This is a genomic window from Serratia sp. H402Y, assembly GCF_051172415.1.
Lineage (GTDB): Bacteria > Pseudomonadota > Gammaproteobacteria > Enterobacterales > Enterobacteriaceae > Serratia > Serratia ureilytica.
Map to the genome: position 1 here is coordinate 1336206 of NZ_JBPIYZ010000001.1, position 112240 is coordinate 1448445.

Here is a 112240-nt window from a genome sequence, read left to right on the forward strand (position 1 = left end):
GCGGCGATCCTGTTCATCCTGCCGATGTACGCCGTGCGTGCGGTGCCGGCCATGCGCCAATATCGCGCGGCGAGCAACGTCTTCGTGCTGGTGATGGGGCTGATCGCGCTCTCGGCGCTGATCTACGGCCTGATATGATCCCCTGGGCGCGCCGGCTCCGGCGCGCCTCTTATCCTTCCTTTACACATCCCTTTGCAATTAATCGCCGGCATGCCGGGCGTTATCTTTGATAATGCAAGCCATTCTCATTAGTATTTCCTGAATGTAGTCATGACTAAGGAGTCTTTCGTGCACCGTCGAATCACTTTGCCGGCGCTGGTTTGCGCCGCCTTACTCGCCTCTCCGGCGATGGCCACTACCTATCCGTTGACCCTGACCGACACCTCCGGCCAGACGGTCACCCTCCCGCAGGAGCCGAAACGCATCGTGGTGCAGGACGGGCGCGACATTCTCACGCTGGCGCTGCTCGATCGCGCCAACCCGTTCGGCCGGCTGGTGGCCTGGAATAACCTGCTGAAGAAAAGCGACGCGGCGACCTGGGAAATCTTGCAGAGCAAATGGCCGGCGGCGAAAAACATCATCGATATGGGATTCAGCGATAAAGGCGAAGTGAATCTGGAGAGCGTGATCGCCAAGCGCCCCGATCTGATGATCGCCCAACTGCGCTCCAAGCCTTCGCTGAGCCAAACCGGCGTGCTGGATAAGCTGAAGGCGCTGAACGTGCCGGTGCTGTTTATCGATACCATGCTCAAGCCGGTGGAAAACACGCCGAAAAGCGTGACGCTGTTGGGGGAAACCCTCAACCGTGAAAGCGAAGCCAAGCAATATACCGATTATTATCAGCAGCATTATCAGGCCATTCTGGCCAAAACGCAGGCGGTGGCACCCAAACCGTTGGTGTTCTTCGAAGCCAAGGCCGGTCTGAATGGCCTGGAATCCTGCTGCTTCACCCATGCGCACGTCGGCTGGGGCGCGTTGGTCGAAGCGGTCGGCGCGCGCAACATCGGTTCTGCGCTGCTGCCGGGTGCGACCGGCGACGTGGCGCTGGAAAAAGTGATCAGCATGAAACCGGATGCCTACATCGTTTCCGGCTCGCAGTGGGCCAGCAAGACTAACGCCGCGGTGCCGTTCGGCTATGGCGTGACGCAGCAGCAGGTGGATGAGGCCTTCAACCGCATGAAACAGCGCCCGGGGTTCTCGCAGGTGTCGGCGGTGAAGGAAGGGCGGTTCTACGGTATCTACCATAACTTCTACAACCACCCGTACAACATCGTCGGGCTGGAGTATCTGGCGAAGTTTATCTATCCGGCGCAGTTCCCGGATTTGGATCCGGCCAAGACCTACAGCGAGATCCTCAGTCGCTTTACCGAAGTGCCGGAAGGCGAGGGCATTTTGGGCGCGCAGGCGCCGGCGGGGAAATAACGGCAACGGGCGCGATGTCGCGCCCGTTTTTCATGGTCAGGCGGCGGCCGGTGTATAGGTGGAGATGATCTCCAGCACGCCGTTGATGATGAACTGAACGCCCATGCACACCAGCAGGAACCCCATCAGGCGCGAGATCGCCTCGATGCCGCTTTTCCCGACCAACCGCATGATGGCGCCAGAACTGAGCAGGCAGGCCCACAGGATCACCGCGACCGTCAGGAAGATGGCGACCGGCGCCACGGCCAACACCCAGGGTTCAAAACCCAGCGAATTCGCTTTGACGCTCGACGCCGAGCTGATGATCATCGCGATGGTGCCCGGCCCGGCGGTGCTCGGCATGGCCAGCGGCACGAAGGCGATGTTGGCCGACGTCTTGTGGCGCAGCTCGTGCGACTTGCTCTCCACCTCCGGCGCGTCTTCGGGGCTCTGCTGCGGGAACAGCATGCGAAAACCGATGAAGGCGACGATCAGGCCGCCGGCGATGCGCAGGCCGGGGATCGAAATGCCGAAGGTGTTCATCACCACCTGCCCGGCGTAAAACGCCACCGTCATGATGCAGAACACATAAACCGAGGCCATCAGCGACTGCTGATTACGCTCTTCGCGCGTCATATTGCCGGACAATCCGAGCAGCAACGCCACCGTGGTCAGCGGGTTGGCCAGCGGCAACAGCAGCACCAAACCCAGTCCGATGGCCTGGAATAACTGCAAAATACCCGTCATAAAATAGACTCCCTGTGCAACGTTCAAGCCGCCAAACGGCGGCCCATGAGCTGAACAGCCTAGCCTGCCGTACGCCTGGCGGCAATGGGGATAGCTCGTAACGTTAATTAACCGTCGGCCCGGGCGTTCAGCATCGCCGGCCGGCGAAATTCGTCGGCGGGAGACTCATCGTCATCGCCGCACTCGCCGGCGAGCTCAGATTCATCCTCACACCCCAGCGGCGCCTCGTTGACCGCAATCGCGCGCGGCACCGAACGTGCGCCAAAATGCACCAGCCCATATAACGTCGCCAATGCTGCGCACGCCACGATGAGGGCTGCGAGTAACCGGTTCATGTTGTGCGCTAAGACCTTGTTCATTGGTGGATAGCGTAAGAATAGTGACGCTAAGGCGGCCTGTCAGCGTAGCGCCGCTGAAAGTAAACGCACGTCTGAAGTCATTATCATTAATTATTTTTAACTGTTTTCACCCTTTAACCGCCTGATCGATGAAGCGAGTCTATAATGGTAAGGCTTTCTGGCATTTCTTTATAATCGAAAACTTAAAAGGAGTTTTACTATGGAAGTGGCAAAAGAATGGGTAGCAGCGAAAAAAATCTCCTGGGGCAGCGTCATCGGCGGCGTGATCACCGTATTGGCTGTTTCACTGTTGCTGTCGACGTTAGGCACCAGTCTTGGATTCTCCATCGTGGATCCGACATCAGACGATCCGATAAACGGCGCCGGTACCACCGTAGTGATTTGGTCCGCTGTTTCAATCATTATTAGTTTGGCCGCCGGCGCTTTTATTGCCGGGCGTTTGGCTGCTAATGACGGACTTATTCATGGCTTCCTGGTATGGGCGACCTCACTGATTGTGGCGGCGGTGCTGGGGGGGATGCTGGTCGGGTCTGCCGTGAAGGCGACCGGCAATGCGCTGGGCGCTATCGCTTCGACCTCCGGCAGCTTGCTCTCCGGCGCCGGTTCAGCGATTGGCAAAGGGGCATCCGGATTGGCGGACGCCGGCGGTAAAGTGTTTGACAAGTTGGGCATTGACACAACCTTGGAACCTGAACAGCTGCAAGGCGATGTGGTTACGGCGCTTAAAAAAAGCGGTATCCCGTCATTGCAGCCTGAATTCATGCAACAGCAGTTGAATGCGGCCAAAACTGATTTGGCGGACGCAGTGAAAGCTCTGGCACTTCAGCCTGACAATAGCGACGCCATTATTAATCAACTGGTCGCCAAGCTTAAAAAACAGGGTGAGGCCATCTCGCAAGATGTGGATCAAGACGCCCTGAAAAAGGCCTTGGCGGAAAATACCGATATGACGCCGCAGGAAGTGGACCAGACGGTGAAGAATTTGGTCGAAGCCAAAAATAAAACTGCGCAGCTGGTTAATCAGCGTTTGGATGACGCCGAAGCAAAAATCAATCAGGCAGAACAGGAGTATGTGGAGCTGAAACAGAAGGCGCGCGAACAGGCTGCCGCTGCTGCGGACGAATTGTCGCGGGCCGCATTGTGGTCGTTCTTTGCGCTGTTGATTGGCGCAGTGGTCAGTGCGTTGGCCGGCTTGTGGGGCGTTAACACCAATGTCCGCCGTATCGCGGTATCACCTGCGCAGGCGTAATCTTCAGGCTCCTTTGCGCGTCTCGATGATATAGGGATGAGAGCCTGGAATACTGACGACGATGAAGTGACTGCCAGGAAAGACTGGCCTTACCCCGGCCCAGGTGCCGGGGTTTTTATTGTTTCGGCGTAATTAACGACCACCTTTCGCGCGGCGCAGGGCATTAGGCATCAATTGCCACGATCCCTGAGAACAGGTGGATACCATAGATGCGCTGTAAATAATAATGAGTGTGATTATGAAACAAGAACTGCATATTTTACTGGGGAAAATCGGCGCATTCGCGCTTTCCGCCGCCTTCATGGCGGCATTGGTCGGCCTGGTGTTTATCGATGTGCACTGGCTGCATAACTTCGTGCATGAAACTTCGTTGACCGAAGCGGCGCAGGAGCTGTTGCTGCTCGCCATCTCCGGCGGTTTCTTTGCCGCGGCTCGGCGACAGGCCGAGCGTCGTTCCGCCTGGCTGCTGGTTGGCGGCTTCTTTCTCTGCATGCTGATCCGCGAGATGGACTTCGCTTTCGATGCGTTGTGGCACGGCGCCTGGGTGTGGTTCGCGCTGGCGGTCGCCTTGGCCTGTCTGTGGCATGCCGCAAGGCATATTGCGGCTACGGCGCGCGGCCTGGTCTATATCGTGTCGCACCCCGGCTACGGCATGATGTGCGCCGGCCTGCTGTGCATCCTGGTGTTTTCACGCCTGTTCGGCATGAGCGCGCTGTGGCAAACGCTGATGCTGGACGGTTACAACCGGGTGGTGAAAAACATGGTGGAAGAGGGATGCGAACTGCTGGGCTACGGCCTGTGCCTGCTGGCCACCCTTAGCTACCTGAAAGGCGTGTTTGCGCCGGATAGAGCGAAAGTGTGAGGGCGGCGGCGCTTTATTTATCCGGAACAATTTTAGTGATACTATTCGCTTAGCCGAATGCGGCTGAGAAGGTATGCGTTCCATTCTGTATACCCAGTGAGGTTTCAATCTGGCAATTGTGGGCGAGATCTGAAACCTGGCTGACCAAACCCAAAATCCAATTTTCGTACTGCATGTGATCTGTCGTGTGGGTCACCACTGTAGATAAGGAATTATTAATGCCTGTTATTACCCTTCCTGACGGAAGTCAGCGTCATTTCGACCACCCCGTTTCCCCGATGGATGTCGCGCGCGATATTGGCCCTGGCCTGGCGAAAGCCTGTATCGCCGGCCGTGTCAACGGCGAGCTGGTCGACGCCGGCGATCTGATCGAATCAGATGCGCAGCTGGCCATCATCACCATCAAAGACGAAGACGGTCTGGAAATCATGCGCCACTCCTGCGCGCACCTGCTGGGTCATGCGATCAAGCAGCTGTGGCCGGATACCAAAATGGCGATCGGTCCGGTGATCGACAACGGTTTCTATTATGACGTGGACATCGATCGCACCCTGACGCAGGAAGACCTGGATCTGCTGGAAAAGCGGATGCACGAGTTGGCCGATAAGGATTACGACGTCATCAAGAAGAAGGTCAGCTGGCAAGAAGCCCGCGACACCTTCGCTGAGCGCGGCGAAATCTATAAAGTGGCGATCCTGGATGAGAACATCAGCCATGACGATCGTCCGGGCCTGTATCACCACGAAGAATACGTCGACATGTGCCGCGGTCCGCACGTGCCGAACATGCGTTTCTGCCACCATTTCAAACTGCAGAAAACCTCCGGCGCTTACTGGCGCGGCGACAGCAAAAACAAAATGCTGCAGCGTATCTACGGTACCGCCTGGGCAGACAAGAAGCAGCTGAACGCCTACCTGCAACGCCTGGAAGAAGCGGCCAAGCGCGATCACCGCAAGATCGGCAAACAGCTCGACCTGTATCATATGCAGGAAGAAGCGCCGGGCATGGTGTTCTGGCACAACGACGGTTGGACGATCTTCCGCGAGCTGGAAGCCTTCGTGCGCATGAAGCTCAAAGAGTACCAGTACCAGGAAGTGAAAGGTCCGTTCATGATGGACCGCGTGCTGTGGGAAAAAACCGGCCACTGGGAAAACTACAAAGACGCCATGTTCACCACCGCGTCGGAAAACCGCGAATACTGCATCAAGCCGATGAACTGCCCGGGTCACGTGCAGATCTTCAACCAGGGCCTGAAGTCGTACCGCGATTTGCCGCTGCGCATGGGCGAATTCGGCAGCTGCCACCGCAACGAGCCTTCGGGTTCCCTGCACGGCCTGATGCGCGTGCGCGGCTTCACGCAGGATGACGCCCACATCTTCTGTACCGAAGAGCAGGTGCGCGCCGAAGTGAACGAATGCATTCGCATGGTCTATGACGTGTACGGCACTTTCGGCTTCGACAAGATCGCCGTCAAGCTGTCCACGCGCCCGGAAAAACGCATCGGCACCGACGACATGTGGACCCGTGCGGAAGAAGACCTGGCCGCCGCGCTGACCGAGAACGGCATTCCGTTTGAATATCAGCCGGGTGAGGGCGCCTTCTACGGACCGAAAATTGAATTTACCCTGCATGATTGTTTGGATCGCGCATGGCAATGTGGTACCGTGCAGCTCGATTTCTTCTTGCCGGGCCGTTTGGGCGCATCGTACGTTGGCGAAAACAACGATCGCGTCGTGCCGGTAATGATTCACCGCGCCATTTTGGGCTCCATGGAACGTTTCATCGGTATCCTTACCGAAGAATACGCCGGGTTCTACCCGACCTGGATCGCCCCGGTGCAGGTGGTGGTGATGAATATCACCGATAGCCAGTCTGATTACGTCCAGCAATTGACCAAAAAACTGCAGGATGCAGGTATTCGCGTGAAAGCGGACTTGAGAAATGAGAAGATTGGCTTTAAAATTCGCGAACATACTTTACGTCGAGTCCCTTACATGTTGGTGTGCGGTGACAAAGAGGTCGAAGCAGGCAAAGTTGCCGTTCGTACCCGCCGTGGCAAAGACTTGGGAAGCCTGGACGTAAACGAAGTCGTAGACAAGCTGCTGAAAGAGATTCGCAGCCGTAGTCTTCATCAACTGGAGGAATAAAGTATTAAAGGCGGAAAACGAGTTCAACCGGCGCGTCCTAATCGCATTAACAGAGAAATTCGCGCGCAAGAAGTTCGCCTAACCGGCGTCGATGGCGAGCAGATTGGTATTGTCAGTCTGAATGAAGCTCTTGAAAAAGCTGAGGAAGCGGGCGTTGATTTAGTAGAAATCAGCCCAAATGCCGAACCGCCAGTTTGCCGAATCATGGATTACGGCAAATTCCTCTACGAGAAGAGCAAGTCGACGAAAGAACAGAAGAAGAAGCAAAAAGTTATCCAGGTCAAGGAAATCAAATTCCGTCCTGGCACCGATGATGGCGACTATCAGGTCAAACTACGCAACCTGATTCGCTTTCTGGAAGATGGCGATAAAGCCAAAATCACCCTGCGTTTCCGCGGGCGTGAGATGGCGCACCAGCAGATCGGCATGGAAGTGCTTAACCGCGTCCGTAAAGACCTGTGTGAAGATATGGATCTGGCAGTGGTCGAGTCCTTCCCTACGAAGATCGAAGGCCGCCAGATGATTATGGTGCTCGCTCCTAAGAAGAAACAGTAAGGCTTACAAGTAATGGAACCCGCGCGGCGCTTGCGCTGTGTGGGTTTTATTCGCCCAACTGATTCGTTGTTTAACAATGCGAAGTGGATTTAATTAAAATGCCAAAGATTAAAACTGTACGTGGTGCAGCCAAGCGCTTCAAAAAAACCGGCAGCGGTGGTTTTAAGCGTAAACATGCCAACCTGCGTCATATTCTGACCAAAAAAGCAACCAAGCGTAAACGTCACCTGCGTCCGAAAGGCATGGTGTCTAAAAACGATCTGGTCCTGGTTACCGCGTGCCTGCCGTACGCATAAGCCATTTTTTTTGAATTTAGAATAAGACTTTAGGAGAGAGCATATGGCTCGCGTAAAACGTGGTGTAATTGCACGCGCACGTCACAAGAAAATCATGAAGCAGGCGAAAGGTTACTACGGTGCCCGTTCGCGCGTATATCGTGTTGCCTTCCAGGCAGTAATCAAAGCAGGTCAGTATGCTTACCGTGACCGTCGTCAACGTAAGCGTCAGTTCCGTCAGCTGTGGATTGCACGTATCAACGCAGCTGCTCGTCAGAACGGTCTGTCTTACAGCAAGTTCATCAACGGCCTGAAAAAAGCCTCGATCGAAATTGACCGTAAGATCCTGGCTGACATCGCAGTCTTCGACAAAGTGGCCTTCGGCGCACTGGTTGAGAAAGCGAAAGCAGCTCTGGCGTAAGTCAGTAGAAGAGGGAGCTTGCTCCCTCTTTTAATCTTTGTTTTCAGCGACAAATATTGACTTTCATTGCCCGCCGCTATATCACTGGTGGACAATCATCGACAAGGTACCGCAATCATGCACGCAGCTATTTTTCGTTTCTTTTTTTACTTTAGCGCCTGATTTCAGGAGGCTTTGCGCGTAAGAAAAGAAACGAAAAGTAGCGCCTAAGCCTCCCTCGTGGAGGCTTTTTTGTTTTTGGCCATCGTCCCGCCTTGCAAAGCGTTGCGGTGAGAACGGCGGGTACTCAGCCGGCCCTGCGCCGCGCAGGCGAGCCGCCTGGCCGGCAACGCATTGAAAAGTCTTTGAAGATTGCTCAAAGGCGTGTTCGAATAATAGATAACAATTACTTAGGGCCATCCCGGCCAGAGGAAGAGGAAAGCAATGCCACATCTCGCAGAGCTGGTTGCCAATGCCAAGGCAGCCGTAGAAGATGCCCAGGATGTTGCCGCGTTAGATTTGGTGCGCGTCGAATATTTTGGCAAGAAAGGTCATTTCACCTTGCAGATGCAGTCTCTGCGCGACGTACCGGCGGAAGACCGTCCGGCGGCCGGCGCGGTGATCAACCAGGCCAAGCAAGAGGTGCAAGACGCCCTGAACGCGCGCAAGAACGCGCTGGAAAGCGCCGCGCTGAACGCGCGCCTGGCGGCTGAAACCATCGACGTCTCCCTGCCGGGCCGTCGCATGGAAAACGGCGGCCTGCACCCGGTGACCCGTACCATCGACCGCATCGAAACCTTCTTCGGCGAGCTGGGCTTCTCCGTCGCTACCGGCCCGGAGATTGAAGACGATTACCATAACTTCGACGCGCTGAACATTCCAGGGCATCACCCGGCGCGCGCCGACCACGATACTTTCTGGTTCGACGCTACGCGCCTGCTGCGCACTCAGACCTCCGGCGTGCAGATCCGCACCATGAAGAACCAGCAACCGCCGATCCGCATCATTGCGCCGGGCCGCGTTTATCGTAACGACTACGATCAGACTCACACCCCGATGTTCCACCAGATGGAAGGGCTGATCGTCGATAAAGACATCAGTTTCACCAACCTGAAGGGCACGCTGCACGATTTCCTGAATAACTTCTTTGAAGAAGACCTGCAGGTTCGTTTCCGTCCGTCCTACTTCCCGTTCACCGAGCCGTCCGCCGAAGTGGACGTGATGGGTAAAAACGGTAAATGGCTGGAAGTGCTGGGCTGCGGCATGGTGCATCCGAACGTGCTGCGCAACGTGGGCATCGATCCGGAAGTTTACTCCGGCTTCGCCTTCGGTATGGGCATGGAGCGCCTGACGATGCTGCGTTACGGCGTCACCGACCTGCGCGCATTCTTCGAAAACGATCTGCGTTTCCTCAAACAGTTTAAGTAAGGCGGGAATATCACATGAAATTCAGTGAACTCTGGTTGCGCGAGTGGGTAAACCCGGCCATCAGCAGCGAAGCATTATCCGATCAAATCACCATGGCCGGTTTGGAAGTGGACGGCGTGGATCCGGTTGCCGGCGCGTTTAACGGCGTCGTGGTGGGTGAGGTTGTCGAGTGCGGTCAGCACCCGAACGCCGATAAACTGCGCGTCACTAAAGTTAACGTGGGCGGCGATCGCTTGCTCGACATCGTCTGCGGCGCGCCGAACTGCCGCACCGGCCTGAAAGTGGCGGTCGCCACCGTGGGCGCGGTGCTGCCGGGCGATTTCAAAATCAAGGCCGCCAAACTGCGCGGCGAACCTTCGGAAGGCATGCTGTGTTCGTTCTCCGAGCTGGGCATTTCCGACGATCATGACGGCATTATCGAACTGCCGCTGGATGCGCCGATCGGCACCGACATCCGTGACTATCTGAAACTGAACGACAACACCATCGAGATCAGCGTCACCCCGAACCGCGCCGACTGCCTGGGCATCATCGGCGTCGCGCGTGACGTGGGCGTACTGAACCAGGTTGCGCTGACCGAACCGGACATGAGCCCGGTGCCCGCGACGATTGACGCCACGCTGCCGATCCGCGTTGACGCGCCGCAGGCGTGCCCGCGTTATCTGGGCCGCGTGGTGAAAGGCATCGACGTCAAGGCGCCAAGCCCGCTGTGGATGCGTGAAAAACTGCGTCGTTGCGGTATCCGTTCTATCGATGCCGTCGTCGACGTCACCAACTATGTGCTGTTGGAACTTGGCCAGCCGATGCACGCTTTCGATCTGAGCCGCATCGACGGCGGCATCGTGGTACGCATGGCGGAAGAAGGGGAAACCTTGACGCTGCTGGACGGCAACGAAGCCAAACTGAACGCCGACACCTTAGTGATCGCCGATCACCAAAAAGCATTGGCGATGGGCGGCATCTTCGGCGGCGAGCATTCCGGCGTCAACGGCGAAACCCAGGACGTGCTGCTGGAGTGCGCTTTCTTCAGCCCGCTGTCGATCACCGGCCGCGCGCGCCGTCACGGCCTGCACACCGATGCTTCTCACCGCTATGAGCGCGGCGTCGATCCGGCGCTGCAGTACAAAGCCATGGAGCGCGCCACGCGCCTGCTGCTCGACATCTGCGGCGGCCAGGCCGGCCCGATTATCGACGTGACTCACGAGAATGAACTGCCGAAACGCGCCACCATCACGCTGCGCCGCGAGAAGCTGGATCGCCTGATCGGCCACGTGGTGCCGAGCGAGCAGGTCAGCGACATTCTGCGCCGCCTGGGTTGCCAGGTGACCGAACAGGGCGACAGCTGGCAAGCGGTCGCGCCGAGCTGGCGTTTCGATATGGAGATCGAAGAGGATCTGGTGGAAGAAGTGGCGCGCGTTTACGGCTACGACAACATTCCGGATGTGCCGGTGCGCGCCGATTTGGTGATGACCCAGCATCGCGAAGCCGATCTGACGCTCAAGCGCGTGAAGACCATGCTGGTCGATCACGGTTATCAGGAAGCGATCACCTACAGCTTCGTCGATCCGAAAGTGCAGGCGCTGCTGCACCCGAATGAAGAAGCGCTGATCCTGCCGAGCCCGATTTCGGTCGAAATGTCGGCGATGCGTCTGTCGCTGTGGACCGGTTTGCTGTCCGCGGTGGTGTACAACCAGAACCGCCAGCAGACGCGCCTGCGCCTGTTCGAAAGCGGCCTGCGCTTTGTGCCTGATAGTGCGGCAGATCTGGGTATCCGTCAGGACGTCATGCTGGCGGGCGTGATCGCCGGCCATACGCACGATGAACACTGGGATCTGGCGCGCAAGCCCGTCGACTTCTATGATTTAAAAGGGGATCTGGAGTCTGTCCTCGAGCTGACCGGTAAATTATCCGAAATTCAGTTCCGGGCGGAAGCCAATCCGGCCCTGCATCCAGGGCAAAGTGCGGCGATTTATTTGCACGGCGAACGCGTTGGTTTCATCGGTGTGGTTCACCCGGAACTTGAACGTAAACTGGATCTTAACGGCCGCACCGTGGTGTTTGAACTGGAGTGGAACAAGCTTGCGAGCCGCGCCGTGCCTCAGGCGCGGGAGATTTCGCGCTTCCCGGCAAACCGCCGTGATATCGCCATTGTGGTGGCTGAAAACGTCCCCGCAGAAGATATTTTGGCCGAGTGTAAGAAAGTTGGCGCAAATCAGGTAGTTGGCGTAAACTTGTTTGACGTGTACCGTGGCAAGGGCGTGGCAGAAGGTGACAAGAGCCTGGCTATCAGTCTGGTATTGCAGGATACCGCTCGTACACTGGAAGAAGAGGAGATAGCCGCTACCGTTGCAAAATGCGTAGAGGCTCTAAAACAGCGATTCCAAGCATCCTTGAGGGATTGAACCTATGGCGCTTACTAAAGCTGAAATGTCAGAACACCTGTTTGAGAAGCTTGGGCTTAGCAAACGGGACGCCAAAGACCTGGTGGAACTGTTCTTTGAAGAGGTCCGTCGGGCCCTTGAGAATGGCGAACAGGTAAAACTGTCGGGTTTTGGCAACTTTGATCTGCGTGACAAGAACCAACGTCCGGGGCGTAACCCGAAGACCGGCGAAGACATTCCGATTACGGCGCGCCGCGTGGTGACCTTCCGTCCGGGGCAGAAGCTGAAAAGCCGGGTAGAAAACGCCAGCCCGAAAGGGTGAGTGACGTGACATCAAAAAAGGCCGCTTGCGCGGCCTTTTTCTTTTCTGGGACAAAATTCAGTTTATTCCTAATCGATAAGACATGACTCCATTGAGCCGTTAAGTCGGCACGGCGAAAATTATTGCCATTAATTACGGAATATTCTTATATCTTATTTCATGTAATGCGTGGCTTTTATTTCTCACTTCAATAACGGCCGTAATAATGGCCAGGGCCATCGCCACGGTGGCCGCCGCCTCCGTGAGGGCCCCAGCAACAGGCGCTAAGGGTTGAGGCCAGGGCGACCACGGCCAGCAGCATACCGAGTCGTTTAATCATCTTATTATCCTCCGGTGGGGATCCGTTTAATTATCATTGTCGCGCCGCTTAAGCGATGTCAGTTATTCGTTAAGCCTTGGCAGAGGCAATAATAATTAAAGACGTCGGCAAACAGTGTCGGGATTGTGTAAGGCCGTCGAAAACGATCTGAAAATAGGCACCGGTGAGATAGTCGCTAAATAAGCGCACTGATATAACCACTGCAGCAAGAAAAATAGAGTGAGAAGGCAAAATGAAAAAGATCCTGTTGCTGGTGTGTTTCCCTCTGTTGCTGCCGCTGGCGGCACAGGCCGATGTCTCCGTCGATATCAACGTGCCGGGCGTTTCCCTGCATTTGGGGGATCAGGACCGCCGTGGTTACTACTGGGATGGCTACGACTGGCGTCCCCCGCAATGGTGGCATGCACACCAGGGCCGCGGTTTGGGGGAGCGAAATGCGCGCGGCCTGTACTGGGACGGCGGGCGCTGGCAGCCTTCGCCGCCGCGTGGCTATGAGCATCGCGAGCCGGCGCGCAGCGGCAATCCTTTCCACGGCGATCGCGATAATCGTGATCATGATGGCCGCCATGACGATCGCGGCGACCATGACCGGCGCGATGACGGCCGCGGCCGGCCCTATCCGCAGGGCAACCCCGGTCAGCATCGTTAACCCCTGAGTTTATCGGCGGCTGGTTTTGCCATCATCCTGGCGATGACGGGCAGGGCCAGCCGCTGCTTTCCTGCGCCATCGCTTACGCAAGGCTTCCCCTTGCGGCGTTAACCCCCTAATATTTGACTCAGACGTCAATTATCCGGCCACGACAGCGGCCGGCAGGGAATCGCCGCGCCATGCCAACCAGCCGTACCTTCACCTTACTGTTGCAACATCAACGTTACCGCGATAAACGCCAGGTCATTCTGTTGGCGCTGGGCGTGGTGCTGGCATTGCTGTTTAGCCTTTGCGCCGGCGATCGATGGATATGGCCGTCAGAATGGTTCAGCGATCGGGCGCAGCTGTTCGTCTGGCAACTGCGATTGCCGCGTGCGCTGGCGGTGATGTTGGTCGGCGCAGCCCTGGCGGTAGCCGGGGCGGTGATGCAGGCGCTGTTTGAAAACCCGTTGGCGGAACCTGGCCTGCTGGGGGTGGCGAACGGCGCCGGCGTCGCGCTGGTGCTGACGGTGCTGCTGGGCCACGGTTTGCTGCCGGTAGCGCTGATGAGCGCCGCCGCGATAGCAGGCGCGCTGGCGATGACGTTCTTGCTGCTGGGCTTCGCTCGCCGGCGCCGCCTGACCAATACGCGGCTGTTGCTGGTGGGAGTGGCGCTGGGCATCGTGTGCAGCGCGCTGATGACCTGGGCGGTCTATTTCAGCACCAGTCTCGATCTGCGGCAGTTGATGTACTGGATGATGGGGGGCTTCGGCGGCGTCGACTGGCGCCAAAAGTGGCTGGTGTTGGCGCTGCTGCCGGTGCTGCTGTGGCTGTGCGGCCAGGGGCGAGCGCTTAACCTGATGGCGCTGGGCGAGGTGCAGGCGCGGCAGCTCGGGCTGTCGCTGCATCTGTGGCGCAACCTGCTGGTGCTGGCGATCGGCTGGCTGGTGGGCGTCAGCGTGGCGCTCGCCGGGGTGATCGGCTTCGTCGGGCTGGTGATCCCGCATATTTTGCGGCTCACCGGCCTGACCGACCAACGCTATCTGTTGCCGGCCTGCGCGCTGGCGGGTGCCGGCGTGTTGCTGGTGGCCGATGTGATCGCCCGCGTTGCGCTGCTGGCGGCCGAACTGCCGATCGGCGTGGTGACCGCTACGCTGGGAGCGCCGCTATTTATCTGGTTACTGACCCGGGCAAAAGGCGTAAGGTAGTTTTCTTCATTCACCTGCCATTAAAAAACTACAGGATGACAACCGATGAGCAATCCAATTTATAACCTGCCGTTACAGACCATCGAAAATCAGGCTACCACGCTGGGGGCCTATCAGGGCAAGGTGCTACTGGTGGTCAACGTGGCCTCGGAGTGCGGCCTGACGAAGCAATATGAAGGGCTGGAAGCGCTGTACGAAACCTATCGCGATCGGGGGCTGGAAGTGCTGGGGTTCCCGTCCAATGAATTCCTGGGGCAGGAGCCGGGCAGCAACGAAGAGATCCTGGCGTTTTGCCGCGGCACTTTCGGCGTGCAATTCCCGATGTTCGCCAAGATTGAGGTGAACGGCGAACACCGTCATCCACTGTATCAGGCGCTGATTGCCGCGCAGCCGGCTGCTGTCGCGCCGCAGGGCAGCGAGTTCCTGGCGCGGATGACCAGCAAAGGGCGTGCGCCGAAGCACGCCGGCGATATTTTGTGGAACTTCGAGAAATTCCTCATCGCGCGCGACGGCACGGTGATCCAGCGCTTCTCGCCTGACACCACGCCGGAAGATCCGGCGCTGGTGGCGGCGGTGAAACAAGCGCTGGCAGGGTAAGACGGATGCTGCAACTCGTTGAGGTTGGGGTGGCGGGGCGCCTGGCGCCTTTTTCGGCACAGATTGACGGCGGGTTGCAGGTTCACCTGATCGGCCCAAACGGCGCCGGGAAGAGCACTCTGCTGGCGCGGGTGGCGGGCATGCTGCCGGGGCTGGGCGAGGTTCGTCTGGACGGACGCGCGCTCTCAGATTATCCGGGGAGCGAACTGGCATCCCGGCGCGGTTACCTCAGCCAGCAACAGCCGCCGGTGTCGCTGATGCCGGTGTTTCAGTATTTGGCGCTGCACCGGCCTGCGGCGGCGACGCAAACCGATGTGGAGCACGCCATCCTCTATCTGTGCCGGCGGTTGAAGCTGGTGGATAAGCTGTCACGCATGCTGACGCAGCTTTCTGGAGGCGAATGGCAACGGGTGCGGCTGGCGGCGGTCTTGCTGCAGGTGTGGCCCAGCGTCAATCCGCACAGCCGCCTGTTGTTGCTGGATGAGCCGACCAACAGCCTGGATGTGGCGCAGAAAGTCGCGCTGGATCGCCTGCTGCGCGAATTCTGCCAGAGCGGGCGCAGCGCGCTGGTATGCGCGCACGATCTGAATCACACCCTGCAGCAGGCCGATCGGGTTTGGTTGCTGCATGCCGGCCGGCTGGTGGCGCAGGGCGTCACGCGTGAAGTGATGGCGCCCGCGCTGCTGTCGCAGATTTATGAAGTGGATTTCCAGCTGCAATGGGTCGGGGACCAGCGTTGGATCATGACCCGCACGGCTTAATTAACCCGGTCGGCGGGGCGCAACGTAAACGGAAACTAAACATAGTGAATATAAATAGTCAGATAAGCATCGGCGAATATTGTGCGGTCTCTCATTTTCATACCGATTTTCTTGAAAAACGTCGATGACGTGCTACGCTTGATTCGGCAAAAATAAAATACGTAAGTAATTATTAAAAAATATAAGAAATTGATTTACATAATAAAATTAAATTAATGATGACGGCACCTTCCTATCAGTTCTCCCACTGATGACAAGTCTCGTCTTAAGGTTTAGTTAAGCTTGCGGCCTTACATTGGCAGTTAATCCACGGAAACGATTCTTCTCTGGCGTTTAATATTCGTTAAACGAAAGGGATTTACAGTGTCATCAAAAGCAGTTCGATACGTTTGGGGTTAACTATGGATCAATTTTTACCTTTCTCTCGTCCAGCCATCGGCGATGAAGAAATCGCCGCGGTAGAGAAAGTGTTGCGTTCCGGTTGGATCACCACCGGCCCGCAAAATCAGCAACTGGAAAGCGACTTCTGTTCCACCTTCGGCTGTAAGCACGCCATCGCCGTCAGTTCAGCCACAGCGGGCATGCACATCACTTTGATGGCGCTGGGCGTGGGGCCCGGCGATGAAGTCATCACCCCTTCCCAAACCTGGGTTTCCACCCTCAACATGATCGAACTGCTGGGCGCTACGCCGGTAATGATCGACGTTGACCGAGAGACCTTGATGGTCAGCGCCGCCGACGTTGAGGCTGCCATCACCCCGAAAACCAAAGCGATTGTTCCGGTGCATTATGCCGGCGCCCCCCTGCAGATGGACGCTTTGCGCGCCGTGGCCGAACGCCATGGTCTGCCGTTAATCGAAGACGCCGCCCATGCGGTCGGCACGCGTTACAACGGCGAATGGGTCGGCGCGCGCGGCACGGCGATTTTCTCGTTCCACGCGATTAAGAACGTGACCTGCGCCGAAGGCGGCCTGATCGCCACCGACGACGATGCGCTGGCGGATCGCCTGCGTTGCCTGAAGTTCCACGGCCTGGCCGTCGATGCCTTCGATCGCCAGCAGCTGGGCCGCAAACCGCAGGCCGAAGTGGTGGAGCCGGGGTACAAATACAACCTGTCCGACATTCACGCGGCGATCGCCGTGGTGCAACTGTCGCGCTTCGCCGAGCTGAACGCGCGTCGTAAGGCGCTGGCGCAGCGCTACCTGAGCGCGCTGGAAGGCTCGCCGTTCCAGCCGTTGGGCGTGCCGGATTATCCGCATGACCACGCCTGGCACCTGTTTATGGTGCGCGTCGATCCCGAGCGCTGCGGCCTCGATCGCGACCAGCTGATGGAGCGCCTGAAAGAGGTTGGCATCGGCACCGGGCTGCATTTCCGTGCGGCGCACACCCAGAAATTCTACCGTGAGCGCTATCCGCAGCTGTCGTTGCCGAATACCGAATGGAACTCGGCGCGGCTGTGCACCTTACCGCTATTCCCTGATATGACCGACGCCGATGTGGATCGCGTGGTCAATGCCTTGTCTTCTGTTGTGGAGTCTTTACGTGTCTCGCGTTGAACCGATCAAAAAAGTGTCGATAGTCATCCCGGTATACAACGAGCAGGAAAGCCTGCCTGCGTTGCTGGAGCGCACTACCGCCGCCTGTAAGCAGTTATCCCAACCTTATGAAATCATTCTCGTCGACGATGGCAGCAGCGACAACTCCGCTGACATGCTGACCGCGGCGGCCGAAAAGCCGGACAGTCACGTGATTGCCGTCCTGCTTAACCGCAACTATGGCCAACATTCGGCGATCATGGCCGGTTTCAATCAGGTGACCGGCGATCTGGTGATTACCCTTGACGCCGATCTGCAGAACCCGCCGGAGGAAATCCCTCGGCTGGTCAGCGTGGCGGAAGAGGGCTATGACGTGGTGGGCACCGTGCGCGCCAACCGTCAGGACTCCTGGTTCCGCAAAAGCGCTTCGCGCGTGATCAACATGATGATTCAACGCGCCACCGGCAAATCGATGGGGGACTACGGCTGTATGCTGCGCGCCTACCGTCGTCATATCGTTGAGGCGATGCTGCACTGCCATGAGCGCAGCACCTTCATCCCGATCCTGGCGAATACCTTCGCCCGTCGCACGACCGAGATCGACGTGCGTCACGCCGAGCGCGAGTTCGGCGACTCCAAATACAGCCTGATGAAGCTGATCAACCTGATGTATGACCTGATCACCTGTCTGACCACTACGCCGCTGCGTTTGCTCAGCGTGGTCGGCAGCATCGTGGCGCTGTCCGGGTTCGTGTTGGCGCTGGTGCTGATCGCGCTGCGTCTGCTGCTCGGTCCTGAATGGGCCGCCGGCGGCGTGTTCACGCTTTTCGCCGTCCTGTTCACCTTTATCGGCGCCCAGTTTGTCGGCATGGGGCTACTGGGTGAATACATCGGCCGCATCTATACCGACGTGCGCGCACGTCCTCGCTATTTTGTTCAGAAAGTGGTCGGCGTACAGCAAGACCACAATACTCAGGAAGAAGAATGATGAAAGCTATTGTATTTGCTTACCATGATATTGGCTGCGCAGGTCTGAAAGCGCTGACTGAGGCGGGTTATGACGTGCAGGCTGTGTTCACGCACACCGACGACCCAGGTGAGAACAACTTCTTCTCCTCCGTGGCCCGTTTGGGCGCCGAATTGGATCTGCCGGTCTATGCGCCGGAAGACGTGAACCACCCGCTGTGGGTTGATCGCATTCGCGAACTGCAGCCGGACGTGATCTTCTCGTTCTACTACCGTCACATGCTGAGCGACGAGATCTTGTCGCTGGCCCCGTTGGGCGGTTTCAACCTGCATGGTTCGCTGCTGCCGCGCTACCGTGGCCGCGCGCCGGTGAACTGGGCGTTGGTGAATGGCGAAACCGAAACCGGCGCCACCCTGCACAAAATGGTGAAACGCCCTGACGCCGGCGACATTGTGGGCCAGCAGAAAGTGGCTATTGCCGACAACGACACCGCGCTGACGCTGCACAAAAAAGTGCTGGAAGCCGCACAGGCCGTGTTGAAAGAGCAGCTGCCGAAGCTGAAGAACGGCACCGCCACTTTTACCAAGCAGGATGAGTCTCAGGCCAGCTACTTCGGGCGCCGCACCGCGGCGGACGGCGAGATCTTGTGGCACAAATCCGCCAAAGAGATCAACAACCTGGTGCGCGCCGTCACTGAACCGTACCCGGGGGCATTCAGCTACCTCGGCCAGCGCAAGCTGATCGTCTGGCGTTCCCGCGTGCTGGATACCCAACACGATAAACAACCGGGCACCGTGCTGAGCACCGCCCCGCTGGTCATCGCCTGTGGCGAAGGCGCGCTGGAAATCGTCGCCGGGCAGAACGAAAGTGGCCTGTACGTGCAGGGTAGCCGCCTGGCGCAGGAAATGGGCATCGTCACCGACGTGCGTCTGGCCGCCAAGCCCAACGCCGTGATGAAACGCCGCACCCGCGTGCTGATCCTCGGGGTCAACGGTTTCATCGGCAACCACCTGACCGAGCGTCTGCTGCGCGACGATCGTTACGACATCTACGGTCTGGATATCGGCTCTGACGCCATCAGCCGCTTCCTCGACAACCCGCGCTTCCACTTCGTGGAAGGCGACATCAGCATCCACTCCGAGTGGATCGAGTATCACATCAAGAAATGCGACGTGGTGCTGCCGCTGGTGGCGATCGCGACGCCGATCGAATACACCCGTAACCCGCTGCGCGTGTTCGAGCTGGACTTCGAAGAGAACCTGAAGATCGTTCGCGACTGCGTGAAATACAACAAGCGCATCATCTTCCCGTCTACCTCCGAAGTGTACGGCATGTGCGACGACAAAGAGTTCGATGAAGACCATTCGCGTCTGATCGTCGGGCCAATCAACAAACAACGCTGGATCTACTCGGTCTCCAAACAGCTGCTGGATCGGGTGATCTGGGCTTACGGCGCCAAAGAAGGCCTGAAGTTCACGCTGTTCCGTCCGTTCAACTGGATGGGGCCGCGTCTGGATAACCTGGACGCCGCGCGCATCGGTTCTTCCCGCGCCATCACCCAGCTGATCCTCAACCTGGTAGAAGGTTCGCCGATCAAACTGATGGACGGCGGCGCACAGAAGCGTTGCTTCACCGACATCAACGACGGCATCGAAGCGCTGTTCCGCATCATTGAGAACCGCGACGGCCTGTGTGACGGCCAGATCGTCAACATCGGCAACCCGACCAACGAAGCGAGCATTCGTGAGCTGGCGGAAATGCTGCTGGAAAGCTTCAACAACCACCCGCTGCGCGACCGCTTCCCGCCGTTTGCCGGTTTCAAGGATGTGGAGAGCAGCAGCTACTACGGTAAAGGTTACCAGGACGTCGAGCACCGCACGCCGAGCATCAAAAACGCGCGCCGCCTGCTGGGCTGGCAGCCGACCATCGAGATGAAGCAAACCGTCGCCGATACGCTGGACTACTTCCTGCGCACTACCGTTCAGGAAGGGAACGATGCATGAAGAAAGTCGGTCTGCGGGTTGATGTAGATACCTTCAGCGGCACCCGTGAAGGGGTGCCGCAGTTGCTGGACCTGTTCGAAAAGTACGACATTCAGGCCAGCTTCTTCTTCAGCGTGGGACCGGACAACATGGGGCGCCATCTTTGGCGCCTTTTGCGTCCGAAATTTCTGTGGAAAATGCTGCGCTCGAACGCCGCTTCGCTGTACGGCCTGGATATTCTGCTGGCCGGCACCGCGTGGCCGGGGCGCAACATTTCACGCGCGCTGGGGCCGCTGATGAAGCGCACCGCCGAAGCCGGCCATGAAGTCGGGCTGCATGCCTGGGATCACCAGGGATGGCAGGCCAACGTCGGCAAGTGGAGCGAGGCGCAGCTGACCGAACAGGTGCAGCGGGGCGTCGATGCCCTGAGCGCCAGCACCGGCCAGCCGGTGAAATGTTCCGCCGTGGCGGGGTGGCGTGCCGACACGCGCGTGCTGGAGGTCAAGCAGCGCTTCGGCTTCCATTACAACAGCGATTGCCGCGGCACCCATCCGTTCCGTCCGGTGCTGAGCGACGGGCGTCACGGTACGGTGCAGATCCCGGTGACGTTGCCGACCTTCGACGAAGTGATCGGCAGCGAAGTCAGCATGGCCGACTTCAACGACTACATTCTGCGCGCCATCGAGAACGATCGCGGCGTACCGGTGTACACCATTCACACCGAAGTGGAAGGCATGTCGCAAGCGGCGATGTTCGAACAGTTATTGCAACGCGCACGGCAGCAGGGCATCGAATTCTGCCCGCTGAGCGCGCTGTTACCGCAAGATTTGGCGTCACTGCCGTTGGGCCGCATCAAGCGCGCTCCTTTCCCCGGCCGCGAAGGTTGGCTGGGCTGTCAAACCGATGTGAAGGACGTTACATGAAGGCGCTAAAAGGATCCTGGGCCATTCTGCTGGCCGTTTTTTTTGCTCTGGTCTATCTGATCCCGCTTAACGGTCGCCTGCTGTGGCAGCCGGATGAAACGCGTTATGCCGAGATCAGCCGTGAAATGCTGCAACGCGGCGATTGGGTGGTGCCGCACCTGCTGGGGCTGCGCTATTTCGAGAAGCCGGTAGCGGGATACTGGTTTAATAACATCAGCCAGTGGCTGTTCGGGGAAAACAACTTTGCGGTGCGGTTCGGCTCGGTGTTCAGCACCGGCATGACCGCGCTGCTGGTGTTCGCGCTGGCGATGCTGATGTGGCGCAATGCGCGCCGCGCCAGCCTGGCGATGCTGATGTTCCTGTCGATGGTGCTGGTGTTCAGCATCGGCACTTACAGCGTGCTGGATCCGATGATTTCGCTGTGGCTGGCGGCGGCAATGGTCAGCTATTACCTGACGCTGAAAGCCACCTCGGTCAAAGGCAAGCTGGGCGCCTACGCCTTGCTGGGCTTGGCCTGCGGCATGGGCTTTATGACCAAGGGCTTCCTGGCGCTGGCGGTGCCGGTGATTGCGGTGATCCCGATTGTCATTCAGCAACGTCGCATCAAGGATCTGCTGTGCTACGGCCCGATGGCGATCGTGACCGCCACATTGCTCAGCCTACCGTGGGCGCTGGCGATCGCGCAACGTGAGCCCGATTTCTGGAATTACTTCTTCTGGGTCGAACACATTCAGCGCTTCGCCGAAGATAACGCCCAGCACAAGGCGCCATTCTGGTATTACCTGCCGATCCTGCTGGCGGCGGTGTTGCCGTGGCTGGCGCTGCTGCCCGGCGCGCTGCTCAAAGGTTGGCGCGAACGCGTGCAGCGCCCGGAGCTGTTCTTCCTGCTGAGCTGGGCGATGATGCCGCTGATCTTCTTCAGCATCGCCAAAGGCAAGCTGCCGACCTATATTCTGCCGTGCATGGCGCCGCTGGCGCTGCTGATGACCGCCTATGCGGAAGACTATGCCGCCACGCTGCGCGCCAGGCTGTTTAAGGCCAACGCCTGGCTGAACGGCCTGTTCGGGCTGATTGGCATCGTGGCGCTGGTGGTGTTGAGCTCCGGTTTGCTGCCGAAAGCGCATCTGTTTACTCCGCAGGAGTGGCCGAAAGTGGTACTCGGCCTGATCGCGTTCGGCGGTTGGCTGCTGTTCGCGCTGGTCTCCGCGCGCGATAACGGCCGCCAATGGCGTTGGGCGGCCGCTTGCCCGGTGCTGCTGTGCCTGGTGATCGGTTACGCGATTCCGCAGCAGGTGACCGATTCCAAACTGCCGCAGAACTTCGCCCGCGCCACGATGGCCGAACTGGGCGACAGCCGTTACGTGCTGACCGACAGCGTCGGGGTGGCGGCCGGCCTGGCCTGGGAACTCAAGCGCAGCGACGTGCTGATGTACAGCCAGAAAGGCGAGGTGGCCTATGGTCTGGAGTATCCGGACGCCAAAGGGCACCTGATCAGCGACGCCGACTTCCCGCAGTGGCTGGCGCAGGCGCGCAAGCAGGGGAATGTGTCGCTGGTGTTGCAGCTCTCCCGCGGCGAAGCGCTGCCGCAGGAACTGCCTGCCGCAGACAAGGTGGATCGCATGAACCGTCTGGTGCTGATGTGGTATAAACAGCAACCATGATCGGTTTTCTGTTGGTGATAGTGGTCAGTCTGCTCACCTGTGGTGGGCAGCTGTGCCAGAAGCAGGCGGCGCACTGCTGGGAACGGGCGGACGAGGCGCGGCTCAAGCAGACGCTGCGTTGGCTGGCGCTGGCGGTGCTGTTGCTGGGGCTGGGCATGGCGGTGTGGCTTAATGTGCTGCAACGCCTGCCGCTCAGCCTGGCTTACCCGATGCTCAGCCTTAACTTCGTGATGGTGACGCTGGCCGCGCGCTGGCTGTTTCATGAGCCGACGACCGCGCGCCATTGGTGTGGCGTGGCGTCGATTATGCTGGGGATCCTGCTGATGAGCGTGCATTCATGAAGGGCTATGCCTGGGGCGCTGCCAGCGTACTGCTGGTGACGCTGGCGCAGTTGCTGATGAAGTGGGGCATGGTTCAGATCCCGCTGATGTCGTTCGCCGACGTCTCGCTGACGCTGATCGGCGACTACTGGCTGCCGCTGCTGGCGGTGGGCGGCGGCATCTTTGGCTATGCGCTGTCGATGCTGTGTTGGTTCTTTGCGCTGCGCCATCTGCCGTTAAACCGCGCTTATCCTCTGCTGAGCGTCAGCTATGCGCTGGTTTACCTGGCGGCGGTGATCCTGCCGTGGTTTAACGAATCCGCTACGCTGCTGAAAACGTTGGGCACGCTGTTTATTCTGTTCGGCGTCTGGCTGATTAACAGCAAATCCGAGACCAAATCGCCGCAATAGGGCCAAAACCGGCGATCCTGCTATTATCTCCCTCATGGCGCTTGCCTTTTTCCCCGTGCGGGAGATAAATTAACGCGAAATAGCGCTTTCCTTACGTGGTGCCGGCTTTGCCTCGCAGGCAGTGTAGTGGTGTACCGAATGGCATAATGCGGCAACGTGTTCAATGAAGGGATATTATGCGGATGCGTGTGTGGTTTTTATTAGCCAGTTTAATCCTCGCCGGTTGCAGCAGCCATGCGCCGCCACCCAGCGGCCGCCTGGCGGATTCTATCGTGGTGGTGGCTCAGCTCAATGAACAACTGCGCCAGTGGTACGGCACGCCATACCGTTACGGTGGCCTGGATCGCGGCGGCGTGGATTGCTCCGGCTTTGTTTACCGCACGTTCCGCGATCGCTTCGATATGCAGCTGCCCCGTTCGACCGAAGAGCAAACCTCGCTGGGCACCAAGGTCTCGCGCGACGAACTGATGCCGGGCGATCTGGTGTTTTTCAAAACCGGCGGCGGTGAGAACGGTCTGCACGTTGGCATTTACGATACCAACGACCAATTTATCCACGCTTCGACCAGCCGCGGGGTGATCCGCTCCTCGCTCGATAACGTTTACTGGAAACGGGTGTACTGGCAGGCGCGGCGCATTTAGCCTTAACCCGTTGATTTGGTGTATCATGGCGGCATCACGTGTTTTGAACGGTGCCTGCCATGAACAGTTTGCGTTTACTGATCTCCGACTCCTACGATCCCTGGTTCAACCTGGCGGTGGAAGAGTGCATCTTCCGCGAAATGACCACGCAAAAAATCCTCTTCCTGTGGCGCAATGCCGAAACGGTGGTGATCGGCCAGTCGCAGAACCCCTGGAAAGAGTGCAACACCCGGCGTATGGAACAGGATGGCATTCGGCTGGCGCGGCGCAGCAGCGGCGGTGGGGCGGTATTCCACGATTTGGGCAACACCTGTTTCACCTTTATGGCCGGCAAGCCGGGGTACGATAAAAGCGTCTCCACGAACATCATTCTGCAAGCGTTGCGGCAGTTGGGCGTAACGGCCGGCGCATCGGGGCGCAATGACCTGGTGATGGAAACTGCCGATGGGCCGCGCAAAATATCCGGCTCCGCCTATCGCGAAACGCAGGATCGCGGTTTCCACCACGGCACGCTGCTGCTGAATGCCGATCTGGAGCGGCTGGCGGACTACCTCAATCCGGATCCCAAAAAACTGCAGGCCAAGGGCATCACCTCGGTGCGTTCGCGCGTCGCCAACCTGGCGGAGTTTTTGCCGGGCATCAGCCATGAGCAGGTGTGTGAGGCGATCGTGCAGGCCTTCTTCGCCCACTATGGCGAGACGGCCGAGCCGGAGATCATTTCGCCGGATGTATTCCCCGATCTGCCCGATTTTGCCGCGCAGTTTGCCAAACAGAGCAGTTGGGAATGGAATTTCGGCAAGGCGCCGGCGTTCAGCCATCTGCTAAATGAACGCTTCGTCTGGGGTGGTGTGGACCTGTTCTTTGATGTCGAGAAGGGGACAATTGTTCGTGCGCAGGTATTCACCGACAGCCTGAATCCGGCTCCGCTACAGCGGTTGGCGGACATGCTGGTGGGCTGCGCGTATCGCAGTGAGCCCGTCGCCGCCTGCTGCGACCGTCTGGTGGCGGCCTATCCGCAACAGGCGGCTGAATTGACCGAGCTGCGGCAATGGCTGAGCGATACCATCCGCTAGCCGGGCGGTCTGGCTGCGAGGGGATGAGCGTGCTCATCCCTTTTTTTATCGCTGAAAGCGACGTTTCGCTGGGCGTAGTGCAGATTTTCTGAAAATCAAGGTGGGCATTTTTTCAGGTTTTCAATGCTGCGAATAACGGGCGGAATTGATGCGTTATTAAATTTAATCAGTCATCGTTAACGGCCGGAAAAATTGGCGTTAAGTCAGAAAGATTATTTTACTTTATTTAGGATTTTTCTTAATTAAAACAAAGGAGATAAGTCAAATTTGGCCTCAAATCCATTCCACTTAAGCCAAATATCTTTTCGCATCACGCGCCGAACGAGAAAACTGGCGTAAGTGCGGCTGCTTTTCTTTGCGCCGTTCGCGATTGTCGTATAGCTTTAATCTATCAATTAAATGATATTTTACGAGCATTTGCATTGATATTTCCGATTAATCCCAGAAGGATTGATCGATAAAATATATTGATATACGATGATACGCTAGCCATTCATCCTGTGGCATTAAAATGAACATCCAACTCGAAGCTGACTTTATTAGTAGCTATGTTTTTCAACCTGTTTACTCAATGGAGGGCGGGCTGTTGGCGGTGGAAATGTTGAGCCGTTTCAACAGTCTCGACGGTGATTTAGCCATGCCGGCCGAAATTGGGATTAATTTATTGGCGCCTGAACAAAGGATTGAGTTATTTAATGAGCAATTGAGACTGGCGGAGCAGCATGCGGCCTGGTTTACCGGTAACAGCGTGCAGTTGACCATCAATATCGAAGAAACCATCGTCGAGCTTATTCTTTCCGATCCGGCCTTGTGCCAGAGGATCCGGCAATATCCTTTTATTGCATTTGAAATGAGTGAGAGTTTTCCGAATCTTTCTGCCGGAAAGAACAATACGAGCGTGCGGCGATTAAGCGAATTGTTTACGCTGTGGCTCGATGATTTCGGTTCCGGTAAAGCCACGCTGACCGCGTTGTACGATGGTTTGTTTGACTACGTAAAGATAGACAAGCGTTTTTACTGGCAGCTGTTTACCCATCAGGGGTATGACGTGGTCATCGACTCGTTGTTAAAGAATATCAACCTGTTGTGTAAAGGCGTGATCGTCGGAGGAATAGAGAAAAAAGAGTACTTTAATAAACTCAGATACGCCGGTGTTTTAGGCCTGCAAGGTTTTTTATGGCCCAGCGTTGGTGTGGATAATCTGCAAGCTTTGCTGGCGATGCCCAGCGAGTTCAATAATTAAGAAGTGATACAAAAAAACTACACACAATGAGGTAAATAAGCGACGGGGTGATGTTTAGCGTGATTCAGTCGCCGTTATTCCCCCACGTTTTGCTGATAACCGCGTTTGTCAGCCGACGTTCAGCGCGTTTCCTCACGCGAAACCTCCCGCATCCGTTCTGGCGACAGGCGGATGCGTTCTCCCTGCATTCCTTCGGTGTTAATCCTCCCGTTCAGGCTCTACACTACGCTGAAACGGAGGGCCTATGCCGCAATTCGATAACGCTTACTACCAACAATTACCCGGTTTTTACACCGCCCTGAACCCGACGCCGCTCAAGGATGCGCGCCTGCTGTACCACAGTGAGCCGCTGGCGCGCGAGCTGGGGCTGGATGAAAGTTGGTTTACTCAGGATAAAACCCCGATTTGGGCGGGGGAAACGCTGCTGCCGGGCATGCAGCCGTTGGCGCAGGTGTACAGTGGCCACCAGTTCGGCGTCTGGGCCGGGCAACTGGGCGATGGGCGCGGCATTTTGCTGGGCGAACAAGTCCTGGCGGACGGCAGTCACCGCGACTGGCACCTGAAGGGCGCCGGGCTGACGCCGTATTCACGCATGGGGGATGGCCGCGCGGTGCTGCGTTCGGTTGTCCGCGAGTTTCTGGCCTCTGAGGCGTTGCACCATCTGGGGATCCCCACCACGCGTGCGTTAACTATTGTCACCAGTCAACAACCGGTATACCGCGAGCAGCCGGAACGCGGCGCGATGCTGCTGCGGGTGGCGGAAAGCCATGTGCGCTTCGGTCACTTCGAACACTTTTATTACCGCAAACAGCCGGAGCAGGTGCGGCAGCTGGCGGATTTCGTCATCGCCCGTCACTGGCCGCAGTTGCAGGATCAGGCCGATCGTTACCTGTTGTGGTTTACCGACGTGGTCGAACGCACGGCGCGCCTGATCGCCCATTGGCAAACCGTCGGATTCGCCCACGGCGTGATGAACACCGACAACATGTCGATTCTCGGCATCACCATCGATTACGGCCCTTACGGCTTCCTCGATGACTATCAGCCCGGCTATATCTGTAACCATTCCGACCATCAAGGGCGTTACGCCTTTGATAATCAACCGGCGGTGGCGCTATGGAACCTGCATCGCCTGGCGCAAACCTTGTCGGGGCTGATGACTGCCGAACAGTTGCAGCAGGCGTTGGCGGCGTATGAACCGGCGTTGATGCGCGCCTATGGCGAACAGATGCGCGCCAAACTGGGCTTCTTCACGCCGACGGCGCAGGATAACGACGTGCTGACCGGCCTGTTGAGCCTGATGGCCCAGGAAAGGCGGGACTATACCCGCACGTTCCGCCTGTTGAGCGAAACCGAACAGCAACAGGCGCAGTCGCCGCTGCGCGATGAGTTTATCGACCGCGCGGCCTTCGACGCCTGGTATCAGCAATATCGTCAGCGTTTGCAGCAGGAGCAGGTCAGCGACGCGGAGCGGCAACGGGCGATGAAGGCGGTGAACCCGCGGCTGATCCTGCGCAACTACCTGGCCCAGCAAGCGATTGAGGATGCGGAGAAAGACGACGTCGGCCGTTTGCAGCGGTTGCATCAGGCCTTGCTGCGGCCGTTCGACGATGCGCCGGAGTATGACGATCTCGCCGCGCTGCCGCCGGACTGGGGCAAACATCTGGAGATTTCCTGCTCCAGCTGAGATGAAAAAAGGGCGCCTCATGGCGTAATGCTGGTCAGTTAGCGTTTTTATGCAGGCGTTCGTGAAATTTTCGGTCGATAAAAGTGAGATGCCTCATGTGGCTCACGCACCTCGACCGAGCCAGGGGCCGAAGGCGCGGCTCCTGGCAACCCGCGCCTTTGCCCTGTCAGACGGTTGGCTTTGCCAACTGCCCTCTCTCCGCCATAGCGCATTGAGGCCGGTTGCGACAGGCGTCCCTGCCTGTCTCACCTGAAACCGCCGTCCATGGCGGTTTCTCCTAATGCGCTATGCCTGCGTTCGGCGTCTTCAAGGGCGCCCAACACCGCGCTCATCTCCAACTTCTCTACCACAACCTCATAAGCGACAGATTTCCCGGTAGCAGCCAGCTCAGGTGTTGACCTTGGGCTCGCATCACCGGCTGCCGAGCAAGACGGCGTTGTCAGGGGCAACCGGCCAGGGAAGGCCGGTTGAGGCGAGACTAACAGGGACGTTTGTCGCAGCCGACCCGCCCGACAATGCAGACGCGGCGAGGGTATCCGCATAGCGGACAGACGGTGTTAGGCGAAGGCGCGGGTGGAGGGGCCGCGCCATCGGCCCCTCCAATTGCCGTTCATATTGGCCACAGAGAAATGCGGGACATTTACGGCAATTCCCCTGCACAGAACGCCCAGAGGCTGGATAAAAAAATGCCACTCAGGATTAACTGAGCGGCATTACGCCTCATGGCGCCCTTGAACGTTTCATTGGCGCAGATAGACCTGCGGCAACGACACTTCGGGATGATGAATCACGCCGAGATCGGCCTGGTACCAGCGGGTGAGGATTTCCGTCTGCAACACTTCCTGCGGTGTGCCGCTCGCCACCAGACGCCCCTGATGCAACAGCAGGATGCGGTCGGCGTACAGCGCCGCCAGATTGAGATCGTGCAGCACACAGCAGACGCCCAGCGGCTGTTGGCGCGTCAACGAGCGCAGCAGGCGCAGGGTATGCTGCTGGTGGTAAAGATCCAGCGCCGAAGTCGGCTCGTCGAGGAACAGCCAGGCGGGGGACGGCTGCGGCTGCCACAGCTGCGCCAATACCCGCGCCAGTTGCACCCGCTGCTGTTCGCCGCCGGACAGCTGACGATAGTCGCGCTGCGCCAGCGCCAGGCAATCGGTCTGCGCCATCACCTGTTGGATCGCCTGGTGCTCGTCGCGTTTGCCGTGCGGCGCGCGTCCCATGCTGACCACTTCTTCCACGCTGAAGGGGAACGCCAGATCGCTGTATTGACGCATCACGGCTCGGACTTTGGCCAACTGCTGCGGCGCCCAGTGTTCCAGCGGGCGGCCAAGCAGCCGGCATTCGCCGCAGTCCGGCGTCAAATAGCCGGTCAGCAAACGCAGCAGCGTCGATTTGCCGGCGCCGTTAGGGCCGATAATCGCCACCATTTCACCGCCGGCGAGGCTGAGCGAAACATCGTTGATCAAGCGGCGCGTACCGAGGCTGTAGCGCAACTCCCGGGCCGTGAGGTTGGCGGCGTTATCCACTGGTTCGCTCCCGCTGGCGCACCACCAGCCACAAGAAGTAAGGGCCGCCGATCAGGCTGGTCATCAATCCCACCGGCATTTCGGCCGGCGCCACCAGCGTGCGCGCCAGCGTGTCGCTGACCAGTAACAGGCAGGCGCCGCCCAGGGCGGAGCAGGGCAACAGCCAGCGGTGATCCCCGCCGAGGCGCATGCGCACCAGATGCGGCACCACCAGACCGACGAAGCCGATCACGCCGCTCATCGCCACCGCCGCGCCGATCAACAGGGCGCTCAACAGCAGCAGCTGCAGCTTGGCGCGCTGAACGTTCACGCCGAGGTAGTGTGCCTCTTCGTCCCCCAGCTGTAACAGGTTCAGACGACGCGCCTGCAGCAGCGTCAGCAGCGCCGTGGGCAGGATCAGCGAGGCGGAAACGGCCAGCGTCGGCCATTGCGACTGGCTGAGGCTGCCCATCATCCACAGCGAGAATTGGCGCAGCTGTTGATCGCTGCTGATGTAGGAGAGCACGCCGATGGCCGCCATGCACAAGGCGTTGATCGCGATGCCCGCCAGCAGCAGCCGCGACAGATTGCCGTGCCCGCTGCGGCTGATGCCGTAGATCAACAGCGATACCAGCAGGCTGCCGAGGAACGCCGCCAGCATGTGGCCATACAACGCGATCGTCACCGGCAACGCCAGCGGCATCACGATGAACAGCGCGACAAACAGCGCGCCGCCGCTGCTGATGCCCAGCAGGCTCGGATCCGCCAGCGGATTGCGGAACAGCCCCTGCATTACCGCGCCGGATACCGCCAGCGCACAGCCGATCACCACCGCCAACAGCACGCGCGGCAGACGAATGTTGATCCAGATGTGCCAGGCGGCGTCGCTAAAGGGTTCGCGCCACAGGGTGCCAAACGACAGCGTCAGCGCGCCCAGGTTAGCGGCGACCAGCGCCAGCAGCGTCAGCAGCACCAGCAGGCCGATGATGGCTAACTGAGGCGAGGTGCGACAGCGCATTACTTTTGCTCCGCCGCGTGGCGCAGTTTGGCCAGCGCAGCCGGCGTTTCCAGACCGAAGCCCAGCAGCGCCATGTCATCGACGATCAGCACGCGACGCTGCTTGCCTGCCGGCGTCAACGCCAGACCCGGCAGCGTCCACAGCTGCTGTTCGCCGCCGAGGGTGCGCACGCCGTCGGTGGTGACCAGCAACAGGTCCGGCGCGCTGGCGATGACGCCTTCCTGCGACAGCGGGCGGTAGCGGTCAAAGCCCTGCATGGCGTTTTTCAGTCCGGCGGCGGCGATCACCGCGTCGGCGGCGGTGTGTTGCCCGGCCGCCATCGGCGTAATGCCGCCGTGGCTCATCACAAACAGCACCTTGACCGGCAGCGGAGTGGTATCGACCGCCGCCAGCTGCTGTTGATAGCGCTCGCTCAACTGCTTGCCTTGCTCATCACGCTGCAGCGCGGCGGCGATCGCGGCGATTTTTTGCGGCACCGCCTGCAGGGTGGTGTCACCCGGCACGCTGACGACCTTGACGCCGCTGTCCGCCAGTTGTTTGAGCACCAGCGCCGGCTGCGCCAGCTCGGTCGTCAGCACCAGCGTCGGTTTCAGCGCCAGAATGCCTTCGGCGTTCAGCTGGCGCATGTAGCCGACGTCCGGCAGCTTTTTCGCCGCTTCCGGATGCAGGCTGGTGCTGTCGCGGGCGATCACGTCGTCGCCGGCGCCGAGCGCAAAGGCGATTTCCGTCACGTCGCCGCCGATCGAGACGATGCGCTGTGCGGCGGCGGCGGTGAGCGGCAGCGTCAGCGTCACCATCAACGCCAGGCGGCGGATCAAGGAGGATTTCATGCGGCGATGTCCTTGGCGGCGAGCGCGGCGACCTGCTCGCGCCACTGGGTTTGTTCCGGTTGGCCTTCGGTGCGCTGGCCATACAGCTGCGCGATCTGCGTGCCATCTGCGGCGAACAGCTCCAGGCTGGTGACGATGCCGTCTTTGGTCGGTTTGCGGGTGATCCAGCTTTCGGCGATGGCGTTTTCAATCAGGTGCAGCGTGAAGCGGCGGTTGAACACGTTGATCCAGCCTTCCTGCGGCATCAAGCGTTCGATCTGGCCGGTGAAAATCTGCACGCAGCCACGGTTGCCGACGAAGATCATGATCTCATTTTGCTGTTGCTGCGCCGCCTCCAGCAGTTGCGACAGCGCGCTGTTGTCCACCTGATAGGCCAGATCGTCGCCGACGGCGCGGAAGGCCTGCTGGCGCGTCAGCTTATTGCGGCTCAGCAGCTGGAAGAACTGGTGGACGTCGGTCATCGCGCGCCATTCAGCGTCGATTTTGGCCTGATCCTGCGTGGCTTCATCGGAGGTGGCCGCCTCGGCGGGCTGCAGCGCCAGCGCCGGGTTTTCTTCGCTCAGGTGGCGTTCCACCAGCGCCATCCAGGCCGGCAGATCGGTTTCCTCGGTGGTGTAGACCTTGTGCAGCGCATCGCCCTGCGGGTCAAAGAACTGAATGCTGTGGCGCACGCCGCGCTTGTTGGTTTCGCTCATGGCGAAGACGCTGGTCCAGTGGTTGAGGAACAGGCGCAGATCCAGCTCGCGCGGGTTGAGGATCAGCCCGGCGTGGCCGTTGAGGTGCTGGTTGCGGTAGCGCCCCATCTGCTCATGCACCGCATAGCTGTTGCGGGTGATGGACTTGGTGACGCCCACTTGCTCGAGTTCGGTCAGCAACGTGCGGGCGTCGGCCTGCAGGCGGCGGGCGTCGTGGCCAACGCGGGCGTGCGTCAGTTCCGCTTCGCTGACGCCAAGGATCGCCGCCAGATCGCGGGCGTATTTGCCGGGATGGTCGATTTTAGCCTGTTGGTAACGTTCGTACAGGGTGTTGCTCATGCGGGATTCTCCTGCGCTGTGATGCGAATGGCGGACACACCGGATGTCCGCCAGATAGTCAAATGATCACCACTGGTAGCTGACCAGCAGTTTGGCGTTGCGGCCATCCTGCGGGACGCCCTGCGGCGAGTAGTACTCTTTGTCGAAGGCGTTGCCCAGCACCACGGTGGTGGTGACGCCCTGCAGACGGTCGCGGCCTTTGTAGCTCAGATAGAAGTCGTTAACCCCGTAGCCGCCTTGCTCCGGCGTCCCCGTCTGCACGCGGGTGGCGCGTTCGGCGAAGGTGGCGACCCAACCGGCGGACAGACCGGTTTCGCCCAGCGGGACATCCAGCGAGCTGGTGACGGTGTCCGGATTGATGTCGGCCAGCCAGTCGCCGCTTTTCGCGTTCAGCTCGCCATTACGAGACTTGTCCTTACCACGTGTGCGGTTGTAAGCCAGATCCCAGTTAAACCACTTGGTCTGATAATTCAGTGAGGTGTCCCAACCCCAAATCTTGGCGCGAGAGATATTTGCAGAGGCAGTCTGTGTGCGAGTCACATACATGAAGATGTAGTCTTTGGCGTCGGTATCGAAGTAACTGGCCTTGAATTGCAGGCTGTCATCCGCCATCAGCAGATCGTCGAAGCGCAGGCCGAAACCGGCTTCTGTCGTGCTGGTGGTTTCCGGTCGCAGATTCGGGTTAGGCACCCAATAATTGCCGGGGAAGTGGCGCGAATCGTTGTACATCTCTCCCATCGTTGGGGCGCGGAAGGCCTGGGAATAGGAGCCGAACAGCATCAACCAATCGGTCGGTGAATAGCTCAGGCCACCGCGTGAAGACCATTTGTCGGCTTTGACGTCTTCATGACCCTGGCTGCTGCCCTTGTAATCGTCATAGCGGGTGCCGGCCAGCACGGTGACCGGTATGTCGCGCAGCGTAATTTCATCCTGCAGCCAGCCGGAGGCAAAGTTGATTTTAGCTTGCGGGAAGCTGGTGGTGGCGCCGCCTGGACGTTGTTTCTGTTGATAAACCTCGGAACCATAGGTCAGCAGGTGTGACGCGAAGCTGTCGGTGAACAGGCGCGTGCGGTTTTCCAACTTGGCGCCGTTGGTGGTCTGTTTGCGGAATTCGTCGGTCACGCTGGCGTTGTGCGCATTGATTTTGACTTCCGAGGTGTAGAGCTTGGCGGTGGTATCCAGCCAATCCTGGTCGACCGGTTTGAGTTTATAGCTCAATGCCGCATCACGCTGGATGGTGGAGCGGTTGGTCATCGGGTTGCCGCTCGAGCTGTCCGGTGTCTGCGGGTTTTTCGGCTCTTGGGCGCTGTTGTTGTAGTAGCGCAGATCGCCGCTCAATGACTGGTTGTCGTCGATCTTCCAGGTGCCTTTGGCCAGCACGTTGTTGATGGTTTCGTCGTTGGGGGCATCGAAGCCATTGCCCTGGCGCAGATTGCCGACGTCGCGGGTGCCGAACGACAGCAGACCGTCGAGGTTATCGGTCTTGCCGTAGGCGCTGGCGCCCATGCCCAAGCTGTGATCGCCGCTGCCGGCGGTGCCGTAGACGCGGAACCCGCTATCGTGGCCCGGCAACAGCAGATCGGCGGCATCGACGGTCTCGTAGGCTATGACGCCGCCCAGCGCACCGCTGCCATACAGCAGGGCAGAAGGGCCGCGCACGATTTCAATGCGTTTTACCAGCGCCGGATCGAGGAAGGTGCCACCGATGTGGCCGGTATCGGTGCCCTGGCGGATGCCGTCGACCAGCGTCAGCACGCCGTTTTTGCCATAGCCACGGATGCTGACGTCCTGACCGTTGCTGCGCCCGGTGCCGTTGACAGTAATACCCGGCACGCGACGCAGCATATCGGCAGCCGAGGTGGCGGTCTGGCTTTCCGGCGAACTGCCTTCGATGACCGTCACCATCATCGGCGCTTCAAAGCTGCTGCGCTGATTGCCGGTGGCGACCACGGTCATGGTTTCGTCAGCGGCTTTGGCTTTTTTGGCCGGCGTCGCGGGGGAGGAAGAGGGTGTCGTGCTGGTGTTTTGTGCCAAGGCCACCGTAGGCAGAGCGCAGGCAATCGCCAGACTCAACGCGGAAAAACGCAGCCGGGTGGAAAATGTCAGAGGCATGGTGCAACTCTCCGTATGTAATGAAACATATCAATAGATTTGCTGGCTGCCTGGATCACAAGATCGGGGTGGCTGGCGTTTGAGGATGCTGTGGTTATTTGGTCAGGATCAATTTCCCTGCCTTGGTCTGCCGCAGTTGATAGCGCTGGCCCTGATGGGTAATGAACGCGATGCCGTCGGCGCCGAGCAGCTGTGCGCTGTCGTAGCTGGGCGGCGCGTTTGCGCTGTGTTCGGTCGGGGCCGCGGCGGCGGGAGTTGGCGTGTTGGCAGTATCCATCATCTTTGTGCTTATAAAACAGACCATTAAATGGTAATTAATATCAAATTGAGAATCATTATCATGTGATGGAAAGGTTACATCAAGGAAAATTTTCTTACCGATGGAACCTTTTTGCCGAACGGACATCCGGCGACGGGCCGAACGCGCTCGGCCCGTAAAAAAGAGGGGATTATTTCAGCAGGGTTTCGATACGGTCGAACAGACGCTCAGGTTTGGTGATCGGCGCAAAGCGCGTGACACGTTGACCATCGGCGGTGAGCAGGAATTTGGTGAAATTCCATTTGATGCGGCGGCTGCCCAGAATGCCGGGCGCCAGGCGTTTCAGTTCGTTGAACAGCGGATGGGCGCCGGGGCCGTTGACCTCTATTTTGTTGAACAGCGGGAAACTGACGCCGTAGTTGAGGCTGCAAAAATTGGCGATCTCAAGCGGACTGCCCGGCTCCTGAGCACCAAACTGGTTGCAAGGGAAGCCGAGCACCATCAACCCGCGTTCGCGATAGTATTGCCACAAATTTTCCAGCCCGCGGTATTGCGGGGTGAAGCCGCACTTGCTGGCGGTGTTGACCACCAGGTAAGCGCGCGCCGGGAAATCGCCCAGCGTTTTTTGCTCGCCCTGCAGCGTGACGCAGGGGATGGATAACAGAGAGTGAATCATGCCGGGGCTCCCAGTGCGTTGCGGCGGGTGTTAAAGGATTGCGATCAGTATAGATGAGCGAAACAGGGGAGATAAAGCCGGGGCGTGGCCCCGGCCTGCGATAGGCTAGAAGCGGCTATCGATGGCATCCGCCAGCATCGCCAGCAGCTGTTCGCTGTCGGACCAGCTCAGGCAAGGATCGGTGATCGACTGGCCATAGGTCAGCGGCTGGCCGGCGACGATTTTCTGCGTGCCTTCCACCAGGAAGCTTTCCGCCATCACGCCGGTGATGGCGGCAGAGCCGGCGCGGATCTGCTGGCAGACATTGTCGGCCACTTCCAACTGACGGCGATGCATCTTCTGGCAGTTGCCGTGGCTGAAGTCGATCACCAGGTGCTCCGGCAGATCGAATTCACGCAGGCTGTCACAGGCGGCGGCGATATCGCTGGAGTGGTAGTTCGGCGTTTTGCCGCCGCGCATGATGATGTGGCCGTACGGGTTGCCGCTGGTCTGGTAGATGGTCATCTGACCATGTTTGTCCGGCGACAGGAACATGTGCCCGGCGCGCGCCGCGCGAATGGCGTCGATGGCGATGCGGGTGTTGCCGTCGGTGCCGTTTTTGAAGCCGACCGGGCAGGAGAGCGCCGAGGCCATTTCACGGTGGATCTGGCTTTCGGTGGTGCGCGCGCCGATGGCGCCCCAGCTGATCAGATCGGCGATGTATTGGCCGACGACCATGTCCAGGAATTCGGTGGCGGTCGGCAGGCCGAGCTGGTTCACCTCCAGCAGCAGGCGGCGCGCCATTTCGATGCCGCGGTTGACCTGGAAGGTGCCGTCCAGCGCCGGATCGGAGATCAGGCCTTTCCAGCCGACAACGGTGCGCGGTTTTTCGAAGTAGGTGCGCATCACGATCTCCAGGCGATCCTGATAGCGTTCGCGCAGGGCGTTCAGCCGGCCGGCGTAATCGACGGCGGCGTCGAGATCGTGGATGGAGCAGGGGCCGATCACCACCAGCAGGCGGCGGTCTTCACCGGTAAGGATTTTTTCAATGCGTTTACGTGACGCTGTCACGTTATCGGCGACGGCCGCCGAGATCGGCAGCTTATCCGCCAACGCTTGCGGTGTGACGAGGCTGTCGATGCGCGCGGTCCGCAGTTCATCTGTTTTGTGCATGTTGTTCCCTGGAAACTGTTCTTCTCTGCGGCAGGAGCGCCGGGAAGTGATGGCGATCACAATAACGCAAAAAGCGCTGAATTCAACCGTAGAGATTGCGTTCTGTTGATCAAAGCCGCGAAAAAAAGCACAAAAAAATCAGCTACTGCTGAAATAAACGGCAGGCGGCGGGGCGCGATGGCCCCGCAGGGAAAGATCAGAACATGCGGCGGCTCATGCCGAGGATATCGAGGATTTTGGTGGAGATCTCTTCGACCGAATAGTTGGTGGTGTTGAGGTAGCGGATCTGGTTTTTGCGGAACAGCGCCTCGACCTCGGCGATTTCCATGCGGCACTGGCGCAAGGAGGCGTAACGGCTGTTTTCGCGCCGCTCTTCACGGATCGCCGCCAGGCGCTCCGGATCGATGGTCAGGCCGAATAATTTATGCTGAAACGGTTTCAGCGAGGCCGGCAGATGCAAATTGTCCATATCGTCGGCGATAAACGGGTAGTTGGCGGCGCGGATGCCGAACTGCATCGCCAGATAGAGGCTGGTGGGGGTTTTGCCGCAGCGCGAGACGCCGAGCAGGATCACCTGCGCCTGATCGAGGTTGCGCAGCGAAATGCCGTCATCGTGCGCCAGAGTATAGTCGATGGCGGCGATGCGGGCGTCGTACTTGCCGAGGTTGCTGGCGGTCAGGCCGTGGGTGCGGTTCGGCACCGGCGTCGGTTCCACGTCCAGTTCGCCCTGCAGCGGGCCGACCAGCGCCTGCACGATATCCTGGCAGAAGCCCTGGCTCTGGACGATCACATCGCGCACTTCCGGCGAGATGATGGAGTAAAACACCAACGGGCGCACGCCGGTTTCATGGTAAATATCATCGATTTGCTGGCGAACTGCGCGTGCGCGGGCCTCGGTTTCGACAAACGGCAGGGTATAGGTGGTCGCCGTGACCGGGAACTGCGACAGCACCGCGTGTCCCAGCACTTCGGCGGTGATCGCCGTACCATCCGAAATATAAAAAACGCTTCTTTCCACCCGAGGCTCCTTACCTGAAAACGGTGTTCCTGCTGTCATCACTGTCAATATCATGGGCCGCAGACGATCCGTCGGTAAAGGGGCGAGAGAAAAAATTGTGACGGCGGGGCGATAAACCGCCATGCGGCGGCGCAGGCGGAAAGCGCGATTAGCGGCCATAAAAAGTGCGGCCCAGCGGCGCTTTTCCACCTGAAGCGCGAGTTTGCCGTTATTTTCACCAAAAACGGTAGCGTTTGCGCGGTCGTTAAAACAGAAGTTTAAAAAGAACGTAATTAGTTGAGAACTAAGCTTTTCGTGCGTTTGGGAACGGTTCCCAGGCAAATCAGCCGGTTAGGACATTCTCTTAAAAACCACTTTCTTCAGTGGGTTGATCGATTCACCTTTCCATTTTCCCCGGATCAGTGTGCTAGTCTGATTCGGCTCCGCGTTTAGCGGCGCCGTAAAGCAAGCGAATTAAATCCGTCTTTACCCTACTGATAGCAATAAGGATTGTCTCGATGTCCAACAATGGCCCAGACTTGCGTAATGTGCTTTGGTACAACCAGCTTGGCATGCACGACGTTGACCGTGTCGGCGGCAAAAACGCTTCCCTCGGTGAAATGATCACCAATCTTTCCGATTTGGGCGTGGCCGTGCCGAACGGTTTTGCCACCACCGCGCAGGCGTTTAACGATTTCCTCGAACAAAGCGGTGTTAACCAGCGCATCTATCAGTTACTGGATCAGACTGACGTTGACGACGTTGCACAACTGGCCAAAGCCGGTGCCCAGATCCGCCAATGGGTGATCGACACGCCGTTCCACGCCGAGTTCGAGCGTGAAATTCATCAGGCTTACCAACAGCTCGCCGACGGCGAACCGGAAGCCTCCTTTGCGGTGCGCTCCTCCGCCACGGCGGAAGACATGCCGGACGCTTCCTTTGCCGGCCAGCAGGAAACCTTCCTCAACGTGCAGGGCATCGACGCCGTGATGGTGGCGATCAAGCACGTGTTCGCGTCGCTGTTCAATGACCGCGCCATCTCTTATCGCGTGCACCAGGGCTACGACCACCGCGGCGTCGCGCTGTCGGCGGGCGTACAGCGCATGGTGCGCTCCGATCTGGCCTCCTCGGGCGTGATGTTCACCATCGACACCGAGTCCGGCTTTGATCAGGTGGTGTTCATCACCTCCGCCTTCGGTCTGGGTGAGATGGTGGTGCAGGGCGCGGTGAACCCGGATGAGTTCTATGTGCACAAGCCGACGTTGCAAAAAGGCAAGCCGGCGATCGTGCGCCGCAACCTGGGCTCGAAAAAAATCCGCATGGTGTACGCGCCGTCGCAGGATCACGGCAAGCAGGTGCGCATCGAAGACGTGCCGGAAGCGCAGCGCAGCCGGTTCTCGCTGACCGATGACGAAGTGCAGGCGCTGGCGCATCAAGCGATCCTGATCGAAAAACATTACGGCCGCCCGATGGATATCGAGTGGGCGAAAGACGGCCACACCGGCAAACTGCTGATCGTGCAGGCGCGCCCGGAGACCGTTCGCTCCAATGAACAGACCATGGAACGCTATCAGCTGAACGGCTCCAGCCCGGTGCTGGTGGAAGGCCGCGCCATCGGTCATCGCATCGGCGCCGGTCCGGTGAAAGTGATTCACGATATCAGCGAAATGGATCGCATCCAGCCGGGCGACGTGCTGGTGACCGACATGACCGACCCGGACTGGGAGCCGATCATGAAGAAGGCCGCTGCGATCGTCACCAACCGCGGCGGGCGCACCTGCCACGCGGCGATCATCGCCCGTGAGCTGGGCATTCCGGCGGTAGTGGGCTGTGGCCACGCCACCGACGTGCTGAAAGACGGCCAGAAAGTCACCGTATCCTGTGCGGAAGGCGACACCGGCTTCGTTTACAGCGACATGCTGGACTTCAGCGTGCAGAGCTCCGAAGTGACCGAACTGCCGGATCTGCCGCTGAAGATCATGATGAACGTCGGCAACCCGGATCGCGCTTTCGACTTCGCGCGTTTGCCGAACGAAGGCGTGGGCCTGGCGCGGCTGGAATTCATCATCAACCGCATGATTGGCGTGCACCCGCGCGCGCTGCTGGAGTTCGATCAGCAAACGCCGGCGTTGCAAAACGAAATTCGCGCGTTGATGCAGGGCTATGACCACCCGGTCGAGTTCTACGTCGGTCGTTTGACCGAAGGGATCGCGACGCTGGGCGCCGCCTTCTGGCCGAAGCGCGTGATCGTGCGTCTGTCCGACTTCAAATCCAACGAGTACGCCAACCTGGTGGGCGGCGACAAGTATGAACCGCACGAAGAGAACCCGATGCTGGGCTTCCGCGGGGCCGGCCGCTACGTGGCCGACAGCTTCCGCGATTGCTTCGCGCTGGAGTGCGAAGCGGTGAAACGCGTGCGTAACGAAATGGGGCTGACCAACGTCGAAATCATGGTGCCGTTCGTGCGCACCGTGGCGCAGGCGGAAGCGGTGGTGGCCGAGCTGGCGCGTCAGGGGCTGAAGCGCGGCGAAAACGGGCTGAAAGTGATCATGATGTGCGAGATCCCGTCCAATGCGCTGCTCGCGGATCAGTTCCTTGAGCACTTCGACGGCTTCTCCATCGGCTCCAACGACATGACCCAGCTGGCGCTGGGGCTGGATCGCGACTCCGGCGTGGTGTCGGAACTGTTCGACGAACGCAACGACGCGGTGAAAGCGCTGCTGTCGATGGCGATCCAGGCGGCCAAACGCCACGGCAAATACGTCGGTATCTGCGGCCAGGGGCCGTCCGACCATGAAGACTTCGCCGAGTGGTTGATGGAGCAGGGCATCGATAGCCTGTCGCTCAATCCGGATACCGTAGTGCAGACCTGGATCAACTTGTCGAAAAAGAAATAAGGCTTCGGCGTTGCTAAGGCATTAATACCCGGCCGCAGTTTACGCTGCGGCCTTTTTATTTCTGAATGTAAATAACGGCGCGTTAAATAATCAATTTGGCGAAAAAAGAATAAAAAAAAGCCCATCGTAGGAGATGGGCAAAGACTACACACAGCAATTCACATGTATGGCATTACATTGTTCAGAAAGGTTGCTTTAAAATCAGTGATTTGAAGCAATAGATGGCCATAATACTAGATATTTGAACGCGACTAGTCATTAAGAATCATCCTAATCGATAGCGGTATCACCATTTATTTGCGGGCGTTATCTCTTTTTGCATTTTGCAGCAAACACGGATTTACATTGCACCTTTCCATTTGCCGCGCCTTAATCAATAAACAACGGCATTATATTTGGCGAAGATATTACCCGAATGAGGTAGGCGTAGTGAGAGGGGAAACTCTTCCGCCCGGCGATGCGGGCGGAAGGGAGGGCGATTAACGTTTTTCCAGTTCTTCGATCACTTGCTCCGGCGCGGTGGTCGGCTCCGGCGCTTCATCCATCCAGGCGGTCAGCAGGCGATAAGACACCGCCAACACCACCGGGCCGATGAACAGGCCGATCATGCCGAAGGCCAGCAAACCGCCGATAACGCCGGACAGGATCAGCAGCAGCGGCAGATCGGCGCCCATGCGGATCAGCACCGGGCGCAGCACGTTATCCAGCGTGGCCACCACGCAGCTCCAGACCAGCAGCACGGTGCCCCAGGTGGTGTCGCCGTGCCAGTACAGCCAAATGATGGCCGGCACCAGCACCAACAGCGGCCCCAATTGCGCCACACAGCAGATGAAGATCAGCATCGTCAACAGGGTGGCGGCCGGAATGCCGCTTACCGCCAGACCGATGCCGCCCAGCACCGACTGCACCAGTGCCGTCACTACCACGCCCAGCGCGACCGCGCGGATCGCCTGGCCGCCCAGCAGCACCGCCGCATCGCCGCGCGCGGAACCGAGGCGCACCGCAAAGTGACGGATACCCAGCGCGACCTGTTCGCCGCGCGCGTACAACAAGGCGCTGAACAGCAGCATCAGCGCGCAGTGCAGCAGCAGGCGGCCGATATGCGCCGCCTGCGCCACGAACCAGGTGGCGGTCTGGCCGAAGTATGGCTGTACCTTCGCCAGCAGCGCGGCGCCGCCGGCGTTAACCAGCGTATGGTAGCTGGTATAGAGCCTGTCGCCGATCATCGGGACGGATTGCAGCCAGGCGAGGTCGGGAATATGCAGCTTGCCTGGCGAGCTGGCCCAGGCGATCAGCGGCGCGCTGTTATCCACCACGCTGCTGATCAGCAGGGAGATGGGCAGAATGAACAGCAGGATCAACAGCAGGGTCATGACCAGCACCGCCAGCGAGCGGCGGCCCCACAGCAGCTTTTGCAGTTTGAGCAGCAGCGGCCAGGTGGCGATGACCACCATGCCCGCCCAGGCGAAGCCGAGAATGAACGGTTGGATCACCCAGAAACAGGCGACGATCATGATGGCGATAAACAGCACGCCGAAAATAATTCGCGGTAAGTCGTAACGCGATTGCGGGAGTGGCATCAGTGGGTTCTCATCCTGGTCAATTAAATCCCTGGCACCGGCGAATCGGGGTGCCTGTCGGTCGGTTTATCACCGCCGGGCGGCCGCCTGTGGCGGCGCTCGCAGGGCGGTAATAATGTGAATGCCTTCACTAAACGAGTATGTTAGTTTTTAGTGTCACTAAAAAATAGGGTGGGTCTGAATTAAAGGCCCGATTCAGCGTACATCAGCGCATAAAAAATAGACGGACAGGGTCAAAAAAGCGAATGATCCCACAGATTTCTCAGGCGCCCGGCCTCGTTCAACGGGTGCTCGACTTTTTGGAAGCACTGAAGCAAAACGGATTCAACGGCGATACCGCCACCAGCTACGCCGACCGGCTGACGATGGCCACCGACAACAGCATTTACCAGCTGTTGCCCGATGCGGTGGTGTTTCCCCGTTCCACCGCCGACGTGGCGCTGATCGCCCGCCTGGCGGGGGAAGAGCGTTTCAATACGCTGACCTTCAGCCCGCGCGGCGGCGGCACCGGCACCAACGGTCAGTCGCTCAATACCGGCATCGTGGTCGATATGTCGCGTCATATGAACCGCATTCTGGAGATCAACGTCGAACAGGGCTGGGTGAAAGTCGAAGCCGGGGTCATCAAGGATCAGCTGAATCAATATTTGCGTCCGTTCGGCTACTTCTTCTCGCCGGAACTGTCCACCAGCAACCGCGCCACCTTGGGCGGCATGATCAACACCGACGCCTCCGGCCAGGGCTCGCTGGTATACGGTAAAACCTCCGATCACGTGTTGGGCCTGCGGGCGGTGCTGCTGGGCGGCGAGATGATCGACACCCGCGCCATGCCGACGGCGCTGGCGGAAACGATTGCCCTGGAAGAGACCGCCGAAGGGCGCATCTACCGCACGGTGCTGAATCGCTGCCGCGAGCAGCGCGCGCTGATCCTGGAAAAATTTCCCAAACTCAACCGCTTCCTCACCGGCTACGACCTGCGCCACGTGCTGAGCGACGATCTGCACACCTTCGATCTGACGCGCATCCTCACCGGTGCGGAAGGCACGCTGGCCTTTATCACCGAAGCGCGGCTGGACATTACGCCGCTGCCGAAGGTGCGTCGTCTGGTTAACGTGAAATACGACTCCTTCGACTCGGCGCTGCGCAATGCGCCCTTTATGGTCGAGGCCAAGGCGCTGTCGGTGGAAACCATCGACTCCAAGGTGCTGAATCTGGCGCGTGAAGATATTGTTTGGCATTCGGTAAGCGAACTGATCGCCGACGTGCCGGATAAAGAGATGCTTGGGCTGAACATCGTCGAATTCGCCGGCGACGATCGCGCGCTGATCGACGGCCAGATGGAGACCCTGTGCCAACGGCTGGATGAACTGATCGCCCAGCGGCAGGCCGGCGTGATCGGGTACCAGATCTGCGGCGACCTGGCGGGCATCGAGCGCATTTACAACATGCGCAAGAAGGCGGTCGGGCTGCTGGGCAACGCCAAAGGGCGCGCCAAGCCGATCCCGTTCGCCGAGGATACTTGCGTGCCGCCGCAGCACCTGGCGGACTATATCGTCGAGTTCCGCCAACTGCTCGACGACCACAAGCTGAGCTATGGCATGTTCGGCCACGTCGATGCCGGGGTGCTGCACGTGCGTCCGGCGCTCGACATGTGCGATCCCCAGCAGGAAGTGCTGATGAAGCAGATCTCCGATCGGGTGGTGGCGCTCACCGCCAAATACGGCGGCCTGCTGTGGGGCGAGCATGGCAAGGGGTTCCGCGCCGAGTACAGCCCTGAATTCTTCGGGGAAACGCTGTACGAGGAGCTGCGCCGCATCAAGACGGCGTTCGATCCGGATAACCGTCTTAACCCGGGCAAGATCTGTGCGCCGCTGGCGGTGGATGCGCCGATGATGCAGGTGGATGCGGTCAAACGCGGCACCTTCGATCGCCAGATCCCGGTCGAGGTGCGCACCTCGTTCCGCGGCGCGCTGGAGTGTAACGGCAACGGCCTGTGCTTCAACTTCGACGTGCGCAGCCCGATGTGCCCGTCGATGAAGATCAGCGGCAACCGCATTCATTCGCCGAAAGGGCGGGCGACGCTGGTGCGCGAGTGGCTGCGTCTGTTGGCCGAGCAGGGCGTCGATCCGTTGGCGCTGGAGAAACAGCTGCCGCAGCAGCGCCTCAGCTTGCGCGGTCTAATCGAGAAAACCCGCAACAGCTGGCATGCCGGCAAGGGCGAGTACGACTTTTCGCACGAAGTGAAAGAGGCGATGTCCGGCTGTCTGGCCTGCAAGGCCTGTTCCACCCAGTGCCCGATCAAAATTGACGTGCCGGGGTTCCGTTCGCGCTTCCTGCAGCTTTACCATACCCGCTACCTGCGCCCGGTGAGCGACTACATGGTCGCCGGCGTAGAGAGCTATACCCCATTGATGGCCCGCGCGCCGAAGGTGTTCAACTTCTTCTTCCGCCAGCCGTGGCTGCGGGAGATGAGCCGCAACGCCGTCGGCATGGTCGATCTGCCGCTGTTGTCCAGCCCGACGCTGCGTCAGCAGCTGTCAGGCCACCGGGCGACCACGCTGACGCTGGAACAGTTGGAAGGGTTGAACGCCGAGCAACGCGAAGAACACGTGCTGATTGTTCAGGATCCGTTCACCAGCTATTACGACGCCAAAGTGGTGGCGGATTTCGTCCGGCTGGTGGAAAAGCTCGGTTATAAACCGGTGCTGCTGCCGTTCTCGCCGAACGGCAAGGCGCAGCATGTGAAGGGCTTCCTGACGCGGTTCGCCCGCACCGCGCGCAAAACCGCCGATTTCCTCAACCGCGTGGCGCAGCTCGGCATGCCGCTGGTGGGCGTCGATCCGGCGCTGGTGCTGTGCTATCGCGACGAATACCGCGAGATCCTCGGCGCCGAGCGCGGCGATTTCCAGGTGCAGCTGGTGCATGAATGGTTGCAACAGCGGATCGCGGATCGCGCCGAACAGCCGGCGACCGGCGAACCCTGGTATCTGTTCGGTCACTGCACCGAAACCACCGCGCTGCCGGCCAGCGGCCAACAGTGGGCGGCGATCTTCGCCCGCTTCGGCGCCCGGCTGGAGAACGTCAGCGTCGGCTGCTGCGGCATGGCCGGCACTTACGGCCATGAAGCCAAGAACCTGCAAAACTCGCTCGGCATTTATGAGCTATCATGGCATCCGACGCTGCAGCGTTTGCCGCGTCAGCGCTGCCTGGCGACCGGCTATTCCTGCCGCAGCCAGGTGAAACGCATTGAGGGCAATGGCGTGCGACACCCATTACAGGCACTTCTGGAGATGATTGAGTGAAATTGTGGAAACGTGAAACATCGCTGGAGCAGCTGAACCGCGCCGGCGACGGCTGCATGGTCAGCCATGTGGGCATCGAGTTTACTCAGCTGGGCGAGGATTTCCTGGAGGCCACCATGCCGGTGGACGGCCGCACCCGGCAGCCGTTCGGGCTGTTGCACGGCGGGGCGTCGGTGGTGCTGGCGGAATCGATGGGATCGATGGCCGGCTACCTGTGCAGCGAAGGCGAACAGAAGGTGGTGGGGCTGGAGATCAACGCCAACCACCTGCGGGCGGTGTTCGATGGCCAGGTGCGCGGGGTGTGCCGCGCGCTGCACGTTGGCCGCCGTCATCAGGTGTGGCAGATAGAGATCTTCGACGCGCGCGATCGGCTGTGCTGCACCTCGCGTCTGACCACGGCGGTCATCGACTGATCCCCGCCGGTTTCCGCAGGCGATCGGCCTGCGGAGCGCTTCGTTTTACAGCTGAAACGGCACGCGTTTGACGAAGTCCTTCTGAAACGCGTTCGCCTTCTCCCAGGTGCCTTCCATCGCATATTTTTGGCAGATCAGCGTCAGCGTGTGGCGGGCGAAGTGGTAGCTTTGCACCCGAAACAGCTGGCAGCGCTGCGGATTGTTGATCTCGACGATCAGCCGGTTGTGCAGCTTGCTGAGCGCGTGCAGATAGCTGTCATCATCGCCGTTCTCCAGGCAAAGATTGGCCATGGTGAGGCTGACGCTGTTGTACCGCTTCAGATGATCAATATTGCATTCCGGGCGGCGCAGCGCCGCTTCGGCCATATAAAAGTCCACCGTGGCGTCGCGCACGCTGAATTTGTAGTCATCAATCTTGCCCAGCAACCATGCGTTAATCGAAAGAGTCATTGGCTTCGCGCTCAAATTCAAATTGAATGATAATCATTATCATATAAACTGCCGCGTTGCCGATCAATCCCCGTGGCGGCGTTTTTTCATTCCATGGGGGTAAAAGGCCATCGACGGCCCAACTTAACCCAGAGCGACTAAACTTTAACTTAAAGGCCGCGCCTTGCGCCGCGGCGCAAAATGCCGATAAACGCACATTTACGACAGACAGAATGCAGAAATAGGTATTTTCTATGAATGTTTAGATCGGCAACGCACCGCGGCGCTGTAACGCTGACGGGCCACCGGGGAGTGCGGTACGGTGATGCAGGATAAAGAACAAATTCATAGGGATAGCATGCACGCCTTGCCGCCACACGCCGCAAGCCGCCACGGATGTCCCGCTGGCTTGCCGCACGCCGCAGCGAAAAACCGCGCTCGCGGCGGATACCCCCGCAAAACAAACGGTTGAAGTGATAATCGTTATCACTAACATATAAGTAACCCAGATTGGCTGTGGCCAAACACGAGTGTGAGGTAGACCCTATGCAAACGGAAAATGTCGGCACTTTTTCTTTGGACGAGAATGTCTGGCAAGGCATTTCGCTCAGCGACAGCGCCGTACGACAAATAACGAAACTGATGCAGCAGGATCCGCAGGTGAAAGGGCTGCAGCTAGGGGTAAAACAATCCGGCTGCGCCGGCTTTGCCTATGTGCTGGATCTGACCCGCGAACCCGCCGATGACGATCTGCTGTTTGAGCGCGACGGCGCCAAACTCTATGTGCCGCTGAAGGCGATGCCGTTTATTGACGGCACCACGGTAGATTATGTCCGCGAAGGGCTGAATCAGATATTCAAATTCAATAACCCTAAAGCTCAGCATGCCTGCGGGTGCGGCGAGAGTTTTGGCGTTTGAGCGATGCAATCAACATGACACGAAGCAATGTAGAAATGCCTAATGAAGTGCAGGCTTGGGTCAGCGAAGGTCGCTACAAAGAAGGTTTCTTCACCCAGCTGGCAACCGATGAGTTGGCCAAGGGCATCAACGAAGAGGTGGTGCGCGCTATCTCGGCCAAGCGCAACGAACCCGAGTGGATGCTGGAATTCCGCCTCGAGGCCTACCGCGCCTGGCTGCAGATGGAAGAGCCGCACTGGCTGAAGGCCAATTACGAACGCCTTAACTACCAGGACTACAGTTACTATTCGGCGCCGTCCTGCGGCAGCTGCGACGACGCCTGCGGTTCGCAGCCCGGCGCCGAGCAGCAACCGGGCGCGGCGACGGAAAAAGATTACCTGACCAGCGAAGTGGAGCTGGCGTTTAACCAGCTCGGCGTGCCGGTGCGCGAGGGCAGCGAGGTGGCGGTGGACGCTATCTTCGACTCGGTCTCGGTCGCCACCACTTACCGTGAAAAACTGGCGGAGAGCGGGGTGATCTTCTGCTCGTTCGGCGAAGCGATCCAGGAATACCCGGATCTGGTGCGTCAGTATCTGGGGCGCGTGGTGCCGTCCAACGATAACTTCTTCGCCGCGCTGAACGCCGCGGTGGCCTCCGACGGCACCTTCGTCTACGTGCCGAAGGGCGTGCGCTGTCCGATGGAGCTGTCGACCTATTTCCGCATTAATGCCGCCAAAACCGGCCAGTTCGAGCGCACCATTCTGATCGCCGACGAAGGCAGCTACGTCAGCTACATCGAAGGCTGTTCCGCCCCGGTGCGCGACAGCTATCAGCTGCATGCGGCGGTGGTGGAAGTGATCCTGCATAAAGACGCCGAAGTGAAATACTCGACGGTGCAGAACTGGTTCTCCGGCGGTGAGAGCAAGGGCGGCATCCTCAACTTCGTCACCAAGCGCGCGCTGTGCGAAGGCGCCGGCTCGAAAATGTCCTGGACCCAGTCGGAAACCGGCTCGGCCATCACCTGGAAATACCCGAGCGTGATCCTTCAGGGCGACAATTCGATCGGCGAATTCTTCTCGGTGGCGCTGACCAGCGGCCATCAGCAGGCGGACACCGGCACCAAGATGATCCACATCGGCAAAAACACCAGGTCGACCATCATCGCCAAAGGCATTTCCGCCGGCCACAGCGAGAACACCTATCGCGGCCTGGTGAAAATCCTGCCGGGGGCGGAAAACGCCCGTAACTTTACCCAGTGCGACTCGATGCTGATCGGGCCGGACAGCGGCGCCCACACGTTCCCTTACGTTGAAGCGCGCAACAACAGCGCGCAGCTGGAGCACGAAGCCACCACCTCGAAGATTGGCGACGACCAGCTGTTCTACTGCCTGCAGCGCGGCATCAGCGAGGATGACGCCATTTCGATGATCGTCAACGGTTTCTGCAAGGACGTTTTCTCCGAGCTGCCGCTGGAGTTCGCCGTCGAGGCGCAGAAACTTTTGGCCATCAGCCTGGAACACAGCGTGGGCTAATCGCCGCATTTTTAGCGCCGTCGGCGCTATCTGAGGACACAGCATGTTAAGCATCAAGAATTTGAAAGTCAGCGTGGAAGGCAACGAGATCCTCAAGGGATTGGATCTGGAGATCAAACCGGGCGAAGTGCACGCCATCATGGGGCCGAACGGCTCGGGCAAGAGCACGCTGTCCGCCACGCTGGCCGGGCGTGAAGAGTACGAAGTGACCGAAGGGGAAGTCACCTTCAAGGGCAAGGACCTGCTGGAGTTGGATCCGGAAGATCGCGCGGGCGAAGGCGTGTTCTTGGCGTTCCAGTACCCGGTCGAGATCCCCGGCGTCAGCAACCACTTCTTCCTGCAGACGTCGGTCAACGCGGTGCGCAAATACCGCGAACAGGAGCCGCTGGATCGCTTTGACTTCGCCGATTTCATCGAAGAGAAGATCGCGCTGCTGGATATGCCGGCCGATCTGCTGACGCGTTCGGTCAACGTCGGCTTTTCCGGCGGCGAGAAAAAGCGCAACGACATTCTGCAGATGGCGGCGCTGGAGCCGGATCTGTGCATTCTCGATGAAACCGACTCCGGTCTGGACATCGATGCGCTCAAAATCGTCGCCAACGGCGTCAACTCGCTGCGGGACGGCAAGCGCGCCTTTATCATCGTCACGCACTACCAGCGCATTTTGGACTACATCCAGCCGGATTACGTACACGTGCTGTCCCAGGGGCGCATCGTCAAATCCGGCGATTTCTCGCTGGTGAAACAGTTGGAGGAGCAAGGCTATGGCTGGCTTACCGACCAACAGTAACGCCAACGCGTTGCAGCAGCTGTATCGTCTGTTCGAAGGCCGCGGCGGCGAGCGTTCGCCCCATGCGCTGGCGCACTGGCAGCAGGCGCTGAGACTCGGCTGGCCGACGCGCAAACATGAGAACTGGAAATACACGCCGCTCGAGGGGCTGCTGGAGCAGCAATTCCTTGAGCCGCAGCCCGCATCCGTGAACGCCGCGCAGCTCGAGGCGCTGGCGCTCGGTATCGACGCCTGCCGGCTGGTGTTTATCGACGGCCGCTACAGTGCCGCGCTCAGCGATGGCGATCTGGGCGACTACCAGTTCGAGCTGACCGCTTACGGCACGCCGCAGGCGCTGCCGGAGCCCATTCAGCCCGAAGTCTTCCTGCATCTGACCGAAAGCCTGGCGCAGGAAACCAGCCTGATCCGTCTGCCGGCCGGCAAAGCCCCCACACGGCCGCTGTACCTGCTGCATATCAGCAGCGGCCGCGGCGTGACGGGGGAAGTGAATACCGTGCATCATCGTCATCATCTGGAGATTGGGCGCGGGGCCGAGGCGGAAGTGATCGAACACTATGTCAGCCTGAGCGAGGCCGCGCACTTTACCGGCGCGCGCCTGACCGCCAACGTGGCGGACAACGCCGGGCTGTTGCACTGCAAGCTGGCGTTTGAAAGCCGGCCGAGCTACCACTTTGCCCATAACGATCTGGTCATCGGCCGCGACGCGCGGGTGAAAAGCGACAGCTTCCTGTTGGGCGCCGGCCTGACGCGCCACAACACCAGCGCGCAGCTGAACGGCGAAGGCGCCAATCTGGTGATCAACAGCCTGGTGCTGCCGGTGGGCAAGGAGATCTGCGATACCCGCACCTATCTGGAACACAACAAGGGCTACTGCGAAAGCCGCCAGCTGCATAAAACCGTGGTCAGCGATCGCGGCAAAGCGGTGTTCAACGGCATGATCAAAGTGGCCAAACACGCCATCAAAACCGACGGGCAGATGACCAACCACAATCTGTTGTTGGGGAAAGTGGCGGAAGTGGATACCAAGCCGCAGCTGGAGATCTACGCTGACGACGTTAAGTGCAGCCACGGTGCCACCGTGGGGCGTATCGATGAAGAACAGCTGTTTTATCTGCAGTCGCGCGGCATCGACAAACGCGCGGCGCAGCAGATGATTATCTTCGCCTTCGCCGCCGAGCTGACCGAAGGCATCGCCAATGACACCATCCGGGAACGGGTGCTGGCGCGCATCGCCCAGCGCCTGCCGGGGGAGGCTGCATGAGTTATCCGATTGAACGCGTGCGTGGTGACTTCCCGCTGCTGGCGCGCGAGGTGAACGGCCAACCGCTGGCCTACCTCGACAGCGCCGCCAGCGCGCAGAAACCGCAGACGGTGATCGACCGCGAACTGGATTTCTATCGCCACGGCTATGCCGCGGTGCATCGCGGCATCCACACCCTAAGCGCCGAGGCGACTCAGCAGATGGAAGCGGTGCGGGAACAGGCGGCGCGCTTTATCAACGCCGCCTCGGCGGAAGAGATGGTGTTCGTCAAGGGCACCACCGAAGGCATTAACCTGGTGGCCAACAGCTTTGGCCGCCACCGGCTGCAGTCGGGCGACGCGATTCTCATCACCGAGATGGAGCACCACGCCAACATCGTGCCCTGGCAGATGCTGGCGCAGGAGCGCGGTCTGCAGCTGCGAGTTTGGCCGCTGCAGCCCGACGGCACGCTGGATCTGGCGCGGTTGCCGGAACTGGTCGACGCGTCCTGCAAACTGCTGGCGCTGACCGAGGTCTCCAACGTGCTGGGCACCGTCAACCCGGTGCGCGACATCATCGCCCGCGCCAGAGCCCTGGCGCCGGATCTGACGGTGCTGGTGGACGGCGCGCAGGCGGTGATGCACCAGCGCGTCGATGTTCAGGCGCTGGACTGCGATTTCTACGTGTTTTCCGGCCATAAGCTGTATGGCCCTTCCGGTATCGGCATGCTGTATGGGCGCCAGGCGCTCCTGCAGCAGATGCCGCCGTGGGAAGGGGGCGGTTCGATGATCCGTCAGGTCAGCCTGACGGCGGGCACCACCTTCGCCGATCCGCCCTGGCGCTTCGAGGCCGGTTCGCCGAATACCGCCGGCATCATGGGGCTGGGCGCGGCGTTCGATTACGTCGAAGCCCTGGGGCTGAATGCGATCCGCGATTATGAACAGTCGCTGATGCATTACGCGCTTGAGGCGCTCAAGCAGGTGCCGACGCTGAAAATCTATGGTCCGGCGCATCGGGCCGGGGTGATTGCCTTCAATTTGGGGGAACACCACGCCTATGACGTCGGCAGCTTCCTCGATCAGTACGGCATCGCTATTCGCACCGGCCACCATTGCGCCATGCCGCTGATGGCGTTTTATCAGGTGCCGAGCATGTGCCGCGCGTCGCTGGCGTTATATAATACCCGCGAAGAGGTGGACCGGCTGGTGGCCGGGCTGCAACGCATTCATCAGCTGTTAGGCTAGCCGGGGCGCGTCCTCGGCGGTACAAAAGGATCCCCATGGCGAATTTGCCGGACAAAGACAAATTGGTGCGTAATTTCTCCCGCTGTTTGAACTGGGAGGAGAAATACCTGTACGTGATTGAACTCGGTGCCAAATTGCCGCCGCTGGACGAGGCCGAGCGGCAGGCCGAGAACCTGATTTCCGGCTGCCAGAGCCAGGTGTGGATCGTGATGCGCCGCGATGAGCAAGGGCAGGTCGAATTCCATGGCGATAGCGACGCGGCGATCGTCAAAGGGCTGCTGGCGGTGGTGTTTATTCTTTATCGTCAATTGACGCCACAGCAAATCGTCGAGCTCGACGTGCGGCCGTTTTTCACCGAGCTGGCGCTCAGCCAACATCTGACGCCTTCGCGCTCGCAGGGGCTGGAGGCGATGATCCGCGCCATTCGCAGTAAAGCCGCTCAGCTGGCCTGATCCTTAACGCCACTGCTCTTTAAAGGCTCATTGATATATTCGCTTTGTCAATGAGTCTTTACAATCCGCCGTTTTCCCCAGGGTTCATCCCCCAATTCAGTGATATTTCAGCAGCTTACCCATTGACGTTTCGTTGACAATCAACGACGGCGATTACGTTATAACGTGTTGATTTTTAGAGAACTTATTGCCTTTGATGCCAGCGTTGCTAGTATTAATCAGGTATTGTCTGATTTACCCACCGCCAGGCGCTCGTTAGCCTTGGGGGCGAACCGTCATAAAAAATATAGGGATGATAATGAAACGTGCGTTGAGTTTAATGGGCATGGTCTTCGCCACCGTACTGGCCGGCACGCAGGCCGCCAGTGCGACCGAATACCCGCTGCCGCCGCCGGACAGCCGTCTGATCGGCGAGAACACCACTTATACCGTGCCAAACGACGGCCGTCCGCTGGAGGCGATCGCCGCCGACTACAAGATTGGCCTGCTGGGCATGCTGGAAGCCAACCCCGGCACCGATCCGTTCCTGCCTAAGCCGGGTACGGTGCTGACCATTCCGACCCAAATGCTGCTGCCTGACACCAAGCGTGAAGGGATCATCGTCAACCTGGCAGAGCTGCGCCTTTACTACTATCCGAAAGGCGAGAATAAAGTGATCGTCTATCCGATCGGTATCGGCCAGACCGGGATGCACACGCCGCTGGAGGTGACTTCTATCAGCCAAAAGATCCCTAACCCAACCTGGACGCCCACCGCCAACATCCGCAAGCGCTATCAATCCCAGGGCGTGACGCTGCCTGCGGTGGTGCCGGCCGGCCCTGAGAACCCGATGGGGCTGTTCGCCCTGCGTCTGGCGATGGGGCGCGGTGAATACCTGATCCACGGTACCAACGCCAACTTCGGTATCGGCATGCGCGTCAGCTCCGGCTGTATTCGCCTGCGTCCGACGGATATCGAGGCGCTGTTCAACATGGTGCCGCGCGGTACGCGGGTGCAAGTGATCAACGATCCGGTGAAGATTTCGGTCGAGCCGGACGGCAAACGCTATGTGGAAGTGCACCAGCCGCTGTCGCGGGTGGAAAGCGACGATCCGCAGACCATGCCGATCGCGTTGTCTAAAGCGGAGAAAGCCTTTGCTGCCGATGGGCAAACCGATCGCGCCGTGTTCGATAGCGCGGTTGTCCGCCGCTCTGGCATGCCGGTGCTGGTCAACGTAGGGGAGAGCCCGTCTGAGGTGAGTTTAACGCCTGCAGCGGCTCCTGCGGCGAATAAGAGCCCATTCAAGGCAGCGCCAATCAGCTCGGTGAACTAAGTTTGCCGGATTGAGCGGTCGAAGAGGGGTTCAGCGTGCTGAACCTCTTTTTTTTGCCTGCCGCGCTGGAAAGCCCAGGCCGACAAACAGACAAAAAAAACGGCGCACAATGTGCGCCGTTTTCAATAACCAAAGCTATCTTACTTTTTGTAAGCGTGAGCTTGGTTGTCCAGACGCTGGTTAGCGCGTGCTGCGTCGTCTTTAGCCGCTTGAACGTCAGAACGCATTGCGTTCACGTCGTTGCTCAGCTGATCAACTTTAGCGTTCAGAGTCTGAACGTCAGAAGACAGTTGATCGATTTTAGCGTTGCTAGAGCAGCCAGCCAGCAGAGTGGAACCCAGGATTACCGCGCCCAGTACCAGTTTAGTACGATTCATTATAACACCCTCTAGATTGAGTTAATCTCCATGTAGCGTTACAAGTATTACACAAACTTTTTTCGAAAGAGAATAATTTTTTAGTGTTGAGGTGCTTTATTTTGATCGTTCGCTCAAACTTGCATCTGGTTTTACAAATTAGTTAAAAAAACGAGGGAAAACAGCCGGCTTCCATGGGACTACTCCGATTTGTTATTAGCTAAATAATGAGCAGATCGCGGTTGCGTTTTGAGAAAAATAGTTTACTGCCGATAAAAAAAACGCCGCAAAGCGGCGTTTTGATCAAGATAATTATGTCACGTTTTATATTACAGCACGTGTACCGAGGCGGTGTTGGTGGTGCCGCTCGGCACCAGCGCGCCGGAAACCATCACCACGACGTCGCCTTTTTGCGCCAGGCCGCTGGCCAGCGCGGCTTCTTTACCAATGCGGTAGAAGTCATCGGTGGAGGCGATTTCTTTGACCATCTGCGGGATAACGCCCTTGCTCAGCACCAGCTGATGCGCGGTGGTCTGGTTGGTGGTCAGCGCCAGGATCACGGCGTTCGGGAAGTATTTACGCACGGATTTCGCTGACTTGCCGCCGCTGGTGGCGACGACGATCAGCGGCGCGTCCAGTTTTTCGGCGGTTTCAACCGCGCCGCGGCATACCGCTTCGGTGATGCGCAGCTTGCGGCGATCGTTCAGGGTATCGATGCGGCTTGGCATCACGCGATCGGTGCGTTCGCAGATGGTCGCCATGATGTTGACCGCTTCCAGCGGGTATTTGCCCTTGGCGCTTTCGCCGGACAGCATGACGGCGTCGGTGCCGTCCAGAATGGCGTTGGCGACGTCACCGGCTTCCGCACGGGTAGGGCGCGGGTTCTTGATCATGGAATCGAGCATCTGGGTGGCGGTGATCACCACTTTACGCGCACGGTTGCATTTTTCGATCATCATCTTCTGGGCGAAGATCACTTCTTCTACCGGGATTTCAACGCCCAGATCGCCGCGGGCAACCATGATGCCGTCGGACGCTTCGAGAATTTCGTCGAAGTTGTTCAGGCCTTCCTGGTTCTCGATCTTGGAGATGATCTGGATCTGCTCGCCGCCGTGCGCTTTCAGGTGCTCGCGGATCTCCAGCACGTCGGAGCGTTTACGGATGAAGGACGCCGCCACGAAGTCGACGCCTTGCTCGCAGCCGAAGATCAGGTCGCGTTTGTCTTTCTCGGCCAGCGCAGGCAGCTGGATGGACACGCCCGGCAGGTTGACGCCTTTGTTCTCGCCCAGGTCGCCGTTGTTCAGCACCTTGCAAACGACTTCGTTCTCGGTCACGTTGGTGACTTCCATGCCGATCAGGCCGTCGTCAACCAGCACGGTGTTGCCGATCTTCAGGTCGGCGGCGAAGCCGGCGTAGGTCACCGCCACGCGTTCGCTGTTGCCGATCACGCTCTGGTCGGTGGTGAAGGTGAAGGTTTGGCCGGCGACCAGAGAGGCGTCTTTGCCGCCTTCCAGTTTCATGGTGCGAATTTCCGGGCCTTTGGTATCCAGCAGGATGCCGGCGTTGATACCGGTTTTCGCCATCACGGCGCGCATGTTCTTGATGCGGTTGCCGTGCTCTTCATAGTCGCCGTGAGAGAAGTTGAGACGCATCACGTTCATGCCCGCATTGAGCAGGTTGGTCAGCATTTCTTCCGATTCGGTTTTTGGACCGATGGTACAAACAATTTTGGTCTTTTTCATGGCGGAGTTTTCTACAAGTTGTGATGGATAAAAAAACGAATTTGACCGGCGTTGTTTACGCCGATAGGGAATTTGAGCCGTGCCTGGTGGTGAAAAACATAGTTAAGGATAGGTGACGACAGTTGATGTGGGGCGGAAAAATTCAGCCCGCGCGGGGGCGCGGGGATGCTGCGCAACGGGGTGAGATTAAATCGTGTTGTTATTGCGTTTTCGCAGATCAAGGGCTGAAACCATTCAACTGATAGACGTTGCGCATTATAAAGGCTAAGCGGCGGGAAACAAAATAAAAAACCGCGGCGGTGCGGCGGATATGTCAAAACGAGGGCAAATGTGGCGCAAATGCAACGCGTTGCGTACGGCTTGTTGCGCAAATAACCTTGCTGTAAATACGGCTTAGCGCGTTTGCGGGATTTCCAGCAGCACACCGGCGCTCAGGCAGAAGCAGCCGCTGGCGACGTTGGCCGGCAGGGTCAGGCTCTCGCCGGTCCGCACTATCCGCGTGTCGCCGCCGAGGGTGAACTCGAATTCACCCGATATCACCCGGGTTTGCAGCGCGTGCGCGGGCTTTTGCAGCTGGCCGAAGGCCCCGGTCTCGAAACGCACTTCCGCTGCCGGCGAACCGTCGCTCATCACGCCTTCACGACGGGCAAGGCCATTGTCGAGCGGTAAAAAGGGGGTGTTGGCGGTGAAGGTGGTCATGTGGCGTTCCTGATGGCTGATGGCGGTAGTTCGGCGCAATCGACATGAAAAATCGAGCGGTCGGGCAGAGACGAAACAGCGAGAATTATAACGCGATAGGGGGAGAGGTGAATCAGCACTATGGTGCGTCCGAGTGGACTCGAACCACCGACCCCCACCATGTCAAGGTGGTGCTCTAACCAACTGAGCTACGGACGCACTGCACTGCTTCTGAAATTTGGTGCGTCCGAGTGGACTCGAACCACCGACCCCCACCATGTCAAGGTGGTGCTCTAACCAACTGAGCTACGGACGCACTGTACTGCTTCTGGAATTTGGTGCGTCCGAGTGGACTCGAACCACCGACCCCCACCATGTCAAGGTGGTGCTCTAACCAACTGAGCTACGGACGCATCTTTTCCTGTCTGTCATGGCTGACAGCGGGGACGAATATTAACGAGCTACCCGCGTGCTGGCAAGGGGAAAAACGCAATTTTATTCGGTATTTCACGCGATTGCTGAGGTTGTGCGCAGACAGGCGTTTTTTTCCGCAACCCGCTGCCCGGCCGGGGAGAAAACCGGCCGGGAACGGACTCAGCGGGTAGAACGCTGCAGGATGACGGTGGTCGGCTGTTTCTGCAGCCAGCGCATGCGCAGCGCCATCATGATGGCGGCGAAGGTCAGGCCGATGATAAAGCCGATCCAGAAACCGCTCGGCCCCATCGCCGGCACCACCGCATCGGTCAGCGCCAGCAGATAGCCGCTCGGCAGGCCCAACACCCAGTAAGCGATGAAGGTGATGAAGAAGATCGCGCGAGTATCTTTATAACCGCGCAGCACGCCGCTGCCGATCACCTGGATTGAATCCGAGATTTGATACAGCGCCGCCAGCAGCATCAGCTGCGAGGCCATCGCCACCACCGCCGGGCTGTCGTTGTACAGCAGGGCGATCGGTTCGCGGAAGGTGGCGGTAAACAGCGCAGTGCAGACGGCCATGGTGATGCCGACGCCGATGGCGGAGTATGCGGCGACGCGCGCGCCTTCTACCGACCCTTCTCCCAGACGATAACCGACGCGAATGGTGGCGCCGACGCCCAGCGACAGCGGCAACACGAACATCAGCGCGCTGAAGTTAAGCGCGATCTGGTGGCCGGCGACCGCGACGATCCCGAGCGGCGACACCAGCAACGCCACCACGGCGAACAGGGTGACTTCGAAGAACAGCGCCAGCGCCACCGGCATACCGATGCCGATCAGGCGCTTCAGCGCCGCCCAGTCCGGGCCGCCGAGATCGCCTGTCTGGCGCTTGATGTCGCGCTGCGACGGCGCGCGCTTCACGTACCAGCGCATCATCAGGAACATGATCCAGTAGACGCTGCCGGTGGCGACGCCGCAGCCCACGCCGCCCAGTTCCGGCATGCCGAACTTGCCGTAGATAAAGATGTAGTTGATCGGGATATTCACCAGCAGGCCGAGGAAGCCGATCACCATGCCGGGCTTGGTTTTGGACAGCCCTTCGCACTGGTTGCGCATCACCTGGAAGAACAGATAGCCCGGCGCGCCCCACATGATGGCGTGCAGATAACCGACGGCTTTATCCGCCAGCTGCGGATCGATGTTGTGCATCATGTCGATGACGAATTTGCAGTTATACAGCACGACGATCAACAGTACGGAAACGCCGGAGGCCAGCCAGAAGCCCTGACGCACCTGATGGGCGATGCGATCGCGACGGCCGGCGCCGTTTAACTGGGCGATCACTGGGGTCAGCGCCAGCAGCAGGCCGTGACCGAACAGGATGGCCGGCAGCCAGATAGAGGTGCCGACCGCAACCGCCGCCATATCGGTGGCGCTGTAAGCGCCGGCCATGATGGTATCCACCACGCCCATGGCGGTTTGCGAGATTTGCGCGATGATCACCGGGATAGCGAGAGCCAATAAACTACGCGCTTCAATTAAGTACTTCTGCACGCATACACCTTTCTATTTTATATATGTGGGAGGGAGGGCTGCCGCGAGAGGACAACAATTAAAATAGCGGAATTTTGTCAAAAATATTGTACCTGCTCGGCGTCGTTAAGCAAACGCCGCAGATAAATAGTTATTAAATGCGCAGGGACGCGTTTTTTGCCGTCGCGGATTTGGTTTTCAGCGCCAACTGGGGCAAACTGCCGGAAGCGTTTTAATCTATTGAGTAAGAAGAGGCACATATGTTCACCGGTATCGTACAAGGCACCGCGCCGCTGGTCGCCATTGATGAGAAACCCAATTTCCGCACCCATGTGATCGAGATGCCTGCAGAACTGCTGCCGGGGCTGGAGCTGGGCGCGTCGGTGGCCCATAACGGCTGCTGCCTGACCGTCACCGCGGTGGAAGGCAACCGCGTCAGCTTCGATTTGATCAAGGAAACGTTGCGCCTGACCAACCTCGGTGATCTGGCGTTGGGCGACATCGTCAATATCGAGCGCGCGGCGAAATTCAATGATGAAATTGGCGGTCATTTGATGTCCGGCCATATTATCTGCACGGCGGAAGTGGCCAAAATTTATACCTCGGAAAATAACCGTCAGGTATGGCTGCGCATGCCGAATGCGGAATTGATGAAATATGTGCTGCACAAAGGTTTCATCGGCATCGACGGCATTAGCCTGACCATCGGCGAAGTGGTGAATAACCGTTTCTGCGTGCATCTGATCCCGGAAACCCTGGAGCGCACTACGCTGGGTAAAAAACGCCTGGGCGATAAGGTGAACATCGAGATCGATCCGCAGACGCAGGCGGTAGTGGACACCGTCGAACGCGTGCTGGCCAATCGGGAAGCGACGCTGGCGGCGGCGGCGCCGGCGCACAAAGACTGACAGCGATTCGGGCGTTGCCGCCGGAGTCGAATCATAAGCAGAGAGGAGAAACGCGTGAAGTTTTATGGGAAAACGTTGTTGTTAACCGCGTTGCTGGCGCTGAGCGCCTGCAGCAGTTCACCTGAGCAGGGCGGCGGCGCGCAAGTGGCCGATGCGGACGATACCTGCGGCGCTTCGCAGTATCAAAACTACGTCGGCAAGCCGATGACGTCGCTGGAAGGCGTGCGGATCGAATCCAAGGTGCGCGCCATTCCGTACAACTCTGCCGTCACCATGGATTTCAACCTGCGCCGTCTGAACTTCCTCGGCGATAGCAACGATAAAATCATCCGCGTTTACTGCGGCTAAGCCGCCTGGTTCGAAAGAGCAAAAAAAGCCCCGGCGATGAGGTTGCCGGGGCTTTTTTTATTAGGGGAGCGTTCAGCGTGCGACGCGGATGCCGCCTTCAACGCCTTTCGGGCTGAACACCACCTGCCACAGCTGCAGATCGCGCGCCCGAAACGCGCCGGCGCAGGCGTTCAGGTAATAGCTGAACATCCGCTCGAAGCGCTCGGAATAACGTGGAGCAAGCTGCGGCCACGCCTGCTTGAAGCGCTCGAACCAGGCCATCAGCGTGCGATCGTAGTCGGCGCCGATGTTGTGCCAGTCTTCCATCACGAAATGGCCTTCGCTGGCCTCGGCGATATGCCTCACCGAGGGCAGGCAGCCGTTCGGGAAGATATATTTGTTGATCCACGGATCGACGTTCATGTCGGTCTTGTTGGAACCGATGGTGTGCAGCAGGAACAGGCCGTGCGGCGCCAGATTGCGCTCTACCACGTTGAAATAGGTGCGATAGTTTTTCGGCCCGACGTGCTCGAACATGCCGACCGAGACGATGCGATCGAACTGCTGATGCAGATCACGATAGTCCTGCAGCAGGATCTGCACGTCCAGCCCGGCGCAGCGTGCCTGAGCCAGCTTCTGCTGCTCGGCGGAAATGGTCACGCCGACCACCGACACGCCGTAATTTTTCGCCGCATAGGCGGAGAGGCCGCCCCAGCCGCAGCCGATGTCCAGCAAGCGCATGCCCGGCTGCAGCTGCAGTTTTTCGCAGATCATCCGCAGTTTCGCTTCTTGCGCTTCCTCCAGCGTGGCGGCGTCTTTCCAGTAGCCGCAGGAGTACTGCATGTAAGGATCGAGCATCAGCGTAAACAGATCGTTGCCAAGATCGTAATGCTCTTTGCCGACGATCCAGGCGCGCTTTTTCGATTGCAGATTGGTCAGGCGCGCCGCGGCGATACGCAGGGTATCTTTCAGGTGGTGGGGGAGCTTCTTCTCCAGCCCGGCGCTGACCACGCGCTGGAAGAATATATCCAGCCGCTCGCATTCCCACCAACCATCCATATAGCTCTCGCCGAGACCCAGGGAGCCTTGCTGCAAAACGCGTTTAAAGAATTCGGGGTTTTTAACCTGAATATCGAAAGGGCGCGATCCGTTAATTTCGATACCGGCCAGACCGAGCATTTCGTGCGCGATACGGTACCACTGGTTATCCTGGATGCTCAGATCTTCTATACACGATGAACTCATAGCTTCTCCATCACCTTCTTCTGACTGATGACCCGTTAGGAAACAGCTTAGACAATTTCTGCGGGTGCATACGTATACCGACGGGAAATAAGCCCGCGGCGTCTGATATCCGACTATGAACAGAGGAAATTTAAAGAAGCGACCCGACGCAAACGGCGCAGGATAAACGCCTCTTCAAAAAAAGAGTGTGACGCAAGACGCGTACACAACAGCTAATTGAGATATAGAGATTATAAGGTGTTACTTTACAAGGTTGTTTTTGAGTATAGGCGCGCCTAGGCATTGACTCAACTGTAAATCGCACTCGGCACGCATATTCTTTAAGTGATTATTTAGCTTGGCAATTATGACGCTGAGTTAGCATGTTCGCGCGGCGTTTCTTGCGGCGCCTTGGCCGCTTTTCCCCGCTGCAGGAAATACCCCAGCGCGGCCAGTATCACCGTGGACACCATCACCGTCACCGTCGCCAACAGCGGCTGCGCAATAAACGTCGATACCAGCATGCTCGCCACGAAACACAGCCCCAGCTGCAGCGTATTTTGCAGCGCGGCGGCTTTGCCGCTGCTGTCCGGGAACGGCATCAGCGCGTTGGCCACCATGATCGGATAGCCGGCGCCGTTGACCAGCGCCATCACGCAGAACGGGATCAGGAGCGTGGTGAGCGTCGGATTGGTCAGGGTTGCCACCAGATACAGGGCCACCATGCTGACAGCATAAGCTACCAGCAGCCACGGCAGCAGGGTTTTGCCATTGATGCGCTTGAGCGCGGCGCGGCACCCGTAACCGCCCAGCAGGAAGGCCAGCGTCTGCGGCACATAGCTCAGGCCGATGTCGCTCGGGCCGTAGCCCATATCACCGAGGATAAACGGCGAGCCGGTCAGCCAGGCGAAGAAACCGGCCGAACAGGCGGCGTACATGGCGACATTGCCACTGAATACCGGGGATTTCAATAATTGCCAAAAACTGACGCTGCTTTTTGGCGCGTCGACGGCGGGTTTTGGCCTGGCGTTCTCTTTGAGCAGCAGCGTCGGCAACAGCAACAAGGCGGTGATGGCCAGCAGCACGGCGAAGATCGCGCGCCAGCTGGCGTGGTTCAGCAGCCAGGCGCCCAGCAGCGGCGCCAGCGCCGGCGATAGCGCCACCAGCGGCATGATGGTGGCGAATACGCGGTTGGCCTGGCCTTCACGATAGCGGTCGACCACCAGCGCTTGCCAGATGGCGGCGGCGGAACAGACACCTACGGCCTGAATAAAGCGCAGTATCCAGAGCTGCGCGGCATTTTCCACCCACAGCATGCCCAGGCAGCCGAGCGCGAACAGCGTCAGGCCAATCAACAATACCGGTTTGCGTCCCAGACGGTCGGAGAGCGGCCCCCACAGCAGCTGCGCGAAGGCGAAGCCGGCCAAAAAGATGCTCAGGCTGGCGCTGACCGCGCCGGCGGAAATTTGCAGTTCCTCCCGCATGGCGCCGAAGGCGGGCAGGTACATATCGGTCGCCAGATAACCCAGCATGCTCAGGCCGGCGAGGTAGAACATAAAACCAAAGGAATTTCGCATGGTATTTCTCGTTAATATTTTAGTGTCGCAGGTTTTTAGCGCCGGCCAGTGTATCCGGCTGGATCTCTGCTTGTGAAACGGTAATATTTGCAAAGTGCTGTTAAAAAAATTGAAGGCAAAGCGATGTGGTCTGAATATTCTCTCGAGGTCGTTGATGCGGTGGCGCGCACCGGCAGTTTCAGCGCGGCGGCGCAGGAGCTGCACCGGGTGCCGTCGGCGGTAAGTTATACCGTGCGGCAGCTGGAGCAATGGCTGGCGGTGCCGCTGTTTGAGCGGCGTCACCGAGATGTGGAACTGACGCCGGCCGGCGCGCTGTTTATCAAGGATGCGCGAGCTGTTATCAAAAAAATGCTCGACACCCGCCGCCACTGTCAACAGGTGGCCAACGGCTGGCGCGGTCAGCTGAATATCGCGGTGGACATCATCGTCAAACCGCAGCGCAGCCGCCAGCTGGTGCTGGATTTCTACCGTCATTTCCCCGACGTCGAGTTGATGCTGCAACCCGAGGTGTTTAACGGCGTGTGGGATGCGTTGGTGGACGGCAGGGTGGACATGGCGATCGGCGCCACCCGCGCGGTGCCGGTCGGCGGCGGCTTCGCTTTCCGCGACATGGGGGATATGAACTGGCTGTGCGTAGTCAGCCCACAGCATCCGCTGGCGCAGCTGGCAGGGCCGTTGAATGACGATCGGTTGAGGCCGTACCCTGCGCTTTGTCTGGAAGACACCTCGCGCAATCTGCCCAAGCGCGTCACCTGGACGCTGGATAACCAGCGGCGGCTGGTGGTGCCGGACTGGACCTCGGCGCTCGACTGTTTGTGCGCCGGATTGTGCGTCGGCATGATGCCGGCGCATCTGGCGCTGCCGCGGGTGCAGCGCGGTGAGCTGAAGGCGTTGCAGTTGCAGCAGCCGTTTCCCGCCAGCCCCTGCTGCCTGACCTGGCAACAGGATAAACCGTCACCGGCGATGAGCTGGCTGCTGGCGTATTTGGGCGATGGCGAGACGCTGAATCAGGAGTGGCTGAGTGAGGCGGCACCGGAAGCCGTGCCGGCTTCCGGTAGGGAGGAGGATCAGCGGCGGTAGTCGATGAACGGACCGTCGGCGACCGACCGGCGTTCGACCAGCTTCGGATGCACTTCGATCACCTGCGATTCTTCGCGCTTGCTGATGATGCGATCCAGCAGCATGGTGAAGGCCATTTCGCCCAGACGTTCTTTCGGCTGATGAATGGTGGTCAGCGCCGGGGTGAAGTAGCGGGCGTTGCGCACGTTGTCGTAGCCGATCACGGAAATATCCTGCGGCACCCGCAGCCCCAGTTCGTCGGCGGCGCAGATGGCGCCCATCGCCATGATGTCGCCGCCGCAGAATACCGCGGTCGGTCGCTGTTTCTGCGACAGAATTTGATGCATCGCCTTGTAACCGGACTCCGGCTCGAAGTCACCCTGGACTATCCACTCTTCGCGAATATCGATATGCGCTTCCTGCAGCGCCTTCATAAAGCCCTGATGACGGCCGCCGCCGGTGTTGCGCGACAGCTGGCCCGGGATAGCGCCGATATCGCGGTGGCCGCGCTCGATCAGGTAACGGCCGGCCAGATAGCCGCCTTCGAACGCGTTATCGATGATGGTGTCGGTGAAGTCGCCGCGCGCGGCGCCCCAGTCCATTACCACCATCGGGATGTTGCGGTAGTCTTCCAGCATGCCCAGCAGCTGATCCGGGTATTCGGAACACATGACCAGCAGGCCGTCGACGCGCTTTTGCGCCAGCATCGCCAGGTAGGCGCGCTGTTTGTCCAGATTGTTGTGCGAGTTGCACAGGATCAGGGTATAGCCTTTGCTGTAGCAGCTGTTTTCCACCGCCTCGATCACTTCGGCAAAGTAGGGCGCTTCGCTCGAGGTGGCCAGCAGACCGATAGACTTGGTGTGATTGACTTTCAGGCTGCGCGCCACGGCGCTCGGCGAGTAGTGCAGCTCTTTGATGGCGGCCCACACGGCCGCTTTGGTCTCTTCGGCGACGAAACGAGTCTTATTGATGACGTGCGAAACGGTGGTGGTGGAAACGCCCGCGCGTTTGGCCACATCTTTAATCGTTGCCATGTAAGGAATGACTCCTGAACTCACATGTTTACAGCATGTAAGTGTGATGTTAATCGTTTGCCTACGTAGATCCTTCTCCAGAGAAGCGAAAACTGAGTTTTTAGTGTTGAAGTCGTCAGCGCTTAATCAGGAGGGGCATGAATGCCGGTACGCAGTTGTGAACTGCGAATTTTGTCGCATATTGAACAAAAGTGGAAGAGGTAATCGAGATTATAAACCGGGAAATGATAACAAGATTTTATCGGCGAACTGTGGGAAAATGATTTGACGTACTAATTGTGCGCCTTTTATCCTTAGGAAAGCCCATTTTAAAGGAGTTGTCATGGATACCGATCTGAAGATGTCGCTGTTCACCACCGTTTGCGCATTGGCGATGATCATCGCTTTCAGCTTTGTCGCCGCGTTGAACTGATTTCCCGCCAGTTTTAAAAAAGGCGCAGCCAAGCTGCGCCTCATCACTTAGGCAAGGCCTGCGCTTACGCCAGGTTTTCCGCCGCGAAGGTCCAGTTGACCAACGCCCAGAAGTTTTCCAGGTATTTTGGACGCGCATTGCGGTAATCGATGTAATACGCGTGTTCCCACACGTCAACGGTCAGCAGCGGTTTGTCTTCGCCGGTCAGCGGGGTTGCCGCGTTGGAAGTGTTGACGATCGCCAGCGCGCCGTCCGGTTTTTTTACCAGCCAGGTCCAGCCGGCACCGAAGTTTTTCACGGCGGCATCGGTGAACTGCTCTTTGAACGCAGCGAAAGAGCCGAAGGATTTGACGATCGCCGCCGCCAGTTCGCCCTGCGGTTCACCGCCGCCCTGTGGCGACAGGCAGTGCCAGTAGAAGGTGTGGTTCCACACCTGCGCGGCGTTGTTGAACACGCCGCCGTTAGAGGTCTTGATGATCTCTTCGAGCGATTTGCCTTCGAACTCGCTGCCTTTCACCAGGTTGTTCAGGTTAACCACGTAGGTGTTGTGGTGTTTGCCGTAGTGGTATTCCAGAGTCTCGGCGGAGATGTGCGGCTCGAGCGCGTTTTTCTCATACGGTAATGCAGGTAATTCAAACGACATTGCTTCCTCCTTTACAGCGCCATTCAGCTTCTCGCCGGGGCGAACGCCGGATGGGCCGTTTTTTATTGTGGTCATTCAATCTTAACAATTTTCATCATAAAAAACAGGAGGAAAAGCGAGAAATGCGCGTGGGGGAGTGCGATGGGCGATAGCTTGAGCAGGCGGTTGCGGCCGAGGCCGCAACCGCGAAGAGCAGGGAATTAACGGATGGTTTTCGGCGTTACTACGCGGCGAGCGCCGATGTAGTGGTTCTGCCAATAGTCGTTATCAAGCTGGCTGATGCGGATCTCTTCGCCAGTGCGCGGCGACTGGATGAATTTGCCGTTGCCGAGGTAGACGCCGACATGATCCGCCACGCCGCGGTTGTTAATGCGGAAGAACACCAGATCGCCGCTTTCCAGTTCGCTTTTCTTGATCGGCGCCGCGTCGCGCAGGTGATACATTTCGTTGGCGGTGCGCGGCATCTTGATTTTCACCACGTCTTTATAGGCGTAATAGATGAGGCCGCTGCAGTCGAAGCCGGTGCGCGGCGAGCTGCCGCCCCAGCGGTAAGGCTTGCCCATCTGATCCATCAGCTTGGCCATCGCGGTCTGCTTGGCGTGCTGGTAACGCTTTTTGTGCGCCGGGCTGAGTTTCAACGGTTTTTCATCACGCGCCAGCTTGGCGGTGGCCATACCGGCTTCGCGGTGGCGGCCATAGCCTTTTTTGTAGCCCTTTTTCGGCGGGGTGACTTTAATTTTGGCGGTTTTCTGCGCTTTGGCCTTGGGTTTGGCGCTGACGATCTTTTTCGCGCTTTTCTCGCTTTTGACCTTGGCGGTCTTGGTTTTTTTCTCGGGGGCCGTCACTTTGGCTTTTTTGGCGGCTTTATCCGCTTTCTTTTTTCTGCGGTCATCGGGCCGCGCTTCATTGGCATGGCTTTTACGCTGCTCGGCGGCAACACGCGCCTGTGGCGCAGCGTGCGCCAAATTGAAGAAGAGCTGCGTAAACAGCAGCGCAAAGAGCGTAAGAATTAAACGCATGTCGACGTCACCAACCTTGGCCCCGAAACGGATATCGAAAGAGTTACAGTATTCCCGAATTTCGCCATATAAAACAGCGAAGAACTCATAAATAATAATCCATATTGTGAGAAAACGTTAATGACATTTTTTTTGGTTTAAAATCAGCCTGTTGATGTATAAAAAAGCGCCAGGCGGCGGTAGCGGATATAATTAAGCCGCGCCGTCATCGCGGCGCAATATATTAGTGAAATGGTCGGATTAAAAATGTTATTCTCAACGTATGTTTTGACCGGAATGACGTGGCCGGTGAAACGCGATCGGCGGCGGGCGAATATCCTTGCAAAAGATGGCGTTTTCTTGCGACTGTTCCAGCCGCTACAATAGCCCGCGTGATGCATGTTGTAGCCATGAAATGTGGCTTGAGGAAGCAATAAATGACGACGACACTTGAAAAAATTCAGCACCAGATCGCTGAAAACCCGATTCTGCTGTACATGAAGGGTTCGCCAAAGCTGCCGAGCTGCGGCTTCTCTGCGCAGGCTGTGCAAGCGCTGTCCGCCTGCGGCGAGCGTTTCGCCTATGTGGATATTCTGCAAAACCCGGACATCCGCGCCGAGTTGCCAAAATACGCCAACTGGCCGACTTTCCCGCAGCTGTGGGTAGACGGTGAACTGGTCGGCGGTTGCGATATCATCATCGAAATGTATCAGCGCGGCGAATTGCAGCAGCTGATCAAAGAAACGGCAGAAAAGTATAAAGCGCAGGAAGACCAGCAGTCTTAATCGACAGACGTGCGGTTATCGCGTAACGGGCGGCGCCAGTGCAAACTGGGCCGCCTTTTTTATTGGGCTTATTCGGCGAGATCGCCGGCGGGCAGCGGCCAGCCGCCGAGACGCTTCCAGCGGTTAACCAGCTCACAAAACAGCAGGGCGGTTTGTTCGGTGTCGTACAGCGCGGAGTGCGCCTGGCTGCTGTCGAACGGCATGCCGGCAGCGATGCAGGCTTTGGCCAGCACCGTTTGCCCCAGCACCAGGCCGCTCAGCGCAGCGGTGTCGAAGGTGGCGAACGGATGGAACGGATTACGCTTCAAACCGGCGCGTTCGGCCGCGGCCATCAGGAAGCTGTGATCGAAGTTGGCGTTGTGCGCGACGATAATGGCCCGGTTGCAACCGCGATCCTTGAGCCCTTTGCGCACCGCTTTGAAAATGGCGTGCAGCGCGTCGTATTCGCTGACCGCACCGCGCAGCGGGTTGTGCGGATCGATGCCGTTAAACGCCAGCGCTTCCGGTTGCAGGTTGGCGCCCTCGAAAGGCTCCACGTGGAAGTGCAGGGTTTCGTCGCGCTGCAGCCAGCCGTCTTCATCCATTTTCAGCGTCACGGCGGCGATTTCCAGCAGCGCATCGGTATTGGCGTTGAAGCCGGCGGTTTCAACATCTATTACTACGGGATAAAACCCACGAAAACGACCACTCAGGGCGTTAAGATCACTTTTTTCGGCCATCAGTTTCTTATCTTCATCGAATGCAGCGCGCATTATGGCAAATTTTGCGCCCGGTTGCAGGCGCTATCGCGCGGAGAATCAGCGGGGCGCAGGCGCGCCCCGAGAGAGGCTTAGTGGCCGAGGCCTTGGCCGGCGTGTTTGTTTTCGATCAGCTCGATTTTATAACCGTCCGGATCTTCGACGAACGCGATCACCGTGGTGCCGCCTTTCACTGGGCCGGCCTCACGGGTGACGTTGCCGCCGGCGCGGCGGATGTTGTCGCAGGTGGCGGCGACGTCGTCCACGCCCAGCGCCAGGTGGCCGAAGGCGGTGCCCATGTCGTAGCTGTCGGTGCCCCAGTTATAGGTCAGTTCGATAACCGCGCCTTCGCTCTCTTCCGTATAGCCGACAAAAGCCAGCGAGTATTTGTACTCCGGGTTTTCGCTGGTGCGCAGCAGGCGCATGCCTAATACCTTGGTGTAGAAGTCGATGGAGCGTTGCAGATCACCGACGCGGATCATGGTATGGAGTAAGCGCATAATTCCTCTGAATTGACTGTGCCGTGGCAGACGGCGGGTGGATTGAAGCACAAGCGAGTATAGCCTTGTCCCGCAAGGGAATTCAACGTGACTAGTTGGTGACGATGTCACTTTTTGCCCCCTCGCCATGGGTGTTTAAATATTGATCGAGTGTACCGATCGATACGAAGTAATTGATCTGCACAATCAATTATCAATTCCGCGCGTAACCGTGTAGAAATTGACCTGTAGCAGATAACAACACCAGGGAACGTCGGCCCGCCTTGTGCGGGCCTTTTTGCGTGCATAAAAAAACGGCCAGGCGGTTGCGTGGCCGTTTAGGGTCAGGACGGGTTACTTCGTCAGAAACGGATAGTCGGTATAACCTTCGGCGCCACCGCCGTAGAAGGTTTCCGGCTTAGGTTCGTTGAGCGGGGCGTGTTGACGGAAACGCTCGACCAAATCCGGATTGGCGATGTAGCTACGGCCAAAGGCCACCGCGTCGATGAAGCCTTTTTCGATCAACGCTTCGGCTTTTTCAGCGGTGTAGGCGCCGGCGCCGACGATCACCCCTTTAAAGTGGGCGCGCACCGAGTCACGGAAGGCGTCGGAATACGGTTTGCCGCCGGCCCAGTCCGGTTCGGAGATGTGCAGATAGGCGATGTTGCGTTTGTTCAGCTCTTCCACCAGGTACAGCGCCGCTTCTTCCTGATCTTCACCGTTGTCCAGGCCGTTGAACGGCCCCAGCGGCGAGATGCGGATGCCGATGTGCTCGGAGCCCCATTCTGCGATGGCGGCGTCGACCACTTCCAGCGTCAGGCGGGTGCGATTCTCGATGCTGCCGCCGTATTGATCGGTACGCTGGTTAGACGCCGGAGACATGAACTGGTGCAGCAGATAGCCGTGAGCCGCATGCAGCTCGATAAAGTCGAAGCCGGCTTCACGCGCGTTGGCGGTCGCCTGGCGGAAATCGTTGACGATGCCCGGGATCTCGCTGGTTTCCAGCGCGCGCGGCGTAGAGGTCGGTACGCGCACCCAGGCGCCGGTTTCGTCACGCACGGTGGTGCGGGTGTCTGCGTTGATCGCCGAAGGGGCGACCGGCGCTTGTCCGCCCGGCTGGAGGCTGGTGTGGGAGATGCGGCCTACGTGCCACAGCTGTACGGCGATGTGGCCGTTTTTGTCGTGTACCGCCTGCGTGATGTGTTTCCAAGCGGCGATCTGCTCCGGGGTATGCAGGCCCGGCGCACCGGCGTAGCCTTTCGCCTGGAAGGAAATCTGCGTCGCTTCGGTCACGATCAGACCGGCGCCGGCGCGCTGCGCATAATACTCCGCCATCAGCGGCGTGGGAATGTCGCCCGGTTCGATGCTGCGCAGACGCGTCAGCGGAGCCATAAACACGCGGTTGGGCAGGGTGACTGCGCCAACTTTCAGCGGAGAGAGCAATTTTTCAGTCTTCATAGTGCATCCTGTATTTAATAGACCGGTCGTCTAGTTATGGGCGATAAAAAAACACGAACTGCATTTTCACGAAAAAAGACGGTGGTGTTACGGCTGCGGCGGGCGCAGCAGCAACTCGATGCTTTCCAGCGCGCTGGTCAACGGGGCCAACGATCGCCGGATCTTGGCGCGCAGCGAGGCGCCGAGCCACAGGGCATACAGCGTCTCTGCAGTTGCCGCCGGGCTCATGGCTACCGACAGCGATCCCTCGGCGATGCCGCGCTCAATGGCCGCCTGCAGGTGGCCGATCACCCGGGCGGTCCCGGTTTCCAGCGCATGGCGCATCGGCTCCGACAGGTCGCTCACCTCGGCGGAGAGTTTCACCGCCAGACAGGCGTTATGACATTCGCTGCGGCAGTGGTAACTGATGGCCTGGGCGTAATACCCCAAGAGCTGGTGGCGCGCATCGGTATGCTCGTCGGCAAACAGCTTTTGCATTTGCGCATCATAGTGCGCGAAATAGCGTTGCAGCATCGCTTCGCCGAAGGCTTCCTTCGAGCGGAAATAGTGGTAGAACGATCCTTTCGGCACGCCCGCCGTGGCCAGCAGTTCGCTCAGCCCCATGCCGGTAAAGCCCAGGCGCAGGCTGAGGGTTTCGCCGGTGGCGAGCAGATGTTCACGTGTATCCACGTTGCAATGCGTTGATTTGGTCATCATGGCGCCGAGCATAATAGACCGATTGGTCTAGGTCAATGGGAATAAAAAAACCGGCGCACAAAACGCCGGTTGGTCTCAGGCATTGTGCCTCAGCGGCACGCGTAAGTTAAGCGCTTACGCCGCGTTGCGGCAGCGTTGCAGAATATCCAACTGGGATTGATATTCACGCGTCTGCACATTCAGCATGCCCAGCAGGGTGTGGAACAGATTGTCCTGCGACACGTCGTCCTTTTCCGCCAGCGCGCTCAGGCACTGGCGATCGATGCCGAAATTGCGCTGATAGTCGGCCGACATCCACATCAGGAATGGCACGTGAGTTTGCTGGCTCGGCGCGAAGACATAAGGCGTGCCGTGCAGATACATGCCGTTTTCTCCCAGCGATTCGCCGTGATCGGACAGGTAGACCAGCGCGGTATTGAACCGGTCGTCATACTGCTGCAGCAGCTTGATGGTGGCATCGAGCATCGCGTCGGTATACAGGATCGAGTTGTCGTAGGTGTTCACCAGCTGTTCATGGCTGCAATCCTGGATCTGATTGCTGTTGCAGGTCGGCGAAAACGTCTGGAACTGCGGCGTGCTGCGGCGGTAATAAGCCGGGCCGTGACTGCCCATCTGGTGCAACACGATCACGCCGTCGTCTTTCAGGCTATTGATGTAGTCGTTCAGTTTGTACAACAGCACATTGTCCATGCAAACTTCGCCGTCACAGTCCTGCGGCAGTTTCAGTTTGGTCATGTCGATGTGCGGCACCCGATCGCAGGCGCCTTTGCAGCCGCCGTCGTTATCGCGCCACAGCACGTTGACGCCGGCATGCGCCAGCACGTCGAGCATGCCTTCCTGGTGCGTCGCCTGAGTTGCGTCGTACGCTTTGCGCGGCATATTGGAGAACATGCAGGGGACGGAGATCGCCGTTTCGGTGCCGCAAGAGCTGGCGTTCTTGAAATAGACCACGTTGTCCTGCTTGAGGCGCGGGTTGGTCTCGCGATCGTAGCCCCCGAGAGAGAAGTTTTCGGCGCGGGCGGTTTCGCCCACCACCAGGATCACCAGCGTTTTCTTGGCCTGTCCGGCGATCAGCGGCCCTTTGCGCGCGTCTTCACCGATCTTCACCAGCGGCAGATTGCGCGTGAAGTAGCGCTGCTCGGTAAACTTGATGGTGCCGGCGACGAAGTTGGAAGGCGTTAACATCTTCACCACGCTTTTATTGTTGCGGATCAGCGAAGCGTAGTCTTTGTAGAACAGCGCGGCGATGATCAGGATCACCACCAATGACAGCATGACGTTGGCGGCGCGCAGCCCAACCATGTACCACCAGGGGCGGGTCTGGCGAATATGGGTGAAGCAAACCGCCGCCGCCGGCAGGACGCCGAGCAGCGCCAGCCACAGCCCCATGCGCGGCGTCAGCAACGCCGTCGCTTCGTGGGTGTTGGTTTCAAAGGCGTTTTGCATCATGTTGCCGTCGATCACCACGCCATAGCTGTACATGAAATAGTTGGCTGCGGCGCTGCCGAGCAAGAAAAAGACGATCAGCGGTTTGCGCAGGTAGGGCACGGTCAACACGCTGAAGATAATATTCAGCGCACAGAAGATCACCACCGGCATGCTGGCGGCGAATATCACGCTGTGGACGCTATCGAAGGTGATATACGACCAGGCGCGATGCAGGAATAACGCGTTTTGGAACAGAGTGAAGAACAGGGCGGTGGCGAGGATAAAACCGAGGCTGTTGCACTGTAAGCGTTGACGTAACCACATTGCCAAATCTGGATCCTGAGAGTAGATAATGCCTTGAAATCTACCGGATGAAACTTAAGAAAACCTTAGAAATTCAGAATACTGGCGGCGGCGAACGCGGGAAAACGCCAGGCCGGTGGCCTGGCGGTGAGGGGAATTAGTAGGCGGCGGTGAATTGGGCGCGAATAAACTGAGGTTTTTCAATCTCATCGACGATAGCCACCGCCAGATCTTCCACCGAAATGCTGGCCGGCGCGTCGCCGTTCATCAGCAGCTGCGTGGTGCCGAGGCGGAACTGGCCGGTGCGTTTGCCCGGTTCCAGCAGGGCGGCCGGAGAGAGATAGGTCCAGTCGAGCGCTGATTCGTTCCGCAGTTTATTGCGCAGATCGCGCACTGCCTGCGCGCCGGGGCGGATATTTTCCGGGAATTGCGGCGTATCCACCAGTTCAACGCCCGGCGCCACTTCCAGGCTGCCTGCGCCGCCCACCACCAACAGGCGCTTGACGCCTGCCTGCTCGACCGCGGTAAGGATCTGCTGGGCGCCGCGCGTAGTCTTCTCATACAGGTTGTCTTCGCCCCAGCCGGGATTGTAGGCGCTGATCACCGCATCCTGACCGTGCAAATGTCCCGCCAGCCAGGCGGTATCGGCGACGTCGCCCAGCGCGACGGTCAGATTGGCGTGGTCCGGCAAATCTTTTTTCTGACGGGCGATCGCCGTTACCTGAATGCCGCGAGCCAGCGCTTCATCCACCACACGGCGGCCAACAAAACCGGTTGCTCCAATAATGGCTACTTTCATCTGTATGCTCCTTCAGGGATGGGTCAGTATCGTAAGGCAGGCCGATGTGCCTGCTGCGTGGGATCTACTCTAGTCCTTAACAATAGCCGTGATTAGTGCCATATTCATGCTTTCTTGATTAAGTAAAACTTCATAATCGTGGATAAACTCAATCGAATGGCGGTGTTCGCCACCGTGGTGGCGGAGGGATCGTTGGTCGGTGCGGCGCGGCGGCTGGGCATGACGCCGTCGGCGGTCAGTCAGCATATGCGCTCGCTGGAGAAGGCGCTCGGGGTGCCGCTGTTGCACCGCTCCACCCGCCGTCTGGCGTTGACCGAGGCGGGGGCGGCGTTTTATCCCGGCTGCGAGGCGATGTTGCAACAGGCGCAGCAGGCGGAGCAGCGGCTGGCGGAACTGCGGGACACGCTGGTGGGTGAGCTGCGCATCGCCACTCCGGTCGGCATCGGCGGCCGCTCGTTGGCGGAGGCGCTGGCGCCGCTGTTGCAGGCGCATCCCAAGCTGACGCTGCGGGTGCTGGCGGACGATCGCATCGTCGACATGATAGAACAGCGGGTCGACATTGCGCTGCGCGCCAATCGTCAACTGGCGGACGCCAATATGATCGCTCACCCGCTGACGGCGTGGCCGATGGTGCTGTGCGCGGCGCCGCGTTACCTCAGCCAGCATGGGGTGCCGGAAAAGCCGCAGGATTTGGTGCAGCACCGCTGGATCTCCAGCGGCTATAGTGGGGCCCATCTGGATTTGCTGCATCAATCCGGCCAGCAGGTCAAGCTGCGGCTGGCGGAGGGGCAGATCGTCAGCGAGAGCATGAACGTGATGCGCGCCTTTACCCGCGCCGGTCTGGGCATTTCCGTTCAGCCGCTGTATGAAATTGGCGACGAGCTGCAGCGCGGCGAGCTGTTGCTGCTGTTGCCGGAGTGGCGGCCGGCGCCGCTGCGGCTGCACGCGCTGACGCTGGAACGCACTATGCCGGAGAAAAGCCGTCAGGCGCTGCGCTATTTGCGCGACTATTTTCGCCGCAATGGCGAAAAGGGACTTGCCAGCGGCGGCGATGACGTCTTCAATTAGCAGGAGAATGCAGGAGGGCCCGTGGCACAGCAGCTTGAATTTTTCGACATCCCCAGCCCGTGTCGCGGCATTTGCCAGGCCGACGATCGCGGTTTCTGCCGTGGCTGCCTGCGCAGCCGCGAGGAGCGGTTCGGCTGGATGAGCATGAGCGACGCGCAAAAGCGCGAAGTGCTGCGTCTGTGTCGCCAACGTTTCCTGCGCCTGCAGCGCGCCAACAAAGCCCCCGACGAGCCGCTGCCGGAACAGCCTTCGCTGTTTTGACCCTTTCCTGATCTGCCGCACGTTCATGCGCCTTTGCGCTTCCCTGCGCCTCACCGGCTTGTGTATGCTGGCTGACAAATAATGTCATGAGGTTTTCGCAATGGTAGAACGCATTCGTCTCGCGCCGCAGGGGCCTGAATTTTCCCGCATGATTTGCGGTTACTGGCGGTTGATGGAGTGGGGCATGTCGCCGCAGCAGCTGCTGACGTTTATCGAACAGCACGTCGAACTGGGCGTCACCACCGTCGATCACGCAGATATCTACGGTGGTTATGCCTGCGAGCAGGCATTCGGCGACGCGCTGCGCCTGAAGCCCGCGTTGCGGCAGTCGCTGGAGCTGGTGAGCAAGTGCGGCATCGCCACCACCGCCAAGCCCGGCAACCCGATCGGCCACTACATCACCGACCGCGATCATATCGTACAGAGCGCGGAACACTCGCTGCGCCATCTGCATACCGACTACCTCGACCTGTTGCTGATCCACCGCCCGGATCCGTTGATGGACGCTGACGACGTGGCCGAAGCCTTTGTCGCGCTGCACAAAAGCGGCAAGGTGCGCCATTTCGGCGTCTCTAACTTTACGCCCGCGCAGTTCCAACTGCTGCAGTCGCGTCTGCCGTTCTCTCTGGTCACCAATCAGGTGGAAATCTCGCCGATTCACCAACCGGCGATCCTGGACGGCACGCTCGACCAGTGCCAGCAACTGCGCATCAAACCGATGGCCTGGTCCTGCCTGGGTGGCGGCCGCTTGTTCAACGACGCCGAGTTCCAGCCGCTGCGCGACGAGCTGCTGCGGGTGGCGCAAGAGATCGGCGCCGAGACCATTGAACAGGTGGTTTACGCCTGGGTGATGCGCCTGCCGTCTTCGCCGCTGCCGATTATCGGCTCCGGCAAGATCGAGCGGGTGCGTTCGGCATTGAAGGCGCAGAAACTGGCGCTGAACCGCCAGCAGTGGTTCCGCATTCGCAAGGCGGCGTTGGGGTATGACGTGCCCTGAGACGGGGTAGAAAGAGGAAAGCCGGGCGGCGAAAGCGCCCGGCTTTTTTTACGTCGGTCTTTAGGCCAACACCACCTGATCGGGGTTGAAATGATCGAGCGAGACGCCGATCAGCGTGACCTGGCTGTGGCCGAAGGCCAGCACCAGATCGTCGTTTTGCTGCGTGGCATAGTCGCGGATATTCCCGCTGGCGCCCTCGGTGCCGATAAATACCAGTTTGTCGGTGGCGTTGAAGCCATACAGCTGGTCGCGGCCGAAATCACCGCTGAACAGGAAGGTATTGCCGTTGCCGACCCCCTTCAGGATGTCATCGCCGCTGCCGCCGACGAAGGTCAGGTTGCCGCCGGCATGGCCGATCAGCGTATCGTTGCCGGCGTTGCCGAACAGCCAGGCGTCGTGGCTGCGAGCCTGCAGGACGTCATCGCCGTCGCCGCCGGTGGTGGCGGCTGCATAGGCTTTGAGGCCCGAATCCGATTTCAATCCGGCGGCGGTCACCTGATGATCCACCTCTTTGCTGAAAATCAGCCAGGAGGTTTCTTTGCTGCGCAGGGTGCTGATGTCGTCCGCCAGCGTAATGCCGCCTTTGGCGTCGCGCAGGTAAAGCGTATTGCCGTCGTAGGCGACCTCGGTGTTTTTCAACGCCTGCTGGGTATCAAAGATATTGTGGCCTTTGCCGCCGGCGATCAGGTTATAGCCGCCGGCGTCGCGGAAGATATCGTCACCGTCGCGGCCCTCGAGATAGTCGTTGCCTTTGCCGCCCCTGATCAAATCATTGCCGTCGCTGCCGATGATAAACGTCGGCCCGCTGTGCGTTTCCGCGTTGCGGTTCAGATCTTCCACCCAGGTACTGCCGCGCGTGACGTTCGACAAGTTGGAGACGATGATGGTCGAGTCTTTGTCGGTCAGCGAATAAAACTCGGAGTTCAGCACCCGCATCAGGCCATCCTGATAGAAGAACGGCAGGTGGGATAGCCAGGTCGGAATGTTGAGAATGGAGAACGGCAACAGATTCCAGGCGTCCGACGCGTAGTGGTCGTTGAAGTTGACGATATTGTTGGTGGCGGAGGTATGCGGCGCATCGTGAACGCCCAATGACGGCAGGGTCAGCGAGGTGCCGTCGAGCGCGCGAAACACCGGATCGTTCTCATAGCCGATGTTGATCACCTTGCCGCCGGCTTCGTACTGGGTCGGCGAGGCGAAGGCGACATAGTTGGACTGCGCGTAGAAGCCGCCCCAGTTGGCGTCGCTCTGCGCCGCCATGCTGTTGACCGCCAACCCGCCGAGGCTGTGGCCGCTGATCACCACGTCTTCGCCGCTCAGCCCGTGGGCCTGCGCGAATTTCGCCACGTCCCCCAGCAAATTGCCGAAGGCCTTCAGCGTATAGCCATCGGCATAGCCTTTCGGCCCGAACCCGGCCAACAGATCGTTAATCACATCGCCGATGGTATCGCCGATCAGCGACTCGCGCGGGCCGCTGGTACCGCGAAATGAGATGCCAATGGCGGTGAGATTGCCTTCGCTGTCATATTTGCCCAGCACCTCGGCCTGAGCGGTGGTGTAACCGGCGGTTTCGCCGTAGTAGGTGCCGCGCGCATCGGTTTTGCCGGCGTATCCCAACTGCGCGGCGTCGATCACTGACCAGCCGGCATTGTTCACCGCGTCCTGCGCGGCCTGTTCGGAGTCGGGGTTCCAGGGAAGACCGGGCAGGCCGCCCTGCGACTGGGTGCTGCCGATGAGCGCCGTGATCAGCGTCAGCGGCAGACCGAGGCCGAAACCGGTCTGGTGATAGCCTTCATCGAAGCCGTTATCGATATTGTGGTAAGCGTAGGTAGAGATGGCCAAGGCGTCGGAAAACAGCGCCTTTGACGCGTTTTCGTCCAGATCCTTATAGCTAAAGATGCCCATATCAGTTCCTTATGAAGTATGCCGCCTGGCCGGGAAGTGAACTCTCGCGCGTCGGCGGTGGAAACAGGGAAACAACGTTAGCCGAACGACAGCTGGTCAGAGGACCAACATCGGTAGAATTATTATTGGTGCTAAATATTAGGCCCGCGAATCAAATTGGCGAGATTGTGCGTTGGTTAACAGTGCTGGCGCTGGCTCTCCTATACTGATAACTCGATATAGTCATTAAGGAGACTGATTGATGAAACGTTATTGGTATGCGGCGCTTGGCCTGATGGCCTGCGGGGCCGCTCAGGCGGCGACGGTCGACGTTGAGATGAACTTGGTGACCGGGCAGGGCATCGGTCAGGATATCGGCAAAGTGGCCATCAGCGAAACGCCTTACGGCTTACTGTTCACGCCGAGCCTGAAAGCCTTGCCGGCCGGGGTGCACGGTTTCCATGTGCATGAGAAAGGCAGCTGCGAGCCGGGCATGAAGGACGGCAAGGCGGTGGCGGCGCTGGCGGCCGGCGGGCATTTTGATCCGCAAAAAACCGGGAAACACCTCGGGCCGTATGCCGACGGGCATCTGGGCGATTTGCCGGCCATCTATGTGACCGCCGACGGCATGGCGAACGATCCGGTGTTGGCGCCGCGGCTGAAAAAAATCAGTGAAATTGAGGGCAAGGCGCTGATGGTGCATGCCGGCGGCGATAATCACTCGGATCATCCGCTGCCGCTCGGCGGGGGCGGTGAGCGCTTCGCCTGCGGCGTGATCAAGTGATCATCCGCCGCTGACGGCCGCTGTGGCGGCGGGCTGGCCAATGGCCTGTTGCAATTGCTGCAGCGAGCAGTAGAGCCGCCAAATCAGGCCGGCCAGATCGCGCGCCGCCTGTTCCGGGTGGTGCGCCAGGGCGTTGCTCATGCGCAGCAGTTCTTGCAGCGTGGCGTCCAGCGAACTGTGCTGCACGCCTTTCTCCGTCATGATGCCGCGCAGGCAGTGGATACAGACGTTGCGCACCGCCGACAGCGGATCTGAGCGGGTTTGCCAGTCGCGCAGCTGCCAGACGATGTGGCTGCAGTTGAGCAGCACCACGCCCCAGCGCAGCAACCAGGTGCGCGCCTCCTGATCCTGACTTTGATTGAGCTGGCTGATGCGATGGTAGATCAGCGATTCAAACTGGCTTTCGCTTTGCTGCGGCTTTTTGCTCAACTGATCGATAAAGTCGCGGCGCAGCGCGCGGATAATACGGCGGCTCTTTCGCTTGTCCGAGCTGGGGCGCAGGATCTGAAACGCCAGCCCGGCCAGCAGCACACCGACAATTTTACCGATGTTGTCATTGATAAAGGACTGGTAGTCATAGCTCGGCGGATTGCTGACGGTCAGAAATGAGCCCATAAAGACGATCAACTGCCCCCAAAGCGCGGCATAAGGCGGATTCTGCAGCTTGAGCATCTGCATGGTCACCAGGATCGGGAACAGGAAGGCGCAGAACACCCAGAAATCGTCAATCTGGATCATCAAACCGAATTTCACCACGAAGCAGGCGACCGAGAGCAGCAGCACCGCCTTGAGCAAGGTGCTGACGCTGTTGATCGGCGAAGGCGTGGAGGAGTAGAGCACGCAGCTGATGGCGGTGAGCGTCAGCGCCGCGCTGCCGGCGTCCCACTGCGTGTTGATCCAGTAGGCGCAGCCGATCACGATGCATAAAAAGGTGCGCAGGCCGTTATAGGCGGCTTCGTAGCTGTCGGTATGGCGCGCCAGCGAGGTGACGCGCGGCGGCTGGAGATCGCTGACCGCCGTGGCGCTTTCCAATCGCTGCAGCCAGCGGTTGCAGCGCAGATAAAGCCAGCAGAAATCACGCAAACGCAGCCAGAAGGCGCGATGGCGGTAGTCCGCTGCATCTTGCGGGGCGATCTGCTGGAGCAGGCGCGCCAAGCGATATTTATCGGTGGCGGGATCGCGCAATTCATCCAGCAGTTGCGTCAGCACCGGCATCAGATTGGCGGGACGATCCGGCCAGTTCAGCAGCATGCGGCGCAGGCTGGAGATGACGCTGGTAATGCGCAGCTGCTGGTGCAGCAGATAGTTGAGCAGGTTATTTTGCCGCCGCAGGCGGTAGTGGCTCCAAAACGCCTGAATGCGCAGCAGGTTCATGGTTAGGATCTGGCCGATAACCCCTTCGTGTGAGGTGCGCATCTGCGCGGTGACCTCCGGCTGCCACAGCATGGCGGCGTGCTCCAGCAGCCGCTGCTGCATGCGCCGCAGCGAAGTCAGCAAGGCTTCGCCGTCGGAGGTGCTGGGCAGGATCATCATCATCAGTCCGCCGCACAGAATGCCGGTGATCACTTCGCAAACCCGCGCCTGCGCGATATCGAAAATCTGCTGGGTATCGGTGACGTTAACCGTACCGAAGGCGATAATGGCGGCGGTATAGCCCGCCAGCGCGAACGCGTAAGAGACGTTGTTTTGGTAATGGTTGGAGATATAGGTGCATAGCCCGATCCAGGCGGCGATGAACAGCGTAAACAGCCAGGGGTCGTTCAGGCAGTGGCCGGCGATCGCCACCGAGGCGGCGGCGCCCACCAGGCTGCCGAAGATGCGGCCGATGCTTTTGCTGATCACGCCGCCGATGGTGGGGAAGCTGACCACCGCGGCGGAGGTGAGCGCCCAATAGGGTTCGTCGAGCTCGAGCACGAACGCCACCCACAGCGCCAGACACATCGCCAGCGAGTTGCGCAGCGCATAGCGCCATTGGCCGCCGGTCGCCTTACCCCAGGGGGTACGGCTCCACTCCAGAAAGGGCAGGTTCACACTTTAGTTCCGCTGATGAATCGAAATGGTGCAGGTGGTGCCGGCAACCAGCGTCAAATCGGCGGGCACGTTGAGCAATTTTATCCGCACCGGCACGCGCTGAGCCAAACGCACCCAGGGAACATTGGGCTTAACATCCATTAATAGATCGTTGTTGCTGTCAACGCTCTGATCGTAAATGGCGCGGCCGATACTCTCTACTTCCCCCTGCAACGGGGTGTTGCCGTTATATAAGACAATATCGGCTTTATTGCCTTCTTTTATATGTTTCAGCTTGGTTTCTTCGAAATAACCGAGTACATAAAACGAATGGACATCCACCAGTGCGACCAAAGGCGTGCCGGCGTTGGCGTAGTTCCCGACCCGCGCCTGGAGATTGGTGATATAACCGTCGGTCGGCGCGTAAATTTTAGTTTTGCTCAAATTCCATTTGGCCTGTTCCAGGTTGGCCAGGGCGGCTTTATAGGCGGCCTTCATTGCCTGAGCGGCTAAATTGGACTCATCCAAATCTTCAGCGGAAATAACGTTGCGCGGCAACCCGCGGCGTCGGGCGGCTTCGTGGTCCGCCTTGGCCAGATCCGATTGCGCTTTTGCCACCGCGGCCTCGGCATTGTCCAGCGCGATCTGATAAGGCACCGGGTCGAGGGTAAAAATCAGACTTCCCGCAGGTACGAATTGATTGTCATTCGCACTTATTTTCTCTAATCTTCCAGAAACCTCAGGGGTGATATTGACGAGTTCTGCGCGCACTTTTCCGTCACGGGTCCATGGGGATTGCATATAATAATTCCAGAGCCACCAACCGGCGCAGACGGCAATGGCGCAGACGATCACCGTAGAAAAGTATTTTAATGTTTTATGCTGCATGGGTTACCAACTCGCTAAAATCCATAAGGAACCGCTGACGGTCAGGACGAAAATGGACAGGTCCATCAACATGGGGTGCCAGATTTCACCGGAATACATCCAGTCCCTGAGCAGCTGATGAATCAGCAACCATAAGACCAGTCCTAGCAAAAAAGCTTTAAATATGGGTGGAAAATAAAGCGATGCCCCCAGGACCAAATCGGGTAAGGGCGATGAGGCGTGTAACCATGATGTATTCACATTAACAATCCCTACGGGTGAATATGTTGAATATTTGCATAACGATTAAACAATAGCGGTTAAAAATAGTGGTTATTTCCACAATATACATTATATACATTTGTGTTTTTAATGTGAGTTACCCAAAATAGTCTAAGCTCTGGGAGGTAATGTTAGCATGCTAATTATAAGGAGGGGTAAGTGGAGTCAACATTAGGTTCAGATTTAGCACGATTGGTTCGTGTTTGGCGAGCGCTCATCGATCATCGGCTCAAGCCGTTGGAGCTGACCCAAACGCATTGGGTTACGTTGCACAATATCAATCGCTTGCCGCCGGAGCAGTCGCAAATCCAGCTGGCCAAGGCGATCGGTATCGAGCAACCGTCACTGGTTCGCACGCTGGACCAACTGGAGGAGAAGGGGCTTATCACGCGTCACACCTGTGCCAACGATCGCCGCGCGAAGCGCATCAAGCTGACCGAAGCGGCCGATCCGATCATCAGGGAAGTCGACAGTGTGATCACGTCTACGCGCAGTGAGATTTTAAGCGGCATTACCGCCGACGAAGTGCATCTGTTGGTAGGGCTGATTGGCAAGTTAGAACAAAATATCACCGAACTGCAGAACAAATAATAATATTCTTATTTTTCTACGATTACAGTTTCACAGCATCAGAAATAAAACCGGAGGCGATTGCCTCCGGTTTGCCGTGTGCCGCCTGCTGACTTACAGCGGAGAGACGGTGATGGTGTCGCCCATGCGCGCCATGCGCACGCGCTGACCCGGGCTGAACTTGGTGTCGCCTGCTTTCTGCACCACGACGATGTTCTCTTTCTGGTCGGTTTTGATTTCCAGCTCGTAGCCTGAGGTACGACCGGCCACTTCACCGATGCTGTTGCCCGCCGCGCCGCCGGCGATAGCACCCGCCGCGGTAGCCAGCGTACGGCCGGTGCCGCCGCCAACGGTGTTGCCCAACAGCCCACCAATTACCGCGCCGCCGATCATCCCCAAGGCGTTGGAGCCTTCGCCGCCCTGAATTTTAACCGGACGCACGGAAACCAGCGTCCCGTAAGTGACGTTCTGCACCTGCTTGGCCTGCGAGGACGAGTAGACATCGCCGGACATGGATTCATTGGCACACCCAGCCAACGTAACGGCGGCGACGGCAACGACGAGAAGACGCTTGATCATATAAAACTCCTGATGGTAGTAGTCCATAACCTGGCAATGCTCACCAGGCAAGATTCAGTGAAAATGATAGACAAAGTATGGCTGAAAGTTGATACAGCGCCATGCCTCATCGCTGCACGCAGCTTAACTTTTCTCTGTTCAACCAATAATAAACCGCGGTTTACCTTTATGACAGCCTCACCGACATTCCGTTGCCGGTTAACGCACGGTTTAACACATAAAATGTGCCACAGCGACGCACCTGGCTCACGGCGCGTAAAAAAAGCATCATAATTCATGGCGTTAATTCGTCAATTCTGGTTTATTTGTCAGGATAAAATTTGCTTACCGTGCGGGTTAGAGGATGTTGCTATGAAGTCAGGCCGCTATATAGGCGTCATGTCCGGCACCAGTCTGGACGGAATCGATGTGGTATTGGCCGCGATTGACGATCGCATGGTGGCGCAGCAGGCCAGCTATAGCCATCCGATGCCGATCGCGCTGAAAAAAGAGATCCTGGGGATGTGCCAGGGGCAGCAAACCACACTGGCCGCGGTCGGCCGGTTGGACGCACAGCTGGGCACGCTGTTTGGCGAGGCGGTGCTCGGCCTGCTGAAGCAAACCGGTATCGACGCGGATCATATCACCGCCATCGGCTGCCACGGCCAGACGGTATGGCACGAACCGGAAGGCGACGCGCGTTTCTCCATGCAGCTCGGCGACAACAACCGCATCGCCGCACTGACCAATATCACCACCGTCGGCGATTTCCGCCGGCGCGACATGGCTTACGGCGGGCAGGGCGCGCCGCTGGTGCCGGCGTTTCATCAGGCGCTGCTGGGGCATCCCGTCGAGCGGCGTATGGTGCTGAACATCGGCGGCATCGCCAACCTCTCTCTGCTGTTGCCCGGTGCGCCGGTGCGCGGTTTTGACACCGGGCCAGGCAACATGCTGATGGACGCCTGGATCTGGCGCCACCGCGCGCAACCTTACGATCAGGACGGCGGCTGGGCTATGCAGGGGCGCGTCTGTTTGCCGCTGTTGCAGCAGATGCTGGCGGACCCTTACTTCGCGCTGCCTGCGCCGAAAAGCACCGGCCGCGAGTATTTCAACATCGCCTGGCTGGAGCGTCAGCTGGCCGGATTACCGGCGATTGCGCCGGTCGACGTGCAGGCCACGCTGACGGAGCTGACCGCCGTCAGCATCAGCGAACAGGTGCAGCTGGCCGGCGGGTGTGAGCGCCTGCTGGTCTGCGGCGGCGGGGCGCGCAACACGCTGCTGATGGCGCGCCTGTCGGCGCTGCTGCCGGGCACCGAGGTCGGCCTGACCGACGATTGCGGCGTTAGCGGCGACGACATGGAGGCGCTGGCCTTCGCCTGGCTGGCGTTTCGCACGCTGTCCGGCCAGGCCGGCAACCTGCCTTCGGTGACCGGCGCCAGCCGTGAAACGGTGCTGGGTGGGATTTATCCGGTTTTGCCATTCGGGGGGCGCTAGCTCTGTTAGGATAGCCTGTGAAGGATTTTTCTAAGGAGCAACAGCATGAAAAAAGTCATTTTCGTCGCCGGCGCGCTGGCGCTGTCCGGCTGCAGCTACATCCTGCCGCAGAGCAGCCAGACGATGCACTACCAGTGCGGCACCACGCCGTTGACGGTGGCGCTCGACGGCAAGGCGAGCGAAGTCAGCCTGCTGATGGATGGCGAACAGCTGCATCTCAAGCAGGTGCTGGCGTTGACCGGCGCTAAATACAGCGACGGCAAATACACTTTTTGGTCGAAAGACCGCAATGCCTATCTTGAGCGCAACGGCAAGGTAGTCATGAGCGACTGCGTGTTGACGGAGTGACGGTCAGCGGCGGCGTCGGAGCGATTGAGTTCCTGGCGCCGCAGGCGCAGAATGTAACGACGGATTTTTCAGTTGGTCGATAACCCAGATGATTGAAAAGAATGAGTTTGATGTTGCGGACCTGCGCCGTGAATATACCCGAGGCGGCCTGCGCCGCAACGATCTGACCGCCAATCCGCTCGAGCTGTTCGAGCGTTGGCTGAAACAGGCCTGCGACGCGCGCCTGGCCGATCCGACCGCCATGTGCGTCGCCACCGTCGACGAACGCGGCCAGCCGTATCAGCGCATCGTGCTGCTCAAGCATTTCGATGAGCAGGGGCTGGTGTTTTACACCAACCTCGGCAGCCGCAAGGCGCAGCAGCTGGCGCAAAACCCGCATATCAGCCTGCTGTTCCCCTGGCACATGCTCGATCGTCAGGTGATTTTCCTCGGTCAGGCGGAGCGCCTGTCGACCCTCGAAGTGCTGAAGTATTTCCATAGCCGGCCGAAGGACAGCCAAATTGGCGCCTGGGTGTCGCAGCAGTCGTCACGCATTTCCGCGCGCGGCGTGCTGGAAAGCAAATTCCTCGAGTTGAAGCAAAAGTTCCAGCAGGGCGAGGTGCCGTTGCCGAGTTTCTGGGGCGGATTCCGCGTGAAATTTGACTCCGTCGAGTTCTGGCAGGGTGGCGCCCACCGCCTGCATGACCGTTTCCTGTATCAGCGGGACGGGAATGACTGGAAAATTGACCGACTGGCACCTTGAAGACGTAAAATCCCCCTCTAAGCGCTGGTGCTGACGCCGCCGGCGCTTTATTCTATGCGCTACCCTGAATTTTTATTTCGCCACTGGGCGAAAGGCCGTGTACCGGCAAAGGTGCATTCGTTTATACATGGAGTCATTGATGGCAAGCAGCAACTTGATTAAACAACTGCAAGAGCGGGGCCTCGTTGCCCAGGTTACGGATGAGGAAGCGTTAGCGGAGCGACTGGCGCAAGGGCCAATTGCACTGTATTGCGGTTTCGATCCGACCGCTGACAGCTTGCATTTGGGCCATCTGGTTCCTCTGTTGTGCCTGAAGCGCTTCCAGCTGGCCGGCCACAAACCGGTAGCGCTGGTGGGCGGCGCCACCGGCCTGATCGGCGATCCGAGCTTCAAAGCGGCGGAGCGCAAGCTGAACACCACCGATACGGTGAACGAGTGGGTGGAGAAGATCCGCAAACAGGTTTCCCCGTTCCTCGATTTCGACTGCGGCAGCAACAGCGCTATCGCGGCCAACAACTACGACTGGTTCGGCGGCATGAACGTGCTGACCTTCCTGCGTGATATCGGCAAGCACTTCTCCGTCAACCAGATGATCAACAAGGAAGCGGTCAAGCAGCGCCTGAATCGCGACGACTCCGGCATCTCCTTCACCGAGTTCTCCTACAACCTGCTGCAGGGCTTCGATTTCTCCGAGCTGTACAACCGCCACCAGGTGGAACTGCAGATCGGCGGTTCCGATCAGTGGGGCAACATCACCTCGGGTATCGATCTGACGCGTCGTCAGCATCAGAAGCAGGTGTTCGGCCTGACCGTGCCATTGATCACCAAGGCAGACGGCACCAAGTTCGGTAAAACCGAAGGCGGCGCGGTCTGGCTGGCGCCGGAAAAAACCAGCCCGTACAAGTTCTACCAGTTCTGGATCAACACCGCCGATGCCGACGTTTATCGCTTCCTGAAGTTCTTCACCTTCATGAGCCTGGAAGAGATCAACGCGCTGGAAGAAGAAGACAAGAACAGCGGCAAGGCGCCGCGCGCCCAGTACGTGCTGGCGGAAGAAGTGACCGGCATGGTGCACGGTGCGGAAGGCCTGGCGGCTGCCAAGCGCATCACCCAGAGCCTGTTCTCCGGCGCGCTGCATGACATGACCGAAGCGGACTTCGCCCAGCTGGCGCAGGACGGCATGCCGACCATCAAACTTGAGCGCGACGCCGATCTGCAGCAGGCGCTGGTGAATGCCGAACTGGTGCCGTCACGTGGCCAGGCGCGCACCATGATCGGTTCCAACGCGGTGACCATCAACGGCGAGAAACAGTCGGATGCCGAATACCGCTTCAGCGATGCGGACCGTCTGTTTGGCCGTTACACGCTGCTGCGCCGCGGCAAGAAACACTACTGCCTGGTGGACTGGCAGTAAGCGTATAATGATGGTAAGGGGCCCAGGCGGCCCCTTTCTTTTTGGGCAGCCGCCAGGCTGGCTGCCGCATTCCCAACGAGTTCTGTCGATGAAAAACATTCTTTCTATCCAGTCGCACGTGGTGTTTGGTCACGCCGGCAACAGTGCGGCGGAGTTTCCGATGCGCCGCATGGGCGTCAACGTCTGGCCGCTGAACACGGTGCAGTTCTCCAACCATACGCAATACGGTCAGTGGACCGGCTGCGTCATGCCGGCCAGCCACCTGACCGAGATCGCGCAGGGCATCGCCAATATCGATCAGCTGAAACGCTGTGATGCGGTGTTGAGCGGTTATATCGGTTCGCCGGAGCAGGGCGACCATATTCTGGCGATCGTGCGTCAGGTTAAGCAGGCGAACCCGAACGCCTGGTATTTCTGCGATCCGGTGATGGGACATCCGGAAAAGGGCTGCATCGTGGCGCCGGGGGTGGCCGAGTTTCACTGCCGTCAGGCGTTTCCGTGCAGCGACATGGTGGCGCCGAACCTGCTGGAGCTGGAAATGCTGAGCCAGATGGCCGTCGTCAACGTGGGCGACGCGGTGCAGGCCGCTCGATCGCTGATCGCCAAGGGGCCGCGACTGGTGCTGGTCAAGCACCTGGCCCGTGCCGGCTATCACACCGACTGTTTCGAAATGCTGCTGGTGACGGCGGACGAAGCCTGGCACATCAGCCGGCCGCTGGTGGACTTCGGGGCGCGTCAGCCGGTCGGCGTCGGCGATTTGACCAGTGGTCTGCTGCTGGTGGATCTGCTGAAGGGCGAGGCGCTGGATAAAGCGCTGGAGCATGTGACCGCCGCCGTGTATGAAGTGATGCTGACCACGCAGGCGATGGGCGAGTATGAATTACAGGTGGTGGCGGCGCAGGATCGGATCGTGCAGCCGCGCAGCGAGTTCAGAGCGGTAAAACTGTAAGCGGCATCGGGCCCCGGCGAGAGCCGCCGGGGCTGAACCTTACTTCAATCCTTCGGCGTTCAGCGCCGCATCTACCGCCGGGCGCGCCGCAACGCGATCGAACCAGGCCGCCAGATGGGCGTGCTTGCGCACATCGAACTGCAGGGCGAATGCCCAGCGCAGCACGGTGAACAGGTAGGCGTCGGCCACGCTGAAACGGCTTCCCAACAGGAAGTGCTGCTTCGCCAGTACCGAATCCAGATAGCTGAACTGCTGCTCCAGCCTGGCGCGCGCGATGGTTTTATATTCCTCGGGCGTCTTCGGGTTGAACAGCGGGCTGAACCCTTTGTGCAGCTCGGTGGCGATGTAGTTCAGCCATTCGATCGCGTGGTAGCGCGACAGGGTGCCCGCCGCCGGGATCAGGTTGCGGTCCGGCACGCGGTCCGCCAGGTATTGCACGATCGCCACGCCTTCGGTCAGCAGGCTGCCGTCATCCAGCAGCAGCGCCGGTACCTGTCCCTTGGGGTTGATGGCGAGGTAATCGGCACCGCTCTCGGTTTTCTTCTGCGCCAGATCGACCTTCTCCGCCGTAAAATCCAGCCCTGCCTCACGCAGCACGATATGCGGGGACAGCGAACAGGCGCCGGCTTTATAGAACAGTTTCATCGGAAGCTCCTTGTTGATGACGAATGACGGGCATGCTTAACCTCTCATCGTAGTCCCACAGCGCCAAAATTACAGCGGCTTAGCTAACAAATTTAACCGACGATCGCCTCGGCGGGCTGCAGCTGCGCCAGCGTCGCGGCGATCTGCTGCTGCAGCGCCTGCGGCGCCACCTGCATCGGCGAGCGCAGTTCGTTGGCGATCAGCCCCTGTTGGGCCAGCACGGTCTTGACCGGCGCCGGATTCGGGAAGCTGAACATCTGGTGGATCATCGGCAACAGCTCATAGAAGTTGCTGCGCGCCGCGGCCAGATCGCCGGCGGCGACTTGCTGCACCAGCTGGACGAAACGTTCCGGGTGAACATGCGCGGCGGCGGAGATGGCGCCGGTGCCGCCGAGGCACAGCGTGGTGAGGATCAGATTGTCTTCCCCGGTCATCACATCGATTTCGCCGTCGGCGATCAGCGCCATGGTGGCGTCAGGGTTGCCGCCGCAATCCTTGATGGCGGTGATGCGCGGGTGACGTGCGAGCCGGCGCAGCGTGGCCAGCTCCATGGCAATGCCGGTGCGCTGCGGAATGTTGTACAGGATCACCGGCACGGTGGAGGCGTCGGCCAACTGGGTGAAATAGTCTATCAGGCCGCATTGCGAAGGGCGGATGTAGTAAGGCGCCGGGATCAGCACGCCGGCGATGTCGCGCAGCTGAATGGCCTGCTGCATCTGCAGCGTGGCGGCCATGTTATTGCCGGAAAGGCCCATCACCACCTGATGGGCGGGCGCCACCTCCAGCACGGCGTCGAGCACCGCCAGCTGTTCTTCCTTGCTTAGCGCGGCGGCTTCACCGGTAGAGCCGCAGACCACCAGGCCGTCGATGCCGGCGTCGAGCAGGTGCCGCGCCAGGCGTTTAACCGCCGGCAGATCGACGGCATCTTGATTGAAAGGGGTAACCATCGCCACCCAAATACCCGAAAATGAGGCCATAAAATATTCCTTCTGTGTGACCGACAGAGAAGCCAGATGAGAAAATTGAAGGCGGGGCGTTGCAGGCCATCCAGTCAGCTCATCTGACGGGACAGCTCGCCCCGGTCAAATGAGCGTCTGTTTCTTTGATGTAACCGCCGCCAAACCGCCAACGGGCAACGCCGGGAGAATCGGTGTATTAACGTTGCGCGGATAGGCCATGGCAGTCTCGTGAAAAGAGGATGTGGGGTGATAATGAATATTCTTCATCAGGCTGTCAATTTACAACAGATTGATAACATTGTTATTCATGATGGGTGAGGGCAGATGAGTTTGGCTAATAAACGACAATCCCCGCGGCGGCGGGGATTGTTTGGCTGATTCAGCGCGGCGGGCGGGTACCGATGGTGGCGGACCAACTGAAGGTGTCGCCGCTTGGCCGGTAGCGGTTGGCTTTGCGTTCCGCGCGCTCTGCCTTGGCGAGCTTCGCTCTGGCGGCCATGATGCGCGCCACCACTTCATCTTTGACCTTGTGCTGTTCGGCGTTGGTCAGCGGCCGGCCGTGGCTTTTACGCGCTTTGTCCAGCTCGGTTTTGACTTCTCGTTGCTCGCTTTCCGTCATCTCTTTCAACGTCAACTTTTTCATCTTTGCCGCCCGTTCGGTGAAGTTGGTTTTCAGTTTAACGGCGTTATGTGACCGAAAATGTTATGGGCATAACGAAAATGCCCCGTAAGCCCAGGTTACACCTCTTCCAGCAGATCGTCGACAAAGCGCCGCATGCGTTCGGTGCGCTGCTCGGCCATCTGTCGCCCGGCGGCGGTCTGGAAGCCGTCTTGCAACTTGAAGAGCTTGGTTTCGAAGTGATCCAGGCTGAAACGCTTGTCATCGTATTGACGATGTTCGGCCCGCGGATCCGCAGCGTCATACAGCGCGCTGCGCATGCGGCCGCCGATATAGAAGCAGCGGGCTACGCCAATCAGGCCAATGGCGTCGAGACGATCGGCGTCCTGCAGGATCTTCGCTTCCAGCGTTTGCGGAGGGATGCCGGCGGAAAAACTGTGCGCTTCGATAGCGTGGGCCACCGCCGCGATGTCCGCCGGCGCCCATTCGAGCCGGGTCAGCGTCAGCGTGGCTTGCTGCGCCGCCATGCGCGAAGCCAGGTGACGCTGCGGCGAATTCTTTTCCACCGCCACGGCGTCATGCAGCAGCACCGCCGCGCAGAGAATGCGCCGGTCGCCGCCTTCCAGCTTGCTGATGCGGCGGCAGTTCTTCCAGACTCGGTGCAGGTGCGCCACATCGTGCGAGCCATCGTCCGATTCGAGGGTGAGCGGCAGCAGCGTTTGCGCCAGCGTCTGGTAGGGGGAAAACGGTTGTAACAGCTCTTGCGTCAGCGAGGGTAAAGACACGTTCAGCTCCTGTTGGGGGAAATCGGGCAATCAGCATAGTCGCGTCGGAGGTCGAGGGAATGACAGAAGACGACTATTGTTTACTAAAGTGCAACCTACTATTGTCACAACTGCGGTTTTTGCAGCGAAACAAGCAACCTAGAATAGCCGCATTCCGCCGTCTCCGCCTGGTGAGAGCCTGTGTCCGCGGAGATGGTCGGAATATCCTTATCAGCCATGGGAGAAGAGACATGCCAACCCCTCTTGAGATAGTGCGCGCGACTTACGAAGGCAGTTCCGAAGAAAACGGCCGTAATCTGCTGGCGGCGCTGGCCCCCGATGCCGAGTGGACCGAAGCCGCCGGTTTCCCTTACGCCGGTACCTATATCGGCCCGGAGAATATCATCAAGAACGTGCATCAGCGTTTGGGCAGCGAATGGCAAGGTTACCGCGCCGATGTCGATCACTTTTACGACGCCGGCGACAACGTGATTGCTCAGGGTTTTTATCACGGCACTTACCGGGCCACCGGCAAAGCCTTCAGCGCCTCCTTTGCGCATATTTATACGGTGCGCGCCGGCAAGATCGTGAAGTTCGTGCAGATTGTCGACAGCGCTAAAGTGCTGGAAGCGATGCAGCCTTAATCGCCGCTGTGCTTGCCGAATTTGCGGTCAAACTCGCGCCGGTAACCCCGAGCCTTGTTGCGATCGCGGATCCACAAATAGCCGCACACCAGCGCAACCGCTCCCGAGAAGGTGACGTTGCGCATATCCCGGTCATACCAAAACACCAACAGCGCATCCAGCGCAGCAATCAGCGCGATCCATTTGTACATATGGGATTGGCGCCGCGTGGCGGCGTTGAGTCGTTTTAACTGTCTGGCTTCGTCCAACACCGGTTTTTGCTGCATAGCGTTTCGTTATCATCAGGCTGTTCACGCTAAATTAGCAGAATCCTCCCAACTGCCGCAAAGATTAACGCACGCCGTCAGGCGGTTTTCAGCGTTCCCCGGAGTACGCGGAAAATTTATGCGCGGACGCTGGTATTGTTTATCGGGTGTGATAGGTTATTTATTCGCTATTTTCGTGTTTTTATTCAATTAGCGCTGTATCATCAAGCCGTAGCACTGGGCGGTTAACGTGATGGGTTCGACGCATGCGGCGGTTAACTTCGGCAGGAGAACATGATGAACGATAAGACGGCACGCCCGCAGGATGTGGTTCAACAACAGCTTGACGCCTATAACGCCCGCGATATCGAGGCCTTTATGGCCTGTTGGGCGGATGACGCGCAGTATTACGAACACCCCGACACGCTGCTGGCCAGCGGCAAGGCGGCGATCCGCGAACGGCATCTGGCGCGCTTTCGCGAGCCGAGCCTGTACGGCGAACGAATAAAACGCATGGCGGTGGGGAATATGGTGGTCGATCAGGAGGTGGTGACGCGCAACTTCCCGCAGGGGCGCGGCAAAATGGATGTCATCGCCATTTACGAAGTGGAACAGGGGCGGATCGCCAAAGCCTGGTTCAAGATCGGCCCCTGCGTGCCGGACGAAGGTGCGCTCTAGCCGCAATGCCGCTCACTTAAGCCTGAGTGGCATTTTTCTTATCCAGCCTCTGGGCGTTCTGTGCAGGGGAATTGCCGTCAATGTTCCGCATTTCTTTATGGCCAACATGAACGGCAATTGTAGGGGCCGATGGCGCGGCCCCTACACCCGCGCCTTTGCTTAACACCGCCTGTCCGCTGCGCGGATACCCTCGCCGTGTCTGCATTGTCGGGCGGGTCGGCTGCGACAAACGTCCCTGTTAGTCTCGCCTCAACCGGCCTTCCCTGGCCGGTTGCCCCTGACAACGCCGCCTTGCTCGGCAGCCGGTGATGCGTGCTAAAGGTCAACACCCGAGCTGGCAGCTACCGGGCAACCTGTCCCTTATGAGGTTATGACAGAGAAGAGAAATCGGAGATGAGCACGGTATTGGACGCCCTTGAAGACGCCGAACGCAGGCATAGCGCATTAGGAGAAACCGCCATGGACGGCGGTTTCAGGTGAGACAGGCAGGGACGCCTGTCGCAACCGGCCTCAATGTGCTATGGCGGAGAGTGGACAAATCTGCCTGGAGCAGATTTGAACGCTGCTTGCAGCGGCCCCGAAGGGGCGAGGCCCAGGGATGGGCTGAGTAACGTTGGCAAAGCCAACCGTCTGATAGGGCAAAGGCGCGGGTTGCCAGGGGCCGCGCCTTCGGCCCCTGGCTCGGTCGAGGTGCGTGAGCCACATGGGGCATCTCACTTTTATCGACCGAAAATGTCACGAACGCCTGCAGAAAAACGCTTAACTGAATCAGCATTGTGCTCTAGCCGCGCCTTATTGCAACGCCATCACCGCCTCTATCTCTACGCACACTGCGGGTGAGAACAACGCGCTGACCGCCATCAAAGAACAGGCCGGCAGCGCGCCGTCGAAATAGTCAAATAGCACCGGGCGCACGCTCGCCAGATCGGCGATGTCGGTCAGGAACACGCTGATTTTAATCAATGCCTTGAGATTGACGCCTTCGCTGGCGGCGATGGTCGCCAACTGCTCAAGGATCTCTTGCGTTTGCTGCGGCGCGCTCAAGCCCTGCGCGTCGGTGGCGAAGGCCGTCAAGCCAGATACGTACAGGCGATCGCCGTGGCGCACGGCGTGCACATAAGGGCCACCCGGCGTAGGCAATTGCGGATAATTAATGCGTTTTAATGATGTCATGGTCAAACCCCGCGCAAGACCGGTTAATAAAATCGACAAACTTGGTTAGGATACTGGAGAAAACGCGGCAAAGCGCCGCACGCCGATGATATCTGAGAGAATCATCCCCCTTTATGTTATACGCCGTCTCTCACGCGAATGTGACAGTGCGGCGCAGATCGGCAACAAGGATGCAGAGACGATGAACCCGCTTTTTACGCCTTACCTGCAGCGCTGGCGGCTGGAGCAGGACGGCAAAGCCTTCGAAACCCACAGCAGTCTATTGATGCCGGTGCGTTACCGGGGCGCGGCGGCCATGCTGAAGATCGCCCGCGAGCAGGAGGAGCGCTTCGGCGGGCAGCTGATGTGCTGGTGGCGTGGAGAAGGTGCCGCGCAGGTGCTGGCGTGGCACGACGACGGCATTTTGCTGGAGCGCGCGCAGGGCGAAGGGTCGTTGGCGCAGCTGGTGCGTGACGGCGACGATGAACAAGCCACGCAGATCCTGTGCCGGGCGATCGCCGCCTTGCATGCGCCGCGGGCGGCGCCGTTGCCTGAGCTTATCCCGTTGCAGGAGTGGTTCAGCTCGCTGTGGCCTGCGGCCCAGGCGCACGGCGGCATGCTGCGTCTCAGCGCCACGGCGGCGGCGGAGCTGTTGAGCAGCCCGCGAGAAGAAAGCGTGTTGCACGGGGATATCCACCATGACAATGTGCTGGACTTTGGTGCACGCGGTTGGCTGGCGATCGATCCCAAGCGTTTGTACGGTGAACGGGGCTTCGATTACGCCAACATCTTCTGCAATCCCAACTACGGCGTCGCCACCGATCCGGCCATTTTCCATCGCCGCGTGGAACAGGTGTGCCGGTTGGCCGGGCTGGATCGCCGGCGTCTGCTGCAATGGATCCTGGCCTGGTCGGGGCTTTCCGCCGCCTGGTTCATGGAAGACGGGCAGGCGGCGGACATCGATTTTCGCGTCGCGGAACTGGCGGCGCGCGCGCTGGATCTCACGTTGCCGGACGGCGATTCAGGGTTCATCCTGCCAGTAATCGAGCGAGGCTGAAGGACGCTGCAGATAACGCACCTGCTCGCCGTCATTGCCGCGCGCCATCGCCTGGTATTTGCCTGAGTCCGGATACATCACCACTTCCGGCTGTTCGCGCGTGCTGACGGACAGATACTTCAGCGGCGCATCGGAGGTGTTGATGATCTGGTGCGGGTATTCCGGGCCAGGCGGAATGAAAATGACATCCCCACTGACGATCGGCAGCATTTCTCCGGCTACCCGCAGCGTTCCGCTGCCTTCCAGAATGATGAACATTTCCTCCTGAGCGTAGTGAAAATGATAGGGGCAGGAACGCATGCCTGGCGCCACACAATCGAAGGAGGCGCCCAGCTTGTCGGCGGCGGTGCCGGTGCCGAGACGAGCGCCGACGCTGTCATACAGCGGCGGCCGCCGGTCATGCTTCATCTCTACCTGTTCGACATTGCGTATCAAGCGCTGGGCCAACAGCGCGGCTTTCTCGGTCATAAGCTTCCTTGGTGACGGCGTCACTTATTATGTGAATTGACATTCAGACGACAGAGAAAGTGAAGGCGCCACGGCGCCGCTTGTCAATGTAGACCGCCCCTTACGTCACGGTGTTTCGCCGCGGCAGCGACAGCAGCAGATGCGCGATGGCGCCGCCGACAATGCCCCAGAATGCCGAACCGATGCCGAGCAACGTGACGCCGGAGGCGGTGATCAGGAAGGCGATCAGCGCCGCGTCGCGCTGTTTTTCATCATGCAGCGCGCGTTGCAGGCTGCCGCCGATGGTGCCGAGCAGCGCCAGCCCGGCGATGGTGTGGATCAAGGCGACCGGCAACGCGCTGAACAGCAGGCCGATGGCGCCGCCGAACAACCCGGCCAACAAATAGAAGCCGCCGGCGGCCACCGCGCCCATATAGCGCCGCTGTGGATCGGGATGCACGTCCGGCCCCATGCAAATGGCGGCGGTAATGGCGGCGATGCACACCGAGAAACCGCCGAATGGCGCCAGCAGCAGCGCGGTCAGAGCCGTCCAGGCGATCAGCGGTGAGGTGGGGACACGGTAGCCCGCCGCCTGCAGCGTAGCGATCCCGGGGGCGTTCTGTGAAGCCATGGTGACCACGAAGAAGGGCACGCCGATGCCGAGCAGCGTCGGCCAACTGAAATGCGGCGCGATAAATTCCGGCACGGCGACCGCCGGCGCCTGTTGCGCCAGATGGATATCGCCCTGTAGCGCGGCGATCGCCAGCCCAATCGCCAGTGTCAGTACGATGGCATAACGCGGCAGGTAACGGCGGCTGAGCAGATAGGCCAGCCCCATACCGGCGCTGAGGAGGAAATTGAGCTGCAGTGAAGCGAAGGCGTCCAGCCCGAAACGCAGCAGGATCCCCGCCAACATCGCGGCAGAAATCGCCTGCGGAATATAATCCATCAGGCGGGCGAACAGCCCGGTGACGCCGCAGAGCAGGATCAGGCCCGACGCGAAGATGAACACCCCGATCGCCTCATTGATCGGCGTGCCGGGCAGGCTGGTGACCAGCAGCGCCGCTCCTGGCGTCGACCACGCGGTGAGGATCGGGGTGCGATAGTACAGCGAAAGCCCCAGCGAGGTGACGCCCATCGCGATCCCAAGCGTGCTCAGCCAGCCGCCGATCTGCGCCGGCGTGGCGCCTGCGGCGGCGGCGGCCTGGAAAATGATGGCGGCAGAGCTGGTGTAGCCGACCAGAACGGCGACAAAGCCGGCCATGACGGCGGGCAGGGTCAGATGGCGCAAGGAGAGGGCTGGGCGCATGAGGAGCTCCAATCGGTGAGTGTGCGTTATAACGCACGGTAAGAAATCAGCATAGCACCGTGCGCTATAGCGCACAAGCGGGTATAATCGAGCGCGATACGCAGAGGAGAACAGGATGCAGGAACTTGCCGGCCATTTGGCGCACACCCTTCGCACGCTGCGCGCGCAGCGCGGCTGGAGCCTGACGCAGGCGGCGGAATACACCGGCGTCAGCAAGGCGATGCTCGGGCAGATTGAGCGCGGCGAATCCAGCCCGACGGTGGCGACGCTGTGGAAGATCGCCACCGGTTTCAACGTGGCGTTCTCCGCCTTTCTTGAGGCGTCGCCCGCGCAGCAGCAGGCGACGCTGCACCGCTACGGCGAACTGCCGGTGTACGATCAGGACAACGCCGATATGCGCGTGGTGCCGCTGTTTCCCTACGATCGCCAGCTGGGTTTCGACATGTTCGTCATCGATCTCGCGCCGGGCGCGCTCAGCGAATCGTCGCCGCATGAGCCGGGCGTAATTGAGCATGTGATCGTGATCAGCGGCCGGTTGGAATTGGCGATAGACGGCGAGTGGCACAGCCTGGCGGCCGGCGAGGCGATGCGCTTTCAGGCCGATCGGCCGCATGCCTACCGCAACGCCGGTTCACACACGGTGCGCATTCACGATCTGATCCACTATCCTCAATCCTGACTCAACGCGGCGGCCGCGGGCTTTGACTCCGCGCCGCCAAACGCCTACCTTGTTGAAAATGACTCTTATTCCACAGGCTGTCGCCCATGACGAGGCGGCGTTGCAGCCGACTCAAAAGGAGCTTGATTTTGCCGGTCACCAATCGACGTCAGTTTATTAAACTCAGTGCGCAAACCGCAGGAGCCGTATTCGCGATGACTTCATTACCCAACAGTATCCGCCTGGCGATGGCGGCGGAGGGCGGCGCGGCCGCCGGCGATGAATTCCTGTGGCTGGAAGAGCTGCAGGGTAAAAAAGCGCTGCAATGGGTGCAGCAGGAAAATCAGCGCACCGTGGCACGTTTCGGCCAGGGCGAAGACTTTCAGCGCATTGAGCGCGAAGTCCTGGATATCCTCAATAAAGACACCCAGATCCCGTGGGTGAGCAAACGCGGCGAGTACTATTACAACTTCTGGCAGGATCAGGCCAACCCGCGTGGCCTGCTGCGACGCGCCACGCTGGATGAGTACCGCAAGGCCAAACCGGCCTGGGAGACGGTGCTGGATATCGATGCGCTGGGCAAGGCGGAGGGCAAAGATTGGGTTTATCAGGGCTCTCAACCGCTGGCACCGGAATACCGTTATTGCCTGATGCAGCTGTCGCCGGACGGCGGCGACGCCACCGAAATCCGCGAATTCGATCTGGTGGCCAAACGCTTCGTCAAAGACGGCTTTAACGTACCGGTGGCGAAAAGCCGGGTTTCCTGGGTCGATCGGGACACGCTGTTCATCGCCACCGATTTCGGCCCCGGCTCGATGACCCAGTCCGGCTACGCGCGCATCGCCAAACGCTGGCGGCGCGGCACGCCGCTGAGCGCCGCCGAAACGCTGTACGAAGCGCAGCCCGAGGACATGGCGGTCTTCGCCTATCACGACCGCACGCCGGGCTTTGAGCGCGATTTCGTCGGCCGCAGCCTGGACTTCTACCGCCGCGACTATTTCTTGCTGACTCAGGACGGCCGGCAGAAAAAAATCGACATCCCCGCCGACGCCGAGCTGGATACGCATCGGGAATGGCTGCTGATCAAGCCGAGCAGCGATTGGGACGTGGGCGGCAAGCGCTATCCGTCCGGCTCGCTGTTGGCGGCCAATTTCGACGACTATCTGGCGGGCAAGCGCGAGCTGCAGCCGCTGTTTACCCCGACGGCGGAGCAGGCGCTGAGCGGCTACAGCGGCACTCGCGATCACCTGATCCTCAGCATCATGGATAACGTGGTCAACCGACTGGAAGTGCTGACGCCGCAGGGCGGCAGCTGGCAACGTCGCCCGCTGGGCAACCCCGGCGCCATCAGCACCCTTTCCGCCGGCGGCATCGACGACGAGAGCAACGCCTATTTCCTGACGGTCAGCGGGTTCCTGCAGCCGACCTCGCTGTATATGGGCAACCTCGACGGCGGGGAAGCGACGCTGCTGAAACAGGCGCCGCAGGACTTTGACGCCGCCGGCTATCAGGTCAGCCAGCATTACGCGCGCTCCAAGGACGGCACCCGCGTGCCGTATTTCCAGATCGCCGCCAAAGATCTCAAGCTGGACGGCAGCACGCCGACGCTGCTGTACGGCTACGGCGGGTTTGAAGTGCCGCTGCTGCCGGGCTATCTGGGCGGCAAGGCGCCGGCCTGGCTGGAGCGCGGCGGGGTATACGTGGTGGCCAACATTCGGGGCGGCGGTGAATATGGTCCGGCCTGGCATCAGGCGGCGCTCAAGCAGAATCGTCATCGCGCCTATGAGGATTTCGCCGCCGTGGCCGAAGACCTGTTCGCGCGCAAGGTGACTTCCGCGCCGCATCTCGGCGCGCGCGGCGGCAGCAACGGCGGCCTGCTAGTAGGCAATATGCTGACGCTGTATCCGCAGCTGTTCGGCTGCATCGTCTGCGAAGTGCCGCTGTTGGACATGCAGCGCTATACCCAGCTTTCCGCCGGCGCGTCGTGGATCGCCGAATACGGTGACCCGAGCAAGCCGGAGGAATGGGCCTATATCAAAACCTTCTCGCCGTACCACAACATTCAGGCGCAGACGGCCTACCCGCCGGTGCTGTTCTATACCGCCACCAGCGACGATCGTGTCAACCCGGCCCACGCGCGCAAAATGGCGGCGCGCATGCAGGCGATGGGGTATCAGCAGGCTTACTTCTACGAAAATACCGAGGGTGGGCACAGCGCCGCCGCCGACAAGCAACAGGCGGCGTTCCACAGCGCGCTGGTGAGCGAATTCATGTGGGCCAACCTGAGCGGCAAGCGCAAGCCAGCGTAAACACGTTTCTTACGGGCATAAAAAAACGCCGGGGGTTAACCCCGGCGTTTCTATTTACGCTCAATCCACAGGCGATCAGTGAGCCGCCGTGGCTTCCTGCGCTTTCTGATTCAGGTCTTCGCTGGTGTCCAGCGTCATGCGGTACAGTTTCGGCGCGGTCAGCATCATCAGGATGGCGATGACGGCGGTGGCGATGCCGATTTGCATAAACACATGGCTGTAGATGGCCAGTGAAGCGTGCGCGTCGTTGATGTCGCTGGGGACGGCGGTCAGACCGGCGACTTTACCGGCGATCAGCGCCGCGGCGGCGGTGGTCAGGAACCAGGAACCCATGATGAAGCCCATCAGACGCTGCGGCACCAGCTGCGCCACCATCGCCAGACCCAGACCGGAAATCATCAGCTCGCCGATGCTCTGCAGCGCGTAGCTCAGGATCAGCCAGTTGACCGACACGATGCCCTGTTCGTTGGCGAAGCTGGCGCCCCATGGCAGCACCAGGAAGGCGCAGGAACACAGGATCATGCCGAAAGCGAACTTGTGCGGCATCGGCAGACGATCGCCCATCTTGTTATACAACGCGGCCAGAATCGGGCTGGCGAGCATGATCCAGAACGGGTTCAGCGCCTGGTACTGCTCCGGCTCGAAGGCGACGCCGAAGATGCTGTGCTCCACGTTGTGGATGGCGAAGAAGTTCAGCGACGTCGGCATCTGGCTGTACAGCACGAAGAATACCACCGCTTCCAGCATCAGCAGGAAGGCGACGATCATTTTACGGCGTGCGGCGCCATGCAGGGCGAAGGCTTCCTTGGCGAACACGATCACGATCCCGGCGGAGATGAAGGCCAGCGCCCAGCGCGCGATCACCTGGTTGTGCAGCAGCCAGCTGGACACGGCGACCAGCGCCACGATGCCGACCAGCACCATCAGCAGTTTCGGCAGATGCAGCGGCTTGAAGTCAGGCCTGGAGCCGTTTTTCTTCACCCACTTGTGGCACATCATAAAGTTGACCAGGGTGATCAGCATGCCGACCACGCTCAGGGAGAACGCCACGCTCCAGCCGTACTTCGCCGCCAGCCACGGGGTAGCCAGCATGGAGAAGAAGGAACCGATGTTCACCGACATGTAGTACATGGTGAAGGCGCCGTCGATACGCGGGTCGTCTTTCTCATAGCAGGTGGAGAGCAGGGAGGACGGGTTGGCCTTGAACAGGCCGCTGCCCACGGCGATGGTCGCCATGCCCAGGTAGACCCAGAAGATGTCGTGGCCGGAGTAGGCCACCATGGCGTAACCGGCGGCCAGCACCAGCGCGCCGAGCACGATCACGCGTTTGGCGCCCAGCACCTTGTCGCCCAGCCAGCCGCCAATGGCGACGAAGCCATATACCAGGGCGCTGAAAGAAGAGAACAGGGTGATGGAGTCGGCTTCGCTCAGACCGAGCATCTTGACCAGATAAACCGCCATGATGCCTTGCAGGCCGTAATAGCCGAAGCGCTCCCACAGTTCGATCGAGAAGATCAGATAGAATGCTTTCGGTTGTTTGAACGCGTTAAGGCTCACGCTCTCCTGGTGTTGGTTGTTTGCTGTTGACACGGGTACCTCTGTTTTTTCGCAGCCCGTCTTTAGGGGACGGGAAAGTACAAAAGTTGATGCGGAACGGCATCCTTTTGCGTTGTTATAGGATGGGGACGGCGGTTAATGTTCACTATCTTTGTCAACGTGGCAAGCAGTTTGTCATATTCGGTTACATTTAACGCCGGCAGGATTATGCCGCGATGTTGCAAATGTTATGCAGTATTAACTTTGGGCTTTTAGTGGTTTATCGATTTTTTGTTTTGATTAAAAGCTATACGAATTTTAAACAGGGATATATTCTGCTGAATTGCTATTTTTTAGCGCATCAGTGTACGTGAGGTTATTAATCCGTTGGAATGTTGTGTATATGGCGCGATTTGTAAAATTATAGAAATTTAGGAAAACGGGGCTGGCATTTGTGAACGCCTTGTGATCCCGAAAGCGTGACGTTCACCGCAATTTTCGACTAATTTTTTGCTTGAAAATAACGCAGCGATGGGTTTCTTACTGAAAACCGCGATAACGCCGGGGTTACTGCTGCGCGATATCACATTTTTGATAAAAAAGCGGCGTTGGCGAGGGAAGAGGACGCGGCGGGTGCGGTTTGCCGCACCCAACGGACTCAGGATTCCGGATAAACCTTTTCTTTATATTCGCACAGGTCTTCGATGATGCAGGAGCCGCAGCGCGGTTTGCGCGCGATGCAGGTGTAGCGGCCGTGCAGGATCAGCCAGTGATGGCAATCGACCTTGAATTCGGCGGGCACCACCTTCAACAGTTTCTCCTCCACCTGATCGACGTTCTTGCCAGGCGCAAAGTGGGTGCGGTTGCACACCCGGAAGATATGGGTGTCCACGGCGATGGTCGCCCAGCCGAAGGCGGTGTTGAGCACCACGTTGGCGGTTTTGCGGCCAACGCCCGGCAGCGCCTCCAGCGCGGCGCGATCTTCCGGCACTTCGCCGCCGTGCAGCTCCAGCAGCATGCGGCAGGTCTTGATCACGTTTTCGGCCTTGCTGTTGAACAGACCGATGGTCTTGATGTACTCCTTGACGCCATCAACCCCCAGCGCCAGCATGGCGGCGGGGGTGTTGGCGACCGGATAGAGTTTGGCGGTCGCCTTGTTGACGCTCACGTCGGTGGCCTGCGCAGACAGCAATACCGCGATCAGCAGCTCAAATGGCGTGGTGTACACCAGCTCGGTGGTCGGATGCGGATTGTTGTCGCGCAGCCGGGTCAGAATTTCCAGTCGCTTCTGCTTGTTCATCAGGCCTTCTCAGCACGTCCTTGTTCCAGCAGCGGTTCCGCCGCCACGGCGCGGGCTTTGCGCGCCTTCATTCTTTCGTCGATCAGATACTTGACCGCCAACAGCAGGCCCAGGCCGATAAAGGCGCCTGGCGGCAGCATGGCCAGCAGGAACGGGCTGTCGAAGTGCACCACTTCGATGCGCAGCGATTTGGCCCAGCCGCCCAGCAGTTGATCGGCGCCGTCGAAAAGCGTGCCGTTGCCCAGCAGCTCGCGCATTGAACCCAGCGTCACCATGACGCCGGTGGCGCCGAGGCCGATGGCCATGCCGTCCAGCGCCGAGAGGCCGACCGGTTTCTTGGCGGCCACCGCTTCGGCGCGTCCCACGACGATGCAGTTGGTCACGATCAACGGAATAAAAATGCCGAGCGACTGATACAGACCGAAGGCATAGGCGTTGATCAGCATCTGCACGATGCTCACCACCGCAGCGATGATCATGACGTAGATAGGAATACGCACTTCGCTTGGCACCCAGCGGCGCACCGCGGAGATGGAGGCGTTGGTGAGCGTCAGCACCAGCGTGGTGGCCAGCCCCAGGCCCAGCGCGTTGGTGACGGTGGAGGTCACCGCCAGCAGCGGGCACATGCCCAGCAGCTGCACCAGGGCGGAGTTGTTCTTCCACAACCCCTGGACGATCAATTCTTTGGCTTCACTCATTCGCTGGCTCCACACGCAGGTAAGCTTTCAAGTTTAGGCGGCAGCGTTTCCATATACAACGCAGTGCGGCGCACCGCATTGACCACCGCACGCGGGGTGATGGTGGCGCCGGTGAATTGGTCGAACATGCCGCCATCTTTCTTCACCGCCCAGCGTTTGTCGTCCGGGCCTTCGATTTTCTTGCCGCTGAAGAAGGAAATCCAGTCGGAAATGCGCAGTTCGATCTTGTCGCCCAGCCCCGGGGTTTCATGGTGTTCAATCACCCGGGTGCCGAGTACCGTGCCGTTGAAATCGGCACCGACCAGCAGCTTGATGGCGCCGGAGTAACCGTCCGGCGCGGTGGTTTCCAGCGCGGCGGCGGTCGGTTGCCCGTTTTTGCGCGCCAGGTATAAACGGTGTGGCGCGCCGTCGCCCAGCGCCGGATCGCTGACCAGGAAGCATTCGTTCTGCATGACGTTGTCGTAATTTTCCGGCGGCACCACCTGATCGAGCAGGGCTTTTTGCTGCAGCGCCGCCTGATGCGCGATGGTGGTTTTCGTCAGGGCGTAGACCACGGCGGTGAGGCCGGTGGTGACCGCCGCAAACACCGCCAGCGTGGTGCCGTGCTTTCTCATGGAATTCAGCATGGCGGCTCCTTAGCGATGGCCGTACACGCGCGGCTGCGTGTAGTGGTCGATTAACGGGACGGTGATGTTGGCGAGCAGCACAGCAAAGGCCACGCCGTCAGGGTAGCCGCCATAAACGCGGATCAGCCAGACCAGCACGCCGATCAGCGCACCGTAGATTAAACGGCCCTTCGGCGTGGTGGAGGCGCTGACCGGGTCGGTGGCGATAAAGAACGCGCCCAGCATGCTGGCGCCGGAGAACAGGTGGATCAGCGGCGAAGCCTGATGCGCCGGATCGAGCCACCAGGCCAGACCGGAGCAGAAGGCGATAGCGGCCAACATGCTGAAGGGTATCTGCCAGTGGATCAGGCGGCGCGCCAGCATAAACAGGCCGCCGGCCAGAAAGCCGAGGTTGACCCACTGCCAGCCGATGCCCGCCAGCGCGCCGCCGAACAGCGGCTGCTGCAACACTTGTTCAACGCTGTGGCCGCTGCGCAAACCGGTTTTGAAGCCGTCGAGCGGTGTAGCCTGGCTGATGCCGTCAACGCCCATCTGCAATTCGTGCAGCGTCGCGCCCTGAGCGGTATGGCCGCTGAAAATGGCCAGCAGCGTGTCGTGGAACGACAGCGCGGTGGCGCGCAGCTCATCCGGCGGCAACCAGCTGGTCATCTGCACCGGGAAGGAGATCAGCAGCACCACGTAACCGACCATCGCCGGATTGAACGGGTTCTGCCCAAGGCCGCCGTACAGCTGTTTGGCGATGACGATGGCGAAGAAGGTGCCGATGACGATCATCCACCACGGGGCCAGCGGCGGCAGGCTGATGCCGAGCAGCAGCGCGGTCAGCAGGGCGGAGTTGTCCGCCAGCCGGCTGCGCACCGGCAGCTTGCGCAGCCTGAGGATCGCGCCTTCTGCGGCCAGCGCGACGATCGCCGCCAGCGCCACCTGAATCAGCACGCCGTAACCGAAGAACCAAATCTGTGCTGCGATGCCGGGAATGCAGGCCAACATCACCCACAGCATAATGCGGCTGGTGCTTTGCTGGTTGTGGGTGAACGGCGAGCTGGCGATGTGTAAGCCTTTGGCGGCTGTGGGTGATACCGGCCTGAACTTCATAGAGTAACGATACCTTCTGCGCCGCGCCTGCGGCAGTTTCGATGCGCCGAATTGCGGGCGCGGCAAAAATAATAGCCGAGCATTCTACCTGATTCGATGCGAGGGTAATACGCCTTAATGATAGGGGTATTCGGCTTTTCGCACCCGTTGAGATCGGCGTGGCGCGATTTGATTTTTTTTTGGCCGGAAAATGGGCTAACGTGAGGAATTGTCTGTGGAACTTGTGCCGCCATCGCCCCTGAGAAATGGGGTAACCGTATGAATGAAATATCATTTTTGTCCAGATTTCCGCACAAAATAACAACTTTCACATAATACGTGTAGGTTACTATCGCGAACATTATTGAGTCAGTGAATCCATAATAATGACAAATGAAGACATTTTTTTTATTGAAGAGCTAATTGAGTGGGTGGAGATACATCTGGAGAAACGGCCAAACCTGGATGAAGTTGCGCGTATTTCGGGCTACTCCAAGTGGCATCTGCAGCGTAAATTCAAGCGTATTACCGGCATTCAACTCGCCACCTATATCCGCTCGCGCATCTTGACGCGCGCCGCGGTGGCGCTGCGCATCACCCGTCGCTCCATCATCGACATCTCCGATGAGCTGGGCTTCGACTCGCAGCAGACCTTTACTCGCATGTTCAAGCAGCGCTTCGGCACCACGCCCAATCGCTACCGCTCGATGGAGCACTGGGACGTGAAAAACCTGATGCCGCGCTTTAACTTCGAAGCCAGCTACGGCGCGGGATATTATCCGGAAGTGAAGCGGCTGACGCTGCCCGAGATGCAGCTGGTCGGCTTCTCGCGCCGGCTGGATTTCGCCTCCGAACAAGAGCTGGAGTACGCGTCCTGCATGGCGATGAAGGACGAGATTTTCAATGACTTCTTCAAGGGGTTGCACGTCGACTGCCGGCGAATTTACAGCATTTATTGCCCGCAGGCCGGGGAAGGCGACGAGCTGTCGTCCACGCTGGTGATGGCGGTCGATCCTGAACATAAAAAGGACATTCTTTCCAATCATCAGATAGACACCATCCATCTGCCGAGCCGCGAGTTTATCTCCATCAACCATAAGGGCACGGCGAAGGAGTGTCTGCAGTTTTTCGGTTATCTGGTGTCGCATGTGATGCCGGGGCTGAAGGATAAGGTGCGCGGCAGTATGGAAATGGAGATCATTCAAACCAAAGAGTGGAACCCGGAGTCCAAACTGCGTCAGATTGAAGTGGACTACACCTATCTGATCTCTATCGATTAAACGGCGCCCGGCGTAGGCCAGGCGCCGCCGTCATCATTTGTCTTCCGTTTCCGCCGCCAGCGATTCTCTGGCGGCTTTTTTGGCTTTGGCGCGGGCGATAGCCGCCGCGACCGCCGCCTTGCGCGGATCTTCTTCGGCGTCAGCCGGAGCCGGTTCTGTCTCAGCCGGAGCGTCCGCCTGCTGCGCCGCTTTTTTGGCTTTGGCGCGGGCGATAGCCGCCGCGACCGCCGCTTTGCGCGGATCTTCTTCGGCGGTAGCCGGAGCCGGTTCTGTCTCGGCCGGAGCGTCCGCCTGCTGCGCCGCTTTCTTGGCCTTCACGCGAGCCAGGGCGGCGGCGACTGCCGCTTTACGCGGATCTTCTTCTGTCGCGGCAGCCGGAGCCGGTTCTGTCTCAGCGGGAGTGTCCGCCTGCTGCGCCGCTTTCTTGGCCTTCACGCGAGCCAGGGCGGCGGCGACTGCCGCTTTACGCGGATCTTCTTCGGCGGTAGCCGGAGCCGGTTCTGTCTCGGCCGGAGCGTCCGCCTGCTGCGCCGCTTTCTTGGCTTTGGCGCGGGCGATAGCCGCCGCGACCGCCGCTTTGCGCGGATCTTCTTCGGCGGTAGCCGGAGCCGGTTCTGTCTCAGCGGGAGCGTCCGCCTGCTGCGCCGCTTTCTTGGCCTTCACGCGAGCCAGGGCGGCGGCGACTGCCGCTTTACGCGGATCGTCCTCTGTCGCGGCATGGGCGGTGATGTCTGCGGCCGGTGCCTCTTTGCGCGCCTTCACGCGGGCCAGCGCCGCGGCCACGGCGGCCTTACGCGCGTCGTCGCCTGAGGTTGCCGGCGAGGCTTGTTCCGCTTCGGCCGCCAACTGGGCGCGCCGTTCACGCGCCTGCGCTTTACGCGCTTCGCGGGCGGCGATCATCTCGCTGTTGTCCGGCTGCTGGCCGTCGACCGGCGTAACCGCCGCTTCGGCATTCTTGCTGCGTACGCGCGCCAGTGCGGCCTGTACCGCCCCCTGATCGTCGTCGGTCAGTTTGACGGCGGCCTTTTTGTGCCGCTCTTCGCGCGCCAGTTTCTCGCGCTCCAGACGCGCCAGCTTGGCCTCGTAACGCGCCTTGGCCTCGGCGGTGCGCGCCGCTTCCAGATCGATAGCCTTGATTTCGGCCTTTTCCTGCCGGTAGTACTGTACCAGCGGGATATTGCTGGGGCAGACGAACGCGCAGGCGCCGCATTCGATGCAGTCGAACAGGTTGTGGTTGCGCGCCTTGTCGTGCTCCTGCCCGCGGCTGAACCAGTACAGCTGTTGCGGCAACAGCCCGGCAGGGCAAGCGTCCACGCACAGGCCGCAGCGGATGCAGGATTGCTCGGGTTCCTGCGGCGTCATTTCATCCACCGTCGGCGCCAGAATGCAGTTGCTGATCTTGACGATCGGCACGTTCAGCGCGGGCAGGGTAAAGCCCATCAGCGGGCCGCCCATCACCACCATCTGCTGCGCCTGCGGACGGAAACCGACGAAATCAAGCAGGTGCTGCACCGGCGTGCCGATGCGTGCCCACAGGTTGCCAGGGCGCTCGACCGCCTCGCCGGTCAGGGTCACCACGCGCTCAATCAACGGTTCGCCGTCGACGATCGCCCGCTTGATGGCGAAGGCGGTGCCGACGTTTTGCATCAGCACGCCGATAGCGGAGGAGTGCTTGCCGTGCGGCACTTCCTTGCCGGTCAAAATCTTGGTCAGCTGCTTGGCGCCGCCGGACGGGTATTTGGTGGGGATGACGCGCAGGGCAATGCCGGGCTGGCCGCGCAACGCGTGTTTCAGCGCCGCGATCGCCTCCGGCTTGTTGTCTTCGATCCCGATCAGCGTGACCTTGGGCTGCAAAATGTGTTGCAGGATCTGCGTGCCTTCAACGATCTGATCGGCATGTTCCTGCATCAGGCGATCGTCGGCGGTGATGTAAGGTTCGCACTCGGCGGCGTTGAGGATCAGCGTTTCCACGCCGCTCATGCCGCCTTGCAGTTTACTGGCGGTCGGGAAACCGGCGCCGCCCAGACCGGCGATGCCGGCCTGATGAATACGTTGAATCAGCTCCGCGGCGGGCGATTGGCGGTAATCCGCCACCGGCTCGCGCTCGCACCAGCGGTCTTCGCCGTCTGCCTCGATAATCACGCACAGCTCCGACAGCCCGGAAGGGTGAGCGGTGATGTGCGGCGTGATGGCGCTAACGGTGCCCGAGGTCGGGGCGTGCACCGGCACGGTGCGCCCGCGGCCGACGGTCAGCGGCTGGCCTTTCAACACCCGATCGCCGGCGTTGACGCACAGTTCGCCTTCCGGCCCCAGATGCTGCTGCAGCGGAATGATAAAGGTCTTGGGCAGAGGGGCGACACGCAGCGGCGCGCCGCTCGACTGAGTCTTCATTTCCGGTGGATGGATCCCGCCGTCGAAATCCCAGATCCGGTCTTTTTTAAAGGCGGCGAACAGATTAAGCATGTTGCTCCACGTGGATCACTTGCACCGGGATCGTCTTCATGTCCCACTTCCAGTTGGCGGTGGTGGTGGCGACCGGTCTCATTTCAATACAGTCGGTAGGGCAAGGGGCGACGCACAGATCGCAGCCGGTACAGAGGTCGGTAATGACGGTATGCATGGCGCGGGTGGCACCGACGATGGCGTCAACCGGGCAAGCCTGAATGCACTTGGTGCAGCCGATGCAGTTGGCCTCGTCGATATAGGCCACTTTACGCTCCGGCTCGGCGGCGGCTTCGCTGCCCAGCGGCTGCGGCTCCACGTTGAGCAGCTCCGCCAGTTTCAGCATCACCTGTTCGCCGCCCGGCGCGCATTTGTTGATCATCTCGCCGTTGGCCACCGCCTCGGCATAGGGGCGACAGCCGGGGTAGCCGCACTGGCCGCACTGGCTCTGTGGCAAGATCGCGTCGACCTGCTCGGCGACCGGATCCTCTTCCACCTCAAAACGGCGCGCGGCGTAGCCCAGCACCAGTCCGAACAGCAGCCCGAGCGCGCTCAAAGCCGCGATAGCTATCCACAACGCAGTCATTAGAATTTCACCAGCCCGGTAAAGCCCATAAAGGCCAGCGACATCAGCCCGGCGGTGATCAGTGCGATCGAGGAGCCGCGGAACGGCGCCGGCACGTCGGCCACCGCCAGACGTTCGCGAATGGCGGCGAACAGCACCATCACCAGCGAGAAACCGGCGGCGGCGCTGAAACCGTAAACGGCGGACTGCAGGAAGTTATAACCGAGGTTGACGTTAAGCAACGCCACGCCCAGCACCGCGCAGTTGGTGGTGATCAGCGGCAGGAAGATGCCCAGCAGGCGATAGAGCGCCGGGCTGGTTTTGCGCACCACCATCTCGGTGAACTGCACCACCACGGCGATCACCAAAATGAAGGAGAGCGTGCGCAGGTACACCAGGTCCAGCGGAACCAGAATAAAGGTGTTGATCACCCAGGCGCTGACGGAGGCCAGCGTCATGACGAAGGTGGTGGCCATTCCCATGCCGATGGCGCTTTCCAGCTTCTTGGAAACGCCGAGGAACGGGCACAGGCCAAGAAACTTCACCAGAACGAAGTTGTTCACCAGTACGGTGCCGACAAACAGGAGCAGGTATTCGGTCATTGCGATGCCTAAAAAAATAAAAGCCGCCTATTATCGGGAATCGGCGGCCGGACGACAACATATGAATCGCAGGGGTATTGCCTTTTTTGGTGAAAATTTACACAAATCACCCAATAAAACGTGCTGCAATCGCCTTTAACGTTCGGTAAAGGTCCCTTTGACCCGCTGCGAACGCTTAATGTAAGGCACCAGCAGCGCCGCCATCAGCAGCGGCCAGCCGAGGCTGCGCACCGCCACTTCATCCGGCACCGGCGCGAAGGCGAAGGCTTTCACCGCCAGGATCACCGTGATCAGCAGCCATAACAAGAACAGTTTAGGGAAGCGCTGCGACCGCTGGCAAAACAGAAACACCAGCCACAGGGTGAAGCCCCACATCAAGAGCGTGGTCAACACCGAAAAGTACCATTGCAGGGTAAACGCCTGGGCGTTGGTCAACAGATAGTCGCGCGACTCGGGCATGAAGATCGCCATGGCGTACAGGAGCAGCATCAGGCTGGCGCTGAGCAGGGTGACGATCAGATAGGCCAGCGGGGCCAGCAACCAACCGCCGATACGAGAGTATTCAGCTTGAGACATAAAACGGCTTCCTGATTGAATCGGGGATCACAGGCGGCATAGCTTAGCGGGTAATACCGGCTTCGTCATCCCTATCAACCGGATAGCTCGGCGTCGCGGGGCCGGGCCGCACGTTTGGCTACTCCGACCCCGCTTCGAATTAACATCTCATTTACTTCTTGTTCCAGCCGTCCGCATGGTGTCAAATCGAAAGGGTGTGTCGTGAGCCTGCAAGAGGAAATCCCATGGCTGAGAAAATTCGTGTCGGGCTGGTCGGTTACGGCTACGCCGGCAAAACCTTTCATGCGCCGCTGATCGCCGGTACGCCCGGGCTGGAGCTGGCCGCCGTTTCCAGCAGCGATGCCGGCAAAGTGCGCGCGGACTGGCCGTCGATGACGGTGGTGGGCGATGCGCAGGCGCTGTTCGCCGATCCGGCCCTCGATCTGATCGTGATTCCTACCCCCAACGATACCCATTTCCCGCTGGCGCAACAGGCGCTGGCCGCCGGCAAGCACGTGGTCGTGGACAAACCGTTTACCGTGACATTGTCACAAGCTCAGGCGCTGCAGCAACAGGCGCAGCAGAGCGGTTTGCTGTTGTCGGTGTTCCACAACCGTCGCTGGGACAGCGATTTCCTGACCCTCAAAGCGCTGCTGAACGACGGTTCGCTGGGCGAGGTGGTGTACTTCGAGTCGCACTTTGATCGTTACCGGCCACAGGTGCGTCAGCGCTGGCGCGAACAGGGCGGCGTCGGCAGCGGCATCTGGTTCGACTTGGGGCCGCATCTGCTCGATCAGGCGCTGCAACTCTTCGGCAAACCCGAGCGGCTGTTTGTCGATTTGGGTGAGCTGCGGCCGGGGGCGCAGGCGGTGGACTATTTCCACGCGCTGCTGAGCTATGGCGATCGCCGTGTGGTGCTGCACGCCAGCATGCTGGCGGCGGCGGAGAGCCCGCGCTATGTGGTGCACGGCACCCGCGGCAGCTATGTCAAATACGGCCTGGATCCGCAGGAAGACCGGCTGAAGGCCGGCGAACGCTTGCCGCAGGCCGACTGGGGCTATGACATGCGCGAGGGTGTAGTGACGCTGTCACGTGGCGACCTGCTGGCGGAACAGCCGCTGCTCAATATTCCCGGCAACTACCCGGCTTATTACGCGGCGGTGCGCGACGCGATTGCCGGCATAGGCGAAAATCCGGTGCCGGCCGCCGACGCCATCGCGGTGATGGCATTGATCGAACTGGGGCTGGAATCGGCCCGGCTGCAGCAGGCGCTGCCGGTGGTCTGATCCCGCCCACTTTTCTGTGGCCCGGCGCAACGTCGGGCCTTTTTACGACTCTACGTGCAAGGAAATCCGTTTCATGTCCTGGTTGCAGCGTTTGCGCATTGATAAATTTTTGCTGGTTCTGATTTTGGTGGTGATCGTCGCCTCGCTGTTCCCCTGCGAAGGCATCTGGAAAACCTTCTTTGAACACCTGACCACCGCCGCCATCGCGCTGCTGTTCTTTATGCACGGCGCCAAGCTGTCGCGTGAGGCGATCATCGCCGGCATGAGTCACTGGAAGCTGCATCTGCTGGTGTTCCTCAGCACCTTTGCGCTGTTCCCGCTGCTCGGGCTGGCGATGAACCTGTTGGTGCCGGGCATCATGACGCCGACGGTCTATCTCGGCTTCCTCTATCTGTGCGCGCTGCCGGCCACGGTGCAGTCGGCCATCGCCTTTACGTCGGCGGCGGGCGGCAACGTGGCGGCGGCGATCTGCAGCGCCTCGGCGTCGAGCATTCTCGGCGTGTTCCTGTCGCCGCTGCTGGTGGGGGCGTTGATGCATACTCAGGGCGGTAATACCGACGTGCTGCACGCCATCGGTTCAATCATTTTGCAATTGATGGTGCCGTTCGTGATCGGCCACCTGGCGCGGCCATTGATCGGCAAGTGGATCGATCGCCATCGCAAATTGATCAACCTGACCGACCGTTCGTCGATCCTGCTGGTGGTGTATACCGCGTTCAGCGCGGCGGTGGTGGAAGGGATTTGGCATCGCATCGACGGCTGGTCGCTGCTGACCATCCTGGTGATGTCGCTGGTGCTGCTGACGGTGGTGCTGGTGATCAACACCTACGCGGCGCGCTGGCTGGGCTTTAACACCGCCGATGAAATCACCATCGTCTTCTGCGGTTCGAAAAAGAGCCTGGCGAACGGCATCCCGATGGCCAACGTGCTGTTCCCGGCCGCGGCGGTGGGCGCCATGGTGCTGCCGCTGATGATTTTCCACCAGGTTCAGCTGATGGTGTGCGCGGTGCTGGCGCAGCGCTATGCGCGTAAAACCGCTAAACAGCGGGCCGAGGCGGAGGCGCTGGCGGCCAAATAGGCCGCAGGCCGCTAACGGCGGCCCAGCGCGTCGAGCAGAAAGTCGGCGCGCTCGTCCGGTGAGGCGTGCGGCAGTTCTTGCAGCTGATAGCCATAGCGGCGATAGACGACCACCATCGCCCGATAGGTTTGCTCGGCTT

At 59.5% G+C, this 112240-nt stretch carries 111 protein-coding genes, 3 tRNA genes, 1 other RNA gene and 1 other annotated feature (2 of these 116 only partly in view); of the genes, 60 read left to right on the plus strand and 55 right to left on the minus strand.

Annotated features, from left to right (window positions below; translation table 11 throughout):
• Together ACSBQS_RS06795 and ACSBQS_RS06800 are read left to right on the plus strand one after the other, a co-directional pair.
• Positions 1–138, plus strand: the final stretch of a protein-coding gene (locus tag ACSBQS_RS06795; protein ID WP_434990041.1) for an HAAAP family serine/threonine permease. Its footprint begins 1146 nt before the window's first position; 138 of the gene's 1284 nt are visible here — the last part of the coding sequence; the start codon falls outside the window, past its left edge; it ends in the stop codon at positions 136–138.
• A 150-nt stretch (positions 139–288) separates the two neighbouring features.
• Entirely contained in the window at positions 289–1422 is a 1134-nt protein-coding gene (locus tag ACSBQS_RS06800) for an ABC transporter substrate-binding protein (RefSeq protein WP_333550176.1), read from the plus strand.
• A 36-nt stretch (positions 1423–1458) separates the two neighbouring features.
• Here the strand turns inward: ACSBQS_RS06800 and ACSBQS_RS06805 are convergent, their stop codons facing one another.
• Positions 1459–2148 (minus strand): MarC family NAAT transporter, encoded by a 690-nt coding sequence (locus tag ACSBQS_RS06805; RefSeq protein WP_033652461.1) that lies wholly within the window; start codon positions 2146–2148, stop codon positions 1459–1461.
• A gap of 107 nt (positions 2149–2255) precedes the next feature.
• A complete protein-coding gene (locus tag ACSBQS_RS06810; RefSeq protein ID WP_434990044.1) occupies positions 2256–2483 on the minus strand; it encodes a hypothetical protein in 228 nt (75 codons plus the stop codon).
• Positions 2484–2706: 223 nt separating this feature from the next.
• Here ACSBQS_RS06810 and ACSBQS_RS06815 point away from each other — a divergent pair, with 223 nt between their 5' ends.
• The 25 genes from ACSBQS_RS06815 (at position 2707) to ACSBQS_RS06935 (ending at position 28081) form a co-directional block, all read left to right on the plus strand.
• Positions 2707–3756: a YrzE family protein gene (locus ACSBQS_RS06815; protein WP_197749777.1), complete on the plus strand. Its 1050-nt coding sequence runs from the start codon at positions 2707–2709 to the stop codon at positions 3754–3756.
• A gap of 238 nt (positions 3757–3994) precedes the next feature.
• The gene (locus ACSBQS_RS06820) at positions 3995–4618 is read left to right on the plus strand and encodes a hypothetical protein (RefSeq protein ID WP_047026212.1); all 624 of its coding nucleotides are present in this window, start codon (positions 3995–3997) and stop codon (positions 4616–4618) included.
• Between the two features lie 218 nt (positions 4619–4836).
• Positions 4837–6765, plus strand: coding sequence for a threonine--tRNA ligase (gene thrS / locus ACSBQS_RS06825; RefSeq protein WP_025159696.1), 1929 nt, complete (start codon positions 4837–4839; stop codon positions 6763–6765).
• 3 nt (positions 6766–6768) lie between these two features.
• Positions 6769–7320 carry a translation initiation factor IF-3 gene (gene infC, locus ACSBQS_RS06830; protein ID WP_048233542.1) on the plus strand — a complete coding sequence of 184 codons (552 nt, stop codon included), beginning with the start codon at positions 6769–6771 and terminating at the stop codon, positions 7318–7320.
• 98 nt (positions 7321–7418) lie between these two features.
• A complete protein-coding gene (gene rpmI / locus ACSBQS_RS06835; RefSeq protein WP_004931418.1) occupies positions 7419–7616 on the plus strand; it encodes a 50S ribosomal protein L35 in 198 nt (65 codons plus the stop codon).
• Between the two features lie 43 nt (positions 7617–7659).
• Positions 7660–8016: a 50S ribosomal protein L20 gene (gene rplT, locus ACSBQS_RS06840; RefSeq protein WP_004931417.1), complete on the plus strand. Its 357-nt coding sequence runs from the start codon at positions 7660–7662 to the stop codon at positions 8014–8016.
• Between the two features lie 113 nt (positions 8017–8129).
• Positions 8130–8252, plus strand: a sequence feature (Phe leader region).
• The gene (gene pheM, locus ACSBQS_RS06845) at positions 8134–8178 is read left to right on the plus strand and encodes a pheST operon leader peptide PheM (RefSeq protein WP_121626058.1); all 45 of its coding nucleotides are present in this window, start codon (positions 8134–8136) and stop codon (positions 8176–8178) included. It overlaps the preceding feature by 45 nt.
• Before the next feature lie 187 nt (positions 8253–8439).
• A complete protein-coding gene (gene pheS / locus ACSBQS_RS06850; protein WP_004931416.1) occupies positions 8440–9423 on the plus strand; it encodes a phenylalanine--tRNA ligase subunit alpha in 984 nt (327 codons plus the stop codon).
• Between the two features lie 14 nt (positions 9424–9437).
• Positions 9438–11825, plus strand: a complete 2388-nt coding sequence (pheT, locus tag ACSBQS_RS06855) for a phenylalanine--tRNA ligase subunit beta (protein WP_033652458.1) — start codon at positions 9438–9440, stop codon at positions 11823–11825.
• Between the two features lie 4 nt (positions 11826–11829).
• On the plus strand, positions 11830–12126 hold the full coding sequence (ihfA, locus tag ACSBQS_RS06860; protein WP_004931414.1) for an integration host factor subunit alpha: 297 nt from the start codon (positions 11830–11832) through the stop codon (positions 12124–12126).
• Between the two features lie 551 nt (positions 12127–12677).
• The gene (locus ACSBQS_RS06865) at positions 12678–13094 is read left to right on the plus strand and encodes a DUF2502 domain-containing protein (protein WP_047026211.1); all 417 of its coding nucleotides are present in this window, start codon (positions 12678–12680) and stop codon (positions 13092–13094) included.
• A gap of 179 nt (positions 13095–13273) precedes the next feature.
• Positions 13274–14281: a vitamin B12 ABC transporter permease BtuC gene (btuC, locus tag ACSBQS_RS06870; protein ID WP_176589518.1), complete on the plus strand. Its 1008-nt coding sequence runs from the start codon at positions 13274–13276 to the stop codon at positions 14279–14281.
• Positions 14282–14326: 45 nt separating this feature from the next.
• Positions 14327–14878, plus strand: a complete 552-nt coding sequence (locus ACSBQS_RS06875; protein ID WP_033642881.1) for a glutathione peroxidase — start codon at positions 14327–14329, stop codon at positions 14876–14878.
• A 5-nt stretch (positions 14879–14883) separates the two neighbouring features.
• Positions 14884–15639: a vitamin B12 ABC transporter ATP-binding protein BtuD gene (gene btuD / locus ACSBQS_RS06880; RefSeq protein ID WP_033642882.1), complete on the plus strand. Its 756-nt coding sequence runs from the start codon at positions 14884–14886 to the stop codon at positions 15637–15639.
• Between the two features lie 401 nt (positions 15640–16040).
• Positions 16041–17195, plus strand: a complete 1155-nt coding sequence (gene arnB, locus ACSBQS_RS06885; RefSeq protein ID WP_047026209.1) for a UDP-4-amino-4-deoxy-L-arabinose aminotransferase — start codon at positions 16041–16043, stop codon at positions 17193–17195.
• Positions 17182–18162 carry an undecaprenyl-phosphate 4-deoxy-4-formamido-L-arabinose transferase gene (arnC, locus tag ACSBQS_RS06890; RefSeq protein ID WP_033642884.1) on the plus strand — a complete coding sequence of 327 codons (981 nt, stop codon included), beginning with the start codon at positions 17182–17184 and terminating at the stop codon, positions 18160–18162. Before arnB ends, arnC begins: the two co-directional genes overlap by 14 nt.
• Positions 18162–20144, plus strand: coding sequence for a bifunctional UDP-4-amino-4-deoxy-L-arabinose formyltransferase/UDP-glucuronic acid oxidase ArnA (gene arnA, locus ACSBQS_RS06895; protein WP_033644264.1), 1983 nt, complete (start codon positions 18162–18164; stop codon positions 20142–20144). Before arnC ends, arnA begins: the two co-directional genes overlap by 1 nt.
• The gene (arnD, locus tag ACSBQS_RS06900; RefSeq protein ID WP_033652453.1) at positions 20141–21046 is read left to right on the plus strand and encodes a 4-deoxy-4-formamido-L-arabinose-phosphoundecaprenol deformylase; all 906 of its coding nucleotides are present in this window, start codon (positions 20141–20143) and stop codon (positions 21044–21046) included. Before arnA ends, arnD begins: the two co-directional genes overlap by 4 nt.
• On the plus strand, positions 21043–22707 hold the full coding sequence (gene arnT / locus ACSBQS_RS06905; RefSeq protein ID WP_434990057.1) for a lipid IV(A) 4-amino-4-deoxy-L-arabinosyltransferase: 1665 nt from the start codon (positions 21043–21045) through the stop codon (positions 22705–22707). The genes arnD and arnT overlap by 4 nt, the downstream gene beginning before the upstream one ends.
• A complete protein-coding gene (gene arnE / locus ACSBQS_RS06910; RefSeq protein WP_033642887.1) occupies positions 22704–23048 on the plus strand; it encodes a 4-amino-4-deoxy-L-arabinose-phosphoundecaprenol flippase subunit ArnE in 345 nt (114 codons plus the stop codon). Before arnT ends, arnE begins: the two co-directional genes overlap by 4 nt.
• On the plus strand, positions 23045–23437 hold the full coding sequence (gene arnF, locus ACSBQS_RS06915) for a 4-amino-4-deoxy-L-arabinose-phosphoundecaprenol flippase subunit ArnF (RefSeq protein WP_033642888.1): 393 nt from the start codon (positions 23045–23047) through the stop codon (positions 23435–23437). Before arnE ends, arnF begins: the two co-directional genes overlap by 4 nt.
• A 176-nt stretch (positions 23438–23613) precedes the next feature.
• A complete protein-coding gene (locus ACSBQS_RS06920) occupies positions 23614–24078 on the plus strand; it encodes an NlpC/P60 family protein (protein ID WP_016927954.1) in 465 nt (154 codons plus the stop codon).
• Between the two features lie 59 nt (positions 24079–24137).
• Complete coding sequence (locus ACSBQS_RS06925) at positions 24138–25151, plus strand: lipoate--protein ligase A (protein WP_046898508.1); 1014 nt, start codon at positions 24138–24140, stop codon at positions 25149–25151.
• Between the two features lie 511 nt (positions 25152–25662).
• The gene (locus ACSBQS_RS06930; protein WP_033642891.1) at positions 25663–26394 is read left to right on the plus strand and encodes an EAL domain-containing protein; all 732 of its coding nucleotides are present in this window, start codon (positions 25663–25665) and stop codon (positions 26392–26394) included.
• A gap of 244 nt (positions 26395–26638) precedes the next feature.
• Complete coding sequence (locus ACSBQS_RS06935) at positions 26639–28081, plus strand: protein adenylyltransferase SelO (RefSeq protein WP_197666322.1); 1443 nt, start codon at positions 26639–26641, stop codon at positions 28079–28081.
• Between the two features lie 740 nt (positions 28082–28821).
• Here the strand turns inward: ACSBQS_RS06935 and ACSBQS_RS06940 are convergent.
• From ACSBQS_RS06940 to ppsR, 9 genes are all read right to left on the minus strand, one after another.
• Positions 28822–29607, minus strand: a complete 786-nt coding sequence (locus ACSBQS_RS06940) for a heme ABC transporter ATP-binding protein (RefSeq protein ID WP_033642893.1) — start codon at positions 29605–29607, stop codon at positions 28822–28824.
• The gene (locus ACSBQS_RS06945) at positions 29600–30604 is read right to left on the minus strand and encodes a FecCD family ABC transporter permease (RefSeq protein WP_197666321.1); all 1005 of its coding nucleotides are present in this window, start codon (positions 30602–30604) and stop codon (positions 29600–29602) included. The genes ACSBQS_RS06940 and ACSBQS_RS06945 overlap by 8 nt, the downstream gene beginning before the upstream one ends.
• Complete coding sequence (locus ACSBQS_RS06950; protein WP_434990062.1) at positions 30604–31434, minus strand: heme/hemin ABC transporter substrate-binding protein; 831 nt, start codon at positions 31432–31434, stop codon at positions 30604–30606. The genes ACSBQS_RS06945 and ACSBQS_RS06950 overlap by 1 nt, the downstream gene beginning before the upstream one ends.
• Positions 31431–32468, minus strand: coding sequence for a hemin-degrading factor (locus ACSBQS_RS06955; protein WP_033642896.1), 1038 nt, complete (start codon positions 32466–32468; stop codon positions 31431–31433). The genes ACSBQS_RS06950 and ACSBQS_RS06955 overlap by 4 nt, the downstream gene beginning before the upstream one ends.
• 66 nt (positions 32469–32534) lie before the next feature.
• Complete coding sequence (locus tag ACSBQS_RS06960; RefSeq protein WP_434990064.1) at positions 32535–34580, minus strand: TonB-dependent hemoglobin/transferrin/lactoferrin family receptor; 2046 nt, start codon at positions 34578–34580, stop codon at positions 32535–32537.
• Between the two features lie 94 nt (positions 34581–34674).
• Positions 34675–34857, minus strand: coding sequence for a hemin uptake protein HemP (gene hemP / locus ACSBQS_RS06965; RefSeq protein ID WP_016927944.1), 183 nt, complete (start codon positions 34855–34857; stop codon positions 34675–34677).
• Positions 34858–35029: 172 nt separating this feature from the next.
• Positions 35030–35515 carry a glutathione peroxidase gene (locus ACSBQS_RS06970; RefSeq protein ID WP_353440360.1) on the minus strand — a complete coding sequence of 162 codons (486 nt, stop codon included), beginning with the start codon at positions 35513–35515 and terminating at the stop codon, positions 35030–35032.
• Positions 35516–35620: 105 nt separating this feature from the next.
• On the minus strand, positions 35621–36667 hold the full coding sequence (locus ACSBQS_RS06975) for a 3-deoxy-7-phosphoheptulonate synthase (RefSeq protein WP_434990066.1): 1047 nt from the start codon (positions 36665–36667) through the stop codon (positions 35621–35623).
• Positions 36668–36863: 196 nt separating this feature from the next.
• On the minus strand, positions 36864–37724 hold the full coding sequence (ppsR, locus tag ACSBQS_RS06980) for a posphoenolpyruvate synthetase regulatory kinase/phosphorylase PpsR (protein ID WP_160880175.1): 861 nt from the start codon (positions 37722–37724) through the stop codon (positions 36864–36866).
• 458 nt (positions 37725–38182) lie between these two features.
• On the opposite strand from ppsR, the gene ppsA reads away from it, so the two are divergent.
• Positions 38183–40561, plus strand: a complete 2379-nt coding sequence (gene ppsA, locus ACSBQS_RS06985) for a phosphoenolpyruvate synthase (protein ID WP_033642901.1) — start codon at positions 38183–38185, stop codon at positions 40559–40561.
• Positions 40562–40670: 109 nt separating this feature from the next.
• Here ppsA and rprA read toward each other — a convergent pair.
• Both rprA and ydiK read right to left on the minus strand, forming a co-directional pair.
• Positions 40671–40780, minus strand: an RNA gene (gene rprA, locus ACSBQS_RS06990) — antisense sRNA RprA.
• A 260-nt stretch (positions 40781–41040) separates the two neighbouring features.
• A complete protein-coding gene (gene ydiK / locus ACSBQS_RS06995) occupies positions 41041–42141 on the minus strand; it encodes an AI-2E family transporter YdiK (protein WP_117187489.1) in 1101 nt (366 codons plus the stop codon).
• Between the two features lie 245 nt (positions 42142–42386).
• Here ydiK and ydiJ point away from each other — a divergent pair, with 245 nt between their 5' ends.
• Complete coding sequence (gene ydiJ, locus ACSBQS_RS07000; RefSeq protein ID WP_434990069.1) at positions 42387–45443, plus strand: D-2-hydroxyglutarate dehydrogenase YdiJ; 3057 nt, start codon at positions 42387–42389, stop codon at positions 45441–45443.
• Positions 45440–45856 (plus strand): 1,4-dihydroxy-2-naphthoyl-CoA hydrolase, encoded by a 417-nt coding sequence (menI, locus tag ACSBQS_RS07005; RefSeq protein ID WP_016927938.1) that lies wholly within the window; start codon positions 45440–45442, stop codon positions 45854–45856. Before ydiJ ends, menI begins: the two co-directional genes overlap by 4 nt.
• A 45-nt stretch (positions 45857–45901) precedes the next feature.
• Here menI and ACSBQS_RS07010 read toward each other — a convergent pair whose 3' ends face one another.
• Positions 45902–46306 (minus strand): hypothetical protein, encoded by a 405-nt coding sequence (locus tag ACSBQS_RS07010; RefSeq protein WP_004931369.1) that lies wholly within the window; start codon positions 46304–46306, stop codon positions 45902–45904.
• A 525-nt stretch (positions 46307–46831) separates the two neighbouring features.
• Between ACSBQS_RS07010 and sufA the strand changes: the two genes are divergently transcribed.
• From sufA to ACSBQS_RS07045, 7 genes are all read left to right on the plus strand, one after another.
• A complete protein-coding gene (gene sufA / locus ACSBQS_RS07015) occupies positions 46832–47203 on the plus strand; it encodes a Fe-S cluster assembly scaffold SufA (RefSeq protein WP_004931368.1) in 372 nt (123 codons plus the stop codon).
• Between the two features lie 14 nt (positions 47204–47217).
• Positions 47218–48714: a Fe-S cluster assembly protein SufB gene (gene sufB, locus ACSBQS_RS07020; protein WP_004931367.1), complete on the plus strand. Its 1497-nt coding sequence runs from the start codon at positions 47218–47220 to the stop codon at positions 48712–48714.
• Between the two features lie 43 nt (positions 48715–48757).
• The gene (gene sufC, locus ACSBQS_RS07025; protein ID WP_016927936.1) at positions 48758–49504 is read left to right on the plus strand and encodes a Fe-S cluster assembly ATPase SufC; all 747 of its coding nucleotides are present in this window, start codon (positions 48758–48760) and stop codon (positions 49502–49504) included.
• On the plus strand, positions 49479–50765 hold the full coding sequence (sufD, locus tag ACSBQS_RS07030) for a Fe-S cluster assembly protein SufD (RefSeq protein ID WP_108680613.1): 1287 nt from the start codon (positions 49479–49481) through the stop codon (positions 50763–50765). Before sufC ends, sufD begins: the two co-directional genes overlap by 26 nt.
• Positions 50762–51988 carry a cysteine desulfurase SufS gene (gene sufS, locus ACSBQS_RS07035; protein ID WP_197666316.1) on the plus strand — a complete coding sequence of 409 codons (1227 nt, stop codon included), beginning with the start codon at positions 50762–50764 and terminating at the stop codon, positions 51986–51988. Before sufD ends, sufS begins: the two co-directional genes overlap by 4 nt.
• Before the next feature lie 35 nt (positions 51989–52023).
• Positions 52024–52440: a cysteine desulfuration protein SufE gene (sufE, locus tag ACSBQS_RS07040; protein ID WP_047026200.1), complete on the plus strand. Its 417-nt coding sequence runs from the start codon at positions 52024–52026 to the stop codon at positions 52438–52440.
• Positions 52441–52738: 298 nt separating this feature from the next.
• The gene (locus ACSBQS_RS07045; RefSeq protein ID WP_033652724.1) at positions 52739–53752 is read left to right on the plus strand and encodes a L,D-transpeptidase family protein; all 1014 of its coding nucleotides are present in this window, start codon (positions 52739–52741) and stop codon (positions 53750–53752) included.
• Positions 53753–53892: 140 nt separating this feature from the next.
• Here ACSBQS_RS07045 and ACSBQS_RS07050 read toward each other — a convergent pair whose 3' ends face one another.
• The 7 genes from ACSBQS_RS07050 to ACSBQS_RS07080 form a co-directional block, all read right to left on the minus strand.
• Positions 53893–54129: a major outer membrane lipoprotein gene (locus tag ACSBQS_RS07050; protein WP_004931354.1), complete on the minus strand. Its 237-nt coding sequence runs from the start codon at positions 54127–54129 to the stop codon at positions 53893–53895.
• A gap of 308 nt (positions 54130–54437) precedes the next feature.
• Positions 54438–55850 (minus strand): pyruvate kinase PykF, encoded by a 1413-nt coding sequence (gene pykF, locus ACSBQS_RS07055; RefSeq protein WP_033642909.1) that lies wholly within the window; start codon positions 55848–55850, stop codon positions 54438–54440.
• A 393-nt stretch (positions 55851–56243) separates the two neighbouring features.
• Positions 56244–56549: a cupin gene (locus ACSBQS_RS07060; protein ID WP_046686960.1), complete on the minus strand. Its 306-nt coding sequence runs from the start codon at positions 56547–56549 to the stop codon at positions 56244–56246.
• A gap of 121 nt (positions 56550–56670) precedes the next feature.
• Positions 56671–56747 (minus strand) — tRNA-Val (locus tag ACSBQS_RS07065).
• Between the two features lie 20 nt (positions 56748–56767).
• Positions 56768–56844 (minus strand) — tRNA-Val (locus tag ACSBQS_RS07070).
• Positions 56845–56864: 20 nt separating this feature from the next.
• A tRNA-Val gene (locus ACSBQS_RS07075) sits at positions 56865–56941 on the minus strand.
• A 181-nt stretch (positions 56942–57122) separates the two neighbouring features.
• Positions 57123–58499, minus strand: coding sequence for an MATE family efflux transporter (locus ACSBQS_RS07080; RefSeq protein WP_033642911.1), 1377 nt, complete (start codon positions 58497–58499; stop codon positions 57123–57125).
• Between the two features lie 239 nt (positions 58500–58738).
• Here ACSBQS_RS07080 and ACSBQS_RS07085 point away from each other — a divergent pair, with 239 nt between their 5' ends.
• The gene (locus tag ACSBQS_RS07085) at positions 58739–59386 is read left to right on the plus strand and encodes a riboflavin synthase subunit alpha (protein ID WP_434990078.1); all 648 of its coding nucleotides are present in this window, start codon (positions 58739–58741) and stop codon (positions 59384–59386) included.
• A 54-nt stretch (positions 59387–59440) separates the two neighbouring features.
• On the plus strand, positions 59441–59734 hold the full coding sequence (locus ACSBQS_RS07090; RefSeq protein ID WP_033642913.1) for an I78 family peptidase inhibitor: 294 nt from the start codon (positions 59441–59443) through the stop codon (positions 59732–59734).
• 72 nt (positions 59735–59806) lie between these two features.
• On the opposite strand, the gene cfa is transcribed toward ACSBQS_RS07090, so the two are convergent.
• Positions 59807–60958: a cyclopropane fatty acyl phospholipid synthase gene (gene cfa / locus ACSBQS_RS07095; protein WP_033642914.1), complete on the minus strand. Its 1152-nt coding sequence runs from the start codon at positions 60956–60958 to the stop codon at positions 59807–59809.
• A gap of 344 nt (positions 60959–61302) precedes the next feature.
• Entirely contained in the window at positions 61303–62514 is a 1212-nt protein-coding gene (punC, locus tag ACSBQS_RS07100; RefSeq protein WP_042784368.1) for a purine nucleoside transporter PunC, read from the minus strand.
• Between the two features lie 123 nt (positions 62515–62637).
• Between punC and punR the strand changes: the two genes are divergently transcribed.
• Complete coding sequence (gene punR, locus ACSBQS_RS07105; RefSeq protein WP_047026199.1) at positions 62638–63594, plus strand: DNA-binding transcriptional activator PunR; 957 nt, start codon at positions 62638–62640, stop codon at positions 63592–63594.
• On the opposite strand, the gene purR is transcribed toward punR, so the two are convergent.
• Positions 63582–64607: an HTH-type transcriptional repressor PurR gene (purR, locus tag ACSBQS_RS07110; RefSeq protein ID WP_004931336.1), complete on the minus strand. Its 1026-nt coding sequence runs from the start codon at positions 64605–64607 to the stop codon at positions 63582–63584. The genes punR and purR overlap by 13 nt on opposite strands.
• 322 nt (positions 64608–64929) lie before the next feature.
• Here purR and ACSBQS_RS07115 point away from each other — a divergent pair, with 322 nt between their 5' ends.
• Positions 64930–65019 carry a YnhF family membrane protein gene (locus tag ACSBQS_RS07115; protein ID WP_094143265.1) on the plus strand — a complete coding sequence of 30 codons (90 nt, stop codon included), beginning with the start codon at positions 64930–64932 and terminating at the stop codon, positions 65017–65019.
• A 64-nt stretch (positions 65020–65083) separates the two neighbouring features.
• Here the strand turns inward: ACSBQS_RS07115 and sodB are convergent, their stop codons facing one another.
• Positions 65084–65662 carry a superoxide dismutase [Fe] gene (gene sodB, locus ACSBQS_RS07120; protein WP_004931333.1) on the minus strand — a complete coding sequence of 193 codons (579 nt, stop codon included), beginning with the start codon at positions 65660–65662 and terminating at the stop codon, positions 65084–65086.
• Positions 65663–65862: 200 nt separating this feature from the next.
• Positions 65863–66681 carry a C40 family peptidase gene (locus tag ACSBQS_RS07125; RefSeq protein WP_042784370.1) on the minus strand — a complete coding sequence of 273 codons (819 nt, stop codon included), beginning with the start codon at positions 66679–66681 and terminating at the stop codon, positions 65863–65865.
• Between the two features lie 416 nt (positions 66682–67097).
• On the opposite strand from ACSBQS_RS07125, the gene ACSBQS_RS07130 reads away from it, so the two are divergent.
• Entirely contained in the window at positions 67098–67445 is a 348-nt protein-coding gene (locus tag ACSBQS_RS07130; RefSeq protein ID WP_004931329.1) for a Grx4 family monothiol glutaredoxin, read from the plus strand.
• 68 nt (positions 67446–67513) lie between these two features.
• Here the strand turns inward: ACSBQS_RS07130 and rnt are convergent, their stop codons facing one another.
• The 6 genes from rnt to ACSBQS_RS07160 form a co-directional block, all read right to left on the minus strand.
• Positions 67514–68197, minus strand: a complete 684-nt coding sequence (gene rnt, locus ACSBQS_RS07135; protein WP_016927925.1) for a ribonuclease T — start codon at positions 68195–68197, stop codon at positions 67514–67516.
• A 77-nt stretch (positions 68198–68274) separates the two neighbouring features.
• Positions 68275–68682 (minus strand): lactoylglutathione lyase, encoded by a 408-nt coding sequence (gene gloA, locus ACSBQS_RS07140; RefSeq protein WP_033652600.1) that lies wholly within the window; start codon positions 68680–68682, stop codon positions 68275–68277.
• A 333-nt stretch (positions 68683–69015) separates the two neighbouring features.
• Positions 69016–70119, minus strand: a complete 1104-nt coding sequence (locus ACSBQS_RS07145; protein WP_033642920.1) for an alkene reductase — start codon at positions 70117–70119, stop codon at positions 69016–69018.
• 87 nt (positions 70120–70206) lie between these two features.
• Positions 70207–70827: a TetR/AcrR family transcriptional regulator gene (locus ACSBQS_RS07150; protein ID WP_033642921.1), complete on the minus strand. Its 621-nt coding sequence runs from the start codon at positions 70825–70827 to the stop codon at positions 70207–70209.
• A gap of 102 nt (positions 70828–70929) precedes the next feature.
• Positions 70930–72567 carry a phosphoethanolamine transferase EptA gene (gene eptA / locus ACSBQS_RS07155; protein ID WP_046898485.1) on the minus strand — a complete coding sequence of 546 codons (1638 nt, stop codon included), beginning with the start codon at positions 72565–72567 and terminating at the stop codon, positions 70930–70932.
• 136 nt (positions 72568–72703) lie between these two features.
• Positions 72704–73345, minus strand: coding sequence for an NAD(P)-dependent oxidoreductase (locus ACSBQS_RS07160; protein WP_434990087.1), 642 nt, complete (start codon positions 73343–73345; stop codon positions 72704–72706).
• A gap of 138 nt (positions 73346–73483) precedes the next feature.
• Between ACSBQS_RS07160 and ACSBQS_RS07165 the strand changes: the two genes are divergently transcribed.
• The 3 genes from ACSBQS_RS07165 to ACSBQS_RS07175 all read left to right on the plus strand — a co-directional run bounded on the left by ACSBQS_RS07165 (position 73484) and on the right by ACSBQS_RS07175 (position 75671).
• Complete coding sequence (locus ACSBQS_RS07165) at positions 73484–74413, plus strand: LysR substrate-binding domain-containing protein (RefSeq protein ID WP_187048841.1); 930 nt, start codon at positions 73484–73486, stop codon at positions 74411–74413.
• Positions 74414–74434: 21 nt separating this feature from the next.
• A complete protein-coding gene (locus ACSBQS_RS07170; RefSeq protein WP_019455980.1) occupies positions 74435–74674 on the plus strand; it encodes a DUF1289 domain-containing protein in 240 nt (79 codons plus the stop codon).
• A gap of 100 nt (positions 74675–74774) precedes the next feature.
• Entirely contained in the window at positions 74775–75671 is an 897-nt protein-coding gene (locus ACSBQS_RS07175) for an aldo/keto reductase (protein WP_047575987.1), read from the plus strand.
• Between the two features lie 60 nt (positions 75672–75731).
• Here ACSBQS_RS07175 and ACSBQS_RS07180 read toward each other — a convergent pair whose 3' ends face one another.
• On the minus strand, positions 75732–77576 hold the full coding sequence (locus ACSBQS_RS07180; RefSeq protein WP_033642926.1) for a polyurethane esterase: 1845 nt from the start codon (positions 77574–77576) through the stop codon (positions 75732–75734).
• A 241-nt stretch (positions 77577–77817) separates the two neighbouring features.
• Between ACSBQS_RS07180 and sodC the strand changes: the two genes are divergently transcribed.
• Positions 77818–78339 (plus strand): superoxide dismutase family protein, encoded by a 522-nt coding sequence (gene sodC, locus ACSBQS_RS07185; protein ID WP_033642927.1) that lies wholly within the window; start codon positions 77818–77820, stop codon positions 78337–78339.
• Here the strand turns inward: sodC and ACSBQS_RS07190 are convergent, their stop codons facing one another.
• From ACSBQS_RS07190 to ACSBQS_RS07200, 3 genes are read right to left on the minus strand one after another with little or no spacing between them, the layout of a single operon-like run.
• A complete protein-coding gene (locus tag ACSBQS_RS07190) occupies positions 78340–80370 on the minus strand; it encodes an FUSC family protein (protein WP_033642928.1) in 2031 nt (676 codons plus the stop codon).
• 3 nt (positions 80371–80373) lie between these two features.
• Positions 80374–81237, minus strand: a complete 864-nt coding sequence (locus ACSBQS_RS07195) for an efflux RND transporter periplasmic adaptor subunit (protein ID WP_015377735.1) — start codon at positions 81235–81237, stop codon at positions 80374–80376.
• A 3-nt stretch (positions 81238–81240) separates the two neighbouring features.
• Positions 81241–81477 carry a DUF1656 domain-containing protein gene (locus ACSBQS_RS07200; RefSeq protein ID WP_025159708.1) on the minus strand — a complete coding sequence of 79 codons (237 nt, stop codon included), beginning with the start codon at positions 81475–81477 and terminating at the stop codon, positions 81241–81243.
• Positions 81478–81657: 180 nt separating this feature from the next.
• Between ACSBQS_RS07200 and slyA the strand changes: the two genes are divergently transcribed.
• Entirely contained in the window at positions 81658–82089 is a 432-nt protein-coding gene (slyA, locus tag ACSBQS_RS07205) for a transcriptional regulator SlyA (protein ID WP_004931301.1), read from the plus strand.
• Between the two features lie 93 nt (positions 82090–82182).
• Here slyA and ACSBQS_RS07210 read toward each other — a convergent pair whose 3' ends face one another.
• Entirely contained in the window at positions 82183–82647 is a 465-nt protein-coding gene (locus tag ACSBQS_RS07210; protein WP_025159710.1) for a glycine zipper 2TM domain-containing protein, read from the minus strand.
• Positions 82648–82998: 351 nt separating this feature from the next.
• Between ACSBQS_RS07210 and anmK the strand changes: the two genes are divergently transcribed.
• The 5 genes from anmK (at position 82999) to pdxY (ending at position 87573) form a co-directional block, all read left to right on the plus strand.
• The gene (gene anmK, locus ACSBQS_RS07215) at positions 82999–84120 is read left to right on the plus strand and encodes an anhydro-N-acetylmuramic acid kinase (RefSeq protein WP_033652593.1); all 1122 of its coding nucleotides are present in this window, start codon (positions 82999–83001) and stop codon (positions 84118–84120) included.
• 45 nt (positions 84121–84165) lie between these two features.
• Entirely contained in the window at positions 84166–84468 is a 303-nt protein-coding gene (locus ACSBQS_RS07220; protein WP_004931294.1) for an MliC family protein, read from the plus strand.
• Positions 84469–84556: 88 nt separating this feature from the next.
• Positions 84557–85210 carry a pyridoxamine 5'-phosphate oxidase gene (pdxH, locus tag ACSBQS_RS07225; RefSeq protein WP_033642930.1) on the plus strand — a complete coding sequence of 218 codons (654 nt, stop codon included), beginning with the start codon at positions 84557–84559 and terminating at the stop codon, positions 85208–85210.
• Positions 85211–85349: 139 nt separating this feature from the next.
• Complete coding sequence (tyrS, locus tag ACSBQS_RS07230) at positions 85350–86624, plus strand: tyrosine--tRNA ligase (protein WP_033642931.1); 1275 nt, start codon at positions 85350–85352, stop codon at positions 86622–86624.
• Positions 86625–86712: 88 nt separating this feature from the next.
• Entirely contained in the window at positions 86713–87573 is an 861-nt protein-coding gene (pdxY, locus tag ACSBQS_RS07235; protein WP_434990096.1) for a pyridoxal kinase PdxY, read from the plus strand.
• A 39-nt stretch (positions 87574–87612) separates the two neighbouring features.
• Here the strand turns inward: pdxY and gstA are convergent, their stop codons facing one another.
• The 4 genes from gstA to ACSBQS_RS07255 form a co-directional block, all read right to left on the minus strand.
• Positions 87613–88218: a glutathione transferase GstA gene (gstA, locus tag ACSBQS_RS07240; protein WP_025302671.1), complete on the minus strand. Its 606-nt coding sequence runs from the start codon at positions 88216–88218 to the stop codon at positions 87613–87615.
• A 92-nt stretch (positions 88219–88310) separates the two neighbouring features.
• Positions 88311–89195 (minus strand): 4-hydroxy-tetrahydrodipicolinate synthase, encoded by an 885-nt coding sequence (gene dapA, locus ACSBQS_RS07245; RefSeq protein WP_042784387.1) that lies wholly within the window; start codon positions 89193–89195, stop codon positions 88311–88313.
• Positions 89196–89556: 361 nt separating this feature from the next.
• Positions 89557–89820 (minus strand): DUF3811 domain-containing protein, encoded by a 264-nt coding sequence (locus tag ACSBQS_RS07250; protein WP_033642935.1) that lies wholly within the window; start codon positions 89818–89820, stop codon positions 89557–89559.
• Positions 89821–89915: 95 nt separating this feature from the next.
• A complete protein-coding gene (locus ACSBQS_RS07255) occupies positions 89916–90611 on the minus strand; it encodes an HD domain-containing protein (RefSeq protein ID WP_080301939.1) in 696 nt (231 codons plus the stop codon).
• A 200-nt stretch (positions 90612–90811) separates the two neighbouring features.
• Between ACSBQS_RS07255 and ACSBQS_RS07260 the strand changes: the two genes are divergently transcribed.
• Positions 90812–91204 carry a nuclear transport factor 2 family protein gene (locus ACSBQS_RS07260; protein ID WP_033642937.1) on the plus strand — a complete coding sequence of 131 codons (393 nt, stop codon included), beginning with the start codon at positions 90812–90814 and terminating at the stop codon, positions 91202–91204.
• Here ACSBQS_RS07260 and ACSBQS_RS07265 read toward each other — a convergent pair.
• Entirely contained in the window at positions 91201–91470 is a 270-nt protein-coding gene (locus ACSBQS_RS07265) for a hypothetical protein (RefSeq protein WP_033642938.1), read from the minus strand. The genes ACSBQS_RS07260 and ACSBQS_RS07265 overlap by 4 nt on opposite strands.
• Before the next feature lie 276 nt (positions 91471–91746).
• Here ACSBQS_RS07265 and ACSBQS_RS07270 point away from each other — a divergent pair, with 276 nt between their 5' ends.
• Entirely contained in the window at positions 91747–92127 is a 381-nt protein-coding gene (locus ACSBQS_RS07270; protein WP_033642939.1) for a nuclear transport factor 2 family protein, read from the plus strand.
• A gap of 792 nt (positions 92128–92919) precedes the next feature.
• Here the strand turns inward: ACSBQS_RS07270 and ACSBQS_RS07275 are convergent.
• A complete protein-coding gene (locus ACSBQS_RS07275; protein WP_033644265.1) occupies positions 92920–93300 on the minus strand; it encodes a RidA family protein in 381 nt (126 codons plus the stop codon).
• 181 nt (positions 93301–93481) lie between these two features.
• Here ACSBQS_RS07275 and ACSBQS_RS07280 point away from each other — a divergent pair, with 181 nt between their 5' ends.
• Positions 93482–94336, plus strand: coding sequence for an aminoglycoside phosphotransferase family protein (locus ACSBQS_RS07280; RefSeq protein ID WP_033642940.1), 855 nt, complete (start codon positions 93482–93484; stop codon positions 94334–94336).
• On the opposite strand, the gene ACSBQS_RS07285 is transcribed toward ACSBQS_RS07280, so the two are convergent.
• Together ACSBQS_RS07285 and ACSBQS_RS07290 are read right to left on the minus strand one after the other, a co-directional pair.
• Positions 94301–94804 (minus strand): cupin domain-containing protein, encoded by a 504-nt coding sequence (locus ACSBQS_RS07285; protein WP_033652588.1) that lies wholly within the window; start codon positions 94802–94804, stop codon positions 94301–94303. The genes ACSBQS_RS07280 and ACSBQS_RS07285 overlap by 36 nt on opposite strands.
• A gap of 100 nt (positions 94805–94904) precedes the next feature.
• Positions 94905–96092, minus strand: a complete 1188-nt coding sequence (locus ACSBQS_RS07290) for a benzoate/H(+) symporter BenE family transporter (RefSeq protein ID WP_033652587.1) — start codon at positions 96090–96092, stop codon at positions 94905–94907.
• A 115-nt stretch (positions 96093–96207) separates the two neighbouring features.
• On the opposite strand from ACSBQS_RS07290, the gene ACSBQS_RS07295 reads away from it, so the two are divergent.
• Together ACSBQS_RS07295 and ACSBQS_RS07300 are read left to right on the plus strand one after the other, a co-directional pair.
• Entirely contained in the window at positions 96208–96771 is a 564-nt protein-coding gene (locus ACSBQS_RS07295) for a helix-turn-helix domain-containing protein (protein WP_033642943.1), read from the plus strand.
• A 194-nt stretch (positions 96772–96965) separates the two neighbouring features.
• The gene (locus ACSBQS_RS07300) at positions 96966–99059 is read left to right on the plus strand and encodes a prolyl oligopeptidase family serine peptidase (RefSeq protein ID WP_197749786.1); all 2094 of its coding nucleotides are present in this window, start codon (positions 96966–96968) and stop codon (positions 99057–99059) included.
• A 75-nt stretch (positions 99060–99134) separates the two neighbouring features.
• On the opposite strand, the gene dtpA is transcribed toward ACSBQS_RS07300, so the two are convergent.
• The 5 genes from dtpA to rsxD all read right to left on the minus strand — a co-directional run bounded on the left by dtpA (position 99135) and on the right by rsxD (position 104314).
• On the minus strand, positions 99135–100649 hold the full coding sequence (dtpA, locus tag ACSBQS_RS07305) for a dipeptide/tripeptide permease DtpA (RefSeq protein WP_033642946.1): 1515 nt from the start codon (positions 100647–100649) through the stop codon (positions 99135–99137).
• Positions 100650–101253: 604 nt separating this feature from the next.
• The gene (gene nth, locus ACSBQS_RS07310; RefSeq protein ID WP_019455952.1) at positions 101254–101895 is read right to left on the minus strand and encodes an endonuclease III; all 642 of its coding nucleotides are present in this window, start codon (positions 101893–101895) and stop codon (positions 101254–101256) included.
• The gene (locus ACSBQS_RS07315; protein WP_033642947.1) at positions 101895–102593 is read right to left on the minus strand and encodes an electron transport complex subunit E; all 699 of its coding nucleotides are present in this window, start codon (positions 102591–102593) and stop codon (positions 101895–101897) included. The genes nth and ACSBQS_RS07315 overlap by 1 nt, the downstream gene beginning before the upstream one ends.
• Entirely contained in the window at positions 102590–103219 is a 630-nt protein-coding gene (gene rsxG / locus ACSBQS_RS07320; protein WP_033652583.1) for an electron transport complex subunit RsxG, read from the minus strand. The genes ACSBQS_RS07315 and rsxG overlap by 4 nt, the downstream gene beginning before the upstream one ends.
• Positions 103220–103228: 9 nt before the next feature.
• Entirely contained in the window at positions 103229–104314 is a 1086-nt protein-coding gene (gene rsxD, locus ACSBQS_RS07325; RefSeq protein ID WP_033652582.1) for an electron transport complex subunit RsxD, read from the minus strand.
• 365 nt (positions 104315–104679) lie between these two features.
• Between rsxD and ACSBQS_RS07330 the strand changes: the two genes are divergently transcribed.
• On the plus strand, positions 104680–105573 hold the full coding sequence (locus tag ACSBQS_RS07330) for a helix-turn-helix domain-containing protein (protein WP_033642950.1): 894 nt from the start codon (positions 104680–104682) through the stop codon (positions 105571–105573).
• A 33-nt stretch (positions 105574–105606) separates the two neighbouring features.
• On the opposite strand, the gene rsxC is transcribed toward ACSBQS_RS07330, so the two are convergent.
• The 4 genes from rsxC to ACSBQS_RS07350 all read right to left on the minus strand — a co-directional run bounded on the left by rsxC (position 105607) and on the right by ACSBQS_RS07350 (position 109758).
• Positions 105607–108036, minus strand: coding sequence for an electron transport complex subunit RsxC (gene rsxC / locus ACSBQS_RS07335; RefSeq protein ID WP_434990102.1), 2430 nt, complete (start codon positions 108034–108036; stop codon positions 105607–105609).
• Complete coding sequence (gene rsxB / locus ACSBQS_RS07340; RefSeq protein WP_004938428.1) at positions 108029–108601, minus strand: electron transport complex subunit RsxB; 573 nt, start codon at positions 108599–108601, stop codon at positions 108029–108031. The genes rsxC and rsxB overlap by 8 nt, the downstream gene beginning before the upstream one ends.
• The gene (rsxA, locus tag ACSBQS_RS07345; RefSeq protein ID WP_004938443.1) at positions 108601–109182 is read right to left on the minus strand and encodes an electron transport complex subunit RsxA; all 582 of its coding nucleotides are present in this window, start codon (positions 109180–109182) and stop codon (positions 108601–108603) included. The genes rsxB and rsxA overlap by 1 nt, the downstream gene beginning before the upstream one ends.
• 135 nt (positions 109183–109317) lie before the next feature.
• Complete coding sequence (locus tag ACSBQS_RS07350) at positions 109318–109758, minus strand: DUF2569 domain-containing protein (RefSeq protein WP_004938446.1); 441 nt, start codon at positions 109756–109758, stop codon at positions 109318–109320.
• A 224-nt stretch (positions 109759–109982) separates the two neighbouring features.
• Here ACSBQS_RS07350 and ACSBQS_RS07355 point away from each other — a divergent pair, with 224 nt between their 5' ends.
• Both ACSBQS_RS07355 and ACSBQS_RS07360 read left to right on the plus strand, forming a co-directional pair.
• A complete protein-coding gene (locus tag ACSBQS_RS07355; protein ID WP_033650498.1) occupies positions 109983–111023 on the plus strand; it encodes an oxidoreductase in 1041 nt (346 codons plus the stop codon).
• Between the two features lie 73 nt (positions 111024–111096).
• Positions 111097–112101 (plus strand): bile acid:sodium symporter family protein, encoded by a 1005-nt coding sequence (locus ACSBQS_RS07360; RefSeq protein ID WP_033640474.1) that lies wholly within the window; start codon positions 111097–111099, stop codon positions 112099–112101.
• Positions 112102–112112: 11 nt separating this feature from the next.
• On the opposite strand, the gene ACSBQS_RS07365 is transcribed toward ACSBQS_RS07360, so the two are convergent.
• Positions 112113–112240 carry the 3' end of an AAA family ATPase gene (locus tag ACSBQS_RS07365; RefSeq protein ID WP_047026192.1) on the minus strand. 418 nt of this gene lie beyond the right edge of the window, so only the last 128 of its 546 coding nucleotides appear in the window; its start codon lies off the right edge, out of view — the gene reads right to left on this strand; it ends in the stop codon at positions 112113–112115.

Excerpts from the sequence above, each read along its gene's own strand:
- ACSBQS_RS06805 (WP_033652461.1), bottom strand. The coding sequence starts at position 2,148 with ATGACGGGTATTTTGCAGTTATTCCAGGCCATCGGACTGGGTTTGGTG.
- ACSBQS_RS06810 (WP_434990044.1), bottom strand. The coding sequence starts at position 2,483 with ATGAACCGGTTACTCGCAGCCCTCATCGTGGCGTGCGCAGCATTGGCG.
- ACSBQS_RS06815 (WP_197749777.1), top strand. The coding sequence starts at position 2,707 with ATGGAAGTGGCAAAAGAATGGGTAGCAGCGAAAAAAATCTCCTGGGGC.
- ACSBQS_RS06820 (WP_047026212.1), top strand. The coding sequence starts at position 3,995 with ATGAAACAAGAACTGCATATTTTACTGGGGAAAATCGGCGCATTCGCG.
- thrS (WP_025159696.1), top strand. The coding sequence starts at position 4,837 with ATGCCTGTTATTACCCTTCCTGACGGAAGTCAGCGTCATTTCGACCAC.
- rpmI (WP_004931418.1), top strand. The coding sequence starts at position 7,419 with ATGCCAAAGATTAAAACTGTACGTGGTGCAGCCAAGCGCTTCAAAAAA.
- rplT (WP_004931417.1), top strand. The coding sequence starts at position 7,660 with ATGGCTCGCGTAAAACGTGGTGTAATTGCACGCGCACGTCACAAGAAA.
- pheS (WP_004931416.1), top strand. The coding sequence starts at position 8,440 with ATGCCACATCTCGCAGAGCTGGTTGCCAATGCCAAGGCAGCCGTAGAA.
- pheT (WP_033652458.1), top strand. The coding sequence starts at position 9,438 with ATGAAATTCAGTGAACTCTGGTTGCGCGAGTGGGTAAACCCGGCCATC.
- ihfA (WP_004931414.1), top strand. The coding sequence starts at position 11,830 with ATGGCGCTTACTAAAGCTGAAATGTCAGAACACCTGTTTGAGAAGCTT.
- ACSBQS_RS06865 (WP_047026211.1), top strand. The coding sequence starts at position 12,678 with ATGAAAAAGATCCTGTTGCTGGTGTGTTTCCCTCTGTTGCTGCCGCTG.
- btuC (WP_176589518.1), top strand. The coding sequence starts at position 13,274 with ATGCCAACCAGCCGTACCTTCACCTTACTGTTGCAACATCAACGTTAC.
- ACSBQS_RS06875 (WP_033642881.1), top strand. The coding sequence starts at position 14,327 with ATGAGCAATCCAATTTATAACCTGCCGTTACAGACCATCGAAAATCAG.
- btuD (WP_033642882.1), top strand. The coding sequence starts at position 14,884 with ATGCTGCAACTCGTTGAGGTTGGGGTGGCGGGGCGCCTGGCGCCTTTT.
- arnB (WP_047026209.1), top strand. The coding sequence starts at position 16,041 with ATGGATCAATTTTTACCTTTCTCTCGTCCAGCCATCGGCGATGAAGAA.
- arnA (WP_033644264.1), top strand. The coding sequence starts at position 18,162 with ATGAAAGCTATTGTATTTGCTTACCATGATATTGGCTGCGCAGGTCTG.
- arnD (WP_033652453.1), top strand. The coding sequence starts at position 20,141 with ATGAAGAAAGTCGGTCTGCGGGTTGATGTAGATACCTTCAGCGGCACC.
- arnT (WP_434990057.1), top strand. The coding sequence starts at position 21,043 with ATGAAGGCGCTAAAAGGATCCTGGGCCATTCTGCTGGCCGTTTTTTTT.
- arnE (WP_033642887.1), top strand. The coding sequence starts at position 22,704 with ATGATCGGTTTTCTGTTGGTGATAGTGGTCAGTCTGCTCACCTGTGGT.
- arnF (WP_033642888.1), top strand. The coding sequence starts at position 23,045 with ATGAAGGGCTATGCCTGGGGCGCTGCCAGCGTACTGCTGGTGACGCTG.
- ACSBQS_RS06920 (WP_016927954.1), top strand. The coding sequence starts at position 23,614 with ATGCGGATGCGTGTGTGGTTTTTATTAGCCAGTTTAATCCTCGCCGGT.
- ACSBQS_RS06925 (WP_046898508.1), top strand. The coding sequence starts at position 24,138 with ATGAACAGTTTGCGTTTACTGATCTCCGACTCCTACGATCCCTGGTTC.
- ACSBQS_RS06930 (WP_033642891.1), top strand. The coding sequence starts at position 25,663 with ATGAACATCCAACTCGAAGCTGACTTTATTAGTAGCTATGTTTTTCAA.
- ACSBQS_RS06935 (WP_197666322.1), top strand. The coding sequence starts at position 26,639 with ATGCCGCAATTCGATAACGCTTACTACCAACAATTACCCGGTTTTTAC.
- ACSBQS_RS06945 (WP_197666321.1), bottom strand. The coding sequence starts at position 30,604 with ATGCGCTGTCGCACCTCGCCTCAGTTAGCCATCATCGGCCTGCTGGTG.
- ACSBQS_RS06950 (WP_434990062.1), bottom strand. The coding sequence starts at position 31,434 with ATGAAATCCTCCTTGATCCGCCGCCTGGCGTTGATGGTGACGCTGACG.
- ACSBQS_RS06955 (WP_033642896.1), bottom strand. The coding sequence starts at position 32,468 with ATGAGCAACACCCTGTACGAACGTTACCAACAGGCTAAAATCGACCAT.
- ACSBQS_RS06960 (WP_434990064.1), bottom strand. The coding sequence starts at position 34,580 with ATGCCTCTGACATTTTCCACCCGGCTGCGTTTTTCCGCGTTGAGTCTG.
- hemP (WP_016927944.1), bottom strand. The coding sequence starts at position 34,857 with ATGGATACTGCCAACACGCCAACTCCCGCCGCCGCGGCCCCGACCGAA.
- ACSBQS_RS06970 (WP_353440360.1), bottom strand. The coding sequence starts at position 35,515 with ATGATTCACTCTCTGTTATCCATCCCCTGCGTCACGCTGCAGGGCGAG.
- ACSBQS_RS06975 (WP_434990066.1), bottom strand. The coding sequence starts at position 36,667 with ATGCACAAAACAGATGAACTGCGGACCGCGCGCATCGACAGCCTCGTC.
- ppsR (WP_160880175.1), bottom strand. The coding sequence starts at position 37,724 with ATGACAGCAGGAACACCGTTTTCAGGTAAGGAGCCTCGGGTGGAAAGA.
- ppsA (WP_033642901.1), top strand. The coding sequence starts at position 38,183 with ATGTCCAACAATGGCCCAGACTTGCGTAATGTGCTTTGGTACAACCAG.
- ydiK (WP_117187489.1), bottom strand. The coding sequence starts at position 42,141 with ATGCCACTCCCGCAATCGCGTTACGACTTACCGCGAATTATTTTCGGC.
- ydiJ (WP_434990069.1), top strand. The coding sequence starts at position 42,387 with ATGATCCCACAGATTTCTCAGGCGCCCGGCCTCGTTCAACGGGTGCTC.
- ACSBQS_RS07010 (WP_004931369.1), bottom strand. The coding sequence starts at position 46,306 with ATGACTCTTTCGATTAACGCATGGTTGCTGGGCAAGATTGATGACTAC.
- sufA (WP_004931368.1), top strand. The coding sequence starts at position 46,832 with ATGCAAACGGAAAATGTCGGCACTTTTTCTTTGGACGAGAATGTCTGG.
- sufB (WP_004931367.1), top strand. The coding sequence starts at position 47,218 with ATGACACGAAGCAATGTAGAAATGCCTAATGAAGTGCAGGCTTGGGTC.
- sufC (WP_016927936.1), top strand. The coding sequence starts at position 48,758 with ATGTTAAGCATCAAGAATTTGAAAGTCAGCGTGGAAGGCAACGAGATC.
- sufD (WP_108680613.1), top strand. The coding sequence starts at position 49,479 with ATGGCTGGCTTACCGACCAACAGTAACGCCAACGCGTTGCAGCAGCTG.
- sufS (WP_197666316.1), top strand. The coding sequence starts at position 50,762 with ATGAGTTATCCGATTGAACGCGTGCGTGGTGACTTCCCGCTGCTGGCG.
- sufE (WP_047026200.1), top strand. The coding sequence starts at position 52,024 with ATGGCGAATTTGCCGGACAAAGACAAATTGGTGCGTAATTTCTCCCGC.
- ACSBQS_RS07045 (WP_033652724.1), top strand. The coding sequence starts at position 52,739 with ATGAAACGTGCGTTGAGTTTAATGGGCATGGTCTTCGCCACCGTACTG.
- ACSBQS_RS07050 (WP_004931354.1), bottom strand. The coding sequence starts at position 54,129 with ATGAATCGTACTAAACTGGTACTGGGCGCGGTAATCCTGGGTTCCACT.
- pykF (WP_033642909.1), bottom strand. The coding sequence starts at position 55,850 with ATGAAAAAGACCAAAATTGTTTGTACCATCGGTCCAAAAACCGAATCG.
- ACSBQS_RS07060 (WP_046686960.1), bottom strand. The coding sequence starts at position 56,549 with ATGACCACCTTCACCGCCAACACCCCCTTTTTACCGCTCGACAATGGC.
- ACSBQS_RS07085 (WP_434990078.1), top strand. The coding sequence starts at position 58,739 with ATGTTCACCGGTATCGTACAAGGCACCGCGCCGCTGGTCGCCATTGAT.
- cfa (WP_033642914.1), bottom strand. The coding sequence starts at position 60,958 with ATGAGTTCATCGTGTATAGAAGATCTGAGCATCCAGGATAACCAGTGG.
- punC (WP_042784368.1), bottom strand. The coding sequence starts at position 62,514 with ATGCGAAATTCCTTTGGTTTTATGTTCTACCTCGCCGGCCTGAGCATG.
- punR (WP_047026199.1), top strand. The coding sequence starts at position 62,638 with ATGTGGTCTGAATATTCTCTCGAGGTCGTTGATGCGGTGGCGCGCACC.
- purR (WP_004931336.1), bottom strand. The coding sequence starts at position 64,607 with ATGGCAACGATTAAAGATGTGGCCAAACGCGCGGGCGTTTCCACCACC.
- ACSBQS_RS07115 (WP_094143265.1), top strand. The coding sequence starts at position 64,930 with ATGGATACCGATCTGAAGATGTCGCTGTTCACCACCGTTTGCGCATTG.
- sodB (WP_004931333.1), bottom strand. The coding sequence starts at position 65,662 with ATGTCGTTTGAATTACCTGCATTACCGTATGAGAAAAACGCGCTCGAG.
- ACSBQS_RS07125 (WP_042784370.1), bottom strand. The coding sequence starts at position 66,681 with ATGCGTTTAATTCTTACGCTCTTTGCGCTGCTGTTTACGCAGCTCTTC.
- ACSBQS_RS07130 (WP_004931329.1), top strand. The coding sequence starts at position 67,098 with ATGACGACGACACTTGAAAAAATTCAGCACCAGATCGCTGAAAACCCG.
- rnt (WP_016927925.1), bottom strand. The coding sequence starts at position 68,197 with ATGCGCGCTGCATTCGATGAAGATAAGAAACTGATGGCCGAAAAAAGT.
- gloA (WP_033652600.1), bottom strand. The coding sequence starts at position 68,682 with ATGCGCTTACTCCATACCATGATCCGCGTCGGTGATCTGCAACGCTCC.
- ACSBQS_RS07145 (WP_033642920.1), bottom strand. The coding sequence starts at position 70,119 with ATGAAGACTGAAAAATTGCTCTCTCCGCTGAAAGTTGGCGCAGTCACC.
- ACSBQS_RS07150 (WP_033642921.1), bottom strand. The coding sequence starts at position 70,827 with ATGCTCGGCGCCATGATGACCAAATCAACGCATTGCAACGTGGATACA.
- eptA (WP_046898485.1), bottom strand. The coding sequence starts at position 72,567 with ATGTGGTTACGTCAACGCTTACAGTGCAACAGCCTCGGTTTTATCCTC.
- ACSBQS_RS07160 (WP_434990087.1), bottom strand. The coding sequence starts at position 73,345 with ATGAAAGTAGCCATTATTGGAGCAACCGGTTTTGTTGGCCGCCGTGTG.
- ACSBQS_RS07175 (WP_047575987.1), top strand. The coding sequence starts at position 74,775 with ATGGTAGAACGCATTCGTCTCGCGCCGCAGGGGCCTGAATTTTCCCGC.
- ACSBQS_RS07180 (WP_033642926.1), bottom strand. The coding sequence starts at position 77,576 with ATGGGCATCTTTAGCTATAAGGATCTGGACGAAAACGCGTCAAAGGCG.
- sodC (WP_033642927.1), top strand. The coding sequence starts at position 77,818 with ATGAAACGTTATTGGTATGCGGCGCTTGGCCTGATGGCCTGCGGGGCC.
- ACSBQS_RS07195 (WP_015377735.1), bottom strand. The coding sequence starts at position 81,237 with ATGCAGCATAAAACATTAAAATACTTTTCTACGGTGATCGTCTGCGCC.
- ACSBQS_RS07210 (WP_025159710.1), bottom strand. The coding sequence starts at position 82,647 with ATGATCAAGCGTCTTCTCGTCGTTGCCGTCGCCGCCGTTACGTTGGCT.
- anmK (WP_033652593.1), top strand. The coding sequence starts at position 82,999 with ATGAAGTCAGGCCGCTATATAGGCGTCATGTCCGGCACCAGTCTGGAC.
- ACSBQS_RS07220 (WP_004931294.1), top strand. The coding sequence starts at position 84,166 with ATGAAAAAAGTCATTTTCGTCGCCGGCGCGCTGGCGCTGTCCGGCTGC.
- pdxH (WP_033642930.1), top strand. The coding sequence starts at position 84,557 with ATGATTGAAAAGAATGAGTTTGATGTTGCGGACCTGCGCCGTGAATAT.
- tyrS (WP_033642931.1), top strand. The coding sequence starts at position 85,350 with ATGGCAAGCAGCAACTTGATTAAACAACTGCAAGAGCGGGGCCTCGTT.
- pdxY (WP_434990096.1), top strand. The coding sequence starts at position 86,713 with ATGAAAAACATTCTTTCTATCCAGTCGCACGTGGTGTTTGGTCACGCC.
- gstA (WP_025302671.1), bottom strand. The coding sequence starts at position 88,218 with ATGAAACTGTTCTATAAAGCCGGCGCCTGTTCGCTGTCCCCGCATATC.
- dapA (WP_042784387.1), bottom strand. The coding sequence starts at position 89,195 with ATGGCCTCATTTTCGGGTATTTGGGTGGCGATGGTTACCCCTTTCAAT.
- ACSBQS_RS07250 (WP_033642935.1), bottom strand. The coding sequence starts at position 89,820 with ATGAAAAAGTTGACGTTGAAAGAGATGACGGAAAGCGAGCAACGAGAA.
- ACSBQS_RS07260 (WP_033642937.1), top strand. The coding sequence starts at position 90,812 with ATGCCAACCCCTCTTGAGATAGTGCGCGCGACTTACGAAGGCAGTTCC.
- ACSBQS_RS07265 (WP_033642938.1), bottom strand. The coding sequence starts at position 91,470 with ATGCAGCAAAAACCGGTGTTGGACGAAGCCAGACAGTTAAAACGACTC.
- ACSBQS_RS07270 (WP_033642939.1), top strand. The coding sequence starts at position 91,747 with ATGAACGATAAGACGGCACGCCCGCAGGATGTGGTTCAACAACAGCTT.
- ACSBQS_RS07275 (WP_033644265.1), bottom strand. The coding sequence starts at position 93,300 with ATGACATCATTAAAACGCATTAATTATCCGCAATTGCCTACGCCGGGT.
- ACSBQS_RS07280 (WP_033642940.1), top strand. The coding sequence starts at position 93,482 with ATGAACCCGCTTTTTACGCCTTACCTGCAGCGCTGGCGGCTGGAGCAG.
- ACSBQS_RS07285 (WP_033652588.1), bottom strand. The coding sequence starts at position 94,804 with ATGACCGAGAAAGCCGCGCTGTTGGCCCAGCGCTTGATACGCAATGTC.
- ACSBQS_RS07290 (WP_033652587.1), bottom strand. The coding sequence starts at position 96,092 with ATGCGCCCAGCCCTCTCCTTGCGCCATCTGACCCTGCCCGCCGTCATG.
- ACSBQS_RS07295 (WP_033642943.1), top strand. The coding sequence starts at position 96,208 with ATGCAGGAACTTGCCGGCCATTTGGCGCACACCCTTCGCACGCTGCGC.
- ACSBQS_RS07300 (WP_197749786.1), top strand. The coding sequence starts at position 96,966 with ATGACTTCATTACCCAACAGTATCCGCCTGGCGATGGCGGCGGAGGGC.
- nth (WP_019455952.1), bottom strand. The coding sequence starts at position 101,895 with ATGAACAAGCAGAAGCGACTGGAAATTCTGACCCGGCTGCGCGACAAC.
- ACSBQS_RS07315 (WP_033642947.1), bottom strand. The coding sequence starts at position 102,593 with ATGAGTGAAGCCAAAGAATTGATCGTCCAGGGGTTGTGGAAGAACAAC.
- rsxG (WP_033652583.1), bottom strand. The coding sequence starts at position 103,219 with ATGCTGAATTCCATGAGAAAGCACGGCACCACGCTGGCGGTGTTTGCG.
- rsxD (WP_033652582.1), bottom strand. The coding sequence starts at position 104,314 with ATGAAGTTCAGGCCGGTATCACCCACAGCCGCCAAAGGCTTACACATC.
- ACSBQS_RS07330 (WP_033642950.1), top strand. The coding sequence starts at position 104,680 with ATGACAAATGAAGACATTTTTTTTATTGAAGAGCTAATTGAGTGGGTG.
- rsxC (WP_434990102.1), bottom strand. The coding sequence starts at position 108,036 with ATGCTTAATCTGTTCGCCGCCTTTAAAAAAGACCGGATCTGGGATTTC.
- rsxB (WP_004938428.1), bottom strand. The coding sequence starts at position 108,601 with ATGACTGCGTTGTGGATAGCTATCGCGGCTTTGAGCGCGCTCGGGCTG.
- rsxA (WP_004938443.1), bottom strand. The coding sequence starts at position 109,182 with ATGACCGAATACCTGCTCCTGTTTGTCGGCACCGTACTGGTGAACAAC.
- ACSBQS_RS07350 (WP_004938446.1), bottom strand. The coding sequence starts at position 109,758 with ATGTCTCAAGCTGAATACTCTCGTATCGGCGGTTGGTTGCTGGCCCCG.
- ACSBQS_RS07355 (WP_033650498.1), top strand. The coding sequence starts at position 109,983 with ATGGCTGAGAAAATTCGTGTCGGGCTGGTCGGTTACGGCTACGCCGGC.
- ACSBQS_RS07360 (WP_033640474.1), top strand. The coding sequence starts at position 111,097 with ATGTCCTGGTTGCAGCGTTTGCGCATTGATAAATTTTTGCTGGTTCTG.